Here is a 114,071-nt window from a genome sequence, read left to right on the forward strand (position 1 = left end):
CCCGCAAACCCAGCGCGCCGTGCCCCCACCCACGGTGACCAACGACAACGGCAAGCTCACCGCCGACCTCTCCTCCTGGGCCGCCTCCTGGAACGACCAGGAATTCAACCAGGGCGCACCCAAACCACCCGAGAAGGCCGGTGCACAGGTGGCGGGCGCCGAACAGTTCCAGCGCGTCTACGACTGGGTCGCCAACCGCTGGTTCGACCAACCCAAAGCCGATGCCGCCCAAGGCCCCTCCGCCACCGGCACTTACAACCCCGAAACCCGCGCCTTCACCCTGCAATGGACCAGCCTGATCGTCGGCGGCCCCTTCAACGGCTTCACCGGCGTCTGGCACCTCGAAGGCGTCCTCGAACCCGACACCGCGCCGACGGCCCCGCCTTCCGCCGCAGCCACACCGGCGGCGAAATGACGCAACTCGGCCACCGGATCACCACACCGGCGCATCGACCGGTTCCACCAGCCCCTCGTGGGCTGTCCAGCTACTTCCGCAGGAGTCCCCATGACCACCACCGCTAGGACCAGGCGACCGTCCTTGGTCATTGCCTTCCGCGCCATTGCCGCGCTCACAGTGGTCGGCAGCGCCGCCGCCGTCACCACCTTGGCGCTGCGCTCCGACGATCCAGCAGCTGTCGAATCGAGCACCGCCGCAGCACTATCCACGGCCCTGGTGGCTGCCGAGACGCCACCCGCAACGGCCGGCGCCGGGACCGAATCCGGCGCGGACGCCTCGGTTGCCCCGGGCGCAGCAGTGCCGGGCGCGACCGTTCCGGGCCAGGGTGCGCCCATTGCGGGAGCTGTTCCGGCGGGCGCACCGGCCCCTGATGCCGCTGTGCCACTGGGTGGCCCGAATGCATCGGTTCCGCTGGGTCAGAGCACTTCTCCGGCCACAGAGACCGCCTTGGGAGAGGGCACGGGGCTCAACGGGTCGGTACCGTTGGGGGCGGCGAGTCCGTTCGCGACGACCACCGTGAACACTCAGCCCGCGTGCCCGCTGGGGTGGCCCGCGCCGAAGCAGCAGGGTGGGTTGGCGTCGCTGATCGGGTTGGCTCCGCTGGCGGGGCCGTTCTCGTCGGAGGCGTTCGCGCTGGGGGCGGTGTATCAGCCGGTGCTGCAACTGGCCGGGCCGGTGCTGGCGGAGATCGCGCCGCTGATCACGCGGAATCAGCCGTTGATCGATCCGATCATCGCTCGGGTGCAGGCGGTGGAAGCTGTTGTGCTGGAGGCGATTCTGCCGTACTACGGTCCGTATCGCGGTCAGCTCATCGCTGCCGAGGGGGATTTCGCGAAGGCGCTGGCTCCGGTGTTGAACAGCGTCTACAACAGCGAGGCCGCTTCCTGCTTCGTGGCCTGGCAGGGGCAGATCATCGATCAGGCGAAGGGTGGGCGGATCACGGTGGCGTCGCTGGCGCATCCGGGCACGGTGGTGGAGCTCGGGCCGCAGGAGTGAGTCAGGCCCCGATCACCTCGGCCATGGCGGGGTTGAAGACGTCGTGGAATACGTTCCACGGCAACGTGATCATCACATTGCCGGCGGCGTGGGAGGCGATGTCTCCGAAGTAGATGCGCATGCCGTCCACCGCCACGGCCCAATTGTGGAAGTTGGCGTAGCGAGGTTCTGCCGCGGTCCGGTCGTAGCCGTCGACGCCGTAGGTCGAATCCAGCAGGGCCTGCGAGTGATACGACAGCGCCTGCAACCCGCTGTCCAGATCGGTGAACAGGTCCAGTAGTGAGATCGGTTCGCCGGTCACGGTATTGGTGTTGTGGGTGGCGTAGTCCTCGAAGCCCTCGACCACGCCCTCCTGATAGACGTTGACGCCGATCTTGCCGCTCAGTACGTGGTCGCCCAGGTACAGGTAGTTGGCGGCGGGCATGAGGGACACGTGCTCGCCCACGTAGGTGGCGATGAACCGGTCGGCGTGCCCGTCCATATTGTTGTCGAAGTCCTTGCGGGCGTTGTGGAGCGGCCCGTCCACGCCGTCGATGCCGACATTGGGCACCTCGACGAGATAGTTGGTGCCCTGCTTCGTATAGGACGTGTTGTAGAACTCGCCCGGCGCGGCATGGGCGATGACCCGGCCCGCGCACACGGCGAACACGACCATCAGCGCGGCGAGCAGATAGTGGACGGCTTCTCGCGTCATGTGTCCACGATGCGGGTGCGCGCCAATGCCTCGCTAATGGCCGACCAATGGTCCAGCCAACGGGCGGTGCGGATTTCGCGTCGTCCTCAGATGGGTAGCAGGCGGCCCACCACGGCGGTCAGCTGGCGGGCGGACCGGCATTCGTGCATCTCGATGATCTCGGCGTACTTCTTGGCGGCGGAATCGCCGGTGCCCCACATCTTCTCGGCTTCCGGGTTGAGCCAGTAGGCGTGTTTGGCGGTGCCGACGAGCTGGTGCAGGGTGGCCAGGGCCGGGTCGCGGTAGTTGGTGCGCGCGTCGCCGAGGATGAGCAGGGAGGTACGGCTGGTGACGGCGTCGGCGAAGTTCTCGGCGAAACCTTCGATGGCGGAACCGTAGTCGGAGTGGCCTTCGAGGCCGACGACCTGGGTTTCGGTGAAGATGCGCTTGGTCACCTGGTCGAGCGGCGTGGTGGCGTCGAAGAGGTGGGTGACCTCGTCCACACGGTCCACGAAGGCGAAAATCCGCACCCGCGAGAACTGTTCGCGCAGCGCGTTCACCAGCACCATGGTGAAGCTGGAGAATCCGGCCACCGAGCCCGAGATATCGCACAGCAGAACGAGATCCGGACGGCCCGGGCGCGGCTTGCGGGTTTCCAGGTGGATGGGCACGCCGCCGGTGGACATGGATTTGCGCAGGGTCTTGCGCAGGTCGATCTCCCCGCGCCGGCCGCGGCGGCGGCGAGCGGCCAAGCGGGAGGCCAGCACTCGCGCCAGTCGCTGGCTGCTGCGCCGCAGCTCGTCGAGTTCGTTCTGGGAGATGCGCAGGAAGTCGGCGTCCTCGGCCTGCCGCGCCACGCCGTAGGTGGCGACGCGTTCGCGTCCGATGCGTTCGGCGACGCGGCGGCGGGTTTCGGCTTCCACGGTGCCGCGGAATTCCTTGATGCGTTCCCGGGCGGAACGCCGGAAGACCTCGGTGTCGAAGTCGGAGGTGTCCATGCCCTGCGAGAGCCCGGCGAGGATCTTGCTCACCAGAATCTCCGGCTGCACATCCTTGAGCGTCTGGTACGCCGAGAACGACGGCCCGCCCGCGGCCTGATACTGGCCCATCTGCTCAACCATCTGCGCGGCGAGAGCCTGCAACTGCTGCGCCTGCTCCGGCGACGGCTCCTGCACGAGCAGGTCGGCCAGCAGCTGCCGCAGCTGGATGATGTCCACGGAACCGTCTGGGCGGTGCGGGATTTCGATCTCGTCGGCCCCGAGCCGTTCACCCAGCGCGGCCGGGAACCACAGGTCGAACATGCCGTCGAAGGTCTTGCGCTGGGTGGTGCGGCGCAGCAGCGCACACGCCAGGCCCTCGCGCACGGCTTCGCGGTCCATCAGGTCGAGAACGGTGAGAACCTGTCCGGCGTCCACGGTTTCGGACGGCCCGACCGGAATTCCCCTGGCGCGCAAGGCTTCCACGAAGCCGACCAGATGCCCGGACAGTCCGTGCTCAGCAGTCGGCCCCGGTGTCACCGCGGGTTTGGCGGGTGTGCCGCCCGAGACCGCCCGCACGGCGGCCGACACCAGCCCGCGGGGTGTATTCGGTACCCCGGCCATGACGTCAGGCCAGCTTCAGCTCGGACAGCGCGCGCTGATGGTCGGCCTGATGCTTGAGCACCACGCCGAGCGTCGCCCGCACGGTCTTGTCGTCGACGTCCTTGGCGCCCAGGGCCAGCAGGGTGCGCGCCCAGTCGATGGTCTCGGCCACCGACGGCAGTTTCTTGAGCTGCATGCCGCGCAGCACGTGCACGATCCGCACCAGCTGGGCGGCCACGGCCGGCTTGAGCTCCGGGACCCGGCTGGCCAGGATGCGGCGCTCGAGTTCCTCGTCGGGGAAGTCGATGTGCAGGTAGAGGCAGCGGCGCTTGAGCGCCTCGGACAGTTCGCGGGTGGCGTTGGAGGTGAGCACCACGAACGGTTTGCGGGTGGCGGTGATGGTGCCCAGTTCCGGCACGGTGACGCTGAAGTCGCTGAGCACCTCGAGCAGCAGGCCCTCGATCTCGACGTCGGCCTTGTCGGTCTCGTCGATGAGCAGGACCGTGGGCTCGGTGCGCCGGATGGCGGTCAGCAGCGGGCGCGAGAGCAGGAATTCCTCGGTGAAGACGTCGGCTTTGGTTTCGGCCCAATCGTTCTCGGAGGAGGCTTGGATGCGCAGGATCTGCTTGGCGTGGTTCCACTCGTACAGCGCGCGGGCCTCGTCGACGCCCTCGTAGCACTGCAACCGCACCAGTTCCGCGCCCGCGACCTGCGCGACGGCCTTGGACAGCTCGGTCTTGCCGACACCGGCCGGGCCCTCGATGAGCAGTGGCTTGCCGAGCCGGTCGGCGAGGAAAACCGAAGTGGCGGTGGCCTTGTCGGCCAGATAGCCGGTGCCGGCGAGGCGCTCGATCACATCGTCGACCGACGAGAAGATCGGCTCCTGCGTGGGTGCGGTTGTCGGAGCCACCAGTGCTGTCCTTCCTACCGGGCGGGCCGGTCGCGACCACTGCGCGACCTGCCCGTTCCGTCCTGCTCGTCCGGTGTGTACCGGCTGCCTATTGGCATTCTGCCGGTACCGGGTCCGGGGGTGCTACACGGGCCGGGTCTGGCCGTCGCCCCACACGATCCACTTGGTGGAGGTGAGCTCCGGCAGGCCCATCGGACCGCGGGCGTGCAGCTTCTGCGTGGAGATGCCGATCTCGGCGCCGAAACCGAACTGCTCCCCGTCGGTGAAGGCGGTGGAGGCGTTGACCATGACGGCGGCGGCGTCCACCCGGCCGGTGAATTCGCGCGCGGCCTTCAGGTCACCGGTGACGATGGCCTCGGTGTGCCCGGTGCCCCACTCGTTGATGTGCTCGATCGCGGCATCCAGGTCGTCGACGACCTTGAGTGCGATATCCAGGGACAGGTATTCATCCGCCCAGTCGGCATCGGTCGCGGGCACCAGCCCCGGCAGATCGCCGTGAATGGTGACGCCCTTGGCTTCGAGGGCCTTGATCATCCGCGGCACCGCCGTCTCGGCAATGGCCTTGTCGATCAGCACCGTCTCGGCGGTATTGCACACGCTCGGCCGCCGGGTCTTGGCATTGATCAGGATGCTCTCCGCCATATCGAGATCGGCGTCCTTGTGCACGAACACATGGCAGTTGCCGGTCCCGGTCTCGATGGTCGGCACCGTCGCGTCCCGCACCACCGCATTGATCAGCCCGGCCCCGCCGCGCGGGATCACCACGTCGACGAGCCCGCGCGCCTGGATCAGGTGGGTGACGCTGGACCGGTCCTCGGCGGGCAGCAGCTGCACCGCATCGGCCGGAATCCCTTGCGCGTCAAGAGCTTCCCGCAGCACCCGGACGAGCGCCGCATTGGACCGCGCCGCCGAGGACGACCCGCGCAGCAGCGCCGCGTTCCCCGACTTCAAGGCCAGTCCGAACGCGTCGACTGTCACATTCGGCCGCGCCTCGTACACCATTCCGACCACGCCGAGCGGCACCCGCACCTGACGGATCTCGAGCCCGTTGGGCAGCGTGGACCCGCGCACCACATCACCGACCGGATCCGGCAGCCCGGCGACCTGCCGCAGCCCCGCCGCGATCCCATCGATCCGAGCCTCGGTGAGCCGCAGCCGATCCAGCTGCGCCTCCGCGGTTCCACCCGCCTTGGCGATCTCGATGTCCTCGCCATTGGCGGCCAGAATCGCGTCCTTCGCACCCAGAAGCGCATCCGCGGCGGCGTGCAGTGCGGTGTTCTTCTCCGCAGTGGTCAACTGTGCGAGCGCCCGCGACGCGACCCGGCCCCGGCGCGCCGCCTCGTGCACAACCTCGCGAACGTTGTCCACGTCAGCGGCAGTTCCTGCTGTCATGGCTACAGCCTACTGACCGGCCCCGGCCACCTTCCCGTGCAGCCCGGCCAACCTCGGAGGCCGAGGTTTCGGGGCACGCCGAATGTGGGCGGGGGGCGATGTCGGCGGCGCGGATTACGGTGGGGGGCATGGCCACGGGTATCCGGTTGTCTTCTGGGGTGGGGCGTTGGGTTTTGCTGGCTACCGTCCTGGGGTCGGGGATGGCGATGCTGGACGCGACCGTGGTGAATGTGGCGCTGCCGCGGATCGGGGACGAGTTCGGGGCCTCGATGGCGGGGTTGCAGTGGACGGTCAATGCCTACACGTTGACGTTAGCCGGGTTGATTCTGCTGGGCGGGTCGCTCGGGGATCGGTTCGGGCGACGGCGGGTGTTCGTGGTCGGGGTGGTGTGGTTCGCGGTCGCGTCGGCGTTGTGTGGTGTGGCGCAGGATATTTCGATGCTGATCGCGGCTCGGGCGTTGCAGGGGGTGGGTGGGGCGCTGTTGACGCCGGGATCGCTGGCGATCATTCAGGCTTCGTTCGTGCCGGAGGATCGGGCTCGCGCGGTCGGAGCCTGGTCGGGGCTGGGCGGGGTCGCGGGTGCGATCGGGCCGTTCCTCGGCGGATGGCTGGTGGATTTCGCGGGGTGGCGGTGGGTGTTCCTCTTGAATCTGCCGTTGGCCGCGGTGGTCATCGCGGTGGCGGTGCGGCATGTGCCGGAGACGCGGGATCCCGAGGCCACGGGGAAGTTCGATGTGCTGGGAGCGGTGCTGGCGGCGGCCTGCCTGGCGGGGGTCACCTACGCGTTGACCGAGGCTCCGGAGACGGAGGCGAACATGCCCCTGGTGATCGGCAGCGCGGTGGCGGGAATCGCCGCGGCGATCGCGTTCGTGGTGGTGGAGCGGCGGCGCTCGGCCCCGCAACACAGGCAGCCACGGGCCATGCTGCCGGTGGATGTCTTTGCCTCCAAACAGTTCACGGCGATCAATGTGGTCACCTTCGTCATGTACGGGGCCATGAGTGTGGTGTTCTTCCTGCTGGTGCTGACCTTGCAGGTGGTGGCGGGATTCAGCCCGATCGCGGCGGGAACGGCCATGTTGCCGGTGACGGTGCTGATGCTGTTGTTCTCGGCGCGGGCGGGCGCGCTGGCCCAGCGGATCGGGCCGAAGTGGCCGATCACCGTGGGGGTGCTGCTATCCGCGGCGGGGATGTTGCTGATGACGCGCATCGGGGAGCAGACCTCGTATGTGGGCGTGGTGTTGCCCGCGGCAGTGGTTTTCGGGGCGGGGCTCACGCTCGCTGTCGCGCCATTGACGGCAACGGTCCTGGCTACGGCCGACGAGCGGCACGCCGGAGTCGCGAGCGGGGTCAACAATGCGGTGGCACGCGCCGCGGGTCTGCTTGCGGTGGCGGCGATTCCGCCGCTGGCGGGGCTCACGGGTGCGGCCTACACGAATCCGGGCGATTTCGCGCACGGGTTCCGGATAGCGGTGCTCGTGTGCGTCGTGCTCATGGTCGCGGCCGCGGCGCTGGCCTTCTTCACGGTGCGGGACGACGCGCTGCGCACCGCTCCCCCGGCGGCCGCGCCGCAATGCCGCGTGAACTGCCCGGTTGCCGCTCCCCCGCTGGAACCCTCACCCCCCGGATCCGCCGACGCCCGCGCCTGATTCGCCTCTACCGGCGCGACACGAGCGCTGGTACCACGGGGTGGCGACATCAACGCGCCGCTGGGCGACTGGCGGGCTTGAATGCGAAGCTGATCGCCTCCATCAGCGGCTTGCGCTGTGTCTTCTGCACCGCGGCGATCCGCCATTGCCCGTCGGATTCGCGAATCACGGTGTAGGTGGCCAGTTTTCCAAGCTTCTTCGGCTCCCCCTTACCGACATCACCGCGTGTCAGGACGACGGCGGTATCGGCCCCGTAGCGACGGATCTCCACGATGTCGACGGTGAGCCGCGTGCCCTTCAGGAAGCTGTCGAACAACACCTGGTGAGCGCGGCCGATCTCCTCGCCGCCGTGGTAGACGGTGCCGACGAAGGTGACATCGGTGGCATCGGCGGTGAAGCAGGCGCCATAGGCCGTGCCGTCGCCGCGATTCCAGGCGTCCCGGCTGCGCTCGATGATCGCGCGGATGGCGGTGGTGTCAGTGGTGGTCATGGCGGGAAACCCTTCGTGCTACTCTCTGCTTAGGAGATTTTTCTTCTCAGAAGATTTCTCTTCGTTGACGAAGAGATTAGGAGAAAGGGTCGACTCGTGTCAACACCCGAGGAAGTCGCCGACCTCAGCGCGACCTTCCGCCGCTACCTGAGTTCCGTTGTGCTGCATGCCCAAGCGGGCGCACGCGCCGTCGGCCTCGGCGCGACCGACCTCTACGCGCTGAACATCCTGGAATTGAACGGGGCCATGACGCCGGGCGAACTGGGCGCCCGCACCGGCCTCACCACCGGGCCGACGACCCGGCTCATCGACCGCCTCGAACAGGGCGGGTATGTGCGCCGCGCCTCGGATCCCGGAGATCGCCGCAAGGTCATCGTCGAGCCCGTCGATCAGCCCTACGAGATCGACAAGGCGCTCGCGCCGGCCCGCAAGCGCATCGGCGAGATCATCATGGGCTACTCGCCCGAGCAGCGCGCGGTGCTGGTCGACTACTTCACGCGCGCCGCCGAGGCGTTCGAACTGGCCGCGACCGAGGTCGACGGCCAGATCGAGTAGCCCGGCCCACCCCGGGAATACGTCAGATGATCGACCTGTTGGTTGCCATGTCCACAAACAGTGGTAATTTGGTTTCCGCATCCACCACTCTGACGAGGAGTTCGCAATGACCGCCAGCACCGCCACCAAGCTCACCCCCGGCACCTGGGCCATCGATGCCGTGCACTCGACCCTCGGGTTCTCCGTACGCCACCTGATGGTCAGCAAGATTCGCGGGCGCTTCACCGACTTCTCCGGCAACCTGGTCATCGGCGAGGACGGCGCGGCCAGCGCCACCGCCGAGATCCGCGTCGATTCGGTGAGCACCGACAACCCGCAGCGCGACGCCCACCTGCGCACCGCCGACTTCTTCAATGCGGAGAACTTCCCCGTGGCCACTTTCAAGTCCACCGGCTTCCGCGTGGAGGGCGAGGACTTCAGGGTCGACGGCGAGTTCAGCATCGCGGGCACCAGCCACCCGGTCACCCTGGACGTCGAGTTCCTGGGCGTGAACCCGGGCATGGGCCAGGGTCCGGTCGCCGGCTTCGAGGCCACCACCGTGATCAACCGCCGCGACTTCGGCATCACCATCGACATGCCGCTCGCCGACGGCGGCGCGGTCATCGGCGACAAGATCACCCTTACCCTCGGTATCGAGGTCGTGCAGCAGAGCTGAGCGCACCCACCCCGGATCGAAGCGACCGAAAGCGAGGAGTCATGAGCGAAACCGGCAAGGCCGCAGCGCAATTCGAGACCACCGTGACGCGCGTGACCGAGGCGCGGCCGGAGCACTACGCGATCACCTTCGACGGCGAACGCGCCGGGCTCACCGCCTACGTGGATCAGGGCCCGGATCGCATCTTCTTCCACACCGAGGTGGACGACCGGTTCGCCGGACACGGGCTGGGCTCGACCCTGATCCGGGCCGCGCTGGAGGACACCCGGGCGGCAGGGCTGCGCATCGTGCCCATCTGCCCGTTCGTGGCGGCATATGTGAAGAAGCATCACGACTTCGACGACCTGCTCGATCCGATCAGCCCGGCGGCCATCGCCGCCGTCGAAGCCCTGCAGGGCTGACTATCACCGACCCACTCACGCCGCGGCCGAGCACTCAGCTCCGCCGCGGCGAGTCGTAGGTGGGGGCGCGACGGGACGGCTAGCGTTCCGGGCATGGCGCGAATCGTGGTGGTGGGCAGCATCAATATGGATCTGGTGACCACGGTGGGGCGGCGGCCCGCACCCGGGGAGACGGTCAGCGGCGAGGATTTCGCGCTGGTGCCCGGCGGGAAGGGGTCGAATCAGGCCATTGCCGCACGACGGGCCGGGGCCGAGGTGGACTTCATCGGGGCGGTCGGCGACGACGTGTTCGCCGGGGAGCTGCGGCGGGTGCTGGCCGACGCGGGCGTGGGGGTGACGCGGCTGCGACAGGTGAAGGGGCCGAGCGGGATCGCCGCCATCGTGGTGGACGGGGCGGGCGAGAACACCATAATCGTTGTGGGCGGGGCGAATTCACGCATGACAGCCCTGGCCGCGGCTGATCTGGCGCTCATTGCCGAGGCGGATGTGCTGCTGTGCCAGTTGGAGATTCCGGTGCCGGCCGTCCTCGCGGCCATGCGGCACGCCCGGGATCATGAGACCACGGTGGTGCTCAATCCCTCTCCCGTACAGGACCTTCCGGCCGAGGTGTGGGCGGCGGCCGATATCGCGGTGGTCAACGAGGGCGAGTCGGCGAGTATCGGCGCGGCGCTGGACGCGGTTCCGCACGTGATCACCACCCTCGGCGCGGCGGGCGCGACCTATCGGGGCCCGGACGGAATCAGCCTCTCCCATCCGGGAATTCGGGTCGAGGTCGTCGACACCACGGGTGCCGGTGACACGTTCACCGGCACGCTGGCGGCGCACTGGCACGCGGGCCCCGCGACGGCGCTCGCCTGGGCCTGCGCGGCAGGTGCGCTGGCCACCACGAAACTCGGCGCCAGCGCGTCGATCCCGAACCTGCACGAGATCGAACGCGCCCTCGCCGACGCCGAGCGGGACCTGAGGTGAGCCGGCTCTCGGGCGATGCCGCCATGAGGTCCCACTCGGCGCGGCGCTAGACGACGGCGGGCGACTTCTTGCCGGTGTGGACGGCGACCAGATCGGAGATCTGTTTGCCCGTGCGTTCCAGGGGCGCGGTGGTGCGGGTGGCCAGGGATATGACGACCGCGCCCTCCACCGCCGCGATAATGGTGGTGGCCAGGGATTTCGCGGTCTCGGGCTCGACGTTCTCGGCGCGCAGGCGTTCGGCGAGGATGTCTTCCCATTCGGTGAAGATCTCGCCCGCGGCGTCGGCGGCCTCCTGGGACTCGGAGCGGCCGAGGGCGGCGGCGACGACCGGGCAGCCGGCGGTGAAGTCGCTGGAGACGAGCACTTCCTTCCACATGGCCGGGAAGGCGGCGATGATGGTGGCCAGGTCCGTGCCCGCGGTCGCCGTGCGCAGCAGCGCGCTGATGGTATTGCCCGCGGTGCGGGTGGCCTCGGCGACGAGTTCGGATTTGCCGCCGGGGAAGTTGAGGTAGACCGATCGGCGGGAGATGCCGCTGTGCTCGAGCAGCTGGGCGATGCCGGTGCCGGCGATGCCTTTGCAGCGCATGAGTGCGATGGCGCTGTCGATGAGCCGGTCGCGGGCTCCCATGACACTCTCCTTCCTTGCAGTACACCGATCGGTGTACTACCGTTTCGCATATACCGATTGGTCTACCCCCGAGTGTAGCCCGTCGCCAGACCTCTTCACCGATGAATCGAGGCCCAGCATGCCGACCCTGCACGATCCCCTGCCGCTGGCAAGCGGCCAGGTGCTGCCGAACCGGATCATGAAATCGGCCCTGAGCGAGGGCCTCGGCACCGCCGGCAACGCCCCGGACGAGCGGCTCGTGCGGCTGTACTCGCGCTGGAGCGAAGGCGGGTACGGGCTCATCGTCACCGGCAATGTGATGGTCGACCGCCGCCACTGCGGCGAGCCCGGCAATGTGGCCATGGAGGACGAGCGGGATCTGGACGCGCTCACCCGCTGGGCCAAGGCCGCCAAGGACGGCGGGGCCAAGGTCTGGGTGCAGTTGAATCACCCTGGGCGGCAGGCCAATCCGATCGTGACCCGGAACCGCGCGGTGGGCCCGTCCGCGATCGCCCTGGGCATCCCCGGCATTCCCGCGCCGCGCGCACTCACCGAGGACGAGATCCTCGACATCATCGCGCGCTTCGGCGCCGCCGCCCGGGTGGCCGAGGCCGCCGGATTCGACGGCGTGCAGATTCACGGCGCGCACGGATATCTGGTGTCGCAGTTCCTGTCCCCGCTGTCGAATCAGCGCACCGACGCCTGGGGCGGCGACGCCGAACGGCGCAGGCGGTTCGTGCTCGAGGTGGCGCGCAGCATTCGCGCGGCGGTGCGCCCCGGGTTCGGGCTGGGCATCAAGCTCAACTCCGCGGACTTCCAGCGCGGCGGGTTCACCGAGGACGAGTCGCGGGTGGTCATCGAGATGCTCTCCGCCGAGCAGGTGGATCTCATCGAAATCAGCGGCGGCAGTTACGAATCGCCCGCCATGATGGGGCGTCCGAGCCAGGCGTCGGCGAGCACGAGGGCGCGGGAGGCGTACTTCCTCGACTACGCCGAACGGGCCCGGCAGGCCGCGGGCGCCGTGCCGATCGCCGTGACCGGCGGATTCCGTTCGCACGCCGCCATGTCCGAGGCCGTCTCGACCGGCACCTGCGATCTGGTCGGCCTGGGCCGCCCGGCCGCCGTGATCCCCACCGCCGCAGCCGATCTGCTCACCGAGCGCACGGATGTACTGCGCCCGCCGGCGATTTCGCTCAACCTGCCGCCGCGGTTGAAGACCAACGGCAATCTGAAGGCATTCGACGGCGCGCTCGATCTGCAATGGCACACCGATCAACTGCACCTGCTGGGTGCGGGCAAGGAACCGGATCCGGACCGCTCACCGTGGCGCACCGCGACAACCATGCTGCGGCACCACGGTTTCGAGGCCTTCCGCAGCAAGCGCGGCGGAACCTCGAAGGCGGCGAACTCCACCGCGGCGAAGTCCGACGACAAGGCCGCCGCCAAGTTCCGGCGGGAACGCGCCATGGGCCGCTACCTCGCGAATCCGGCCGTGCGCGGCCTCGGCGCGCTCGGCATCCGCACCACGCTGGCCACCGAGATCGAGACCATCGGCCGCAAAACCGGTGAGCCGCGCCGGGTTCCGGTGTCGGTGCTGTTCGACGAGGGCGGCGCGTGGGTGATCTGCCAGCACGGCACCCGCTCCGGCTGGGGCGTGAACCTCACCGCGAATCCGCGCATTCGGGTCCGTCAGGGTGATCGGTGGCGGACCGGCACCGCGACCTTCCTGCCCGACGACGATGTGGCGGCCCGCGCCCGCACCTTCGCGCCGATCCCGCTGCTGGCCCCGTTCATGCCGCGCGCGTTCGCGGCGCTCGGGACCGCGCCCGTCACCGTGCGAATCATCTTCGACGACAAGAAATAAGAGCCCGCACACGGGGCGAGCGGTCAGCGGCGACGGGCAGGTAAGAGTGGCCCGCCGACCGCCGCGACGACCGCCACGGACCGGAACCTGCCTCCGCCGGTCGCCCCATTCCCGCGTCCCGGGCACGCCCATGCGATCCCAGTCGACATCCGGATCGCCTCGGCCCTGGGACGGCACGTGATCGACGGCCGGCCGGAATGTCGCCGTCCGGCCGTCGATCGCGTTGCGGCGCTCTACCGCCTCGAGGCACATCTCGCAGGCCGGGATCCGCGCAGGCCGGGCCCGAGCCTCACAGGTCGGGCCGGACCAGGATCTGGATGTGATCGTCGGGATTTCGCAGCGCGTCGATCGCGCCCGCGACACCCTCCAAGCCCACCTCGTCGGTGATGAGCGAGGCCGCATCGACGGTGCCCTCCGCGATGCGATGCAGGGTTTTCGCGTACTCCTCGTGCGGATAGACCATGCACATCTGCAGCGAAATGTCCTTGTAGATACCGACTATCGGGCGGATGACGTCATCGGTCATGACCGCGCCGATCTGCAGGATCGCCGTTTCGCGGGGCACCTTGTACATGAGGTCGTTGAGCAGGCCCGGGACCGAAGCACACACCCAGACATGCAGTTTCTGGCCGGGCGAGGCGAGCTCCTGCCAAACCTCCACCGGGTCTTCGGCATTCGGATCGACGACCCGGTGCGCGCCCAGCCGCAAGGCCGCCGCACGCCGCAGTTTCGACGGATCCGATGCCACGATCGGTGCGACACCACGTTCGGCCAGGGCGGCCACCGCACCCAATCCGACCGGGCCGCAACCGATCACGATGCCGGTGCCCTCCGGCCCGATGCCCGTGCGCGCGACATTGCCGAAGCCGACCGCCAGGGGTTCGGTCATGGCCGCCACCTGCGGGGGCACCTGATCCGGGATGGGCTCCAAGGCCATGGCCTGCAACACCATGCGTTCGCCGTAGCCGCCCGGGAAGTCGTTCGAATACCCGATGCCGTGGATGCCGCCCGCGCTGTCGAGCGCCCACGGCAGGGCGACCACATTCTGGCCTTCCACGAACGCGGTGTCCGGCCCCGCGCCGATCACCCGGGCAGCGAGCTCGTGCCCCATGACCATGTCGCGGTGCGGGTCGAACATGAAGGTCGGGATGCCGCTGTCGCGGGAGGCCTGGAGGAATTCGTCGGTGTAGTCCAGGGCCTGCTTGTCGGAGCCGCAGATGCCGCAGGCGATGGTTTCCACCAGCACCTGGCCGGGCCCGGGTACGGGTTCGGGAACCTCGTCGACCACGAGCTTCCGATTGCGCATGACTACCGCGCGCATGTCACTTCCCTTCCGAGTCGGGCGTCAGTGCGGTCTGCAGGGCCTGGGCGTGCCGTTCGAAGGCGGCTTCGACGCCCGCGCGCATGCCGGACATGAGGCGTTCGCTGTTCGCATTGGCCCAGTCCAGGGAGGCGATGCGAGCGCGGTTGGCGCCGGTGAAATGCGGAATCACGTGTTCGGCGAAGAGTTTCGCGGAACGCCGGGTGGCGTCCCAGTCCGCCACATTGAGCGCCAGCACCAGGAAGGTGCCGAAGCCGCCGGACTGTGCGGCCAGGGCTTCGATGGTGGCGATGGCGTCGTCGGGCGTGCCGATGGTGGCGCGGCCGAAGGCGGGGAAGCCGGGGCCCACCCACTGTTCGACGGCCTCGGCGGCGGTGTCGCCCCACGGGACGTCCATGCCGCTGAGGCGCTTGATGTAGTCGACGAGATGCCCTACGCCCCATTCGGCTTCGCGGCGGGCCTGCTCGCGGGTTTCGGCGATGTGCATGGGCGCGACGAGCCGCCACTTGGCGCGATCGACGGGGAAACCGTTGTCGCCCATGGTCTTCTCGTAGATCTTCCAGTTGGGCAGCAGGGCGTCGTAGCCGCTCGGGTCCGAGGCCGCCAGGGACAGCAGGCCCGCACCGTGGCGTCCGGCCAGCACCGCACCGGAGGGCGAAATCGTGGACGCCACAGCCATTTCCAGGCCGTCCTGCTGGTAGGGCAGCAGTTGCAGCCGGGCCTCGTCGAGCTCGAACCAGTCCGTCTTGGCCGTCACCTGTTCGCCGCGGAACAGCTGCGTCAGCACGTCCATGGACTCGTGCATCATGTCGCGCTGGCGCGGCTGCGGCACACCCATCATGGAGGCGTCCGAGGCCAGCTGTCCCGGGCCGATGCCCATCATGACCCGGCCCTTGGTGAGGTGGTCGAGCAGGCAGATGCGGTCGGCCAGCATCATGGGCTGGTGGTAGGGCAGCGAATTCACGCCCGTGCCCAACCGGATCCGGTTCGTCCGCTGTGCCGCGGCGGCCAGGAACACCTCGGGGCTCGAGATGATTTCCATTCCGGCGGAGTGATGTTCGCCGACCCAGGCTTCGGCGAAGCCGAGTTCGTCGGCCAGCTCCACGAGTTGCAGATCGCGCTGGATCTGCAGGGTGGGATTGCCGGTGAGCGGATGGTACGGCGCGATGAAGAAGCCGAACCGGGTCGGTCCGGAAGCGATGGGCTGATTCACTTTTCGACGCTCCTTTGCGGAATATTCAGTTGTGCTCCGAGCGACAGGGCGTAGTCCGCCGGGGGCTGCGGCGGACTACGCCCGGGACCCGCCAGGGGTGAGAGACGGCGGGGAGTTCAGATCAGCCGCGGGCCCACTCGTGACCCCAGTAGCTGTCGGCGGTCATCTCCTCGGCGACGTAGCCGTCGCCGACCAGCATGCCCTCGCAACCGAATTCGAGATCCCAGCCGCCGGGGGTGCGGACGTAGAACGAGATCATCTTGTCGTTGGTGTGGCGGCCGAGCGTGGAGGACAGGTGGTAGCCGGCCTTGTTGACGCGGTCCAGGGCACGGCCCACATCATCGAGGGCGTCCACCTCGACCATGATGTGCACGATGCCGGGCCCGTCCGGGCGGGAGCCGGGAATGAGCGCGAGGCTGTGGTGGCGGGGGTTCACGCCCATGAAGCGGATCCAGATCGGATGCTCGGGCGGGCCGACGCGGAAGGAGCCGCGCGAGGCGAAACCCAGGACCTCGGTGTAGAAGCGGCGGGCTTCCTCGATGTCGCGGACCGGGAGCACCACGTGGCCGAGGCCGAGATCGCCGGTGACGAAACGGTTTCCGAACTTGCCGACCACGGGGGTGTGGTCGAGCAGCGGGCCGTGGAAGACCTCGATGGTGAAGCCGGACGGGTCGACGAAGCTGATGGCCTCCTCGACGTGCCGGTTGGCGGTGTCTGCCGGAGACAGTGCTGTGACGCCGATTCCGGCCTTCTCCAGGGTTTCGCGGACCAGTTCGAGGGAGCGGCGGTCGGCGACCTGCCAGCCCACCGCGATGACCTCGTCGCGCTCGCCGGGGACGAGTTCGAGGCGGTAGGTGTGCTCGTCCACGCGCAGGTAGATCGAGTCCTCGTTGGGACCGGAGCCTTCGGCGAAACCGATGGTGTCGAAGGCGAACGTGCGCCAGGCGTCCACATCGGCGATGCGGGCGCGGACGTAGCCGAGCGAGGCGAAGGCGGCCATGATGTAACTCCTCGGATCTCAGTCGTAGGTGACGGTGACGTCGTCGGTCACCGGAATCGCCTGGCAGGCCAGCACATAGCCGTCGGCCAGGTCTTCGTCTTCGAGAACTTCATTGCGGCGCATGGAGACTTCGCCGGAGACGACGCGGCACACGCAGGCGCTGCACGCGCCCTCGCGGCAGGAGTACGGGGCTTCCAGACCCTTGGCCAGCAGCACGTCCAGCAGCACCTGCTGCCGCGGCCAGGTGAACTCGTGGTTCTCGCCGTCGAGTGCGACCTGGACCGTGGCGTTATCGCCCGCTTCGGCGGCGGCCTCGATATCCACTGTGGCGGTGTCGGTCTCGAACGGGTTGCCCGACAGCGATACGAACTTCTCGACGTGCACGCGCTTGCGGTCGGCACCGAGCGAGGCCATGGCCACGCTCACGGCGTCCATGAACGGGCCGGGGCCACACACGAACACTTCGCGTGATGCCCACGGCTTCGCCAGCGCCGCAAGCTGGTCCACGGTGGGCAGACCCTGCACCGACTGCAACCAGTGCAGCACCAGCAGCCGATCCGGATGCGCCGCAGCCAGTTCCGCCAGCTCCTCGGCGAAGATCACCGAGTTCTCGTGCTGATTGGCATAGATCAGCGTGCAACGCCCCGTGCCCTCAGCAAGCACCGACTTCAGAATCGACAGCACCGGCGTGATCCCGCTACCGCCGCCGAACAGCAGCAGATCGGCATCCAGCGAGGACGGCGTGAACAACCCGGCCGGCGGCAACACATCGAGGCTCATCCCCTCGACAGCGTTGTCGCACAACCAGTTCGACCCGTACCCGTCCACGGTCCGCTTGACGGTGATCTTCAACAGCCCGCCCTCGTGCGGCGCACTCGACAGCGAATAACACCGGCTCACCGACCCGGTCAGCTCACTCGGAATCCGCAGCGTCAGAAACTGCCCCGGCTTGTACCCGAACCGCCCCGCATGCCCCGCCTCCGGCTCCAACTCGAGCGACACCGCGTCCTCGGTCTCCCGAACAACGCGCACCACCCGTGCCGAAGCGACGCCCCCGGCCTGCGCGGCCACCGTGGCGTCGGCCTCGAGCTGCGCCGCATCCGGCGCGATGTCTGTCACGGTCATCCGTTCCACCAGTTCCATTCCTGTACTGAAGATTTCGCCGCTCCCGGCCTCCTCCTGGAGGAGGAAAGAGAGCGGGGGCCAAGCCCCCGAACCCCCATAGCTCAGGCCAAGGTTCGGCCGCGGGTGCGGACGTCGATGTCGCGGGTCCTTACTGCGAGGTCGCCGGATTCCACTGCTGCTTCGATGCTGGCTCGCAGGTTGGGGCAGGTGTGGGGGCGGAGGCCGGTGGGGGGCAGGCCGGTGCAGGTGGCGACGGCGGTCGGGTTCCATTGGACGCTGGTGTGCTGGGGGCTGAATTTCTCGACCAGCACGCATGTTCCGCAGGATCGGCACGAGACCTTGTCCATGGCAGCTGCTTTCAGTGGGAGGCGGCGGTTTCGGCGTCGCGCTTGGCGAGGTTGTCGGCGACTTCCTTTTCCCAGGCTTGGACGGCGCGGGTGGTGTCGACCTCGAATTCGAAGCGGGTGGTCATTTCCTCGGTGACGGCGGCGGCATCGGTGTAGAACTGCTCGTACCAGCGGCGGAGCTGGTAGACCGGGCCGTCTTCCTCGCACAGCAGCGGATTGTTGATGCGGGACTTGCGCTTCCAGATGGCGGCGTCCTGCTCGAAGCCCTTGCCGAGACCGTTGACGAAGGCGTTGGCGATCTCCTCCGCGCGCTCGGCGGTCTGGCCTTCGGGCTTGCGGGCGATGGCGCCGTACTGGAGGACGAAGCGGTTCTCGTCGATCGGGTAGTGGCAGTTGATGAGGTAGCCCTCGACCGTGAGGCCCGGGGACTCGCTCTTCAGGTAGTCGATCATGTAGGAGGGCCCGTAGTAGGACGCCTCGGAGGTGAGAACGTTCTTGCCGCCCAGCGCTTTCGCGGTTTCGCCCATCATGTCCTCGCGGGACACCGAGGTCATGTACTGGCTGGCGGTGTGGCCCTCGAACACATTCTTGAAGAAGGTCGGGAACCCGTAGTGCACGTAGAAGAAGTGCGCCATGTCCACCACGTTGTCGACGACCTCGCGGCAGTTGGCGTCGACGATCATGGTGTTCCAGGTCCAGTCGGTCCACTCGTCGTCGAAGGCGGCGTCGATGCGCGGGATCGCGACCTCGGCGGGCGGCTGCTTGCCCTCCGGGTCGTTCCAAACGAACAGCTGCTTGTTCTCGACCATGGTCGGCCACGCCTTGGTGCGGGCCAGCGGGGGAACCCGGCGCGCGTACGGGATGCCGGTGCACTTGCCCTTGCCGTTCCAGCGCCAGTCGTGGAACGGGCAGGCGATGGAGTCGCCCTTGACGGTGCCGTCGGCGAGGTTGCCGCCCATGTGCGGGCAGAAGCCGTTGAGCACGTTGAGGGTGCCGTCCGCGGCCGCGAACACCACCAGCTCGGTGCCGAATGCCTTGACGCTGTGCGGTTTTCCGTCGCGGAAGGAGTCGGCCAGGCCCAGGCAGTGCCAGCCGCGCGCGAATCGAGCAGGCGGGGCGCCCGCATCGATGACTCGCACCTCACCGTCCGTGGTGGTCATGTGAATTCCTCTCCCTTGCCTTGCTTCGATGGTTGCGGCCGGTGTGACGCCGGTGACAATGGCTGTCCCACTGGCCGGGAGGTAGCTACTGGTTGGCGAGACGGCCGAAGGCGGCGCGGTAGAACAGCAGCGGCGGCGCGTCGGAGTGCTCGTTCAAGCCGGTGACGCGGCCGATGACGATGGTGTGGTCACCGCCGTCGACCTCGTCGTGCAGTTCGCATTCGATGGTGGCCATGGCCCCGGTGAGCAGCGGCGACCCATTGGCGCTCACGGTCCACTCGACGCCCGCGAACTTGTCCGCGCCCGGCCGCCCGAGCTGCCGGCAGATTTCGGTCTGATCGTCGGCGAGGATGTTCACGCAGAACTTGCCCGCCGCCCGAATCCGCGGCCAGGTGCTCGAGGTGCGCGCCGGGAAGAAGCTCACCAGCGGCGGTTCGATGGACAGCGACGCGAACGACTGGCACGCGAAGCCGACCGGTTCGCCGTTGTCGAGGGCGGTGATCACGGTGACTCCGGAGCAGAACCGTCCGAGCACCGCCTTGAAGGCTTGCGGATCGATCTCCCGGGACGCGCGGTCCGCCTCCAGCACCGGTTCCACGGCATCTCCTTTATTTCGGTTCGAAATATGGCTAGCCGTCATAACAGCAGGTCAGCGCCGGGATGCGTCAATATCGTGGTTCGGTCACCGAGACAGGAATCCGTAGAGCGGGCGAAAACCTACGTAGTTCTCCCGATTCCCCCGTATGTGGTCCAGGGCACTGTGATGGGTAGCACAAGGTCCGAAACCGGCACATGCCTAATCGGAATACTCCTAGACTGGATATCTGCCAATGGAGGTACATATGTCCGTCACCCTGATGCCCCCGGCAGAAGCACGAAGCATCGCTCACAACCCCATGCGCGCCAAGGAATCTCGTACTCCCAGCGCCGAAGTCCCGGTCTCGATGATCGAGCGCATGACGCTCATCCTGGACGCCTTCGACGCCTCCACCCCCACCCTCACGCTGCTCGGTCTGGTCGAGCGCACCGGGCTGCCGCGGTCCACCGTGCACCGGATCCTCGATCAGATGATCAAGCTGCGCTGGCTGGCGCACACCTCCGGCGGCTACCGCCTGGGCATGCGCGCTCTCGAACTCGGCGGACTCACCGCCGACCACAACGAGATTCGCGATGCCGTCAGTCCACTGCTGCACGAGTTGAGCCAGCGCACCGGCATGGTCGGTCACCTGGCGGTGCTGGACGGACGCGATGTGGTGTACCTGGACAAGGCCGGCGGCCGCTTCGCCGCGAGCCTGCCGACCCGCCTCGGCGGCCGGATGCCCGCGCACGCAACAGGTGTCGGCAAGGCCATGCTCGCCTGCCTGGAGCCCAATATCGCCGAGGCCGCGCTGCGCACCCGCCTGCCGCGCCTCACCCCGCGCACCATCTGCGAGCCCGAGGCGCTGGCGCGTGAGCTGCAGCAGATCCGGCTGCGGCAGGGCGTGGCCATCGACCGCGAGGAGGCCGTCGTCGGAATCGCCTGTGTCGCAGCGCCATTGCGCGGTCGCGGCACCGCTCCGGCCGCGCTGTCGCTGTCGGGTCGCGCCGACGGCATGAGCTTCGACCGGCTGGCCCGCGTCGTGCTCGAGGTGGCGCACGAGGCCGGCCGCACCCTGTTCCCGCGTCGCGCCCACTGGCGTTGAGCGGAGACGACAGGTGCGGGGGCGATACAGTTCAAGCATGATCGATGCTCACGGCGATGAGCAGGAGAGCATTCCGGAATTGCCCACCACGGCGTGGGCGGTGCTCGGAATGCTCTCGCACGCAGAGGAACTCTCCGGCTACGACCTCAAGAAGTGGGCCGACTGGAGTTTGCAATTCTTCTACTGGAGTCCGTCGTTCAGTCAGATCTACGCCGAACTCAAACGGCTGGAGAAACACGGCTTCGCGACCTCGCGCACCGTGGTCTCCGAGGACGGCATGCGCGGAAAACGCATGTACGCCATCACCGAATCCGGCCGCGCGGCCGCCTCGCACTGGGTCAACCACTCCCCCGTGGAAGCCCCGGTCCTGAAACACAGTGTGATGCTGCGTGCTTGGCTAGGTCATCTGGCCCAGCCCGAGCGCATGCGCGAAATCCTCAACCAGCACATCGATTACGCGGAAACCATGCGCCGCCGCGCGCAAGCCGACGCCGACGGCGCGGAGGTGAATCCGGACTGGGCCTACCCCAGCGCCGTATTGCGCTGGTGCGTCCGCCATTACGAGGCGGAAAAGCAATTCGCCGAAGATCTGCTGGCCGATCTCGACAAATTGGCGAGAAAGCGTAGCCGCCGAAAAGGTGCGGGCAAGCAGAATTCCCAAGATTCCCACTGAACGGGCTCGGTTATTCTCGGTGACCTTCGGGCGTGACACGGTTCACACATCGTGTCAGCTCTACCCCTGAAGGACGCACTATGTCCACCTCCGTCGATACCGCGGTGCCACCTGGCCCCGTAGACGACACCGGCCGCCTCGATGGTGCGTCGAAACTGCGGATCTTCTCGGTTCTCGCGGTGATCGTGCTCTTCACCGAGGTCGCACCCATGCAGTACGTCATGGTGTCGGCTGCCCTGCGTCAGATCGCGCCCAGCTTCCCCACGGTGGCCGGCGCGAACCTGAACTGGGCGATCATCATCTTCGGTGTCATCGGCGCCGCCGCTTCGCCGATCATCGGCAAGCTGAGCGACATCTGGGGCAAGAAGAAGATGTTCCTCACCTGCGGTGTGCTGTTCCTGATCGGCTGCGCCATCTGTGCGGTGACGACCAGCTGGATGCTGTTCCTGGTGGGTCGCGGCCTGCAGGCGACAGCCATTGCCACGGCGGTGATTTCGTACGGTCTGATCCGGGATCTCATGCCGCGCAAGCTGGTTCCGGTCGGCCTGGGCATCGCGTCCACGGGTCTGGGCGTGTCGGCGCTGGCCGGTCCGCTGATCGGCGGCTTCATCGTGGAGCACTACAGCTGGCGGGCCATCTTCTGGTTCCTGTTCATCTTCACCGTCGTGATGATTCCGCTGGTCATGGTGGTCGTGCCGGAGTCGAAGCTGCGCACGCCGCAGCGCCTGGATCTGGTGGGCGCGGCGCTGCTGGGCACGGGCCTGATCCTGACCCTGATCTACCTGGACAACGGACAGCACTGGGGCTGGACCGAGCCGACCACGCTCGCGTACCTGATCGGCGGCCTGGCGCTGCTGGCGCTGTTCCCGATCGTGGAACGCAAGGTCGGCAATCCGATCATGGATATGAAGCTGCTGTTCACCCCGCGCGTGAGCGTGGTGCTGTTCGTGGCGCTGCTGGCCTCGTTCATGATCGGCTATCAGTCCTACGCGGTCGGCTACATGACGCAGTCGCCGCCCGCCTCCGAGGTCGTCGAGCAGGTGAAGGCCGCCACCTGGGAACAGGTGAAAACCGGTGCGCTGCAACAGGCGCAGGCCCAGGCCGAAGCGCAGGCCAAGGCGCAGCTGCCGCCGGGCGTGGAACTGCCGCCGGGTGCGGTGCAGGTGCCCGAGGAGATGGTGCTCTCGCAGCTGCCGCCGGACATGGTTCAGGTGGAACTGGATCCGGGCTACACCTACGGCGACGGGTTCAGCCTGCTGAAGTTCGCCACCCACATCGCGCTGCTGCAGGCCCTGATCGCCATGGTGTGCGGGTTCCTCGGCGGTCTGTGGATTCGCAAGTCCGGCGGACGGGCTCCGCTGGTGTTCACGCTGGTGTTGTTCGTCGGCACCGGTATCGCCTACGCGGTGCTCGGGCACGGCTGGCTGGTGCTGGCGGCGATCAGCGCGGTGTTCGGCATCGCCTTCGGCCTGTACTACGCGGCGACACCCAACCTGATCGTGGAAGCCGTTCCGGCCGAACAGCAGGGCGTCAGCGCGGGCATGCTGGGCGTCATGCAGGCCATGGGCGCGGCGGTCGGGCTCGCGGTGGCCACGGCCTTCCTGAACGACAGTCCGGTCAAGGCGGTGGTGTCGGTGACCGGCGCTCCCCCGGTCACGAAGGAGATTCCGCTGCTCTACTCCGATCGCGGTTATGAGATCAGCTTCTGGTTCATCGTGGGTTCCTCGCTGATCGCGCTCATCGGCGCGTTCTTCATGAAGCACGGCCGCACCCCCGCCACCGGCGGCACGGCGCATTGACCCTTCGATCGAATGGATACGGCCCGTGGGTTTTCCCGCGGGCCGTATCCATTGAGCGGGACCCCACCTCGTTGTTCCGCGCCTCGCATATTTCGATTAGGAATATGGCCGACATCCCGTGCGGCCGGAGGAGGTGGTCGACGATGACCGGTGAACTCGACACGATCGCGGCCGCGGTGGCCGAGATCGCGCGCGGCGGCATGGTGCTCGTGGTGGATGACGAGAACCGCGAGAACGAAGGCGATCTGATCCTGGCCGCCGAGAAGGCGACCGCTCAGAACATCGCCTTCCTGGTGCGCCACACCAGCGGTGTCCTCTGCGTCCCCATGACCGGAGAGGATCTGGACCGCCTGCACCTGCCTCCGATGACAGCGGTCAACGAAGACCCCAAGGGCACAGCCTATTCCGTCTCCGTCGACGCCGTTTCCGGTGTGAGCACCGGCATTTCGGCCGCCGACCGCGCCCACACCATGCGCCTGCTCGCCGACCCCCGCACCACCCCCGGCGATCTGTCCCGCCCCGGCCACGTCTTCCCGCTGCGCGCCAATCCCCGTGGCGTACTGGGCCGTCCGGGCCACACCGAGGCCGCCGTCGACCTCATGCGCCTGGCCGGCCTGCGCCCCGCCGGCGTCATCGCCGAGGTGGTCAATGACGACGGCAGCATGGCCCGCCTCCCCGAACTCCTGGTCCTCGCCAAGGAGTGGAACATCCCCATCATCTCCATCGAGGACTTGATCGAGCACCGAAAGTCCTTGGAGCACGCCGTAACCCGGGTCGTGGAAACCCGCCTCCCCACCCGCCACGGCGATTTCCGCGTGATCGGCTACGCCGACGAACACTCCGGCGCCGAACACCTGGCCCTGGTCTACGGCACCCCCGGCAGCCGGAACACCTTGACCCGCATCCACTCCGAGTGCCTCACCGGTGATGCCTTCGCCTCCCTGCGCTGCGACTGCGGCGAACAACTGGACGCCGCCCTGGCAGCCGTAGCCGCCGAAGGCTCCGGCATCGTGGTCTACCTACGCGGCCAAGAGGGCCGGGGCATCGGGCTGCTGAACAAACTCCGCGCCTACGAACTCCAGGACGAAGGCGCCGACACCGTTGACGCCAACCTGCGACTGGGCCTCCCCATCGACGCCCGCGACTACCGCGCCGCCGCCCAGATCCTCACCGATCTGGGCGTGGCCTCCGTGCGCCTGCTCAGCAACAACCCCGCCAAACACTCCAGCCTCGAATCCCACGGCATCACAGTCGATTCCCGCATCCCCCTGCAAACCTCCCCCACCGAACACAACGTCCACTACCTCCGCACCAAACGCGACCGCATGCGCCACGCGCTGACCTCGATCGAAGCCGCCGTAGCTATTCGTCGCTGAATTCCACCAACTCCCAGCTGCGGGGTCTCGGCGGGCGACCGCTGCGCGTGCTTCCCATGCCAGCCGGTTTCGGGTCTGAGTGGAGCGGTACTCACCGGCGTTCGGCGAGGACGGTGTCGATGCGGGCGGCCAGGGTTCGGCCCGCGGCGTGCAGGGGCTCTGGGGAGCGGAGGGTGCGGCTGAGGATGAAGGCGCCTTCCAGGGCTGCGAGGGTGGCGAGGATGAGGTCGCGGGCGGTGGGCTCGTCCAGGCCGCGGCGCACGAAATAGGTTGTGCCCTGGGCGATCCAGGAGTTGATCACTTCGGCGGCCACCTCGCGGAGGGCGGGTTCGCTGTCGGCCACTTCGCCTGCGACCGTGCCGACGGGGCACATGTTCATCCAACCGGATTGTTCGATGGTTTCCGCGGCGGCTTCGAAGGCGGCGGGGATGGCCGTTCGGAGATCGTCGTGCGGGTCCATCAGGAGCGGGATCAGCTGGATGTAGGCGGCGCCGGAGGTGCGCAGCGCCTCGGCGGCGATTTGGAGTTTGCCGCCGGGGAAGTGGTGGTAGAGCGAGCCCATGGGGGCGTTGGCCGCCGCGGTGATCTGTTTGACGGTGATTGCGCTGTAGCCCTGGGTGCGCATGAGTTCGGCGACGGCGGTGACGATGCGGTCGCGGGTGGTGGTTGACAGGTGACCGGGCATGGAACCAGACTAGAGCAAACGCACTAGAGTAAATGCTCTACTGGAGGAAATCATGCCGGTTGCCGATATTTCCGCAGGTCGGATCCACTATGTCGAGCGAGGCGAGGGACCGGCGGTGGTGCTGCTGCACGGTCTGCTGATGAATCACACGGTGTGGGACGACGTCATCGGGAAGTTGCCGGAGGGGTTCCGGTACGTGCTGCCGGACCTGCCGCTGGGGGCGCATCCGGAACCGATGCGAGACGGGACGGATCTGAGCCTGCACGGGTTGAATCGGCTCATCGCGGAGTTCCTCGAGGCCCTGGATCTCACCGATGTGACTCTGGTGCACAACGATTGGGGTGGCGGGCTGTTCCTCACCGCGTACGGACTCGACCACCGCGTGGGGCGGCTGATCATCACGCCGTGCGAGGCGTTCGGCAACTTCCCACCCGGATTGCCCGGCAAGACATCGGCTGTGGCCTCCTATCTGCCCGGCGGCGTGGCGCTCGCACTGCGGCAGCTGCGGGTGTCATGGCTGCGGAGTTCCCCGCTCATGTTCGGCTGGATGGCGCGCAAGCCGCTGTCGGACGAGATGGTGCGCGGCTGGACCGAACCCGGATTGCGGGACAAGCGAATTCGGCGAGATCTGCTCGCCTACACGCGATCCGGTTTCCGCAAGCCCGAGCTCATCGCGAATACCGAAGCGCTGCGCGGATTCTCGGGTGACGCCCTGGTGCTGTGGTCGTCGGCGGGCAAGGTCATGCCGCGCGAGCACGGCCGCGCACTGGCCGAGCTCCTGCCGCACGGCCGCCTGGTGGAGATCGACGACGCCTACGTGCTGTCGATGCTCGACCAGCCCGCCGCCGTCGCCGCCGCCATGTCGCGGTTCCTGACCGAGGCCGGCAGCCGCGCCCAGTAGGGTCGATGCCATCGAGTGCGCAGCGAGATGGAGGCGATGGTGCCGAGTTTCCTCAGTCGCCGGGTGATGCCGGGTTATCTCCGGGTGACCCGAGCCAATCGGGCCTATATCGACACCGAACGCGCGCGGGCGCATGTGCGCGAGAACAGCATCCGGCCACAGCCGTACGCCCCGCCCCGCCGGCTGCGCTCGGATATCGCGATCGAGGTGAGCCGGGAGGCCGGATTCCCGGTCTACACGCTGACCCCGCGCTCGGGCCGCACGAGCGGCAGCGTCGTGTACATCCACGGCGGTGGCTGGGTCAATGAGATCAAGCCGCAGCATTGGGCTTTGGCGGCCGATATCGCCGCGCGGGCCGCGACCACCGTGACCGTGCCCGTCTATCCGCTGATCCCGTTCGGGACCGCGGGCCAGGTCGTGCCCGCCATGGCGAAACTGGTGGCGGACAATGTCGCTCGCTACGGCGCGGCCTGCCTGGCCGGGGATTCCGCGGGCGGGCAGATCACGTTGTCGGCAGCGGTGCTGCTGCGCGACGAGCAGCAGCTGAAACTGCCTCGCACCGTACTGATTTCGCCCGCGCTGGATCAGTCGCTGCGCAATCCGGAGATCGACGTGGTGCAGCCCAGTGATCCGTGGCTGGGCAAGGCGGGCGCGCGGGTGTTCATCGAATACTGGCGCGGCGACCTGCCGGTGGATGATCCGCTGGTGAGTCCGCTGGCCGCGGATCTGCCGGGCCTGGGCCCGCTCACCATCTTCTGCGGCACCCGCGACATCGTGCATCCGGATACCAAGCTGCTGGTGGCCAAGGCGCGGGCGGCCGGGGTGGAGGTCGACTACCACGAGGGGCGCGATCTACTGCACGTCTACCCGCTGACGCCGACCCCGGAAGGGAAGGTCGCGCGAAGACTCATTGTCGAGCGCATCCGCGAGGCGCTCGTTCACACCGTCTGAGCCGGATTCTCGGCCAGCCATTTGCGCGCCCGCGTCGCCGACGCCCGCGACAGCCAGGCGTCCTCAACGACCTCGGTCAGTTCCCGCACACTCAACTCGCCCAGCCGCGAGGCCCGCACCAGCACCGACAGATGCCCCTTGAAGTGCGGCGTCGTGAAGAACGGCGAGTCCGGATCCTGGGTGAGCGCGAGCTTGTCGTCCTCGGACGGCACCCAGAAGATGATGACGTCGTCGTACCGTTCGCCGGTTTCCGGATCGCAGGCGTCCTTGCTCGGCGTGCGGAAGTAGATGAACGATTTCCGGCCGACCTGATAGATCGGATTGGCCATCGACCCGTGCTCGACGGTCACGTGCGGCATGCCCATGGCCAGCTCGTGCACGTCGGCGAGCCGGGCGCGGCGTGGTTTCGGCACGCTGCCGAGTCTAGGCGAGCGAGTGGGCCGGACAGGGTCCGGCGGCCATAGCGGGGACACATCAACCAATGCATCACCGGCATGAATAGTCCGGACAATCCGGACAATCAACCGGCGTGCGCCCAGCTCGCCGCGCCCTGCACTGTCGGTTGCGGCACACCGGCTTATCACACGCTCCCGAGCTGGTTTTATGCACCGGCGCTGGCCCGGACAGCTGCTCATCGCCTAGGTTGGGAGCCATGGCGCGGCGTGTCACCGGAAACCTTCCTGCGGAGGTCACCAGTTTCGTCGGCCGCCGCGATGAGCTGGCTACCGCGAAGCGACTGCTGCCCACCACCCGGGTGCTGACCCTGCTCGGCCCCGGCGGCATGGGCAAGACCCGACTGTCCCGGCAGATCGGGCAACTGGTGGCCCGCGCGTTCCCGGACGGGGTCTGGCTGGTCGAACTGGCCGACGTGCTCGACCCGAACCTGGTCACCCTGAGCGTCGCCGAGACGCTCAGCCTGCACGACGAATCCACCGCCCCGCTGCCCCGGCTCACCGAATTCCTGGCGGACAAGCGGCTGCTGCTCATTCTGGACAACTGCGAGCATCTGATCGAGGCGTGTGCGGCGCTGGTCGGCCGCATCATCGCCACCACGCCGGATGTGCGGGTGCTGGCCACCAGCCGGGAGGTGCTGGGCATCCCCGGCGAACAGGTGATGCCGGTCCCGCCGCTCACCGTCCCGGACCCGCACGCCGACGCGGAAAGCGATGCGCTGCAACTGCTTACCGAACGCGCCACCGCCGCCAATCCGGCCTTCCGGCCGACACCGGCGAATCATGCCGCACTGGAAGAGATCTGCCGTCGGCTCGAAGGCATGCCGCTGGCACTGGAACTCGCGGCGCTGCGACTGCGCATGTTCACCCCCGAGCAGATTCTCGACCGGCTCGACGACACCATGGGACTGCTCAGCGCCGGACCGCGCACGGCCCCGCACCGGCAGCAGACCATCGAGGGCGCGATCCGCTGGAGCTACGACCTCTGCACGCCCGCCGAACAGCAACTGTGGGAACAGCTTTCGGTCTTCGCGGGCGGCTTCGACATCGACGCCGCGGAGACCGTCTGCGAGCTCGGCGGCGCATCGCTCATCGACGCGCTCACCGGGCTGGTGGACAAATCCGTGGTGATGCTGCGTTTCGAGGATGAGCAGGCGCGGTATTCCATGCTCGAGCCCATCCGCCAGTTCGCCGCCGACCGGCTCGCCGAACGCGGGGACGAACAGCGGGTGCGGACGCGACATCGCATCTATTACCGGCAGCTGGCCATGCGCGGGCAGACCGCGTACTGGACCGCCGACGATGTGGCCTGGTTCCGGGATCTCGGGCGCGAGCACGCGAATCTGCGTGCGGCACTGCGCTCGGGCATGGTGGACGAGCCGCTGGCCACCATGGAGACGGTGACGGTCTTGCGGCCGTTCTGGGAGCATCACCGGTTCCTGTCCGAGGGGTACCGGTGGCTCGTTGAATCGTTGCAGCACAATCCGGAACCGACGCTGGCTCGGGCGCGGGCGCTGTCGTCGGCCGCGTCGCTCGCCGCGCTGCTGGGCGATCGGGATTCGGCGGCGCGGCAGGTCACCCACTGTCTCACGCTGATCGATGCGCTCGGCGATACCGACATCCTGCCCGAGGTGGCGCTGGATCGAGCGCTGCTCGCCTTCGCCGAGGGGGATCGCGAGCATTCCCTCGAGCTGGCGCGCAGCGGGATCGAGCTGGCCCGCACGCACGGACAGCGCGCGATCGAAATGGACAGTCACGCATTCGCTTTCATGTGCGCGCACCTGCTGGAAGCACCCGATCGGAGCGAGATCGCCAAGGACTTCGTGGCCATCACCACCGCTTCCGGCTCCCATCTGCTGGGCGGGCTCGCGTTGTGGACCATGGGCCTGGACCATTGGCGGCTGGGCGATCTCGACGCCGCCACCGGCTACCACACGCGCGCGATTCAACAGCTGGCCTTGTTCGAGCGGTGTGTGTGGCTGTCCTCGGCCTTCGAGGGTCTGGCGTGGACGGTCTCCGCCCAGGGCGAACACGATCGTGCCGCCCGTCTGCTCGGAGCGGCGGAGTCCTTGCAGCGCAGCACGATCCGGCTCGCACACACCATCACCATCGCGGTGGGCGACAAGGAACGCGAGAAGGTGCGAGAAGCCTTGGGCGAGGACACTTTCCGCGCCGCGTTCGGCGCCGGGGCCAACCTGCCGCTCGAAGAGGCGATCGATTACGCACTGCGCCGCACCCCGGCCCCGGCCGTGGTGACGCCCGCCCCGGCTGCTCCGAAACCGGCCGCCCGCAAGTCATCCGCGGTCGGGGAAGCCAATGTCCTCACCCGCCGCGAGCGGGATGTGGCCCGGCTGGTGGCCGCCGGGCACAGCAATAAGCGCATTGCCGCCGATCTGGTCATCTCCGTGCGCACCGCCGAAACCCACGTCGAGCACATCCTCACCAAGCTGGGTTTCACCTCACGGACCCAGGTGGCGGCCTGGGCGCACGAAACCGGTTTGTAGACAGAAGTTTTCAGTTCTCCGCGCAGAGGGCCGCGTCGACGACCCGCAGTACATCGGCCGTGCCCTGCGAGTTCGCGGGAACCTGATTGACGCTCACCGTCGCCGATCGACCGTCACCGGTGACGCCGCCACGCGTCTCGAATCCATCGATATCCCCGCCGTGCCCCCAACTGTCCTTGCCGCAGGACAGCCGAGTGCGCAGGAGGCCGAGGCCGTATCCCAGCGTGCTGTCCGAAGCATCGAGGGGCACAGTCGTTTTCATCTCCGCCAGCTGAGCGGGCGGCAGCAGCTCCCCGGCCAGCAGCACGGTGAAGAACCGATTCAGATCCGCGCCCGTCGACACCATGGCTCCGGCAGCTCCGGCCAAGGACACATTCTGATCCGTGTAATCGACCAGCCGGCCGTCGATGTCCTTGTAGCCCAGCGGATGTGAGCCGCGGATCGCGGTCTCGTCCGGATCCGGATAGTAGGTGTCGTGCAGCCCGAGCGGCTCGATAATGCGCCGCATGATCTCCGCGCCCAGCGAGCCGCCGGTCACCTTCTCGATCACCATCCCCGCGACCGCGTAGTTGGTATTGCTGTACGCCCACCGTGCGCCGGGCTCGAAATCAGCGGGCGCGGTCAGCACATTGCGCACCACCTCGGCCACATCCGCCCGGCTCCACCGCGCCTGCTCGGTGGACATGTCGACCTGCCCGGGCCGCGGGTCCGCCCCGAACTCCGCCGCATACTCGGGCAGTCCGCTGGTGTGCTGCAACAGATTTCGAATGGTGATCCGACGCCCGTCGATCCCCGGTCCCTGAACCACCCCCGGCAGATACCGCTCCACCGGCGCATCCAATTCCACCTTCCCCTCCCCTGCCAGCTGCAGCATGACCGTCGCCACGAAGGTCTTGGTATTACTGCCGATCCGCACGCGAGCGTCGTCCGGAAACGGCGTCCTCCGCTCGAGATCACCCGCCCCCGCGCTCATCCGCAGTACCCGCCCGTGCGCACTGACCACCACCTGCGCGCCAGGCAGCCGGTCCCCGGCGACCAGCTGGTTCAGCCCGGCAGCCACCTCCGCCTGCCCGGCCGCACCGATGACCGTCCGATCGGCAGCAGTGGAAGCGCACGCCGCACTGCAGACCAGCAACGTTCCAGCGACCACCGCGAATGCCAACCTCCGATGATTCCCTGTACCGCGCAACTCGATCCCTTCCATCCGGTTTCGATCACGCTACGAAAATCGCGGGCAACACCCCACCAGGCAAACACCCCACTTTCCGGTGGTGCTCACCCCACCACACCGGCGCCGGTCCGCCGTCCTGATCGAGTGCCGTGTCAGTGACTCGTCAGGGTGATGTCAGGTCGGTGTCAGGCGGCGCGGTCAAGGTGTGTTCATCGAACGAAGCGGCCGGGACCGATCCGGTTGCTGCACACCGAAACTGAAGGAGTACACACCATGTCGATCACGCTCTCCGCCGAGAACATGACCGTCGTCCGCACCGCCGCTTACGGCGCGGTCTCGCTGGTTGCCGCCGCCGATGTGAAGTCGCACAGGGCCGCCGCGGCCGGCACCGTGGCGTTGACTTCGGCCACCGGCTTGGTCGGTCATGTGCTGGCGGCGAAGTCCAAGGACATCAAGCTGACCGGGAAGTCGGTCGCGGAACTCGCGGATCAGGTGTTCCCGGCTCTGGCCGACGCCGTGGCACTGCTCGAGCAGACGGATCCGGCCGAAGCGGGCAACTTCCGCAATACCGTGCTGTTCGCCATCGCCGCCGCCACCGGTAGCAACCCCACACCGGTCGCCGCCGAGATGGCTCGGAAGATCACCGCCGCCATGGGTATCGCCTGAAACTCGGCGGGAGAGACGACCCAGCGAGCGTGACGGTGGCGACGACGGCGGTCACTACGCCGATGGTGATCGTGGTGACCGGCTTGTCCAGGTCCGGCATGTAGGCGGAGACGATGTTCAGGGTGGCGTGCAGCAGGATCGCGGTCGTCACGCCATGACCGGTGCGGTTGTGCAGCCAGACGATGAGGACCCGGGCGGCGATCGTGACGAGCGCCCAGCCCGCGATCCATGCCGCCGAGTGCCCGGCCTGCGACCATCCCACCAGATGCCATGCCGCCCAATAACATCCGAGCCCGAGGCCGGTGGCGAGCGCCCCGAATCGCCGCTGCAGCGGGTCGGTGGCGTAGGCGGTCCAGCCCAATTCCTCACTGGCCGAGGCCAGGAGGAACACCACGATCACCGCCGGGGCCGCGAGCAATGCCAGGGGTAAGCCGGATTCCACCTGCCCGGTCCACCGCAGCAGCAGGTACGACACCGATCCGATCGCGGGCATGAGCAGTACAGCCGACAGGTACCAGCGCATTGCGGCGCGCGGCCGATCCACCACCCGCCGAAGCAGAGCCGACACCGCTGCTCCCCCGCTGTCCCGCCAAGTCAGCCCGACCGCGACGGCGCTGGGCAGCAGCAGGATCGCCGCGCTACTGGGCAGCGTCAGACCGCCGATCCGCAATCCGCCCGAGAGCGCGCCCAGCACATACAACGGAATCGACAGTGCCGCAACGAGAGTCAGGAACAGCAGTGGTCGTGCGCGGGGCTCGTCCACGCGGGCTCAGAGGTGGTCGGTGAGGGATAGGTGCTCGCCGTAGAACAGCATCAGGCCGACGGCGGCGGAAATGCCCGCCAGGAGCCAGAAGCGGATGGTGACCGTGGTTTCGGGCCAGCTGCTCAGTTCGAAGTGGTGGTGGAAGGGGGCCATCTTGAACAGGCGGGTGCGGCGGGTTTTGAAAACGGCGATCTGGAGGAAGACGGAGAGGATCTCCGTGCAGAAGAGAGCGCCGATGACGGCCATGAGGACTTCGGTGCGGGTGGTGATGGACAGGCCGGCGAGCAGGCCGCCCAGGGCCAGGGAGCCGGTGTCGCCCATGAAGATCTTGGCGGGTGCGGCGTTCCACCACAGGAACCCGATGCAGGCCGCAGCTGCGGAGGCGCAGACGAGGGCCAGGTCGAGGGGGTCGCGGACGCTGTAGCAGCCGACGCCGGGGCGGGTGGCGCAGGCATTGGTGTACTGCCAGAAGGTGATCAGCACGTACGCGCCCAGGGTGAGGGCGACCGATCCGGCGGCGAGGCCGTCGAGACCGTCGGTGATATTGACCGCGTTCGACCATGCCACCACGAGGAAGCAGACGAACACGATGAACAGGATCGGAATGAACGACAGCCAGATATCCCGCACGATCGAGAGGTGACGGCTGGCCGGCGTGAGCCCGGTACTGTCCGGAAAGCGCAGTGCCAGCACCCCGAAAATGACTGCGGCACTCAGCTGTCCGATGTACTTCCCGGTCGCCGTGAGCCCCAGATTGCGCCGTTTGTGCAGTTTGATGAAGTCGTCCAGAAACCCCACCACCCCGAGCGCGGTAGCCAGCCCCAGCACCAGCAGCCCCGACGCGGTCACCCCCGGCGCGTCGTACCGCAACCCCAGCAGATGCGACCCCAGATACCCCGCCCACATCCCCGCGACAATCGCGATCCCGCCCATGGTGGGCGTCCCCCGCTTGGTCTGATGACTTCCGGGCCCCTCCGCCCGAATCTCCTGCCCCAGCCGCTTCTTGGTGAAAACCCGCACCAGCACCGGCGTCAGCGTGATCGACACCGCTAGCGCGAACATCACCGCGAACAGAATCTGCCTCATCCGCCCACCTCCGAACCGCCCGGCCGCGCAAACGACCGAGCGCATAGTGCAAACCCGTCAGATGTTAGCCAAGTGCACGAAAAACGCAGGTGCTGAATTCCTCGCCGCAGGCAACAGCCACACGGCAGTCACCACCACTTCGGCAATCCGTTCCGCTGCGTTACGCCGCTGCCGTATTCCCGGCGAGGCCGCGGCCGGGCAGCTTGCCGAGTACGGTCGAACTGCCGCGAGCAAGGCCCGCCGCGCCACTGGTCTGCGGCGACCTCCTACTACCGCTGGTGAGGCGAGATGCGTGAACTGGTTGTGCCCACGGTTCGGCTGCATCGGGCGTGGCTGGAGGCGCGGGCGGAGTGGGGGCCGGGGTTGCATGAGGATGGGTTCGGGTTGCGGGCCGCCGATGAGGTGGAGTCGGCGGTGGGGTTCGGGATGTGGGTGGGGCGATTGCGGTGGGAGGAGGATCGGTCGGAGGAGGGTGGGGGGCGGTGCACCTATCGGTGGATTGTCGAGGACGGGCGGGTGCTGGGTGGGATCGCGTTGCGGCACAGGGACAATCGGTACGGACATATCGGGTATGGGGTGCGGCCTTCGGCGCGCAGGCGCGGGGTGGCCACGTGGGCGCTGCGGGAGATGCTCGGGGAGGCCAGGGGGATCGGGCTGGGGCGGGTGCTGCTGGTGTGCGAGGCGGGGAATGCGGCTTCGGCCATGACCATCGAGCGGAATGGGGGCGTGCTGGAGCGCGAGCAGGACACCGAACACGGTGTGGTGCGGCGGTATTGGATCGAGTTGTAGGGGTCAGTCGGGGAGGGGGCCGAGGAGCCAAGCGCCCGGTCCGGTGGGGGTTTCGTCGAAGTAGTAGTCGTGGATGGCTTGCAGGAGGTCGTCGGCGGTGATGTAGCCGTCGTGGTCGGTGTCGAGGCGGTGGTGGATGGCGCGGGCGTCGGATTCGGGGAGGTGCATGAGGGCGCCGGTCCAGCGGATGTGGTCGGTGACGGTGAGGTTGCCGTCGGCGTCGGTGTCGGCGATGGCGGTGATGGCTTCCAGGAAGGGGCGGTAGCCGCGTTCGAAGGTGGCCTCGGTGACGAGCAGGCCGTCGGCGAAGGCCCGCTGGTATTCGGGGAGGGTGATGACGCCGTCGGCATTCGCGTCGGCGACGGTGACCAGGTGGTCCCATAGGGCGAGGCTCAGGTCGAGCAGGTGTTTGCGGGCCGGGGAGTCGGGGCCGTGGCCGAATTCGGCGGCCAGGGCGGCGGCGGAGGATTCGAAATCGGAGCGTTCGATGCGACCGTCACCGTCGAAGTCGAAGGTCTGGAAGCGGCGGGCGAGCTTTCGGGCCAGGAAGTCGCTGATGTCCATGGGTCGATTGTGGGCGCAATCCGATGGGGCACAGCGGGATTGCGGAAACATACCGGGCAGCGCACCACACCGGCCGGAACGCCGGGGGATGATGGCGGGCGTGGTGACGCTTTTCGATGAGGGGTTCGCACGGGATCCATGGGATGCGCTGCGGGAGTTGCGGGCAGACGGTGGGGTGCATCGGGTGCGGACGCCGGATGGGCCGCCGGCGTGGCTGGTGACACGGTATCGGGATGTGCGGGCGGGGCTCGGGGACGAGCGGTTGTCGACGAATCTCGTGCACGCCCGGGGCCAGGACTATCGGGGGTTCGCGGTGCCCGCGCCGCTGGATGTGTTCCAGAGCAGTGAGGCGGATGTGCTCGGGCGGCTGCGCGGTGCGGTGGCGGGTGAGCTGCAACCCCGGCGGTTGCGGCAGTGGACCGAGGAAGCGACGCAGGCGATTACAGCGGGCTGGGATGCGCTGGACGGGGCCGCCGCATTCGATTTCGTGGAGCGGGTGGCGGTGCCGATTCCGGCGCTGGTGCTGGGGGAACTGCTCGGGCTGCCGGAGGGTGAGCGGGAACTGCTGGCGGAGTGGGCGAATACCACCCTGCGAGCCGGGGCCGCGCCGCGGGCGCGGGACACCATCGGCATGATGGGGCGGATTCTGGAGGGGGCCAAGACCTTCGGGCAGCAGGAGTCCGGGGCGACGATGCTGGGCCGGCTGAGCGACGGGCGATTGAGCGATGGAGAGCTCACCGGGTTGCTGTTCTATCTGCTGTTCGTCTGGTACGAGGTGGTGGTGGACCTCGTTTCCGGTGCGGTGCTGGAGCTTTCGGCGCGGCCGGAGCAGCGGGACGCGTTTCTGGCGATGCCGGACCGGCGCTCGGCGGTGGACGAGCTGCTGCGGTATCTGTCACCGCAAGTGCTGGCGGGGCCGCGATTCGCGGTGTGCGACATGGAGATCGGCGGGGCGAAGATCGCCGCCGGGGAGACCGTGCTGCTGTGCCTGGCCGCGGCCAATCACGACGATGAAATCTTCGAGCGCGCAGCGGAACTGGAGGTGCGGCGCGCGCACAATCCGCATCTGGCGCTCGGGCACGGGATGCACGCCTGCGTCGGCACCGGCCTGGTGCATCCGATCGCGGCGGCCGTGCTGGAGCAGGCGTTGCGGCGCTGGCCGGACCTGCGGGTGACAGCCGGGAACGACACGCTCACTTGGCGATCCGGTTTCCGCCATCGCGGCCCGCTCACACTGCCGGTGCTGGTGACGTGAGAGAAACTGTGATGGGGCGAACGACTCTGGTCGCCCCATCCCGCTTCATGGCCCTGCGCCGGATGCGCCGCCGCCCTCCCCTTCGGGAGCGACGACGCGGGCGAATGGTCGTGAAGTCGGAACGAGTATATGATCGCGCTCACAGCGCCTGTCAACTGCAGGAGACAAGATCGGAATGGTTGCCACACAACAGCATCCGTTCACGCGTGCGCTGAACACGCTGATCGACGCCATGCATCCGCCGGCCGAACGCGACGACCAGCGGGTGGAGATCACTCACCGGGCCCTCGCCGAGGATATTCACCGGTCCATCGGCGCCACGCTGTCCGCCAACTACCTGTGGAAACTGCGCACCGGGCAGACGGTCAATCCGTCGTTCGAGACCCTGGACGCGCTGCGCGCCTACTTCGGGCTGGACAGCCTCGACCCGCTCACCAATCCGCAGCTCGCCGAGGAGCGCGGCCGTGAACTGTCACTTGTCAACGCGCTCAAGGGAAAAGGCGATTCGGCTGCCCTGGAACTCGTCCTCCGCGACGGCCTCGCACAGGGTATCGTGCGGGCCGAGGCGATAGTGGCGATGTTCGATGTGCTGCAGCGGATCGAAGCCGAGCAACGCGCCGAAGACGAGTGACACATGCGGATCACGCGCTGGGAAGGCCCTGGGGGTAGGACGGTGATGGATCATCGGCGCCTGCGCCGGGAGCTGCGCGGGCTGGGCCTGCCGGGACGATTCCCGGTGGCGCGGCTGGCGGAGGCTCTGGCGCACCGGCGGGGACGGCCGCTGCGCCTGCGCGCGGAACCGCTGCCGGTGACCGGCCTGTCCGGCGGCCTGCTGGTCACCCGCGACATCGATTTCATTGCCTACCAGCGCAATACGACGACACTGCACCAGGATCACATTGTCTGCCACGAGTTCGGGCATCTGCTGGCCGGGCACGAGACCGTGGTCATGACCGGGCAGGACGCGCTGCGTCTGCTCGCCCCGAATATCGATCCGGCCGTGGTGCGGCGCATGCTGGGCCGCAGCTGCTCCTCCGAACGCGACGAGCAGGAGGCCGAGCACATCGCGGATCTGCTCATGGCACATCACATCTCCAGTTCCGCACCGCACGCGGAGTGGGTGCTGCCGGAGACCGCTCCCGCCGATGTGCGCAACCTGCTCGACACCCTCGGACCAGGACTCGACTGATCACCGTGCCGTTCGCCATTCTCTACGGAAGTATCGGCGCCCTCGCCGTTTTCGCGTTCGCCTGGCGGCTGGTGCTGGCCGCCCGGGCGCCGCACAGCCCCGCCAAGTGGGCGGTTGCCGTCGCGATTCTCTGTGCCGCAATCGGTTTCGAAGCGGCGGTGCCGCAGATCTACACCTGGATCGGCGAGACCAGCGGCGTTGACAATCTGGCCTCGCTCATCGTCTACAGCGCGGTCGCCACCGCCGTGCTGTCGCAGCTGGTGTGGACGGCGTACCTGCTGGACCCGGCTACCGGCAAGCCGCGATTGAGCGGCCGCGCGGTGATGGCCGTGAACACCGCGGTGGTGATCGTCATGGCCGCGCTGTTCTTCGCGGCCCCGGTGCACGACGGCATCCACCCCACCGACTTCGACCATCACTACGCGACCGAGCCGCTGGTCGACGCCTTCCTGGGCATCTACCTGCTGGCCTACACGCTCGGTCTGGCACGCATTATCGTGCTGTGCCGCGGCTGGATTCCGCAGGTGCGCGACCAGCTGTGGCTGCGGCGCGGCCTGCGGCTGCTGGTGGTCGGGTCGGCCATCGCGATCGGCTACAGCATCGGCAAGACCATTGCCATCACGTGCAGCTGGCTCGATATCCCCGCGCACAAGCTGAATACCGAGATCGCCCCGGCCTTCGCCAGTCTCGGCGCGGCGGTCATGCTCATCGGATATCTGTGCCCGGCGGCGATTCCGAGCATGATCCGCACCTACGAGCACGCGCGGGCCCTCCCCCGCCTGCGCCCGCTGCTGTCGGCGCTGCGCGAGGCGATTCCGGAGATCGCCGAGACCACCGCCGGGACCCCGCGCGTGGGCCGGGATCGCGTGTACCGCAGTGTGATCGAGATCCGCGATGCGCTGCTCATTCTGCAGCCGCAGCTCACCGCCGAGGTGACGGCGGCGGCCGAGCTGCTGGCCACGGAACTGGGTGTCACCGGCGAAAAGCGGGCGGCGACAGTCGAAGCGGCCCGCATTGCGGCTGCGGTGCGCGCCCATCGCGCGGGTGGCGGCGCGACCGGATCCGGAGAGCGGTTCCGGGAGCCCGAGCATCCGTCCTTCGAAGGCGAACTGCGCTGGCTGGTAGCCGTCGCCGCCGCCTACCCGGCCGTGCTGGCGGCGAAACAGACTGCCCCCAAGTAAATTTCAGCGCCAGGTCCGAAAAACTTCCGGTGAATCAGGACCTGACGATCTTGGAAGTTGGCGCTATCCTTTGCGGTGCGGGTGCGGTGTTCGACATCCCCTTCGTCGAACACCGCAGCCGTCCAATCGATCTCAGGACGCTTTGTTGTCGAACGGCGCCTGATACCCGGTCGCACCGTCGATGCGTTCCCGCAGCAGGTCAGCGTGCCCGTCGTGGCGGCCGTACTCCTCGATCATGTGCAGGTAGATCCAGCGCACCGAGACTCGCAGGCCCGGCCGCGCCGGATGCTCGACGACCAGATCCAGCGGAAGCTCGGCAACCGCCTTGTCCGCCAAGGCGATTTCGGCAAGATAGCGCTCGTAATCGTCCTCGGCCGACTCGGGCAGCGCATCGTCGAAATCGCCGTCCGGATTGGATTCCGAGCAGTAGATGTAGTCCAGCTTCTCCCCCGCCGCACAGATGCGGAACCAGCCGCGTTCGTCCTCGGAGAGGTGCCGGATCAGTCCGAGCAGCGACATCGACGACGGTTCCACCGCACGCGCGGCCAGGTGAATTCCATTGAGCCCGCTACATTTCCACAGGAATATGGCGCGACCGCGCTCGAGCAGCGAATTCAGCAGCGCACGCTCGGCACCCAGGCGCGAGTGCTCCGGAAGTTCGATCGCGGGCGCGGTCCACGTCATACCGCCACTGTAGCCAGCGATTACAACCCGTTGTGCAGGAAGTCGACCACCGCGCGTTCGAAGGCGTCCTTGCGTTCCACCATCACCCAGTGCCCGCAGCGGGAGAAGATCCGCAGGTCCACCCTGGGGATCTGGCGGGCCGGCAGCAGCGCGCCCTCCACCGGGCAGACCCGATCGTCGCGGCCCCACAGCAGCAGCGTCTCCGCCCGCAGGGTGCGCAGGCGCGCCCACAGGGGCAGGGCCTCAGCCATTTTCGGGTTGTAGAAGGTCGCGTAGGCGTCACGCAGCGCGGCCTGCGCGGCGGGGTCGGCGGCCAGTTTCAGCCGCTGCTCGACCAGTTCCTCGGTGAGGGTGGCGGGGTCGAACACCATCGACTTCAGGAAGGCCAGACCGCGTTCCGGGCTGGGCGCGGCATTGAACTCCATGAGCCGGCCGATGCCCTCGGACGGTTCGGGCCCGAGCACATTGACGCCGACGCCGCCGGGGGCCATGAGCACCAGCCGGTCCACCCGCTCGGGCTGCTCGAGCGCGGTCATGGTGGCCACCGCGCCGCCCATGGAATTGCCCAGCAGATGCGCCTTTTCGAGTCCGAGCTCGTCGAGCAGGCCGAGTACGGCGTCGGAGGCGATGCGCAGATAGTTGCGGTCGTACACTTGCGGCCGCTCGCTGGCTCCGAACCCGGGCTGATCCAGGATCAGGCAGCGGAAGTGGCGGGCCAGCACCGGCAGGTTCGCGCCGAAGTTGGCCCAGCCGGAGACGCCGACGCCGGAGCCGTGCAGCAGCACCAGCGCGGGCCCTTCGCCCGCTTCGTGATACCGCAGTTTGTGCCCGTCGACGGTGAGCCGGCGGGCGGTGTTCTCCGCGGTGAAGGTCATCTACAGCATCCGATCCGTGACTTCGAGACCCATGGCGCCCTTGCCGAACATGGCCAGCGCCCGCTCGACGTCATTGATGGCGTGCACGCTGCCGGCGTGCGCGTCGCGCCAGTGCCGTTCGATCGGGTTCGGCCGCCGGATGGAGTGTCCGCCGGAGTTCTTGAACAGCAGATCGATTGCCTCCAGCGCACGTTCGGTGCCGCGCACCTGATCACGCCGGGCGCGCAGCCGGGATTCGAACGGAATCTCCTCTCCCGCTTCGGCATAGCGCAGCTGCTCGGAGATATTGCGCTCCATCTGCAGGATGGCGGCGTCGATTTCCGATGCGGCCCGGGCGATCCGGACGTGCGCGAACGGATCCTCGGACACCTTCTGCCCGCCGTAGGACAGCCGCACCCGCTCCCGCTGCCGCTCGATATGCGATTCGTACGCGCCCTGCGCCGCACCGATGATGGGCGCGGTGATGGTGTTGGAGAACACGCTGCCGAACGAGATCTTGTACAGCGGAGCGGTATTGAGCTCCTGCCCCGGCCCCACCAGATTGGCCTGATCGGCGGCGCTGTAGGTGCGATACCCCGGCACGAACGCCTTCTCGATGACGATGTCATTGGAGCCGGTGCCCGACAGCCCCGACACATTCCACACGTCCTCGATGACGTAATCGGTGCGCGGCACCAGCACGGTGTAGTAGTCCATGCCGTTCTCGGTCGGCACCAGCGCACCCAGGAACACCCACTGCGCGTGATCACACCCCGACGAGAAGCTCCACCGCCCCGAGATCTCGTACCCGCCCTCGACCGGCTTCAACTTCCCGGTCGGCGCATACGACGACGACACCAGCGTGTCGATGCTCTCGCCCCACACGTCCTGCTGTGCCTGATCCGCGAACAGCGCCAGCTGCCACGGATGCGCCCCCAGCACCGACGCCACCCACGCGGTAGACGGGCACGCGGTAGCGATAGCCCGAATCACCTCATAGAACGCGACCGGCGACTCTTCGGCCCCACCGAACCGCACCGGCTGCAACATCCGGAACACCCCGGCGTCGATCAGCTCGGCAATGCTGGCATCGGGCACCCGCCGCTGCTGCTCCGCCTCGACCGCCCGTTCGCGGATGGCGGGCAGCAGATCCCGAACCCGATCGAGCACCTTGTTAGTCATGCGGCCGATTCCTCCTAGTGCGATGGTTCTTGCCATCGACGCTATGGGCCGCACCCACCCCCGCCCCGGAAAAGTCCCGGTCAACGGAACCCCGATCCCGCTCCGGCGCTCGGCGGGTCTCGCCCGCCCGGTTACGGTCGCCGCCCTCGGCTGTCAGAGTTCGCGGCCCGGCGTTGGGCGGCGCGGTGGGTGAGGGTGCCGAGGGTTGCCGCGCACTGGTCTCTATCGACGGTTCAGGAATTTAGAGGACTTCTTCCTCTTTTTGCTCGTTCGTTGCGGTGCTGGGATTCAAGGACGTTGCCAGATCAATGCGAACCAGCGATTCGAGGCGCTCCATGATGGGCTGCACAACGGCGATCCCGCAGGCACAGCGCATGCCACCAACGATCCGGGGCCCATTGTCCGGCGGTGTGCTGAAGCGCATACCCGGGGCAGTGACCGGTAAGTTGCGACGGCACGGGCTCGACCGCGAGGCCACCGCGACGGAGCGAACCCGGAAAGCGGCGTTGAACGGATTCGTGTTGTCGCTGGACACCGAACGACTCGACCAGCTCGCGGAAGGAACCGTCCAATGCACGCGGCGATCGTGATTCTCCTTGCCTGGGTGGCGCTCTCGTTCCCAGCCGCACTCCTGTTGGCACGCATGATCCGGCCACCACGCGCCAAACCCGGTCTCACGAGCACACTTCCGGCTTCCGAACACCCGCACCGGGCGCTACCGGCTACACCCCCGTACATCGAATGAGGATGTGTTTCCTCACCAACCACGCCCGCGTCACTCCCTCAACCCACCGCTGTTCGCGGCAGGATTCGTCTCAGCGGTGGCCGAGTTCGACGGCCATGCGGGCGGTGATGGTGGTCGCCACGATCGACCCAGATTCAGCGCGGACCCGGCCCACCAGCGCGGCGCCCGCGTCGGCGGGCTCGGTGGGATGTCTGCACCGCCGGTGTCGAGGGCGGGGAATTCGACTGTTCCCGACCGGGATTCGTGGTCAGGTGTGGCGGGCGGCGGCGGTGCCGGCGCGGCGGCCGAAGAAGGTGCCGTCGCCCAGGGACGTGCCGGAGATGTAGCCGAAACCGTGTAGGCCGTTGGCTGCCCGGCCGGCCGCGAAGAGACCGGGGATGGGGAGGCCGTCCTGGTCCAATACGTGGCCGTCGAGGTCGGTGTGCAGGCCGCCGAGAGTGAAGACGGAGGCGCCGGTGCCGCGGCGGTCGCCGGACTCCGCGGGCGGGCGGACTCCGGCCTTCACGTCGATGGCGGCCAGGGGCGGGGTCAGGGGGCGCAGCCAGCGGGGGGACTTGTGATGGTCGAGATCCGCACCGGCCGTGGCGAATTCGTTGTAGCGGGCAATGGATGCGGTCAGTGAGCCGACCGGCAGCCCCGTCGACTGCTCCAATTCGGAAGGTGTTTCGGCTACGTGGGTGGGCTGGACGCCCCAGCGCTGCGGCTCGGGGACGTCCTCGAAACCCTCCTCGTCGACGATCACCCAGACTGCGGTGTCGTCACCGGCCCAGCTGCCGCCCATATTGTTTCGGTAGAGGGCGGCCTGGCCGATGCGGCCGGGGTAGGTGTCCTCGTTGATGAAGCGGCGGCCGACCGCGTTCACCACCATGCCGCGCGCGGCCAGGCCGGGGATCAGGGACATGCCGACCTGCCCGGCGGACATGTGCCGGACCGCCGCGCCGAGGGCCTGCGCCATGCGGATGCCGCTGCCGTCGTCGGTGCCCGCGCTGACCTTGGTGTGGCCCAGCAGCTCCGGGGCATGCGCTTCGAGCATGGCGTCGTTGTCCACGAATCCGCCGGTGGTGAGGACGACGCCGCGACGGGCCCGGATGGCGAGTTCCCGGCCGTACCGCCGGGCGACGGCACCCACCACCGCGCCGGCCTCGTCGGCGATCAATGCCGTGACGTAGGTGTCGAAAAGTGTTTCCGCACCGGCGGATTCGGCCGCCGACGACAGGCACTCCATGAGCAGCTTGCCGCCGAAGTCATTGGCGGTCGGCCGATGCCCGCGCGGGGCGGGAGCGGCCGATTCCGTGAAGGGCCAACTGTTCTCGCCCAGCCACATGAGCCCGTCGTCGGTGGGCGGCACCCAGGTGGGTGCGTCCCACATGGTCGGCTTGAACGGCACGCCGCGATCGCACAGCCAGTGGAAGTGCTCCACGCTGCCCGCGCAGTACTCGCCGATCTTGGCCGCGTCCGCACCGGAACCCAGGGCCGCCTTCAGGAACGCGGCCATGGCTTCGGGCGTGTCCTCGAATCCGCAGGCCGTCTGGATCGGGGTGCCGCCGCCCAGGTAGATCTCGCCCCCGGACATGGCCGACGCCCCGCCCGCCCCGCCGGCCCGGTCCACCACCAGCACCTGTGCCCCGGCGTGCGCGGCCTCGTAGGCCGCCGACGCGCCCGCCGCCCCGTACCCGACGACCAGCACATCGGTCTCGATGTCGTAGTGGCTCACCTCGCCGGCCGCCCGCGGCGTCACCGGATTCCGCACTGTCATACCTCGACGGTGCCCGCTGGACCCGCCTGGACTTAGCGTCCCATCTTGCTGAGCGACTCCGAGATCCCGTTGATCGGGACTGCGAACCATCACGCGGTCCGGTAGTGGTGATGGTGTGTGAACGGCGTCACGTTGGTTGGGACGCCGCACGAGTTTGAGGAGAGTCGATGCGGATTCTGGTCACCGGAGTCACCGAGCCGAGCGGACGGTCGGTGGCGCGCATGCTGCTGGCCGCCGGTCACGAGGTCACCGGCCTGGACCGGCAGCGGCACCGCTACGTCGACCCGCGGGTCGCGGTGACCGTCGCGGACCTGTCCGACGCGCGGGCGTGCGCGCAGGCCGTGGCGGGTGTGGACGCCGTGGTGCATCTGGGCGGGCCCGCGGTGGCGGCGCTCGCGAAGGCGGCACGGGAGGCCGGCGTACGGCTGGTGGTTCCCGTTGCGGCGGGCCAGGATTCGGCGGTCGAGCAGGCCTTGACTGCCAGTGGCGCGGACGCGCTGATCGTGCGCACCGCACTGGTGGCCGGACGCCGCGTCGACGGAACCAGCTGGCGCGCACTGGAAGCCCTGACCGCCTCGCGTGGCGGCGAGGGCATCCAGGTGCTGCACTTCGACGATCTGGAACGGTTCCTGGTGCTGGCGGCGGTCTCGCAGCGCGGCGGCGTGGTGGAATTGGCCGCGCCGGGTGAGGTGTCCGCCGACGAGGTGAAGCGCATTCTGCGCGACACCGGCGTGAAATACGCTGCGTGGCTGCCGAAGTCGTCGAGCGCCCGCGCCCGGGTGGATGCCGCCGCGGCCCGCGACGAGTGGGGTTTCCGCTACGGCTGGACCGCCCAGGAGGTGGTCGCCGACACCGCGCGCGGCCTGCACGGGCGCAAGGCCACCGGCTCCGGGTTCGCCGACCGCCGCGGCGCGATCCCGCTGCCCACGCACGTGGTGCCGCAGAACGCGCCCACCTCCGACGGCTACACGCTGAAAGCCGCCGCGCCGGAGGGCCTGCAGGGCGAGTTCGACGATCTCATGGACGACCGCATCCCGGTGTTCACCGCCACCAACACCTCCGAGGCGCTGCCCGGCCCGCTCACCCCGCTCACCATCGACCTGCAGGCGGGTGCCATCCGGCTGGGCAACGAGGCCATGGGGAACATGATCGCCATCGAGGGAATCGCGTTGGAGCACTGGGTTTCCCGGGTCACCGGCGTGCTCGGCCATCACATGTACATCAACGCGTCCATCGGGGTGTTCTCCGCGGAGAACATGCCCGGCTGGGACGAGGAGAGCGTGCGCCGCGACGTGTACGGCGCGATCGGCGATGTGGAGTTGCACCCCAAGGGCCGTCCGGCCATGCCGACCGGAATGGCCAAGCGGGCGGGCACTTTCAAGGCCATGGGCCGGGTCGCCGCCACCGCCATGAAGTACTCGAAGACCGCCGAGCTGATCAATGCCGCCTCGCACGCGGAAGCCCTTGACCGCGACCGCATCTCGGAGCTCACCGACGAGCAGCTGCACGCCCGCGCCCTGCTGTGGCGCGACCGGCTCAACCAAGCCTGGCAGGCCGCCTCCATCGGCGTCATGATGACCGGCGCCGCCACCGCCGCCCACAAGGGCGAGGTGAAGATCGACCTGGAACGGCTGGAGTCGGCCAAGACCATGCTGGCCGTGGAACGCCTTGCGGCCCTGTGCCGTAAGGACGCCGGACTGCAGGCCATCGCCAAGACCGGCGATGTGGCCGCGGCCCGGGAGAAGTCGCCGGCGTTCGCCAAGGCCCTCACCGAGGAGCTGGCCCGCATCGGGCACCGCGGCCCGGGTGAGTGCGAGCTCATCAACGCCACCTTCGGCGACCGTCCCGAACTGCTGGTCACCGCCGCCGGTCGGGCCGCGGAAATGCCCGCGCCGCACCGGGATCCGGTGCCGGAGCCGGCCAGCCGCACCGCCAAGATGGCGGTCGGCGCCACCGTCTACCGCGAGCGCGCCCGCGATGCCGTGGTGCGCGTGACGAACTGCCTGCGCCTGGCCACCCAGGAGCGGGCGGCGCGTCTGGTCAAGGCGGGCAAGCTCACCGAGATCGAAGACTCGGTCTTCCTGACCCTCGACGAAATCCTCTGGGCTCCTGCCGATCTGAAGGAGCGCGTGGCCCGCCGCCGCGCCGAGCGCACCAGGTTCCAGGCCGTGCGCATGCCCGATGTGGTGAACGGCGCGTGGGAGCCGGAGGAGATCTCCGGTGCGCTGGAGGTGGGCGGCACCCTCACCGGTCTGGGCGTGAGCCCCGGCGTGGTGGAGGGCGTCGTGAAACGCGTCCTGACCCTCGACGACGACATCGAACCCGGCGACATCCTGGTCGCCTCGGTGACCGACACCGGCCACACCGCCATGTTCGCCTACGCGGGCGCGGTGGTCACCGATATCGGCGGCGCGGCCTCGCATGCCGCCATCGTCGCCCGCGAATTCGGCGTGCCGTGCGTGGTCGACACCAAGATCGCGAGCACCTCGCTGTCGGATGGACAGCGGGTGCGGGTGGACGGCGCGGCGGGAACCATCACCCTGCTGGCCGACGCCGACGCCGACTGAGACCACTCCCCCGCCATTCCGGCGCGGGGTGCGTCACCCCCACGGAGCTGCCCCAGGGCACGCGCCGCGATGGCGCGCGCCCGCTCCGCCGCAAGCCCGGGCCGGGATCCCCCTTCCCCGGCCCGTTATGAAAGGAACACCCCGTGACGATCTCGCGCGCCGCACGCGGCACCGTGGCCGGTATAGCCGCCGCGCTCATCGCCTTCATGCCCGCGGCGGTCACCCCCGCCGCGTTCGCGAATCCGGCTGTCCCCGTCTTGCAGTCGCCCCAGAAGGGCGATTCGCTCAACCTGGCCACGGCCCCCAATGCCCGTGATATCGGCGGCTACCCGACCCAGGGTGGCGGCGGCAAGCTCAGGCACGGCGTGGTCTTCCGCACCGACGCGCTGAACAAATTGACCGCCGCCGAACAGCAGCAGTTGGTAACGGCGGGCGTCACCAAGGTGATCGACTTCCGCAGCCCGACCGAGGCCGGGCAGAATCCGGACAAGCTCCCGGGTTCGATTCCCGCGCAGGCCCTTCCGGTCTACGATCCCGCGAACGATTTCTACCTGTTCTTCGCCAAGGCCGTCCAGGGCGGCCCGGAGGTGCAGCAGCAACTTCTGGGCGACGGCAAGGCCGCGCAGTTCATGCAGGACTACAACCGCTGGATGGTCACCGACGCGACTTCTCGCGCGCAGTTCGCCACCGCGTTCAAAGAGATCGCCAACTCCTCCGGCCCGATCCTCTACCACTGCACCGCAGGCAAGGACCGCACCGGCTGGATGACCGCCATCCTCATGAGCGCCCTGAATGTGCCCAAGGGCCAGATCTACAACGACTATCTGGCCTCCAACGACAATCTCGCCGCCGGCAACCAGGCGATCCTGGACGGTCTCGTCGCCAGCGGCCGGGTCACCGATCCGTCGCTGTTCGAGCCGGTGCTCGGTGTCGACCGCAGCTACCTGGACGCCGCCTTCGACCAGGCCGAGCAGTCCTACGGCTCGATGGACGGTTTCATCACCAACGGCCTGGGCATCGACGCCGCCACGCTCGACAAACTGAAGGCCAAGCTGCTCGACAAGTAGCGGCTGAGCCGTTGCGCGAGTGACGGCTTCACCGCTGTCCATCGAATGCCGACGCCGTGTGGGACGGCGTCGGCATTCGTGTGTCCGGGCTCGTCCTCGGGACACGCGGGCGTTGTACATGCGAAAATTCGCATGGTGCAGGAGATCTGGCATCTCGACGGGCGGCGCACCCGCTCCGTGAGCGCGGAGAACCCGACCGGCGAGCCCGGTGCGGGCGGGCGGGCCATAGCCGGGACGGGCGCTTTCGCCGCCGCCGGACTGGGCCGCGGCTGGAAGGTTTCGCCCTCGGTGGATCTGGCCCCGGGGGAAACCGTCACCCTCGCAGACCTTTCCGGGCCGGGCGTCATCCGCCACATCTGGCTCACCACCGATCGCACGCTGCTGCGCGATTTCACGCTCCAGATCTATTGGGACGGCGCGCTGGAGCCGGCGGTGGCGGTGCCGCTGGGCGATTTCTTCTGCAATGCCTGGCCGGAACTGGCGCTGGTGAACTCGCAGACGGTGGTGGTCGCGCCGGCGGGCGGGCTGAACAGCTACTGGCCCATGCCCTTCCACACGCACGCGCTCGTCACGCTGCACAATGGGGCGCGGCATACGGCGCCGGTGTACTACCAGATCACCTATCTCGAAGAGGACGTCCCGGCTGCGGCGGGCACGCTGCACGCGCGCTGGCGGTGCAGTGATCCGCTCGGGTCACCGGCCGTGCATCCGATCGTCGAAATCACCGGCGGGCCCGGCCGTTACGTGGGCACCTATCTCGCCATCGAACCGCGGGTGCCGGGCTGGTGGGGTGAGGGCGAGGTGAAGTTCTATCTCGATCAGGACGCCGAGTTCCCGACCATCTGCGGCACCGGCACCGAGGACTATTTCGGCGGCGCCTGGAACTTCGACCTGGACGGGTCGTATCGGCCGTATTCGACGCCGTATCTGGGGCTGACGCAGGTGGAGCCGCCGGATCGGATCTATGAGCCGCAGCAGCGATTCGGCATGTACCGCTGGCACATTCCCGATCCGATCTGCTTCGACGATTCGCTGCAGGCGACCGTGCAGGCGCTGGGCTGGCGCGACGACGGCCATTATCTGCCGCTCGAGCACGCGCACATCGCCACCACCGCGCTCTGGTATCAGGCCCGCTGACACGGGAAACGGCCCCGGGGGTGGTCCCGGAGCCGCGTGTCCCGTTCCGTGGCAGAGGTTTCCCTGATGCTCTGCCCTACTTCTTGCCCGGGGTCATGCCGGAGTTGATGGTGGTGAAGTACTGCACGGCAGCCAGGATGGCGACCGGAGCGGTGATGAAGATCTGGCCGATCAGGGTGCCGAGGAATCCGACCGCGCCCATGCCGGCGATGCAGCCGAGAACGCCGCCGCCGACCACGCCGACCGGGAACATGGCGGCGAGCGCGGTTCCGGCGACACCGGCGCCGGCGATTCCGCCGAGCACGCAGCCCAGGCCGGCGCCCGCGAGACCGCCGACGAGGGTGCCGATGGTGGCGCCCATGGAGATGGTGGAGGTCAGTCGGCTCCAGGCGGCCTGCTCACGCTCGTAGTCGGTCTTCCACGGGGCCTGGTCCTCGTACGGCAGCGCGACCGGCTTGTACACCGCGTGCGCGGTGTCGAACTCGGGGGTCAGGGTGGCGGTGTTGCCGGAGATGTCCGCGGCGATCGGGAACTCGAATTCGTCCACGCGGAACTTCAGTTCGGTGCCGGCGACGGTGTCGCCGTTGGCGGCCTTCACCTTGAAGACGCCGTCCTCGACGACCAGCGATCCGGCGTCGGTGCGGATGACCATGTTCTTGTCGGTGGTGGTGGCCGCGTAGTTGATCACGCCGTTGTCGGCGGGAGCGACGGGCTCCGCGTGCACGGTGCCGGCGGTGATGCCCAGGGCGGCGATCGCGAGCGCCGCGGGGGCGGCGAATTTCCTCATCAGCATTTTTTGGGGGTTCCTCTGTAGCGCAGACTGACCAGTCTTGATCAGGCGTCCAGAGCGTTACCGTCGGAAGCGAACGGTTGGTGACGACGAAGGGAACTGCTCCGTAGGGGTTAGCGAACGGACAGCAATCACAACGGATTCCGGCCCGCGCCACCCGCGCACCTGTGCGCGAGGCCACTTCCGGACCGGACCCGGCACAGCGATTCCCCACCCGCGCCCCCATTCCCGCCCCACCGTCTCCCTATTCGCCCGCCCCCGCCCCTATCGCCACCCGTAATGCAGACGAAATCCGACATGCCTCGCGATTGCTATTGGGTAAAACGCACCAGGCGAGCGGCGTTGGGGTGCATGGTATTTCTATGCGCGCGTTGCTCGTCGAGAAGCCTGGACAGTTCTCGATCGAATCCGTTCCCGATCCGACGCCGGGCATCGGGGAGGCAGTGATCAGGGTCGACGCGGTCGGGATATGCGGTACGGATATCCATATCGTGGAAGGCGAATTCCCGCCCACGCCCTATCCGATCGTTCCCGGGCACGAATTCGCCGGGGAAGTCGTGGCACTCGGTGCGGATGCCGCGGGTGTGCGCGTCGGTGATCGCGTCGCCGTCGATCCCTCGTTGTTCTGCGGCAGATGTCATTACTGTGCTATCGGTCGCGGAAATCTTTGCGAGAACTGGGGAGCCATCGGCGATACCGTGGACGGCGCCATGGCGGAATTCGTGAAAGTTCCGGCCGCCAACTGCTATCGACTCCCCGGGCACGTGCCCTCCGCGCACGGCGCGCTGGTCGAGCCACTGTCCTGCGCGGTGCACGGATTCGACGTGCTGCCAAGGCAACTCGGCACCCACTACCTGGTCTACGGCGCGGGCACCATGGGTCTGCTCATGCTGCAACTGGCCATCGCGGCGGGCGCGGCCTCGGTCTCGGTGGTCGACACCAATGCCGATCGGCTGGCCGTGGCGCGCACGCTCGGCGCGGATGCGGCCACCATTTCCGCCGACGATCTCGATCGGCCGCAAGGCTGGGAAGTCGTGATCGAATGCAGCGGAACGATTGCCGCCATGGAAGACGGCCTGTCCCGGGTGCGCCGCGGCGGCACCTATCAGCAATTCGGTGTCGCCCCCGCGGCGGCGCGGGCGGAGATTTCCCCCTTTCGCATCTACAACGACGAGATCACCATCGTCGGCTCGATGGCCGTGCTGCACAGTTTCGGCCGCGCCGTCGATCTCATGGGCGAAGGCGTCATCGACGCGGAAACCATGATCACGCACGATTTCTCGCTGCACGAATTCGCCGATGCCGTGCGGACCTTCCGCGCGGGCACCGGACGCAAAATCCAACTGCATCCCTGACGGGCGGCACGAGAAGACAGGTAGGGACCAATGACGGTCGTTGCCGGAGTGGACTCCTCCACACAGTCCTGCAAGATCGTGGTGTGCGATGCCGACACCGGAACGGTGCTGCGGCAAAGGCAGATACCGCACATCGACGGGACCGAGGTGCCGCCGTCGGTGTGGTGGGAGGCGCTGCGCCAGGCCACCGATCGCATGATGCGGGATGTGGAGGCCATCGCGGTGGCCGGACAGCAACACGGGCTGGTGGTGCTCGACGCCGCCGGGCACCCGGTGCGAGATGCCCTGCTGTGGAACGACACCCGCTCGGCCGAGGCCGCCGCGCAACTCGTGGCCGAACTGGGCGGCCCGCAAGCCTGGGCGGACGCGGTGGGCAGCGTACCGCTGGCCGCGCACACCGTGGCCAAGCTGCGCTGGTTCGCCGATCACGAGCCCGAGCTCGCCGACCGCACGGCACGGGTGCTGCTGCCGCACGACTACCTGACCTGGTTGCTGCGCGGCGGCGATCCGGAGACCGCGCCCACCACCGATCGCGGGGACGCCTCCGGCACCGGGTACTGGTCGCCCGCGGACGGGAACTACCGCACCGATCTGCTGTCGCTGGCCTTCCGCGGGCGCAGTCCCGAACTGCCCAAGGTGCTGGGCCCGGCAGAAGTGGCCGGGCACACCCCGGGCGGGCGGCTGGTCGCGGCCGGCACCGGCGACAATGCCGCCGCCGCACTGGGTTTGGCCATCGAGGACAGTGACGTGGTGGTGTCGCTGGGCACCAGCGGCACGGTGTTCACCCGCGCGGCCGTGCCCAGCGCCGACCCGTCCGGGGCGGTGAACGGGTTCGCCGATGCCACGGGGGCGTTCCTGCCGCTGGTGTGCACGCTCAATGCGGCGCGCGTGCTCGATTCCACCGCGACGCTGCTCGGCACCGATATGTCGGGGCTGGAAGTGCTTGCGGCGCAATCACCGGCGGGCGCGGACGGGCTCACGCTGCTCCCCTACCTGGCCGGGGAGCGCACGCCGAATCTGCCGCACGCCACCGGCAGCCTGCACGGGCTGCGGCCGCACACCATGCGACCGCATCATCTGGCGCGGGCGGCCATCGAGGGGATGCTGTGCAATATCGCCGAGGCGTTCGACCGGCTGCCCACCACCCCGCGCCGCATTCTGCTCATCGGCGGCGCGGCGCGCTCGCGGATGATCGCGCATGCCGCCGCCACCATCTTCGGCATGACGGTCACCGTGCCGAGTCCGGGTGAGTACGTGGCCCTGGGAGCCGCACGCCAGGCGGCCTGGGCGCTGCGCGGCGGCCCGCGCCCGCCCCGCTGGCCCGCGCCGCACGCCACCGAATTCCATTCTGTCGCAACGGGAATCGGGGCGGCGATCAGACAGCGCTACGCCGAGATCCGAGACCTGTACTACGCCTGACCGGATCCCGCCGACGTCTACCTTCACTCGTCATCCCAGTATGCGCGGCTCGTCATCCCGGCATGCTTTTGGCCGGGATCCACACGGGCGAGCGCTGCACCCACTGTGTGGATCCCGGCCAAAAGCGCGCCGGGATGACGGGGGGCGTGGTTCACGGGGCGTGCGTGGTTCACGGGGCGTGGTTCACCCGGCGGTCGTCGGAACGGGCTCGCGGCACACGGCGCTAGCTGTAGACCACCGGTTCGCCGGTGACGAATTCGTCCCAGGCGCGCTGCCGGTTCATGTACGTGCGGAGGGCGTCGCGGACGATCTCCTGTTTGGAGCGTCCCTCCACCACCGCCTGCGCGACCAGCGCAGCTTCTTCGTCCTCGCTGAGCCGCAAAGTCCATGCCACCGGCAAGTAATACCACCTTGCGGGCGCGATGTCCCACCGTTCACCGAACGGTCGCAACAGGTGGAATCGGCGTGAACGGCGCGGCCGGTCCGCCGGCGACCGTCACGGCCGGCCGCGGGCGGCCCGATGCTGCTCGGCGGCCAGGAAATGCGCGGTGTTGCGGGTGGATTCGTACAGGTCGCGATAGTGGCGGTAGTAGGGCTCGTAGTGGGCGGTGCGGGCCGGATCGGGCTCGACCGTGGCGATGATCGGATTCCAGGCGGCGGTGTCGAGGCCGACCGACTCGGCCGCGAGCCGGGCATTGCCGAGGGCCGCGCCGACGGTGTCGGCCGGAAGTTGTTGCGGCAGACCGGTGATGTCGGAGACGATGCGCGTCCACAGCCCGCCCTTGGTGCCCCCGCCCACCGCGACCAGCCGGTGCGCCCGGCCACCGGCCGCGGCCATGGCCTCGAGATTGTGGCGCACGCCGTAGCCGATCCCTTCCAGAACCGCGCGGTAGAGGTCGGCGCGCTGATGGGTGAGGGTGAGTCCGGCGATCAGGCCGCGGGCATCGGGGTCGAACAGCGGGGTGCGCTCGCCCGCGAAGTAGGGCAGCACCAGCAGGCCCCGGCTGCCCGGCGGGACGTGCGCGGCCTCGTCCACCAGTTCGCTGAAATCACTGCCGGTGAGGGTGCGCAGCCAGTCGGTGACCGCGCCGGAGGTGGCCATGCCCGCGGCGGAAGTGTATGTGCCGGGCCAGGTTCCGAGGGTGGTCCACAGGCCCGGATGCGGGCGGGGCGCGGTGAGCACCTGGGTGAGGAACATGGTGGTGCCGTACATGACCATGGTGTCGCCGGGAGCGCGCACCCCCACACCGGCGGCCTCGGCCCAGGCGTCGATGGTGCCCGTGGTGACCGGCAGCCCGGCCGGAAGCCCGGTGGCGGCAGCGGCTTCCCGGGTGACGCGGCCGACCACCTCCGCGGGCCAGGCCAATTCGGGCAGCGTCAGGCCGGGGGCGACGGAATCGGCCCAGTCGGTGGCCCATGCGCCCGCCATGAGGTCGTACATGGGCACGCACTGACTGGCCGACTGATGGTCCAGCACATAGCGTCCCGTGAGCCGATACACCAGGAACGAGCTCGCCATGAGCAGCATGCGGGTGGCCTTCCACACCTGCGGTTCGTGCCGGATGAGCCAGCGCAGCTTCGGCCCGACCGCCTGGCTGGTGAGCGGCGAACCCGACCGCTCCAGCACGGTGTCCGCGCCCAATTCGTCTTCCAGTTCGGCGATCTCGATGCCGGCGCGGGTGTCGACCCCGTACAGGATGGCCGGGCGCAGCGGGCGGCCGTACCCGTCGGCGGGCAGCAGGCACGGCCCGATGCCGCTCACCGCGAGCGCGTCGATCGGCTCGCCGTCGGCCGCCGCCACCAACTCCCGCGCGATGGCCACGAAATCCGCCCACCACACCGACTCGGCGTCGTGCTCCACCCAACCCGGTCGCGGTGTCGAAACCCGATGCGGCCGTTCGGCTCTCATCTCCACCATGCCGTCCCGGTCGACCAGGACGCCCTTGGATCCGGAAGTTCCGATATCGATGCCCAGCAGCATGTCAACCCGCCCTGGTGAATTCGTCCACGGTGATGCCGAGCAGCTCGCACGCGGCGCGCACGGTGGCGCGCTGGTCGCCGGGCACGGCGTGAATATGGTTGGCGCCGAAGCGGGTCAGGAAATCCCCGGCGTGCGCGTCCAATCTGGCGAAGGCGTGCGGCCACTCCCAGGTGGACTGTTTCATGAGCGCCTCGTTGACGGTGTCCGCATAGGTCTCGAAAGCGCCCAGCATCAACTGCATTCGATAGTCGCCGTTCTTGCGGGTGAGGCGGCCCAGGGTCATCTCCCCCGGCGCGGCCAGGTGATGCACCGACGCGCCGCCCGCCGGGAAGAAGAACACCTCCGGATACAGGTGCACCCGCGAAAGGTTCTCCGCCGCAACGGCACTGCGAGCGGCATACCAGGTGGCGTGCTGCCCGGAATTGCACAGATCCCAGATGTCGCGGTCGGCGTGATAGTGCCGCACGTCCGCGAAAAGCACCGGGGTGCCGGTGATCCGCTTGAACAGCTGCATGGTGAGCGCGCCGTCCATATCGGCCTCGGTGGCGCACACGTGCGGTTCCTTGGGACCGTTCCAATCGTAGGGGTCGTTGAGGAACGCCTCGGCAATGTCCATGGTCGCGAAATACTGCGTAAGTTCCGGCTGCCCTTTGATTCCCGTGAAATCCAGATGCCATTCGGCGATGAGATCCCGCATGGCCAGATAGGAGCGGATCTGCCGCTCCAGCAGTTCGGGGGTGAGTTTGCGGCCGTCGTAATGGACGCCGGCGGTGGTGCGCTCCAGCCACTCTCGCGCGCCCTTGGCCTCGCCCGCGTCGGCGGTGTCGGCGCGGCGCACGATCTCCCACTGGTCGATCTCCTCCACATCCACGCCGAATTGCCGCTGCCACTGATCGGTATTGGCGACCGCGGTGTTCATGCCCATGGGGCGACCGCCGATGCGGCCGAAGGTGCTGCCCCGCAAACTCCGCACCGCCGCGGCGGCGCGCGCCCGCGCACCGATGGCCGCGATCAGGTCCGGATCGGCCGGATCTCCCCACAGCCGGGCGTGTTCGCGGCCGATCTGATCCAGCGCGCCCCCGGCTGCCAGCATGCCGACCATGCCCGGCTGCACCGGATCGATATTGGACAGCAAGAGCAGCGGACCGTCCAGCGCGCCCGCGGCCAGCATGGTGAAGTGCGGGAACGCCCACACCGCATAGTGCAGCACGGTCAGATCGACACCGGCGGCCTGCACCCGGCGGGCCACCGCCACCGCCTGCTCATTGCTGCCGACCGGCTCCACCCCGCGCACCACATGATGTCCGGCGGCGATCAATTCGGTGACGAGCCGATCCTCCACCGTGCGAATGAATCCGACAATGCCCCCGTGCACATAGTCGCGTCCGTCGGAAATGCTGATAACTCCGATACGGGCCATTTGCCTCGCCTCCCCGCACTGGGTGGACTGCACGACTCGCCATCCAGAATTCCAGCTCACCGGGTTCGCCGCGCCCGAATCGCGGAAGATTGCGAGTCAGTCGGAGCCGGGTTCGTCCGGGCCGCGACCATCCGGGAACCGCAAGCGCGCGAGGTGAACTCCGCCCTGCCCCCAGCCCGCGCCGGTGACCCACCAGCGACCGTCCTCGCACACCACCTCGGCCGCATGCGCCGGAATCCACCCGGCACGATCGGCCGGGCGGAAATGAAACGGGTCGGTACTGCGGAACACCTCGGTGCCCACGTAATCCGGGCGCGGGCCGATGAACAGATACCACTCGCCGCCGTGGCGAAGAACATGCGGAGATTCGGTATTGCCCGCTTCGGTGCCGAAAGTCGGATCGGTGTAGGCGGTCCGGCGCTCACCCCAGTGCACCAGATCCGCGCTCGTGCGGTACGCCACCACGTGATTGCCCCCGCGCGGTGTGTTGGTGGCGCAGTAGTACATGACCCATTCGGCGCCGATCCGCAACACCATGGGATCGCGGGCGTCATAGCCGTCGCGGAACAGCGGCCCATCCGCGTGCCGGGCCCACTCGAACAGATCGGTCGAGGTGGCAAGATTGATCGCCGCCCGCGTGCGATCCGGACCACCGCCCGCATAGAACATGAAATAGGTTCCGGCGCATTCGATTACATACGGCGCCCAGAGATGGGTCTCACCGTAGTCCGGATCGACCACCAGAGCCGGGATATGCGTCGTCCACGGCCCGTGCAGCGTCTCCGCGCTCGCGTGCGCGAACTCCGTCTCATCCCACGGATCCGCCGGCTCGCGATGGGTGATGCCGAACAGATGCCAGCACCCGTCCACATGGCGAACCAGCGTGTGGTCGTTGATATACCAGGGCTCCCCGGCCGCCGTGCTCGGGTCATAGATCCGCTGGAACGGCCCCGCCCCGATCACGGCACCGGGGGGATGGGCGGCGGCGCCCCCACCGTCCCGAAGATTCTGGTGACCAGGGCGTTGATTTCGCCCATCACAGAACCCCCTGTGTCAGTGGGATATTGGCGATTCGAGTATCGCAGAAGGTAGGTGCCCGCGAACGCGAATCGGCGGGCAGACATCGATTCGGAAATAGGACACGAACTGACCTAAATGTGCACCACACTGGACTTATGACGGAATTGTCGGTGCGTACGCTGAACCGGACCCTGCTGCTGCGCCAGCATCTGACCGAGCGGGTGTCGATGCCTGCCGAAGATCTGATCCGGCATCTGGTGGCCGTGCAGGGGCAGGAGCCCAACTGGCCCTATGTGGGCCTGTGGACGCGGCTGGCCGGGTTTCGCAGGGACGAACTCCAAGGTCTGCTCGAGGATCGAAGTGTGGTGCGCGCCACCATGATCCGGCGGACCGTGCATCTGGCGGCGGCAGCGGACTTCCGCTGGCTGCATCCGACGGTGCAGCCGTTCGTGGGGTCGGTGCTGGGGGCCGCCTACTTCCGGGAGGCCATGACGGAGGTCGATCCCGCCGAACTGGCCGCCGCCGGACGGGAACTGCTGACCGGGCGCACGGTGAGCCGACGGGAACTGGGACGCGCTCTCGGCGAACGGTTCCCGACCCCGCATCCCGGGCGGCTGGCGCAGGGTCTGGGCGCTCTCATCCCGCTGGTGCACGACGGGCGAGCGGGGGCCTGGGGCGGCTGGCGCGGGCGGCAGGTGGGCGTCGCGCTGGCCGAGGAGTGGATCGGCGAACCGGTCGAGGACAAGCCGCAGCCGGAGACCATGATCCTGCGCTACCTCGCCGCCTTCGGCCCGGCCAGCGTGGCCGATATGCAGAACTGGTCCGGAGTGACACGGCTGGCGGAGGTAGTCGCACGACTGCGTCCCGGCCTGCGGATCTTCCGCGACGACACCGGCCGCGAGCTGTTCGACCTGCCCGACGCCCCCATCGCCGACGCGAATATGCCTGTGCCCGTGCGTTTCCTGCCCGCCTTCGACAATGTGGCGCTCGGCCATCAGGACCGCCGCCGGATCATCAGCGACGAAGACCGGGCCCGCATCACCAAGATCGCTTCCGCCGGTGTGCCCATGTATCTGGTGGACGGATTCGTCCACGGCCGTTGGGATCTGGACGGCACGACCATTCGCATCACCCCGTGGCATCCGCTGTCGGCGGCCGAAGAGACGGCCGTCCGCGCCGAGGCCGAGCAATTGCTGCCCGTGATCGTCCCCGGCGAGGACGGCAAGGTCATCATCGAGCCATAGCCGCCCAAACCCTCGATCCGGAGCCACCGGGCGGGACGGGGCTCACGCCACCAGGGTCTCCCGGAGCCGGGCCAGCTCCGCCTCCGAAAGGCCCGCTGCCAGCAGGTATTCGGTGGCGCCGCCGTGGTCGGCGTGGAGGTTTCGGAGGAAGCCGAGCATGACCTCGCCGGTGATGGCGAGGACGCCGGTGTTGGCCGGGGGCAGTCCCTCGTAGGAGGGGAGGGCGTTGAGGCGGTCTCGGACTCGCTGCATGCGCAGGTTGGTCAGGGCGTAGTCGTCGGCGATGTGCTCGGCGGGGACGCCGACCGCGTCGAGGAGGACTGCGGCCAGGACGCCGGTGCGGTCTTTGCCTGCGGCGCAGTGGAACAGGACCGACTGTCGATGCGGGTCGATGATCAGGCGGACGGCCTCGACTATGTGCTCGACGCTGCCCGCGATCAGTTGACCGTAGAGCTCGGTCAGGTCCACCCGGGTCTTGTCGGGCACGAGATCACGTGCGGCCAAGGAGGATTGGGGGGACTTGCGGATCGGCAGGTTGGCGATGTGCACGTCGGTTTCGGTGGTGAGCAGGCCGTAGCCTTCGCGTTCCACCTCGTCGGGCAGGCGCAGGTCGATGACGGTGCGCAGGCCGTGAGTGCCGACGAGCTCGGCGAGATCGTCGCAGGTGGCCTGCTGGAGGGTGCTGGAGCGGAACACGACGCCGAAACGGGTGATGCCGCCGCCGCGGACGGGGAGCCCGCCCAGATCGCGGACGTTGTCGATCTGGGCGAACTCCACCCACCGCTCTCCCGCGCCGGAGGGGGTTGGCAGGGTTGCGCGGGAGGCGGAATCCGGGGAGGTCACGGGGTCAGTGGGCACGGCCGGCCGCCGCCTCTTCGGCGCGGGTCAGGCCGCACAGTCCGATGAGATCCTCGTGCAGCTCGAACCAGACGGTGTGGTAGCTGTCCATGATGGGACGGGCCACATAGGTGTGATCGCCCGCGCCGATGCGTTCCACGGCGCGGTCGAGCCGGTCCAGATAGCGGGACAGGCGCGGGGCGATGGCGCCGAGGCGGCCGATCAGCGGGCGCAGGCGCTCGTGGGTGGCGGTGAGACGGGCCAGGACCGCGGCGTCGTAGTCGGCGTCGGCGTGGTCGTTGACGGTGGCCGCGTCCGTCATCTGCCAATCGGTGATGATCACCTTCAAATCGGCGTTGTAGACACAGAATTCGTCGTAGGCGGCGGTGATCGCGGCGTGGTCCACGGTGCCGCGCTCCTCGGTGAGCAGCCGTTCCAGCCGCGGGCGGCCCTCGGGAGTGAGACGGTAACCGGCGGGCGTGCTGGCGCACAGGCCGGACGCCACCAGATCCATACAGCGGGCGGCGATCTCGTCCACCTCGGCGCCCAGGCTGGCGGCCAGATTGTCGGCGTTCACCCGGCCCTTGATGCCGACCAGGCGCAGCAGGGCCAGTTCGGTGATCGGGGCGGTCACGGCAATACCCTCTGGCACAGCGGTTTCCGGTGCCGCGCTGCGCTCCTCGAGGCGGGCGGCGAGCCGTTCGGCGTCGACACCGGCCCAGTGCGCCAGGCGGCGGACGTCGGCGAGCACGGCTTCCTCGACCGGCTTCGCGGTCACCTCACCCGCGAGCACCAGGCCCGCGCCGCCGTCGACGGTCACGGTCGCACCGGCCAGGGCCTCGACCACGCCGGGGCCGCAGCCGACCACGCACGGGCGGCCGAGTTCGCGGCTCACCAGCGCGGCATGCGATGTGGTGCCGCCCAATTCGGTGACGATGGCGCGCGCGGCGATCATGCCGTGCAGGTCGTCGGGACTGGTGGTGGGACGCACCAGGATCACGTCCTCCCCGGCCTCCGCGCGGGCCTCGGCCTCGTCCGGATCGGTGACGACAATGCCGCAAGCCAGTCCGGGACAGGCGGATTCGCCGCGCGCCAACGGCTCCTGCCCGGTGGCCTCGCCACTCGCCGGGCGCAGCACGTCGCGCACCTGATCGGCGGTGAGACGATCGAGCGCCTCGTCGGCGCTGATCAGACCCTCGTCGACCATGGCCACGGCCGCGCGCACGGCAGCCCGCGCGGAACGCTTGGCCGCCCGCGACTGCAACAGCCACAAAGTGCCCGACTCCACGGTGAATTCGATGTCCTGCAGATCGCGGCCGTCACGCTCCAGCAGCTGCGCGGCGGCGATGACCGCCTGGTGCACGGCGGGCTGGGTGACGGCGAGCTCGTCGAGCGGGCGCGGGGTCAACCGGCCCGACACCACATCCTCGCCCTGGCCGCCGACCAGCCACTCACCGTAGACCGGGCCGTCGCCGGTATTCGGATTGCGGCTGAAAAGCACTCCCGTGCCGGACAATTCGTCGAGATTGCCGAACACCATGGCCTGCACGGTGACCGCGGTGCCGAGCGTATCCGGCACGCCGCGATTGCGCCGATAGGTCTTGGCGCGGGCCGAATCCCAGGACCGGAACACCGCTTCGACAGCGCCGCGCAACTGATCCCACGGATCGGCCGGCACCGCGCCGTGCTCGTCGCCGAGCACCGTCTCGCGGTACTGGTGCACGAAACGCTGCCGAGTGTCGTTGGCGTACCCCGGATTCCCGGTCTCCTCGGCGAGCGCCCGCTGCACCTCGTCGGTCATGCCGAGATTGAGGACGGTGTCCATCATACCCGGCATGCTGATGGCCGCACCCGAGCGCACCGACACCAGCAGTGGCCGCCGCGCCGCACCAAAGTTACGCCCGGTGCCGCGCTCGATCATGGCGATGCCCGCCCGCACCTGCGCCCAGATCTCCTCGGCGATCACGCCGCGCCGGGTGTAGTCCGCCCAGCCGTCGGTGGTGATGACGAAGGCCGGCGGCACCGGCAGCCCGAGCGCCCGCATGTGGTCGATGCTCCACGCCTTGCCGCCGATCGTGGCCCGCGACAGCCCGCAGGTGCCGTCCAGTTCGACGACGGTATCGGTTCGCAGCGCTTGCTCCGCTCCCGCGGTCATGTCACTCCTTCGATGTCGTGGAATCGCCCGCACCCCTCGGGACCTGTATTCGAGCGTGCCGCGTGAGCTGCCGCACCCCCAAGCCGCATCCCGATCAGCGGAACCGGGGCGCGCGCGTTTCGCCAGGTCGCACGTCCGCTCAGCGGAATCCGGGACGTCGGCGCGGGTCCGCATGGCACGCCCGGTCAGCGGGATGGCACCGGAAAAACGGGCATCCGAGGCAGGGGCGTGGGGCAGGATGGGCGGATGGATCGGCGGCACGCGGTATCCATCGGCGGCTCCTCCGGGGCTGCGCCGATCTCGACAATTCCGGCCCTGGTGGCGGACCGGGCGCGGCGGTACCCCGACGCCGCCGCCCTCACCGGCCCCGACGGGCGGCTCAGCTATGCCGAACTGGCGGAGCAGGCCGAAGCCGTCACGCGCGCCGCCATCGCCTCCGGAATCGAGCTCGGCGACCGCGTCGGCCTGTGGGCGCCCAACAGCGTCCGCTGGATCACCGCCGCACTCGGCCTGCTCGGGGCGGGCGCCACACTGGTGCCGATCAGCACCCGGCTGCGCGGTCCGGAAACCGCGGAGGTGCTGGCGCGCAGCGGGGTTCGCACCCTGTGCACGGTGCAGGAGTTCCTGGGCAACGACTACCCGGCCATGCTCGCCGAATCCGGCCGTCCGCTACCGCATCTCGAACACCTCATCCTGCTCGACGACGCGATCGGCGCGAGCACGCCGGAGTGGGACATCAGCTCCTGGGCCGGATTCCTCGCGCCCGGGACGGTGGTGCCCGGGGAAGCCGTCGCGCAGCGCGCGGCGGCCATCGAACCCGACGCCATCTCCGACATCCTGTTCACCTCCGGGACCACCGGGGCCCCGAAAGGCGTGCTGGCGACCCACCGCCAGACGCTCGAGGTGTTCGATCGCTGGGCGGACGCCGTGGGCCTGCGACCCCGCGACCGGTACCTGCTGGTCAATCCGTTCTCGCACACCTTCGGGTACAAGGCGGGCATCCTGGCCTGCCTGCTGCGCACCGCCACCATGGTGCCCGTCGAACGCTTCGATCCCGACGCCGCCCTGAAACTCATCGAGAACGAGCGCATCACCGTATTGGCCGGTCCCCCCACTCTTTTCACCGATCTGCTGGCCGCCGACCGCGACAATCTCATGCTCGGCTCGCTGCGCCTGGCCGGCACCGGCGGCGCGCCCATCCCCACCGAACTCGTGGACCGCATCCGCACGGAACTCGGCGTCCCGCACGTCTTCACCGCCTACGGCCTCACCGAATCCATCGGCGTCATCTCCGTCTGCCCACCCGATGCCCCCGCCGGGCTGGTCGCGGGCACCGTCGGAAAAGCCCTGCCGGGCACCGTGATCCGCCTCGTCGACCGCGACGGGCGTGAGGTCGCGCCGGGTGAGCCGGGCGAGATCACCGTCCACGGCCCGAATGTCATGCAGGGCTACCTCGACGATCCGCAAGCCACCGCGGCCGCCGTCGATTCCGAGGGCTACCTCCACACCGGCGATATCGGCACCCTCGACGCCGAGGGCTACCTTCGCATCACCGACCGTCTCAAGGACATGTACATCTCCGGCGGCTTCAACGCCTACCCCGCCGAGATCGAGCGAATCCTGCTGCAGCACCCGGATATTCGCGACGTGGCCGTCATCGGCGTCCCCGATGAACGCCTGGGTGAGGTGGGTCGCGCCGTCGTGGTCCCCGCCGGTCCGAAGCGCACCGACCCCGCCGCCCTCCTCGACTGGGCTCGCGCCCACCTGGCCGGCTACAAGGTCCCCCGCGAGATCGTGTTCACCGAGGCCCTCCCCCGCAACCCCGGCGGCAAGGTCCTCAAGGATCTGCTCCGCGAGGCGAATTAATTCGGTTTCCCTCCCCGCGCAGCCCTGCTACCGTCATATCCATCAGCACCGGCACCGACACGAAAGGGACTGCCATGCACCACTATTCGGCCCATGTGCCGCGACCGTCCCATTATCGTGTCGCCGAGGAATCCTGATCTTCGGACGACCACACCTCTTTTCATCCATCGGGATGTAGCTCAACGGATAGAGCGCCTGCTTTGGGAGCAGGAAGGTGTGAGTTCGACTCTCACTGTCCCGACATGGACCGGTAGCTCCAATTGGCAGAGCGGCTGTCTTACACACAGCATGTTGCAGGTTCGAACCCTGCCCGGTCTACGTTGAACGAAGCCGAAGCGGTCGAGGCGCCAGCTTGTGAATCTGGTCGTAACGGGTTCGAGTCCCGTCGTTCAACCCAGGGGGCGAGGAGCCTGGTGGCTCAGGCTGACTGTAAATCAGCTGCCTTCGCGCAGGTGGGTTCGATCCCCACCGCCCCCACCGCCCGGACACCGTTGTCCGGCAATGGCGCAGTTGCTCTGCTGGTTACGGGCACCCTGACTTTCACTCAGGACTTCGTCGGTTCGATTCCGATCTGCGTCACAGTCCCGACCTCACTGTTCAGCCCAGAATTGGTTGAGCCTGGCAACCGCCTGATCCTTGGTCATCTCCTCGATTTCCTCCGAGGTGAGGTGAACCAGGCGCATGAGTTTCTCGACGACACCGAGCGGGATGGGCTCCTTGTCCGGGATCGTAATAGCTTCCGACGTGCGCGCGGGACGAACTCGATCGTTGACGCATGCCCAGAACTGGGCCTCGGTGACCTCGAGTTGGTCCTTCAGGATCTGGCACCACAGCTTGGATCCGTAGTCGGTGTTGTCCATGGGCCGCGAGATCCGGGTTCGCAGGACGCGGCCATCCGAAAGCATCAATTCCCATGTGCTGTGATGCCTGACCACACCACCTGTGGCGTTCCGGACACGGACCCATTCATCGTGGTGACAGAACGTTTCGTGGGCCTTCTTGTTACCCGGAGGGTACTGGGTCATTGTTCGGCCGCCGTCAACCACTCTCTCAGTTGTTCGTCCGTCGATAGCTCCACGAACTGCACGAAGTCGACGTTCTTCCGGTGGTTGGGTGCGCCATGGAGGTGGTCCTGCCAGTCGGCGGTGTACTCGCGCATAGCCTCGATCAAGGCGGTGATCGCTGTGTCGAGGTCGGATTCCTCCACGGCCAGCGGAAGACCTGGTAGGTATGCGACCCAGTTGTTGTTTTCCCGCACGACTTGCGGCTCGTGGGCACGGATGATGTGGGATAGCAACCACCGGAGCCGCCCAACCTCCACCAGCGCGGAATCCTTCCCCTTGCGGGATACCACAGCGACGTTGCCCGCTTCGGCCGCCGTCAGCATTTGGGCGAAGTGTTCTCTAGCGCTGTTCATGGAGTTGTATCGCTCAACGGATGTGATTCGCTCGGTGGTCGTCATCGGTCCCTCGATCTCCCCCGTGCGGTCAGATGTACATCATGTACATCATGTACATCCAGCAGTCGACACGCTAGGTGCGACATGCCACATCGCCCGATCGAGATCGATCAGCGGACAGAGGCCGGACGGTCCCGTTTATCGGGGACCGGTCAACGGCACCGCCACCGGGCGCAGGCAGCTGTCGATGGGGAGGATGATCGAGCAGAGGGCCGGGTTGCGGGTGGGGCGGTAGTCGGCGGGGACGCCGGCGGCAGCCGTGAGAGCGCGGAAGGCGGGGACGGCGTCGGTGGGGCGGCGGGTGAGGGTGGGGTCGGTTTTCGCGTCTACGGTGTAGAGGCCGAAACGGGGGGCGTAGCTGCCCCATTCGTAGTTGTCGGTGAGGCTCCAGTAGTTGTAGCCGATGATGTTCATGCCGTCGGCTTTGGCGCGTTGCAGCCAGTAGACGGTGTCGCGGAGGTGGTCGGCGCGGGTGTAGCCGTCGTCGCGGGGTTGGCCGTGGTGGGTGGGGAGGCCGTTCTCGACTATGTAGAGGGGGAGGCCGGGGAACTTTTCGGTGTAGGTGCGCAGGTAGTAGTAGATGCCTTCGGGTTCTATGGCGTTCTTCCAGAGTTCCTCGCCGACCAGGGCGAGGGTGGGTGGATTCTGTAGCGAGGCACCGTAATAGAAGTCGAGGCCGATGTAGTCGAGTTTGGTGCGGACGCGGTCGACGAAGAGGATGTCGGTCAGGTTCTGGATGATGGGGTACTGGGCGACATTGCTGGTCACCATGGCGCCGGGCTGACGCTGGTGGATGTAGTCGTAGATCGTGTTGTGCGCCTGGACAAGTCGGTCGAACATGGGGAGGGCGTCGAGGACGCCGATATCGCCGATCTTGATGGATTGGGCGATGTAGCCCATGGGTTCGTTGAACGTCACCCACAGCGGGTCGTAGGGGGCGTAGCGGTCGACGACGCGGCGCATGTTCGCCAGCCAATCCGTCACCATGCCTTGGCTTTTCCAGCCACCGCGATCGGCCGCCCAGCCGGGGAAGACCCAGTGGTCGAGGGTGAGCATGGGACGCATGCCGGCAGCGCGGATCTTGGTGATGACGTCGTCGTAGAAGCGGAAGTCGTTGTCGTTCCAGGTGTCCGCGCGCGGCTGTACGCGCGCCCACTCGATGCTGAGGCGGAACACTTTCACGCCGAGACCGGCGGCGAGGTCGATGTCGTCGGCGTAGCGCTGGTAGAAGTCGACCGAGTTCCCGTAGCTGTCGGTGGCCTCGCCGGAATTCGCGTATCGGCTCCAATTGCTGTCCGGCGCATGCCCTTCGGACTGGAAGCCCGACATGGACACGCCCCACAGGAAGTCGGCCCCGAGCGAGGTCACCGTGGCCGGCGCCGATCCGGACCCGCTGCTGCTGCCGGACGGTGACGCCGCGACCACGGTGGACCCCGCCAGGGTGAGGACGAGGGCCGACAGGATCGTGCCGAGCACGCGGGAACGTCGCATGCGCAGACACCATACTGGTCACGCGTCCAATACGGCGGGGTTTCTAGGAAACGACCTGGGAGCCCAGGAAATTCAGCAGGATCTGGGCGTCGTCGCCGTATTCGATGTGCGCCATCGAGGCGTAGAAGGTCGCCATGGCCACGCCCTGGCGGCTGAGTTGCACGAGATCGGCCATGCAGTCGGGATCGCTGATGCTGAGCAGGGTCTGCGCGGCCACCAGGAGATCGCCGCGCACGGCGACAGCGATCGGGTCGATGACCGCACCGGCCAGGTCGAGCCCGTGCGAGACGAGGGTCGCGACCTCGGCAGCGGCGGCGCCGGTGTCGTTGCGGGCGAGGGATTCGGCTGCGCGCCACAGGGTTTCCTGGATCCGGCCGAGATCATCGGCGATCCGCAGGATATCGATGCCGGACAGGACGTCGGCGATGACACCGACGACGGCGGTCCAGCCCGAGGGGTCGACGGCGGCGGCGGCCCGCAGCACCGAGCCGATGAGCGACAGGTCCACCCCCGCGGCCGCTTGCACCATCGGAGCCAGCGCCACATTGAGATCGCCGGCGATCTGATGCGCTCCTTGCAGATCCCCGGCCTCGATCAGCCCTGGAAGCCCGGCGAGATCACCGAGCACCGCGGGCAGATTCGCCGCGGTCGCCGCCCAGCCCGCACCCACCGTGACGACCTGCTCGATGAGCATGCCGGGATCGGTGCCCGCGGGAATGAGCGAGGTGATCAGCGTGGGATCGCCGCTGAGCACCCGGCCCAGCGCCGCGAGGAACGGTGACGCGCCGGCATTGAGCGAGCAGTACAGATCCCCGTCGGTGCACAGGGTGCGCACCCGATCGGTCAGCGCCCCGAAGTCCTGGCTCCGCGGCCCCGCGATACCGTGACCGGGCTGTGGATCCCCCAGCGACAGCGTGGTATTCGGATCACGGTGCGGGTCGGCGAGCAGCCCCACACCGAGTACCCGATCGGCGCTGATCGGCCCTTCGCCATTGCCGATCGCGGTGGCGAGATCGCCGATCCCGTCCGCCCCCTGGCTGTATCCGGCGAGTACGACCCGCGTCGATCCGCACAGCTCGCTCACCATCCGGTGCAACTGGGATTCGAGGGTGCTCAACGATTCCGCGTAACTGAGCCCCTGATCGAAAGCGCTCGCGGCGTAGGGCGCGTACAGCACCGTGATGTCACTGCCGAACTGCTGTTGCAGCCCGTCGCCGATGGGCCTGAGCATGCCGACCGGCACCGCCGGATCCGCGTCGGCATGGGTCTCCCAGGTGCCCGGCGCGAAGATCGCCGTGTACGGCGTGCACGCTTGCCCGCCACGCGTTTGCGCCCACGCCGTCCCGGCCACCGCGGTCCCGACCATGACGACCACGGCGACCGTGATCGCCGCACACGAAGTCACCAGCCTGCTCATTGGCCAATTTTCGCCACCAGAAGTCTGATTCGCAGGCTTTTCAGACAAGAACTCGTTTCAAATTTCGGTCAGCCCCTGGCACACGCCGCGATCTCGCGAGGGGTGAGGATGCGGGTATCGGCTCCGGACGCCGCCACCGCGATCATGGCCCGCCCGATCTCCCGATTGTCATTGAACGCATTCGGCGCGACCCGCCGCAGCAGCGGAATCAACGGCCCGGTGAGCGCATAGGCGATCCGGTACACCCGGGTCTTGGACACCACCCCGTCCAGCGGCTGCACGAACCCCGGCCGGAACATGTACGCCCGCGAGAACAGTCCGAGCAGGTCGTTCTCCGTCTTCCCCTTCACCCGTGCCCACATCAACCGCCCCTGCTCACTGCTGTCGGTCCCCTGCCCCGACACGTAGATGAAGGTCATATCCGGATTCACATCCGCCAGCGCGCGACCGACCCGCAATGTCAGGTCATGGGTGATCCGCCGATAGTCCTCCTCCTTCATCCCGGCCGAGGACACCCCGAGACAGAAGAAACAGGCATCGAACTCCCCCAGCTCGCCCGCGACCGCCGCAAGATCCCCCGGATCGGCCTGCACCAGCTCCCGCAGCTTGGGGTGCTCGACCCCCACCGAACTCCGCCCCACCGCGAGCACCTGCTCGACCCGCTCATCCGCCAGACACTCGTTGAGCACGCCCTGCCCGATCATCCCGGTCCCGCCGAAGAGAATCACCTTCATGGCAGCGATCTTCCCCCGGCCACACCGGAACCACCCGGATCTCCCGTCGTGTCCGGCGCTGGTCGCCGGCGCACGGGTCTAGCGCGCGGGCCAGATCTCCTTCAATCGTGCTGCGGCGTCCCCGGATTGGCGGATACCGGACTCATAGGCGGGAAGCAGAGCCGCGGAGCCGAACAGATCCGGGCCGAAAGCGGTGATGGCCTCGGCATCGGGAACAACGGAAATCTCTGTGGCCGAACCCAGTTCACGGTCGGTGCCGGCGCGGGGGAACATGTGAGCCAGCGGCTCCAAGATCACGACGACCTCGGCGGGCAGGGCCAGGTCCGCATTGATGGAGGAACGCAGGCCGCCATCGATGTAGAGCTCGCCCTCGATCGGGATGGGCGGGAAGACGCCGGGGACACAGGTGCTCGAGGCCAGCGCGTCGGCCAGGGCGGCGTTGGGCGACACCGGCTCAGACATGGCTACAGCGTATCGGGGACACACGGCGCACAGACCCGGTCCGGACTACTCCGTCAATACCGGGCCGTCCGCCCAGCGGTAGAGGTGCGCGATGGCGGGTTCGACGATGGAGCCGGGGACCTCGGGATCGAACCAGCGGTCGACGTGGGTCCAGTGGTACGGATGCAGGAGGTAGTCGCCGTTCAAACCTTCGGGTGATTCGAATTCCTGCTCCCACACGTGAGTCCAGCGGCTCTCTCCCGAAACTCGGCTCAGCGCCCAGGATTTGATCGCGGTGATGTGGGCGGGCATGGCCATGAGGTCGGCTTCGAAACGATCGACCACCGCGGCGGGAGTTCCCGCGCGGACGGTCAGCAGCAGGGTGCGTTTGATCCGCCGGGCGCTGTCGCAGGACGCGATGCGCGAGGCCACCGGCAACAGCGGAATCGCCTCCGCGCCCGCCACTTCCGCCCCGCTCGCAGCTGCGGGGAATGTCCCGGACGCGGCGGGATCGGCATCGGCCGCGAACAGCGCGGGCAGAGCCGCGGCCGGAGCGATATCGGCGGCCAGGTCCACGACGGCACCCGATCCGCCCTGGCTGCCGGGGAGATCGATGCCGCCCGAGCAGTGGTGAACCCCGGCGAGCGCCGCAGCGGCCTCGGCCGCGCGAGCGATCGTCGCCTCGGGCGCACGGGTCAGAATCAGCCAGCGGCTCACAGTGCTTCCTCCTGGACCGCCATGACCTGACGCTCGCGGGCCACGGCAATGGCGTCGGTTTCCGCCCAGAAGCGGGCGACGGCGGGATCGGCCGCTGCCGCGCCGCGCATGCCGTAGAACTCGTAGATGCCGGGCAGTTCCCAGCTGATGTGCAACTCCACCGAGTCCGGGTCGTGGTGGGCCCGCCAGACGTGCGGGGCGCGCAGTCCACGCTGGACCGCGCCGGGCAGGTAATCCCTGCGCCAGGCCCGGAGCCAGGACTCCACCCGTTCGGCGGGCAGGATCACCCGGTCCAGGACGTGCACCGGAGCGGCGGATACGGCTGCGGCGCTCACAGTTTCGCCGCCACGTCGTTGCGGTACCGGTCGACGTAGCGGGCGAGGGAGTCCACGCCGTCGAGCAGGGATTCCGGGCCGAACATGGGCGGGGTCAGCACGATTCGGCTCGCACCGGCCCGGGTGTATCCGCGCACGAAATCGGGATCGAATTCGCGGGTGAAGTCGCAGGAGCCGGGCCAGATGGTCATCTCGACCGCGTCCTCGGGACGCCCTGCGACCGTGGCGAATTCGCGGACCCGATCGGCGCCACGGGCGAAATCCTCCGGGGTGATGGTGTACGGGAACCAGCCGTCGCCGACCCGGCCCGCCCGCCGCGCGGCCGGGATGCTGTTGCCGCCCAGCACGATCGGGATGGAGCGGGCCGGTTGCGGCAGGCAGAACTGCCGGTCGAAGGACACGTGCTTGCCGCTGTAGCTCGCCGGGGATTCGGTCCACAGCGCCCGCATGGCCCCGATGCAGTCGTCGAGCCGTCCGCCGCGATCGGCGAAGGGGACGCCGATCGCGGCGTATTCCTCTTTCTGCCAGCCGATTCCGAGGCCGAGCAGCAGTCGCCCGCCGGATTGGACGTCGAGGGTCGCGGCCCGCTTGGCCAGCACCACGGGACTGTGCAGCGGCGCGACCACCATGGCGGTGCCGAGTTTCAGCGTGCTGGACGCGCCCGCCAGGAAGGCGAGAGTCTCCAGCGGATCGGTCATGGGGACATTCAGATCGCCGCCGGGCATGCGGCCGTCCGGGGAGTACGGGTACAGCGGCTCGTAATCCTGCGCCACCACCACGTGTTCGACGGCCCAGATCGATTCCAGGCCACACTCTTCCGCGGCGGCGGCGAACTCGCGCAGGAACGAACCGGACGTCACCAGGCCATCGAGATAGGGCATCAACATGCCGAGACGCATGGCGCCACCTCCAAACACTATTTCGAATAGAAACACTCGGTTCGAGGGTGGCGTGTAATCGCCATCACATCCCGGCGTGGTCCCGATCAGTGAGACGACGAAAAACACGAGGTCACAAGGGTTTTGGTCGGCAACGACCGGTAGCCCCGCACCGGAGGGCGCGGGGCTGCGGTCAGTGCTCGGCCGCCGGATCGCGGCGGCGGCCCGAGCTCAGCTGTGCGGGCTCAGATTTCCTTGCGCATCTGCGCGGTGAGCGGCTTCATGTAGCCGGAGCCGAGCAGGCGGCGCATGACGTTCATGGCCTTGGCGTCCTTGCCGATCAGGATGAGCGGCTTGTTCTTCCGAATGCCCTTGAGGATGGTCTGCGCGCAGAACTCGGGGCTGGTCTGCGCCAGGCGATCGAAGTTGCGGGCCAGGTCGTCGCGGTCACGATTGGCCGATGCCCTTGCCTTCCAGGCGATCTCGGTCTTGATCATGCCCGGGTGCACACTGGAGACGCCCACATTGTGGCCCGCGATGATCATCTCCTGGCGCAGGGCGTCGGTGAAGCCGTGCATGGCGAACTTCGACGAGCTGTAGCCGCCCTGGCTCGGGCAGGCCACCAGACCGAACATGCTGGACACATTGGCGATGTGCCCGTCACCGGAGGCGATCACATGTGGCAGAAAGGCTTTGGTGCCGTGCGCGGTGCCCCAGAAGTTGATGCCGAAGATCCACTCCAGGTCCTCCCAGGTGACATCCTCGATATTCGCGGTGAGCGAGACACCGGCATTGTTGATCAGGATATTGGCCTTGCCGAAGTCGGCCACCACCTCGTCGGCGTGCGCGTAGACGGCGGCGCGGTCGGTGACGTCGAGCTGGTAGGCGCGCGCCTTCGCGCCCTCCTTCTCGCACAGTGCCGCGGTCTCGGCCACATTGTCGAGATTGCGGCCCGACAGCGCCAATTGCGCGCCATTGCGGGCGAATTCGATGGCCAGCGCCCGCCCGATGCCCGCACCGGCGCCGGTGATGACGGCGACCTTGCCGTGGAAGTCCTTCATTGGTGTTCCTTGCTACTGGGTGATGCCGGCTATTGGGTGGTGAAGCCGCCGTCGGCGATGAATTCCGCGCCGGTGCTGTAGGAGGATTCGTCGGAGAGCAGGAACAGCACCAGGTTGGCCAGTTCCTCGGGGGTCGCCGGTCGGGCGATGGGCTGATTGGCCGCAATGGACGCGGAACGTGCTGAGGCAGCGACCATTTCGGTGGCGACAATGCCCGGGTGCACCGAGTTGACGCGCACATTGTCGGCGGCGAACTCCTGGGCGGCGGTCTTGGACATGCCGCGCACCGCCCACTTGGAGGCCACATAGCCGAGAATGTTCGAGTAGCCGATGAGCCCGCCGGTGGAGGAGATGTTCACGATCGAGCCGACGCCCGCGCGGCGCATGGACCCGATCACGGCCTTCATGCCGAGGAAGACGCCGACCTGGTTGACGTCGATCACCTTGCGGTAGTCGGCTTCCGAGAGTTTCTCGATCGGATCCACGTGCACGATGCCGGCATTGTTCACCAGACCCGACACCGGTCCGAAGGTCGCCTCGGCCTGCGCGACCACGTCGTTCCAGGCCGCCTCGTCGGTCACGTCCAGCGGCAGAAACAGTGCGGCGGAACCGATTTCGGCGGCCAGCGCACGTCCCTGGTGCACCAGCACGTCGGTGATGACCACCTTCGCGCCCTCGGCGGCGAGCTTGCGCGCGAAGGCCGCGCCCATCCCGCGCGCCCCGCCGGTGACGATCACATGTTTGGTATCGACCCGTCCCATGTCACTGCTCCTGATCGGCCATGTGGTTGGCGGCGATGTAGCCGAACACCATGGCGGGTCCGATGGTCGCGCCCGCGCCGGCGTAGTCGTTGCCCATGACGGCGGCGGAGTTGTTGCCCGCCGCGTACAGGCCCTCGATGACCGTGCCCTGGTCATCGAGCACCCGCGCGAATTCGTCGGTGACCAGGCCGCCCTTGGTGCCGAGGTCGCCGGGCACCATCTCGACGGCGTAGAACGGTCCGCGCTCGAGCGGCGCGAGCGTCGGATTGGGCTTGACGGTCGGGTCGCCGTAGTAGCGGTCGTAGGCGGAGTCGCCGCGCAGGAAGTCCTCATCGCGGCCCTTACGCGCGAAGCCGTTGAAGCGGTTCACGGTCTCGGCCAGCTTGTCGGCCGGTATGCCGACCCGGCCCGCCAGCTCGGCCAAGGTATCGGCGGTCTTGATGATGCCCGCGTCGTAGTACTTCTGCGGGATCGGCCGCTTGGGGAAGTTGCCGAGGAACAGGTACCGGTCGCGGAAGGTCTGATCGAAGATGAAATAGGCCGGAATGCTGCCCTTCCCCTGCGCGTGGACCTCGTACATCTTGTGCACCACGTTCACGTACGGCGCGGATTCGTTGACGAACCGCTCACCGGCCTTGTTCACGATGATGGCTCCCGGCTGCGACCGTTCGGCCAGGCAGAAGAACGGCGGCCCCTCCGGGTTGCGCACCGACGGACCCCACCACGCGTCATCCATGAGATCGACTGCGCCACCGGCCTTCTGGCCCGCCACAATGCCCTCACCGACATTCTCCAGCGCGCCCACGGTCCATTCGGTGGACTGCGGCCCGTCGATGTACTGCTTGCGCATCTCCAGGTTGTGCTCGAAACCGCCCGCGGCCAGCACCACACCGCGCCGCGCCTTGATCACCACCGGGCGGCCCTCGTGCTCGGCGCGCACGCCGACCACGGTGTCACCCTCGGTAATGAGTTCTGTGAGAGGCGTATTCAGCCACACCGGCACCCCGGCATCGCGCAGCGACAGCCACAGCCGCGCGGCGAGCGCCTTGCCCAGGCTCAGCGGCTTGGCGCCCTTGAGGATATTGAGCGCCGTCTGCGCGCCCACCTTCATGGCGGTCTTCTTGCCCGCCCAGGTGCGCGCGATCATGTTCAGATCGTGGAAGTCGCTGACGGTGATGGCGATTCCCTTGGGCGCGGACATGGTCGGCTGATTGATCTTGTGCAGATCCCCGCCGAGCAGCCGCCCGTCGATCGGCCGCGGCTCGATGCTGCGGCCCTGCGCCAGACCGCCCGGGTACTCCGGGTGATAGTCGGAGTAGCCGCGGTCGTACACGAAGTCCCAGTGCCGGGACCGCGCGCCGAGGTACTCGAACATGGCCGGGCCATTGTCCAGGAACGCGCGCTGCTTGGCCTCCGGAACCCGGCCGCCCACAACGGCTTTCAGGTACGTGCGGGCCAGCTCCGGGCTGTCCGGCACCCCGGCCGCCTGTAGCACCGGGTTGTTGGGGATCCAGATGCCGCCGCCGGAGCGCGCGGTCGACCCGCCGAACAGCCGGCTCTTCTCGATGAGCGTGACCGACAGGCCACGGTAGGCGGCCGTCAGCGCGGCGGTCATACCCGCCGCACCCGAGCCCACGACAACGACGTCGAATTCGAATTCCATTGCGTTTCCTTAGTATCCGCAGCTGGTGAGCATGCCGCCGTCGACGACGAACTCGCCGCCCGTGCAGTAGCTGGAAGCATCCGAGGCCAGGAACAGCGCCACCTCGGACACCTCGACCGGCCTACCCCAGCGCGGAATGGGCAGTTCAGAGAAGAAACTGTTGCCGTCCACCCCGCTCGCGCCCGCCACGGACGCGGTCATGGGGGTGGCGATGCCGCCGGGATGCACCGAATTCACCCGGATACCCGAGTGCCCCAGCTCCCGCGCGGCCGACTTGGTGAGCCCGCGCAACGCGAATTTGCTTGCGCTGTACGCGGAAAGCCCGGCAGCGCCGACGAAACCCTCGACCGAGGAAACGTTGACGATGGAACCCGCCCCGGCCTCGGTCATGGCGGGCGCGGCGGCCCGGATCCCGAGGAAAGCACCGGTGACATTGATGTTCTGGATGAGATTCCACTCGTCCAGGCTCATATCCAGAATGCGCTTGAAGCGAAGGACGCCGGCATTGTTGATCAGCACATCGAGCGTGCCGAATGCCGCGACCGTCTCGGAAACCGCTGCGGTCCAGTCACTTTCGCTGGTCACATCGTGGTGCACGTAGCGCACGGCGGCGCCGAGCTCGGCCGCCAGGGCCTTGCCCTCGTCGTCGAGCACGTCACCGAACACCACCCGCGCGCCCTCGGCCACGAAGCGGCGCACATGCTCCGCTCCCATACCGCGCGCACCACCCGTGACTAGCGCGACCTTCCCGTCCAGCTGTCCCACCGGTTCCCGTCCTTCCTCAGCGTGTGAAACCGACGCTAAGTCCGGCGGCGCGACCCCGGCACGGTGTGGTCCCGGCCACTGAGACATCCGAATGACCTGAGGTTATGGGTCCTGAACTATTCCCATTAGGCATAGCGGCAGGAGCCCTGATGAAGTTCTCGATGATCTTCGAAGCGCAGATGACCGACCCCACCGCCGAGCACGAGGCCCAGGTGCTGCGCGACTGCGTGGAGCAGGCGATCCTCGCCGAGGAGATGGGCTTCGACACGGTGTGGGCGGTCGAGCATCACGGGCTCAAGTGGTACGCGCACATGAGCGCGCCGGAGATCTTCCTGACCTGGGTCGCGGCCAAGACCTCGCGCATTCGCCTCGGGCACGGCGTGGTGTGCATGCCGTTCAACTTCAACCATCCGGTGCGGGCGGCCGAACGCGCGGCCATGCTGGACGTGCTGTCGGGCGGACGGCTGAACCTGGGCGCGGGGCGGGGCGCGACGACGGTGGAGACCTCCATGTGCGGGGTCGACCCCGACCGGACCTATCAGGAGGTCGAGGAGTCGCTGCGGATGATCGCGGCGGCCTGGCAGGACCCCGACGCCGAATTCGAGTATCACGGCGAGCTTTTGGACATCTCCCCGCACCATCTGCTGCCGCGCCCGGTGCAGCGCCCGCATCCGCCGCTGTTCATGGCGTGCACCAAGAAGGACACGCTGAAGCTGGCCGCCGACTACGGCATCGGGGCACTCGTGCTGGGGTTCGCCGGCATCGAGGAGATCGCCGAACTGCGCCGCATCTACGACACGGCCATTGCCGAGCGCACCGGCGAGCGGTTCGTATCGACCGTGGTCAACGATCATTTCGCGGCGTTGTGCCCGACCATCGTGCTCGACGACGGCGAGCGGGCCCAGCAGATCGGCGCGCGCGGGCAACGATTCTTCGCGCAGTCCATCAAGTACTACTACGGCGCGGGACCGGTGCCCGACGAAGCGGTCGACCCCACCGCCGACGCGGTCGCCGAGATGCAGGCCGCCGCCGAGGAACACGTGGCCTATCTGCACGAGGCCAAGATCCCCGTGAAGTCCGGGGCCACAGCGATTTTCAATACCGAGCACGCCTACGGCACCGCCGACGACGCCATCGCCTATGTGGAGCGGCTCCAGGAGGCCGGCGCGGACGAGATCCTGTGCCTCATCCAGATGGGCACGGTGCCGCAGGATGCCTGCCTCGAAACCATCCGACAGTGGGGCGAAAAGGTCATTCCCCACTTCCGCAACAAGTAGATTCGAACAGAAGGAATCCAAATGGCTGATCTGACAGGCAAAGTCGCCCTGATCACCGGCGCTGCCCGCGGGCAGGGCGCGGCCGAGGCGCGACTGTTCGCCGAGCGCGGCGCGCAGGTGGTCATCACCGACGTGCTGGAGACCGAAGGCAAGGAGCTGGCCGAATCCCTCGGCGCGGCCGCCCGTTTCGTGCGTCACGATGTCACCGACGCCGACAGCTGGAATGTCGCCGTGGCCGAGGCCATCTCGTCGTTCGGCAAGCTCGACGTGCTGGTCAACAATGCCGCCATCTACACCATGAAGCCGCTGGTGGAGACGAGCGCCGAAGAGCTGGAACGGATTCTGAAGGTCAACCTGGTGGGCGCGTTCCACGGGCTCAAGGCCGTCATCCCCGCCATGACCGAGGCCGGGGGCGGTTCCATCGTGAACATCTCCTCGCAGGCGGGCCTCGAGGGCCTGATGAACCATGCCGCCTACGGCTCCTCCAAGTGGGGCCTGCGCGGCCTCACCAAGATCGCCGCGCTGGAGCTCGGCCCCGCCCAGATCCGGGTCAACTCGGTGCATCCCGGCCCCATCGCCACCCCGATGGTGCCGTACCTGACCACCGGACCGGGCAGCTTCCCCACCCTGCCGCTGGAGCGCACCGGCCTGCCCGAGGAGGTCGCCGAACTGGTCGCCTTCCTCGCCTCGGATGCGGCCGCCTACATCACCGGCGCGGAGGTCACCGTCGACGGCGGGCTGGCCGCGGGCAAGTTCATTCCGCGAAACATGCAGTAGCACAGCAGTATTCACAGAGCCCGGCGCACGGGCGGTAAGGAAATCGCAATGTCCCTCTCCCCCGAATGGCAGAGTTTCGCCGACGCCGCCACCGCGGCGTTCCCGAAGCTGGGCACCGAGGTGCTCGATGCGGGCGAGGCCCGTGCGTTCCTGGCCGCCCGGCCCGCGATCCCGGTCGAGCCCATTCCCGTTGCGGCCGTGGAGGAATGGCTGGTGCCCGGCCCGGCCGAGGCCCCCGAGGTGCCGGTGCGGCTGTACCGGCCGCTGGAGGCCGAGAAGGCGCCGGGCGTCGTGGTCTTCTATCACGGCGGCGGGTTCGTGCTGTGCAATCTCGACAGCCACGACCGGTTCTGCCGGACCATGGCCAATGCGGCCGGTGTCATCGTGGTGTCCGTCGACTACCGCCGCGCCCCCGAGGCCAGGTTCCCCGCCGCCGCGCGGGACGCGTACGCGGTGCTGCGGTGGGTGGCCGACAATGCCGAGGCGCTGGGCGGCGACCCGGCGCGGCTCGCGGTGGCCGGGGACAGCGCGGGCGGGAACCTCGCCACCGTGGCCGCACTCCAGGCCCGTGACCAGGGCGGGCCGGACATCGTGTGCCAGCTGCTGATGTACCCGATGCTGGATCCGGCCTGCAATTCCGGCTCCTACACCGAGAACGCCGAGGGCTACTTCACCACGGCCGCGCAGCTGCGCTGGTACTGGCAGCAGTACCTGACCACCGACGCCGATGCCGCCGACCCCTACGCGAATCCGATGATCGCCGACCTGTCCGGACTGCCGCCCGCCTATATCGCCACCGCCGAGTTCGACCCGCTGCGCGACGAGGGCGAAGCCTACGGGCGGCTGCTGCGGGACGCCGGCGTGGAGACCGAGATCCATCGCTGGAATGGCACCATTCACGGCTTCATGTCCATGGCGTGGCATCTGCGCGAAACCGGGCGCGCCAATACCGCCGCCTTCACCGCATTGCGCCGGGCGCTGGCTCGCACCCCCTCGGAAATGCGATAACCGGCGCAAACTCACACAATTGCGAGTTTGTGGCCACACTCACGCGTAACGAATACGAGTTCGCCCGGTCAGCGCATGGTCATTTCCGGGCGGAAGGACCATAATTCGCCGTTTCGGCGCGACGGCGGCACACCTGCCGAGTAACACGATTTGGCGACAGCCGACTCCTTGCGTAGTCATAGCTGTTGATTATCGAGCGTGCTTGGAGAGTGTGTTGCGTAGGTTTTCGCGTCTTGCTTCGGTTGTTTCCCTATCGGTTGTCGCCGCCCTGTCGGCGACCGCGGTGGATTCTCTGGCGAATGCCGCCCCGAATCCCGTGGTGAATACCGCCGTTTCGCCGCTGAGCGATTCGGAAAAGGCCGAGCTGATTCAGCTTTCGGATCCGGCCACGCTGACGGACCTGCACGCCGGACAGGACCGCATCGAGCGGATCGCGCAAATCCTGGTGGACCACAAGGACCGTCGCGGGATTTTCGCCATCTTCTATCGCAATATCCTGCGCGACGCGAACCCGCTGCTGGACGCCGGGAACTTCGACGACCCGGCGTGGGCGCGCCGGGTCAGCTTCGCGTTCTTCCACTCCTACCTGGAGAACCTGCACGGGCACCTGACCGGCGGCGCGGTGACGCCGAGCTGGCAGCGCTACTACGACTTCGCCGCCGACCCGAGCCGTTCGGCGGGCCGCGTCGCCGCGGCGGGCCTGGACGCGCACCTGCTCATCGACTTCCCGCAGGCGGTCGCGCAGACCGGCACACAGGTGCGCAATACCCGCGACTTCTTCGCCATCGGCGATTCGCTGATCGGCACCACCCAGCACATCACCGATGAGCTGAGCGCGATCTACGGCGCCGAGCTGGGCGATTTCTTCCACCTGTATTTCGTGGGCAAGGCCGGGGATATGGTGCTCGGTGACGGCACCACGAGTTACGTCATGTTCCAGGGTGTGCGCAGCACCTCGCTGACGTCGGGTATCGCCATGGAGAATCCGGTGACCGGCGCACCGGCGGAAGCGGGCATGTACGCGCTCTACAACACCGCCGAAACCGTCTTCGACGGACTGGAATTCACCGGATTGATCTGATCCGACCCTGGCCGCGTTCGCATCCGACCGATTAGCATCAGCCTCGTTCATGTGTTTGAAACAACGGGGATTCTCTTGTCGGTTACACGAATCGGCGGCCTGGCCGCAGCCGTGACCATCGCCTGCACCGTGGGCGCCGCCGGAACCGCGGACGCCGCGGGCCAGTACTACGGGGCAATCGCCCTGTCCCGCTTGAAGAATGCGGCCATCGCCGTGACCGATCTGCCGAGCCGGGTCTCGGCCGACGCCGCCGCCATCCGCGACTGCGCCACCTACGATTGCGAAATCGTGCTGCGGTTCAGCGACGGGTGCGGGGCCATTGCCCAAGGGGCGGACGGGAAATGGGGCTGGGCCGCCGCCGGCACCCGCGCGGAGGCCGAGCAGTTCGCGGTGGCGAGCCTCGGCGATTCCGCTCCCGCCTTCCCCGATCTGGGCAGCGCCACCCCGCGGGCGGCCACCGTCATCGCGGCCACCTGCACCAGGAACGCCGGCTAACGCTGGTAGCGGGCCTCGTATGCGGCGCGTTCGGCCGCGCGGCGCGAGGCCCGCGCCGGGCTCTCCAGGTCCTGCGGCAGACCGTGTTTCGCGAGCCGATGGGCGCGGTTCATGGGCATGTAGGCGACGATGTAGAACAACGCCAGCAGCACCGCCAGCAGGATCATCGAACCGCGCAGCCAGAGTTCGCCGGGGAACAACAGGAATACGGCGAAGATCGGCAGCAGCGGGAACAGGCCGCGCACGATATGCCTTGGGACAGCGAAGGTTCCGGTGAGATCGTGGCGGACCCACTCCTGCATGGAATCCGGCAGGCGGCGGCCGCACGCGTAACCGGCCCATTGAATCGGGTTGGGGCGCTTCATTTCCCTGATCCCTTCTGCTCCGGCAGCACCGAGCGGCGGGCGGCGTCGTTGACGCGGGTGAGCACCTCGCGCAACTCCTCGAGATCGGCCAGGCTCACGCCCAGCCGCTGCACCACCGCGGGCGGAATCCGCTCCGCCTCCTTGCGCAGCGCTCGCCCCGCCTCGGTCAGATCGACCACGAGATTGCGCTCGTCGTGACTGTCGCGGCGGCGCGTGATGAGCCCGGCTGCCTCGAGTCGCTTGAGCAGCGGCGAGAGCGTGGGCGAATCCAGCTGAATGGCCTCCCCGATGGCCCGCACCGACATGGGAGCCTCACCCCACAGCGCCAGCATCACCAGATATTGCGGATGGGTCAGCCCCATCGGTTCCAGCAGCGGGCGGTAGACGGCCAGCACGGCGCGATTGGCCACGGCCAGCGCGAAGCACACCTGCCGGTCCAGCCGCAGCGGATCGTCGACATCCAGGTCCACGGGTCACCCTCTCGCTCGTCGTTAGTCCGATAATAGTTAACGCACTAACCATTAGGGGGCGAGAGGATGCGTATTTCGCGTCACACCCCGGCGGCAAGCCACCGCCGGACTGTGACGAATCAGCAGGTCAGGCCGGTGAACGCAGCGATACCGAAAGGTGCGCGCCCACCCGCTGCACGGTCTGATTGACCTCGTAGGCCACCATGCCCAGATCGGTCTCCTCCCCCGTGAGCAGGGCGACGCAGGCATTCGGCCCGGCGGCGGTGATGAACAGCACCGCCCGATCGAGTTCGATCATGGTCTGGCTGACGCCGCCCACCTCGAAATGCCGGCCCGCGGACTTGGCCAGCGAATGCATGGTCGAGGCCATCGCGCAGAAGCGCTCCGCGTCGGCGCGGGCCAACCCCGCCGAACGACCCAGCAGCAGGCCGTCGGCCGACAGCACGACCGCGGAGCGGACATCGGGCAGGCGGCCGAGCATATCGTCGAGCAGCCAATCGAGACTGTGTACGGCGGTCATCATCACCTTTCGAACATGAGAACGTCTGACTGTGCGACCCGGATCAGGACGGACGATGCCGTCCCCGGCGGCTCCCCTGCACCACCGAGGCGACCCGGCTGCGCGCCTCGTCCGCGCTGCGCCGCCGCACCTGCGGCTCCGGCGCGAGATCCGGAATCGATTCGATCGCAGCGGAATTCCGCGTCCGCCGCGGCAACGCCGGTCGCCCGGCTCCCGGCCCCGGCGGCGGCTCCGGAAGATTGAACCGCGCCGACCCCGGCGACTCCAGCGAGGGAATCGAGTAGCGCCCGGTGATCGGCGGCTCCGGCGACGGCACCGCCCACCCGCCGGTCGTCACCGAATCCGGCTGCGGCGCAGGGTCACTCGGAGACGGTGAGCGGGGCGAATCCTGGTGCGCCGCATCGAGCCACATGTTTCGCCGCCGAACGGGAGCATCGTGCTCCGGGACAGGCGACGGCACCGGGCCGGTCGCAGGCGGCGCGTCCGCGGTGACCATCGGCATCGGGCCGGTCGCGATGGGTACCGGGCCGGTGGCCACCGGCAGCGGTCCGGTGGCAGCGGGAACCGCGACGGTGACGACGGGCAGTTGCTCGGTCACCGGGGAGAACGAGCGGGCGTCACCGGGCTCCGAGGGCTCGATGGCGGCCCGGGACTGCCAATCACGTTGCGCCGCAATTCTTCCGCTGAGCGCCTGGCGGCGGAGAACGGCGGGCTCGGCGCGGGTTTCCAGGTCGCGCTGGGCGGGCTCCTCCGGCTCGGTCACGAGGGCGGCGGGGATGATCATGACGGCGCGGATGCCGCCGTACATCGATTCGCCCAGGCGCACCGAGATGCCGTGCCGGGCGGCGAGTTTCGCCACCACGAACAGGCCCAGGCGGATGTCCGAGGTCAGCGCGGCCACGCTGAAATCCGGTGGCTGGGCGAGCATTTCATTGCGTTGAGCGATCTCCTCGGCGGACATGCCGAGGCCCTGGTCCTCGATCTCCACCGCCACGCCCTTGCCGACCGCGGAACCGAAGACCTCCACCGTGGAGTTCGGCGGGGAGAACGAGGTGGCATTGTCCATCAGCTCGGCCATGGCGTGGATGAGGTCCGCCACCGCCTTGCCCTCGATATTCACCTCCGGCAGGCGGCCGGTGCGAATTCTGCTGTAGTCCAGGCTTTCCGCGACCGCGCCGCGCACCAGGTCCATGAGCGGCACCGGCTTGCGCCAGCGGCGGCCCGGCTGCTCGCCGCCGAGGATGATGAGGTTCTCGGCATTGCGGCGAGCCCGGGTGGCCAGGTGGTCGAGCTGGAAGAGCAGATCCAGCTGACGCGGATTCTCCTCGGCGCGTTCGGCCTCGTCGAGCAGGGTGAGCTGCCGGTGCACCACCACCTGGCTGCGGTGGGCGATATTGAGGAAGACCGCATTGACCCCGGCGCGCGTCTTGGCCTCGGCCACCGCCGCCGACACCGCGGCCAGGTGTGCGCGATTGAAAGCGTTTGCCACATGGCCGATTTCGTCGCCGCCGAGCTCCGGACCGGTCACCTCGGCCGCCGGATCGACCTGCTCGCCCGCATTCAGGCGGCGCATGAGCTCCGGCAGCCGGTAGTCGGCCAGCTCCAGAGTGTGCCGATGCAGACGGCGGGTGCGCGCCACGAAACGATTGGCCAGCACCAGCGCGATCAGGAAGGCCAGCACCGACGCCGCGAGCACGCCCGCGCCACCGAAGAGCGAGCCGATCGAGGTTTCCGAACCCCGTTCGCGTGCAAGGGCATGCGCGGCATTGGTCTGCTCCAGCCAGACCTGCATGAGCGCCGACCGCACCCGCACCCCGGCCTCCTGCCAGGCGCGCACACCGGCCGGTGCGCGGCCGTCGGCGAGCGCCTCCTCGGCCGCGGTCAGCGTCTGCCAGTCGGCGCCAGCGGTGATGGCCTGGAGCGCGGCCAGCCGCTCCCCCCGCAGCATGGTCAGCGAGAAGGCCACCTCACCGCGGTAATTGCCTGCGGCCCGGCCGATTTCGACAATGGTCCGGCTGTCCAGGTTATCGGTGGCCAGCGCGTACGAGCCGAGCGCGATCGCCAGCGACAGCCCTTCGGCGGCCCGCATGGCCGGCACCGAATGCGTCAGTTCGAGGGCGATGTCCGCGTCCGGCGCGACACCGGCGGAGTACATGGTCGCGGCGGGACCGGTGTCGATGATGCCGCCGTAGAGGGCGAAGACCTGCTCGACCGGCACCTGCCGGGCGTCGACCCCGGCCCGGAACAGCGGGAACTTCTCGTACAGTTCGCCGTAGCTCATCAACTGCTCGGCCCGGTTGCCGGACAGGCCCACCGCGCCCTGCTCGAGCAGCCGCTTGCCCGCCATGGCGGCGGCGTCGGTGCGGGCCCGCACCCCGGTCATGTCGACGGCCGCCGCCGACTCCCCCGCCAGATAGCGCAGGGAGGCCAGCCGCTCGTCCTGATACGACTCGACCATGGCCAGGCCCGGTTCGGTGGTCTGGGCGGCCAGTTCGGCCCAATCTTGGGCTTCCCGGCCGGTTTTCACCAGGTATCCGGCCGCGCCGACGCCGATCACCAGCAGTGTGACGCTGGAGACGAGCACGATCGCCAGCAAACGCGCCCGCACCCCCAGTCGCGCGTATCGCTTCCCGCCCTGCGCGCGCGTGCGCTCGGCACCCCGCCGTAAAGACTCGAGCACGGCTTCCCCGCCCCCTTTTCCGGGCGGTGACCGCCCGTGCAGATCAGATCTCGGCGGACGTCCCCCTGCCCAGCCCCATATCTGTATACCGCACGGTCAGTTGGATACCCGCCGGACTGGAGCGTAGCGGAAAAGCCCGGCGCCGCATATGAATCCGCGATTGTGGCGGCGAAAGGCGCGGCTTCGGGTGTCACGGAGATAATCCGGCGGTAGCGGTCGCTGAATTGTTGCGGATATCCGAACAAGAAATCGTCCAGCCGGTCCATTTGACGCCATATGCACGAATCGCACGCAAAATAACGCGATGTCCGCACATTTTGCCCACCTTGATGCTTGGATGCACGATGTGCTGAAGGGTAGCCATCGACGTGGATGGCACTTCGGAGCTGTGGCACTCCTTCGCGAAGCAGCAGACAGGAGATCAGATTCGATGACGCGCGCGATCCTCGCCGCCGCCCTGACGGCCGGGCTGGCCCTGACCGCCGCCTGCGGCACGGACGGCACCCGAAGCCCGTCCATGGCGACCGGGAAACCCGCCCTCACCATCGGCATCGCCTACCACCAACCCGGCCTGTCGGTAATGGACTCCGGCGGCAAGCCACAGGGCTTCGACGCGGACACCGCCCGCTACATCGCCGACAAGCTCGGCGCACTCCCGGAGAAGATCACCTGGAAGGAAGTCGCGCCCGACCAGCGCGAGCAGGTATTGACCTCCGGCGCAGTCGATTTCGTCGTCGCCACCTACTCGATCACCACCGGGCGCATGGAACGGGTGACCTTCGCCGGACCCTACCTGGTGACCGGACAGGACCTGCTGGTGCGCAAGGACGACCCGAGCATCAACCGGCCCGAGGACCTCGGCGGGCGCAGCGTCTGCACCGCCCAGGGCACCACCGCCGCCGACAATCTGCGCGCCTTCACCCCGGAGGTGAATCTCACCACCCGCGAAGGCTATTCGGCCTGCGTCGACGATCTGCTGGCCGGGACCGTGGACGCCGTCAGCACCGACGACGTCATCCTCGCCGGCTACGCCGCCCAGCACCCGGACCGACTGCGGCTCACCGGATACCGGTTCACCAAGGAACGCTACGGCGTCGGCATCAAGAAGGGCGACACCGGGCTACAGGGCAAGATCACCCAGGCCATCCGGGACATGATCGCCGACGGGTCGTGGGAGAAGTCCATCAGCACGCACCTCACACCGGAGGGGTATCAGCCACAACCCGCGCCGGCGGTGTTCAACGCGCCCGACAAGACAGTCACCGCGGGAGACCCGGCGGACCTCGACCAGGATCTGGTGACAGCCGTCGACTCGCTCGTCGAGAACTTCAACAAGCAGGACTGGGAGGCGTTCGGCCAGCTCACCTGCCCCGAAGCCAAGGACGACATCGACCGCTTCGTCATGCGGAACACCCCGCGCTACGACGAGCGCCTCGGACCGGAGCTGGCCGACGCGGGATTCGTCACCACCGTCACCGGCATCCAGCAGACCGGGTCCGACGCGGCCGCTTTCCTCGCCCGCGAAGCCTTCACGAACGTGCCGGACAAGTACCGCCGGTACTTCGCGGACATCGACTACACCGGCGTCATGGAACGCCGCGACGGCCAGTGGAAGCTGTGCCAACTCTCCGCCGATTTCGTTCAACCCTGAAGTGTCCCCGGCTGATTCGCGGCGAGCCGCCGCGCCGGCCGCTGTCCCTGCCATACCCAGTCAGGAGATCGGATCGATGAAACGTGTTGTCCGCACGGCCGCGATCACGGCCGGTCTGGTACTCGCCTCCTGCGGGCAGGAGACCCGGCCGGACACCGCGGCGCCCGCACCACCGCCGCGCACCCTCACCATCGGCATCAAATTCGACCAGCCCGGCCTGTCCACCCGCGGCCCCGACGGCAAACCGCGGGGCTTCGACGTGGACACCGCCGTTTACATCGCCGGCAAGCTCGGCGTGCAACCCGAGCACATCACCTGGCGGGAGGCCCGCTCCGACCAGCGTGAGAACCTGCTGAACTCCGGCACAGTCGATTTCGTCGTCGCCTCCTACTCCATCACCGCCGGACGCCAGCAGCTGGTGTCCTTCGCCGGACCGTATCTGCTTGCCGGACAGGACCTTCTGGTGCGGCAGAGCGAGAGGGGCATCACCCGCCCCGAGGACCTCAACGGCAGAACCGTCTGCACCGCAGAGGGTTCCACCTCCGCGGAGAAGATCCGCCGCAGCTTCGCCCGCAGCGTCGAACTGTCCACCCGCGACACCTACGACCGCTGCGTCGCCGACCTCATCGCCGGCACCGTCGACGCCGTCAGCACCGACGACGTCATCCTCGCCGGTTTCGCCGCCGAACACGTCGGCACCCTCAAACTCGTCGGCCACCGCTTCACCCGCGAACGCTACGGCGTAGGAATCCGCAAGGGCGACATCGACCTACAGGCCCGCATCACCTCCGCCATCCGCATGATGATCGCCGACGGCAGCTGGCGCCGCGCCATGGAAACCCACCTGTCCGCCACCGGCTACCGCCCCTTCGCCGCCCCGCTGGTCTTCAACGCCCCCGACCGCGCCCTCACCCCCGCCGACCCCACCACCCTCGACCCCGACCTGCTCCGCACCACCCGCGCCATAGCCGCCACCTCCAACGCCCGCGACTGGGAAGGCTTCCGCACCCTCGTCTGCCCCGAAACCGCCGACGCCATAGACGAAATAGTCACCCACTACACCCCCCAATACGACAAATCCCTCGCCACCGAAGTAAAGAACGCCGGCTTCACCAACACCATCACCGGCGTAACCCAAACCGACCCCAACGCAGCCACTTTCGTCTTCCACGAGGCTTTCACCAACGTCCCCGAAAAATACAAGCAGTACTTCAAGGACATCGACTACACCGGCACCATGGTCCGCCGCAACGGCGAATGGAAACTCTGCGCCCTCGACGCCGACTTCGTCGAGCCCTGAACGATTCATCCGCGGTGCGCATCGCGAAAATGGGGTGCGCACCGCGACCTCCGGTCCCTACGGTGAGATGACTGTAGGAAAGAGGAAGGACCGGAGATGTTTCCCGTCGAGCTGCGCGGAGCGAAGGCGCAGACGCTCATGTGGGCCCACGAGCACGAGATCGAACCTGCTGCGCTGCAGCAGCTTCGGAATATCTCACGGCTGGAATGGGTGCACGGTGTGCGCGTCATGCCGGACGTGCACCTCGGTAAGGGCGCCACGGTCGGCTCTGTCATCGCCATGAAGGATGCCGTCGCGCCCGCGGCCGTCGGCGTCGATATCGGATGCGGGATGGAAGCCGTGCGCACCTCACTGACGGCCGCCCAGCTGCCCGATGATCTGCGGTCGCTGCGGTCGCGGATCGAGGCGGCGGTGCCCGTCGGGTTCGCCAAGCATGACGATCCGGTGAATGTGCACCGGCTCAATGCCGAGGTGTCCGGTCAGCGCAGCGCGGGGACCACCATGCGCGCCGGCTGGGAGAAGTTCTGGAAGTCGTTCGGGTCGCTGCACGAGGGTGTGCAGTCGCTGGAATCCAAGGCGCACAAGCAGATCGGGACGCTGGGCGGCGGGAATCACTTCTGCGAGGTTTGTCTGGATTTGGAGGGGAATGTCTGGATTCTGCTGCACTCCGGGAGCCGGAATATCGGAAAAGAACTAGCCGAGCGGCATATGGCTATCGCGCGGGCACTGCCGCACAACCAGAATCTGGTGGACCGGGATCTGGCGGTGTTTCTGGCGAATACCTCGGAGATGGACGCTTACCGGCGGGATCTGATGTGGGCGCAGGAATACGCTGCGCGGAATCGCGCTGTCATGCTGGCGCTCGTGTGCAAGGCCGTGCGGGACGAGTTCGCGGGCCTGGAAGTCGGGTTCGACGAGCCCATCTCATGCCACCACAACTATGTGGCCGAGGAGGTCATCGACGGGATTCCCATGCTCGTGACGCGCAAGGGTGCGGTGCGGGCGGGGGACGGGGACCTGGCATTGATTCCGGGGTCCATGGGGACTCGGTCGTATGTGGTTCGCGGGAAGGGAAATCCGGCGTCCTATCAGTCCGCTTCGCATGGGGCGGGGCGGCGGATGAGCCGGAGTGCGGCCAAGCGGCAGTTCACCGTGGCTGATCTGGTGGCGCAGACCGAGGGCGTCGAGTCGCGGAAGGACATCGGGGTGCTGGATGAGATTCCGGCCGCGTACAAGGACATCGACGCGGTGATCGAGGCGCAGGGGGATCTGGTCGATGTCGTGGCCACGCTGCGGCAGGTGCTGTGCGTGAAGGGGTGAGGAGGCGGGCCGACGGTGGTGTGCTGCCGTCGGCCCGGCTCTGAATTCAGGGGTGTGTCGGGGTGCGAGTTCGGTGCCGAGGGCTGCGGTGTCGGTGGGGTCGGGCACGATGGAGCGCGTGACCTCGACCGATGCACAGACCAGGACGGCTCTCCCCGGTGACCTGCGGGAGGATGCCGAGCGGCTACTGCGGGAGCTGGCGGGGGCGGGAGCCCGGCTGCGGGAGGATCAGTGGGTGGCCATCGAGGCGCTGGTGGTGCAGCGGCGGCGGGCACTGGTGGTGCAGCGGACGGGGTGGGGTAAGTCGGCCGTGTACTTCATCTCCGCGAAACTGTTGCGGGCGCAGGGGCGGGGGCCGACCGTCATCGTGTCGCCCTTGCTGGCGCTCATGCGCAACCAGGTGAGCGCGGCCGAGCGGGCCGGAGTTGTTGCGGCGACCATCAATTCGGGGAACGTCACCGAGTGGGACGACATTCACGCGCGGGTGGCGGCGGGGGATGTGGATGTGCTGCTGGTCAGTCCGGAGCGGTTGAACAATCCGGACTTCCGGGATGCGGTGCTGCCCAAGCTGGCCGCGGACGCGGGGCTCGTCGTGATCGACGAGGCGCACTGCGTGTCGGATTGGGGGCATGACTTCCGGCCGGATTACCGGCGGATTCGGACGTTGATCGCAGATCTCGGGTCGGATGTGCCGGTGCTGGCCACCACGGCCACCGCCAATGACCGGGTGGTGGCGGATGTGGCCACGCAGATCGGGACGGACACGCTGGTGCTGCGGGGCACGCTGGATCGGGAATCGTTGCATTTGAGCGTGGTCCGGATTCCCGACGCCGTGCAGCGAACAGCCTGGTTGAGCGAGCATCTGCGGGAATTGCCGGGCTCCGGAATCGTGTACGCGCTGACCGTGGCCGCCGCGCATGATCTGGCCGATGTGCTGAATTCGCACGGTCATACGGTGGCCGCGTACACCGGGCAGACCGACCCGGCCGAGCGCGAAGCCCTCGAACTCGCCCTGTTGAACAACGAGGTGAAGGCACTCATCGCCACCTCCGCGCTGGGCATGGGGTTCGACAAGCCCGATCTCGGATTCGTGGTGCACGTGGGTGCGCCGTCCTCGCCGATCTCCTACTACCAGCAGGTCGGACGTGCCGGGCGCGGCACCGAACGCGCCGAAGTGGTGCTGCTGCCGGGGCCGGAGGATCGGCAGATCTGGAGCTACTTCGCCTCGGTCGCCTTCCCGCGTGAGCACATTGTGCGCTCGGTGCTGGAGGCCCTGGATTTCGATCGGGCCATGTCGACGGCCGCGCTGGAACCGCTGGTGGAGCTCAATCGCTCGCGGCTGGAAATGGTGCTCAAGGTGCTCGATGTGGACGGGGCGGTGCGGCGGGTGCGCGGCGGGTGGATCGCCACCGGGGAGCCGTGGGTGTACGACACCGAACGCTACGAACGGCTGGCCGTGGCGCGAAATGCCGAGCAGCAAGCCATGATCGACTATCAGTCGACGTCCGAATGCCGGATGAACTTCCTGCGGCGGCAACTCGACGATCCGGGGCTGACGGCCGAATCGCCCGGCTGCGGACGCTGTGACAACTGCACCGGGACGCAGCTGGACACCGCCGTGGATACGGACTCGCTCACCGCCATTCGCACCCGGCTGGATCGCCCCGGCATCGACCTCGCGCCGCGCAAGCAGTGGCCCACCGGTATGGCGAAGCTGGGAATCTCGTTGTCCGGCAAGATCTCCGACGGCGCGGACACCGGACGGGTGCTCGGGCGGCTCAGCGATCTCGGTTGGGGGCAGCGGCTGCGCGCCCTGCTGGACGCACCCGACGCACCGGTGCCCGACGAGGTCTTCCGCGCCTGCACCACCGTGCTGCGCGAATGGGATTGGGCGCAACGGCCGACCGCGGTCATGGCCATGGAGGCCGCCACGCATCCGATCCTCGCCGCCTCACTGGCCGCGCGGCTCGCGCAGGTCGGGCGGCTGCGCGATCTCGGTGTGCTGCACACGCGGCCCGGTCTGGGGCCGGTCTCGGCGGTGAACTCGGCGCACCGCGTGGCCGCGCTGCACAATGCCTGGGAGACACCGGATCTCAGCGATGTGGACGGGCCGATCCTGCTCATCGACACCCTCACCGACACCGGCTGGACGCTGACCATGGCGGCGCGCACACTGCGCGCGGCCGGAGCGCCCGCCGTTCTACCGTTCGCTCTGGCCACACCGTCCTGACCACCGACGCGGTCAGGCGTCCCTGGCCAGACCGCGTTCCTTCAGCCCCGCCAGCGAATCCACGTATTTCAGCATGAGGCGGGCGAATTCGAGGCGGTCGTCCTCGGACCAGTCGGCGGTGATGTAGTCGTAGGCGTCGCGCTGATGCCTGCGGAAACGCGCCATGAGGTCGAGGCCCTCGGGGCTCAGCTCGAGGACGGTGCGGCGGCCGTCCTCCTGGGAGGCTGCGCGCTTCAGATAGCCGGCCTTGATGTTGTCGCTCACCATGCGGCTGGCCACCGACGGGTCCACGCCCAGCAGCTCGGCCACCATGCCGACGGTGACCTCCGATTCCTTCGCGTGCTCGAGGACCATATTGAGCACCAGGGTGCGGCTCAGGTCCTTGGCCGAGATGGGGTTCTCGACCTCCAGCAGGGAGGTGCGGCGCAGCTTGCTGAAGGCCGGGCCGACGGCATTCAGCAGGTCCTCGGCGTTCCGCCGGTCCTTCGCGGTCATGTGCACATGGTAACTGCATGCTTGACCGAAGATATGTGTTGACAGTCATTTATGTGCATGACATCATCTATTTGTCAGCGAGCATGTAATACCCACTCCCGGGGGATCTCAGGGGCTTCGCCCCGAACCCCCGAAGGCACGTCAGCCACTCGCTGGTCTCAGACTTCCGCTCTCGATTGGAGATCCCTCATGTCCACGCTCGTTACCGGTGCCCGCGGCAAGATCGGCCAGGCTGTCCTCGCGCAGCTGCATACCGCCGGGCTGCCTGTTCGCGCCGCCAGTGCCGATCCGTCCGCGCTCAGCGTGCCCGCCGGGGTCGAGGCCGCCGAGTTGCGCCTCGACTCTCCCGAGACCTTCGAGGCCGCGCTCGACGGCGTCACCCAGGTCTTCCTCTACCCCGAACCCGCGGGCATCGACGCCTTCATCGCCGCCGCGCGGCAGGCCGGTGTCGAACATGTCGTCCTGCTGTCCACTTCGGCCGTGCTGTCGCCCGATGCCGAGACCAGCCCGCTCGCCATGCACAATCTCGCCGTCGAAAAGGCGCTTGCCGCTTCGGATCTCACGGTGACCGTGCTGCGGCCCGACAGCTTCGCCACCAATACGCTCGGCTGGGCCCACTTCATCGGCAACGATCTGCCGATTCAGCACGCCTACCCGGAGGCCGCCATGGCTGTCGTGCATCCCGGCGATATCGCCGACATCGCCGTCGCCGCGCTCACCGGGGATGCGCTGCGCGGCCGCACGTTCACCGTCACCGGTCCCGAGCTGCTCAGCTTCCGCGAACAGCTCGCCCTCGTCTCCGAGATTCTCGGCCGCGATATCCCCATGCAACTCATCACCCGCGCCGACGCCGAACAGCAGATGGCGCAGCACATGCCGCCGGTCTTCGTCGGCTCGCTGCTCGACTACTGGGCCACCGCCACCACGGCGCCGATGCCCGTCGCCGACACCACCGAGTCCCTGCTCGGCACCCCCGCCCGCCGCTTCGATCAATGGGTGCGTGAGCACGCGGCGGCCTTCTCCCGCAACTGATTCCGGTCTCGCACACGCGGCGAGGCCCCTCCCCCAAGGCATCTCACATGTCCACACTGATGGCCGATCCGCGCGCCGAGATGCGCGCCCGCTGGGCCATTCTCGCCGTCATCCTCTTCGCGGCGATTCTCGACCTGCTCGACTCCACCATCACCACCATTGCCGCGCCGACCATTGCCACCGATCTGGGTGGTGGCCCGGCGCTCGTGCAATGGCTCGGCGCCTCCTACGCACTCACCATGGGCGTGCTGCTCGTAGTCGGCGGGCGGCTCGGCGACAAGTTCGGGCGACGCCGGCTGTTCCTCATCGGGATCATCGGGTTCACGCTCGCGTCCATCGCCTGCGGGCTGGCCTTCGATCCCGCCTCCATCATCGTCTTCCGCGTCCTGCAGGGTGGATTCGGCGCGCTGCTGATCCCGCAGGGCTTCGGCATCCTCGGCGCGGTCTTCCCCCGCGACGAACTCGGCAAAGCCTTCGGCGTCTTCGCCCCGGCGCTCGGACTGTCCGCCATCGGCGGACCCATCCTCGCCGGATTCCTCATCGACGCAAACCTTTTCGGTCTGGGCTGGCGTTCGATGTTCCTCATCAATATCGCCCTCGGCGGGCTGGCCATCACCCTGGCCGTGCGGCTGCTGCCCCGGGATTCCGGCGACCGCGCCGTCACCGTCGACGGTCTCGGGTCGGTGCTGCTCGCCGCCGCCATGGTGGGCGCGCTCTACGGTCTCATCGACGGTCCGGCGCACGGGTGGACCGCGCGGCCCGTCCTCTCCGTCCTCACCGGGCTGCTCTTCTTCCTGCTGTTCGGACTGCGCCAGCGCAGGGCCGCCGCGCCACTGCTGGAACCGTCGCTGCTGCGCAATCGCGGGTTCACCGCCGGGCTGCTGCTCGGGCTCGTCTACTACGCCGCCACCTCCGGGCTGCTGTTCGTGCTGTCGCTGTACCTACAGGATGTACTGCACCGCAATCCGACTCAGACCGCCCTCGGCATGACGCCGATCGCGGCCGGCATCATCGTCGCCTCCATCGCGGCGCACCAGCTGCTGGAACGGCTGGGCCGCAGGTTCGTTCTGCTCGGGCTCACCCTCACGCTGGCGGGTGTGCTCAGCCTGCTCGCGCTGGTCACCGTCACCGACCCCACCGGCTGGACTCTGGTCCCGCCCGTCCTGCTCACCGGCCTCGGGCTGGGTTCCTGCTTCGGCAGCATCTACCGCGTCACCCTCGGCGATATCGACCCCGCCGAATCCGGCAGCGCCAGCGGATCACTGTCCGCCGTGCAGCAACTCGCCAACAGTCTCGGCGCGGCCGCGGTCACCACCGTCTACTTCCACACCACCGGCGTCACCGCCGCTCTGCTGACGGTCGCGGCCATCACCGCCCTGTGCCTGCTGCCGGTCCGCCTGCTGCCCCGGCACGCCGCCTCCGGGAACCACTGAAACCCGCTGGGAGAAAGGAACTCTCATGAAACCGCTCGGCTACTGGCTCAATCGCACCGACCGCGCTCTCACCACCTACATGGACACCATGCTCGGCGAGTTCGGGCTGACCCGGCTCGCCTGGCAGGTCCTCAATGTCGTCCGCGACGGCCGGGACGTGTCCGACACCGCGGTGCTCTCGGCCATGCGGGAGATGGGCGGCACCGAAAGCCTCACCGCCACCATCGAACTCGTCCTCGGTGACGGCTGGGTGCACCGGCCCGGCAGCGACCGGCTCGCCCTCACCGAGAGCGGCCGCACCCGCCTCGGACAGGTCGAGACCGCCATCGCCGACTTCCGCGAACTGTCGGCCCGCGGCATCTCCGCCGAGGAATACCGCATCGCGGTCTCGGTCCTCGAACGCATGACCCACAATCTCGAATCCACTGAACCCGCAGGTTAGCGGCGTGTCACCGGGCGGTCCGACGTAACCTCGGGGCACCGCAGTCGCCGCACACCCCCGGGAGTAGCCATGGCGTCCGCATCACCGAAAGTGCCACCGCTGCCGGTCCTGCGCGCGGTCGACCGGCTCCGCACCGGTCTCGCCGCGCTGCACCGGCGTCTGGTACCGGGCCATGTCGCACTGCGCGAGATGCAGATGGCGGGCTTCCTCGCCCAGGCCGTCAGCGCCGCGGCCACACTCGGCATTGCCGACGCCCTGGCCACCGGTCCCCGGCAACCGGCCGACCTCGCGCGCATGATCGGCGCGAACGAGGACGGAGTACGACGGCTCATGCGGCTGCTCATCTCCTACGACGTCTTCGAGCAGCGCGCCGACGGCCGCTACGCCCTCACCCGGATCTCGCAGGGCCTGCGCTCCGACAGCGCGGTCTCGCTGCGCGACCTGTTCCAGTTCTTCGGATCCGACTACCACCGCGGCCACTGGTCGCACCTCGCCGAGGCCGTGCGCACCGGCCGACCCGTCGCCCCCGACCTCGACGGCATGACCTTTTTCGAATACACCGCCCTGCACCGCGATATCGGCGACCTGTTCGACCGCGCCATGACCAGCGTCGGCAACCTGTCCATCGCACCCCTGCTGGCCGCCTACGATTTCGGCCGCTTCCCCACCATCGTGGACATCGGCGCGGGCCACGGCAGCCTGCTCATCGAAATCCTGCGCCACACCGAGGCGGCGCGCGGCATCATCTTCGATCTACCCGAAGTCGTTGCGGGACTGGCCGATCGCATCGCCGAGCACGAACTCACCGACTGCCTCGCCGTGGAAACCGGCTCGTTCTTCGACACCGCACCCAAGGGCGGCGACGCCTACATCCTCAAACACATCATTCACGACTGGTCCGATGCCGAAGCCGAACAGATCCTGCGCACCGTGCGCGCGGCCATGGACCCGGAAGCCAGCGTCCTGCTCATCGAAATGGTGCTGCCCGCCCACCGCCGCCCACATGCGTCCAAGTTCATCGACCTGGAAATGCTCGTCAATGCCACCGGCCGCGAACGCACCCGCGACGAGTACGGAAACCTGCTGGCCCGCAGCGGATTCGCGCTCACCCGCCTGGTACCCACCGCCTCCGCCGACAGCATCCTGGAAGCCCGGCCACTGCGCTGACCGAATCCGCCACCCGCGCAGGAATATTTCCGGCGCACCCGGCCGAACGCTAGATTGACCTCATGCCTGCGGGGGACTATCGAATGCCGGACGGTTCAGGATGACCGACGACAGCACCACCGACGTGCGAACAACCTCTCCCCGAGCCGATTTCGCCCGCCGCTTCGCCGAACTCTACGCAGCCGCGGGCAATCCCACCCTGCGCCGGGTAGCCACCGCTGCCGAGAACCGCATGCGCGCCGCCCACGGCAACCGCGCCGGCGGGGCCTCCGCCCAGCGCATCAGCGATTGGAAGGCGGGCCGAAATGTCCCCGCCCGCTTCGAATCCCTGCTTCCGGTGGTCCTCACCCTCATCGACCTGGCCCGGAAATCAGGCACACCCCTGGCCCGCGAACTAGCGGAAACCCGCGAATGGCAACGCCTCTGGCACGCCGCCACCACCTGGGACCCCGACGCCGACACCGAATCCGCCTGCCCCTACCCCGGCCTCACCTCCTACGGCCCGCGAGATCGCCACCTGTTCTTCGGCCGCACCCGCAACACCGCCGAACTCACCGCCCTGGTCCGCGAAACCGCGGGCAGCGCAACCAGAATCGTCGCGGTGGTCGGCGCGTCGGGGGCCGGGAAGTCCTCACTGCTGGCAGCCGGCCTGGCCCCGTCGCTCACCGACTGGAACGTCACCGCATTCACCCCCGGCACACATCCTGTGACCGCCTTGCGCGCGGCCACTGAAAACCCCGGTGCGGGCAGCGGCGTCGTCCCGGCACACCTGCTCCTGATCGACCAGTTCGAAGAACTCTTCACCACCTGCGACAGCGAACCCGAACGCGCCGAATTCCTTACCGCCCTGCACGACTGCGCCACCCGCGCCGAGCAACCGGTCACCGTGGTCCTCGCCGTGCGCGCCGACTTCTACGGCCACTGCCTGAGCTACCCCGTCCTCCAGGACACCCTCGAACATCGCAGCTACCTGCTCGGCCCGATGCGCATGGACGAACTGGCACAAGCCATTTCCGGCCCCGCCCGAGCCGCCGGACTCGAACTCGAGACCGGCTTGGAAGAACTCGTCATCACCGAACTGTGCGGAGCCGAGGCCGCACACGACCATCGCGGCTACGACCCCGGCGCACTCCCCCTGCTCTCCCACGTCATGGCCGCCACCTGGCAGCACCGAGAAGGCCGCCGCCTCACCGTATCCGGCTACCGCAAGGCGGGCGGGGTGGTCGGCTCGGTCGCCGAGACCGCCGAGAACGCATGGAACGAACTCACGCCTCCACAGCAGGAAGCCGCGCACGACATCTTGCTGGCATTGGTTGCGGTGGGCCAGGATTCGCGGGACACCCGGCGGCCGGGTAATCGCGCGGAACTGCTGCGCCGAGCGGCGACGGTCGAGGACGCCACCGCCGCACTGGAATTGCTCTCCGCCGCCCGTCTCGTCTCCTTGGACGCCGACGCCGTCACGCTGACCCACGAGATCGTTCTCAGTTCCTGGCCCCGGCTTCGCGGCTGGATCGACTCCGACCGCGTCGGATACCTGGTGCGTCAGCGCACGGAAACCGATGCCGTGGAATGGAATTCGAAGGATCGCGAACCTTCCCTACTCTACAGCGGGGCACGATTGCAGCAGGCGCTGGACAACACCGGCGCGCTGCCTGCCGGTTCGCCCGCCCACGAGTTCCTGGCGGCGAGCACAGCGGCTCGCGACCACGCGCAACGCCGATCCTCCAGGGGGAAGGCGATACTCGCGCTGCTGGGCGTGGTGCTGCTCATCCTGGGTTTCGCCACCTATACGCAGACGCGCTCCGTCCGGGAGCAGCGCGCGGATCGGACCTTCGCCGCGGTGGTGGCGGAGGCGAACCGGCAGTGGACCTCGAATCCGGCACTGTCGGCGCAGCTGTATCTGGTAGCGCACGAGCTGCGTCCCGGAGACCCCGATGTCGAAGCCAAACTGCTCCAGACACAGCATATTCCGCTCGCGAAGTCCCTATCCGGCCACACCGAGCCGGGCCAGTGGGCCGGCTACGTTCCCGGCGGCCGGGCGCTGGCGTCGATCGGCTCCGAAGCACTCCAGCTGTGGGATATGCAGGATCCGCTGCACCCGCGGAAGCTCGGACAGCCCATCCCGGATGTCCAAAGCGCAACCTTCAGCCCCGACGGCACACTGATGGCCACCCCGGAAACGAACTGGAGCACCTACCAATGGAAAACACGGCTCTGGGACATTCGCGACCTCGAGAATCCCCGTGAACTGGCCACGCTGCACGACACCGAAGCCGGCCAGCCGGACGAGGCGGTTTTCCTCGCGGACGGCCGGACCCTGGCAGTCCTGACCGCCAGCCACCTTCAGTTGTGGGATATCACCGTGCCCGCGGCGCCGATTCCGGGACGCGCCTGGCCGGTGTCGAATGGACAGGCGCCGATGGTATTCGGAACTCTGGAACTGAGCGCCGACCGCAAGACACTGGCCGTCATCCGGCCCAGCACCACGGATTCGTTCGACACCGTCCAGTTGTGGAACGTGTCCGCCCCTTCCGCTCCGGCGAGAATTCCCGGCGAACTGCGCGGGCCGTCGACGGGGATCCGGGAGGCCGCCTTCAGCCCGGACGGCCGGCTGCTGGCGATCGGCACCGGCAATTCCTCGATGCTCCCGCTCGGGCGAGACTCGGGCAAGGTGCAGATCTGGGATATCAGCGACCCCACCCACCCGCGAACTCCCGGCCCCATCCTGGAAACCGGTGAATCCGGAGGTCACGGACTCGCGTTCAGCCCGGACAGCCGGGTACTGGCCGCCGGGACCGACGACGGCGCGGCGCTGTGGAACATCGTGGAACTCGGCTCGCCCACCCGCATCGGCGGAAATCTGACACTCGGCCCGGCCGTGTGCCATTGGCGCGGAACCTCGAAACCGTGCGAAGACAAGCCCAGCTGGCTGACCTTCGGTCCCGACGGCGCCACCCTGACCGGCGTGAGCAGCGGGGGCGCCCTCATCGTGTGGTCACTGCCCACGACCGTGCTCGACGGACATGCGGGCTGGACCGCGGCACCCATGTTCGACAGCACCGGACAACGCATGGTCACCGCGTCGACCGACGGCCGGATCACCGTCTGGGATGCGCGAAACCCGCTGACGCCATTGCGAATCGGCGAGCACCGGCTGGAACCGGAGCTCTACAACTTCACTCTCTCCCCGGATGGCCGCACTCTAGTGGTCAACGACTTCAGCACCACGGCGATCCTGCTGGACCTCTCCGATCCGGCGCACATCCGGCAGCTCGGCACGTGGCAGCAGTCCGAGAAGTATTCGCGGTGGATGCTCAGTCCCGACTGGAAGTTCATGGCCACCACCGACGGCGAGCGGACCATCCAGCTCTGGGACCTGTCCGATCTCGCCCATCCGGCGCCGATCGGCACGACGATCACGACAGTGTGGCGCAGTCCCTGGGTGGTCTTCGGGCCCGGCAACAGGACGATCGCGGTCACCTCGGGCGGTTCCTTCGGGCTCGCGGACTCGGACGGCTTCGAGGCAACCCTCTGGGACATCGCCGATCCCGCACACCCTCGCACGCTCGGCGAACTCCTGCGGGCACCGGCCGGATCGCCATTCCTGAACATCACCTTCACCCCGGACCTGGCGACCATGCTCGTCGCGGACGGATCGTCACTGCAGAACTGGGACATCAGCGACCCCGCACGGCCCGCCCGGCTCGGTGCGGCGGTCACCACGAACCCGATCTCGGTGGGCGCCATCGAATTCAGCGCCGATGGCCGGACCATGCTCACCGGCGGCGGCGACTCCACCGTCCAGCTCTGGGACTACACCGATCGCGCCAACCCGACCCGGATCGGCAGTCCCATCGTGGATCCCGGACCGGCCTCCTGGGCGATCGGCTTCGGCCCCGGGGACAGAATCCTCGCCGGAGCCACCCTCGGCGGTGAAATTCGCCTGTGGGACTTGGATGTTCAGCACGCCATCGATCGCGCCTGCGCGGTCACCGGTGAACTCTGGACGCCGGAGCTGTGGGAACGCTACCTGCCGCAGCTGGCCTACGATCCGCCGTGTGACTGACCCCCGCACGCGAACACGCCTGCGGCGGTGACCGGCCCCCTGCGCCGGGCACCGCTACCGCACGGCGCAGGAACCGCGCGTCCCTGTCGCACCGCTTCCTCGGACGGTGCGACGCTCTGCCGTACCGCCCGCTCGGGCGGTACGCCGTTCTGCCGCACCACCCGTTCAGGCGGTGCGTCGTTCTTCCGAATCCCCGTGCGGCACAGTGCCGTCGCGGGATCGCCCGCCATCACCGCGCAGCGCCCAGGAGCCGTCGCCGCGCGCCGCGCGCGGGGCCACGATGCCGGCGGCGCGGTCGGTCCAGCCGTCGGCCATCTGGGCGAGCATGAACCAGGCGGCGTGCACCTCTTCGTCGCTCACCTTCTCCGCGGTGCGCAGCAGGTGGACCGCGCGCACGTGCGCGGCGGCCATGGCGTCGACGAGCGAGCCGAGGGATTCCGTCCGTGTCACACCCCGCCGACGTGCACGGGCGGCCACCCATTCGTCGATGACCGTCACCATTCGAGCGCGTAGCTCGTCTATGCCGCCGGCGTCGCCGGGGTGTTGTCTGCGTTCCAGATGTAGTTCGGCGAGGGCGCGGGCCCAGCGGGTCACCGGGTGGTCGTCGGACTGGTCGCCTATGTGGCCGCAGAAGGCGGCCAGCAGTTCGTGCCAGTCGGGCAGCAGGGAGACGTCGTCACGGCCGCTCGCCCGCCACATGGGTGTGCTGTCCGGTACGTACATACCTACTAACCTCCACGGCGGAGCGGGGCGCACCCGGCGCCGTGGACGGTTACCGGACCGCGAGCCCGGCGCGGCAAGGGCGGACCGCACCGGATCCTGGCAACCGCTATCGGCGAAGGGCACATCTCGATGCGGCGCCGGGTGCAACTACAGGATGACCCGGAGCCGTTGTCCGCCCACCGCCCTTTCGGTGGCCTTCCACTGCCCATTAATTCGACGCACCGCAAGACACGCCCAAGTAATAAGCGGGCGACCAGTCCTAATCGGTCGAATTGTCCTGTGCGAGAGGTATTTTGCGGCTTATCGTACCGACTGGTCAGACTTTCGCGACGGAATGTTCAGACCTTGACGAGATCGTCGGCATGCACCACCGGACGCTGCAAACCCTCCGCGAGCTCACTCGTGGAACGGCCCTTCATGGTCTCCAGCTCATCACTGTCGAAGGACACCACCCCGCGCGCCACGATACGGCCGTCGGGGGCAACGAGATCCACCACATCGCCGCCGTAGAAACGGCCGCGCACCTCGGTGATACCGGCGGCCAGCAGCGAGTGGCGGCGATCGGCCACCGCCCGCACCGCACCGTCGTCCAGATGCACCGCGCCATGACTGTCCGCGGCATGCCGCACCCAGAACTTGCGGGCGGACAGGCGAACCGGGCGCGCGGCGAAGGCCGTGCCCACGCTCGCACCCGTCAGCGCCGCGGCCGCATCGGAGGCGGCGGCCAGCAGCACCGGCACCCCGGCATCCGCGGCCAGGCGCGCCGCCTGCAACTTCGAGGCCATGCCGCCGGTGCCGAGCGCGCCACCGCTGCCCGCGATCACACCGTCCAGATCGGCGCTGCTGCGCACCTCGGGAATGAAATTGGCGTCACCCTTGCGCGGGTCGCCGTCGTAGAGGCCGTCCACATCCGACAGCAGCACCAGCGCGTCCGCGCCCACCAGGTGGGCCACCAGCGCGGCCAGCCGGTCATTGTCGCCGAAACGGATCTCTTCCGTTGCGACGGTATCGTTTTCGTTCACCACCGCGATGGCGTGCAGCGACCGCAACCGATCCAGGGTGCGCTGGGCATTGCGATGATGCTCGCGACGGCCGAAATCACCGGCCGACAGCAGCACCTGCCCGACCACCCGGCCGTAGCGGGAGAACGAGGTGCCCCACGCGTGCGCCAGCGCCAGCTGGCCCACACTGGCCGCCGCCTGCTTGGTCGCCAAATCCTTGGGCCGCTTGGACAATCCGAGCGGAGCCATGCCCGCGCCGATCGCACCCGAGGACACCACGACCAGGTCCGAGCCCGCGCGCATGCGCGCCTCCACCGCATCGGCCAGCTTGTCCAGCCGATCGGTGTCCAGGCCGCCCTCCAGGCTGGTCAGCGCCGAGGAGCCGATCTTCACGACCACACTGCGCGCCGACGCGATCGCCTGCCGCGCCTCACTGAGTTCCGTAACCTGCGTACCGGTCGAACTCACTTGCACCACACCTCAATTCGCCCGCGCCGCGCGTCGAACGCGACGCCGCACCCGAATGCTGTTCCCGACCCGCCCGCGCCGCTGTGGGCGGATCGACCGGCACCGTGCGTCACCGCGCCGATGCCGTATCGAATCCTCTTTCACCGCAACGCCTTCCGGCGCGGCATGTGAGCTATCCCTCGTTCTCGTCCACCAGGCCGCGACGCACCCGGGAGGCGTGCTTGCGCTCGGCCGCGCCGATGCGCTCGGTCTGATCCAGGCGCGGGTCCACGCCACGACGGGTCATCAGGGTCTCCACACCCGCGGAGATCGACGGCTCCCAGTCGAAGCAGTAGTCGGCGATGGTCACCGACGCGCCCGGCTCGGCGCCCAGCTTGACCAGCTCGTCCTCGACACCCAGGCGGGCCAGGCGGTCGGCCAGGTAGCCCACGGCCTCATCGTTGTCGAACTGGGTCTGATGCACCCAGCGCTCCGGGCGCTCCCCGGTGACGATGAAGCCGCCCTCCACCTCCGGATCCGGAATGACCCGGAAACCGCTGTCGCCCTTGGCAACCGGGCGGATGACCTGCCGCTTGGCCTCCGCCTTCGGCTGCGCCGCACGGTAGGCGGCGACCATCTCGGCCAGCGCGAACGTCAACGGCCGCAAGCCTTCCCGGCTCACCGCGGAAATCTTGAAGACCGGCCAGCCGCGCTTGGCGAGCTCCGGCTCCACGAAATCGGCCAGCTCGTCGGCATCGGGGATGTCGGCCTTGTTGAGAATGACCACGCGCGGGCGATCCGCCAGATCACCCAGCCCGGCGTCACCCTTCAGCGCGGGCTGATACGCGGCCAACTCGGCCTCGAGCGCATCGATATCGGAGATGGGATCGCGGCCCGGCTCCATGGTCGCGCAGTCCACCACATGGGCCAGCACCGCGCAGCGCTCCAGATGCCGCAGGAAGTCCAGGCCCAGACCACGGCCCTCGCTCGCACCCGGAATCAGACCCGGCACATCGGCGACCGTGAACGTGGTGTCCCCCGACTGCACCACACCGAGATTCGGCACCAGCGTGGTGAACGGGTAGTCCGCGATCTTCGGCTTGGCCGCCGACAGCACCGACACCAGCGACGACTTGCCGGCCGACGGGAAACCCACCAGGCCCACATCCGCCACCGACTTCAGCTCGAGCACGAGATCGCGCTCCTGGCCGTCCTCACCGAGCAGCGCGAAACCGGGCGCCTTGCGCGCCTTCGACACCAGCGCCGCATTGCCCAGACCGCCGCGACCGCCCTGCGCCGCCACAAACGTCTCGCCCACACCGACCAGATCCGCCAGGATCTCGCCCTCGGGGCTCATGACCACCGTGCCCGACGGCACCTTCAGCAGCAGCCCCTCACCCTGCTTGCCATTGCGGTTGCCGCCCTCACCGGGCTTGCCGTTGCCACCCTTGGCATGCGGATGGAAATGGAAGTCCAGCAGGGTGTGCACATTCGGGTCGACCTCGAGGATCACATCCCCGCCATTGCCGCCATTGCCGCCGTCGGGGCCGCCGAGCGGCATGAACTTCTCGCGGCGCACCGAGGCGCACCCGTGCCCACCCTTACCCGCGCGCACGTGCAGCACGACACGGTCGATGAATTTGGACATGGCTTTGATCATCCTCCTTCTAAAGGGGTCCGGGGGCCTAGCCCCCGGTCTCCCTCGCCGTGCCGCGGACTACTGCGCCTCGCGTCGGACGCGAGAACAAACAAAGCGGGCCAGGGTGTTTCCGCACCCTGACCCGCTTCGGAAAGCTATGTGGAGGAACCTCCGGACGGCGTCAGGCCGACACCGGCTCCGGAACCACGATGTTGACGGTCTTGCGACCACGCTTGGTGCCGAACTGCACCGCGCCCGCCTCGAGGGCGAACAGCGTGTCGTCGCCGCCACGGCCGACGTTCACGCCGGGGTGGAAGTGGGTGCCGCGCTGACGAACGAGAATCTCGCCCGCCTTGACGGTCTGACCGCCGAAGCGCTTCACACCGAGCCGCTGGGCATTCGAGTCGCGACCGTTGCGCGAGCTGGATGCACCCTTCTTATGTGCCATGTCTCAGTACTCCTCGTGCAGTGCCTATTCGGGCATGATCGGGGCCCTGCGTGGTTACGCAGGCTGCCTCCTCCGGGCCTGACCGCTCATGCCCGGGGTGCGAACCCCTGGTCGGAACTCTTACTTGATGCCGGTGACCTTCAGGACCGTCAGCTTCTGACGGTGGCCCTGACGCTTGTGGTAGCCGGTCTTGTTCTTGAACTTGTGGATGCGGATCTTCGGGCCCTTGGTCTGCTCGACGACCTCGGCGGACACGGAGACCTTCGCCAGCTTGTCAGCATCGGTGGTCAGCTCGGCGCCATTCACAACCAGCACCGGCGCCAGGGACACGGACGTGCCCGGCTCACCCTCGATCTTCTCGACCTTCACCAGGTCACCGACCGCGACCTTGTACTGCTTTCCGCCGGTCTTGACGATCGCGTACGTTGCCATCGGTCGGCTGCCCTTCTCTCTGTCATCGAATGCCATCGCGGCACTCTGCTCACACGGCCGGAGTTCGATTCACACCGAATACCGCCGCAGACTGGTCTGGTAATCCCGCCGCTCTAGCGTCCGGTGACTCTCGAAGAGATTCGGGCACCTAACGCGATGGTCACAGCAGACTGCTGTCACCTGGCAGCGACTGACCAAGACTACAGGACCGGCCCAATCCCAGCCAAACCGGGGGTTGTCGCGTTCTTACAAGATCGTGTCGGTGGTGCGTGACACGATTCCCGCATGCGAGCTACCGGCACCTTCAGCGTCAAATCCTTCGTTCCCACCGAGGTTGTTCCCGATCCGGCCGTCCCGACCGGACTGGCGGTCGGCGTCGCACAGATGGAGAAGCACTTCGAAGGCGAAGTGGTCGGCCGGGCTGCGACATTGTTCACCTCCGCGTTCGATCAGGCGTCCGGCGTCGGAACCTATGTGGCCATGGAATCTTTCGAGGGGACCGTGGGCGGGAAGGCCGGGGCCTTCAACTTCGCGCACTCGGCCTCCACACTCGGCACCGATCGGCGCGACGAGTTCTTCGTCATCGTGCCGGGCAGCGGCACCGGCGATCTGGCGGGGATCACCGGCAATGGCGGCATGGCCGTCGATGAGGACGGGACGCATCGCATCTGGTTCGAGTACGCGCTCGGGTAATCGGCAACGCAATGGCCCCGCTGGAATTCCAGCGGGGCCATTGTCGTCCGACGACCTGGGTCAGTTGCCGCTCTCCGGGGCGCCGGCGGCACGGCCGGCGGCGCGGCGACGCGGGCGGGCACGCGGGGTGACCTCCACCGGAGCGTCGTCGAGGGTGAACGCCGGGGTCTGCGGCTGGTCCGCGCTGGAGAGGACGAAGACCGCGCCCTTGCTCTCGCCCGTCGGGGCCGCGGCCGTGCGGGCCACGCGACGACGGGAACGGCTCCGGGCCGGGACGGCCGCCTCGGTCTCGGCGACGGCCGGCTTCGGCTCCGACTGGGCGCCCGAGGCCGCCTGCGCATCGGTGACCAGGACCGCGGCAGCGGCGGCCGGCTCGAGCGCGGGCTCGGCGACCACCTTGTCGGCGGCCTCCTGAACCTCGGATTCGGCTGCGGCCGGGCTGGTTCCGTTGGTGACGGGCCGGCCGGTCTCGGCGAGGGTCTCGTCCTGGGCGCGGGCCGCGTCGACGGCCTCGGCTTCGGCGGTCTCGTTCGCGTCGGCCACCTCGGCGACGGCCTCGGCTCCGGCCACCGCGGCGACGGCCTCGTCGGCGTCGGCGAGATCGACGGTCAGGTCGGCGTGCTCGTCGTCGTGGTGGTGTGCAGCCATGGCCAGGGCAACCGGGTGGGCGCGCTTGGCGGCGGCCTTCTCCTTGCCCTCGCGACCGTCACGGCCCTCACGAGTGTCCTTGGCGTCCTTGGCTTCCGGCTTCTCCTCCGGCGTGGCCTCCACGGCCGGGGTTTCGGCGGCGGCAGCGCCACGGTCCTTGCGGCGGCGGCGCGAACCCTCGCGACGACCCACGCCCTCCTCGGCCGGAGCCGACTCCACGGGGTAGTTGTGCACCAGGATGCCGCGGCCGTGGCAGTGCTCACACGTGGTGGAGAACGCCTCGACCAGGCCGGTGCCCAGCTTCTTGCGGGTCATCTGGACCAGGCCCAGCGAGGTGACCTCGGAGACCTGATGACGGGTGCGGTCGCGGCCCAGGGCCTCGGTCAGCCTGCGCAGCACCAGATCCCGGTTGGACTCGAGCACCATGTCGATGAAGTCGACGACGATCATGCCGCCGATATCGCGCAGGCGCATCTGGCGGACGATCTCCTCGGCCGCCTCCAGGTTGTTCCGGGTGACGGTCTCCTCGAGGTTCGAGTTGCCGCTACCCGTGAACTTGCCGGTGTTGACGTCGATGACCGTCATGGCCTCGGTGCGGTCGATCACCAGGGTGCCGCCCGAGGGCAGCCACACCTTGCGGTCGAGCGCCTTGGCCAGCTGCTCGTCGATGCGGAAGCTGCCGAACACGTCGACACCCGGGGTGTCGTAGCGCTCGACGCGGGCCAGCAGGTCCGGAGCGACCGTGCGGACGTAGTTCTCCACGGTCGACCAGGCGCGCTCGCCCTCGATGACCAGCTTGGAGAAATCCTCGTTGAACAGGTCGCGCACGACCTTGACCAGCAGGTCCGGCTCCTCGTACAGGGTTTTGGGCGCACCCGAGCCGTTCTTGGACTGCTCCTCGATCGCCCGCCACGCCTTCTGCAGCCGCTCGACGTCCTTGGCCAGCTCCGGCTCGCTCACACCCTCCGACGCGGTGCGGATGATGACGCCGGCGTCCTGCGGCACGATGTCGCGCAGGATCTCCTTGAGCCGCTTGCGCTCGGTATCGGGCAGCTTGCGCGAGATGCCGGTGGAGGTGCCACCCGGCACGTACACCAGGAAGCGACCGGCCAGGCTGATCTGCGTGGTCAGGCGAGCGCCCTTGTGGCCCACCGGATCCTTGGAGACCTGCACCAGCACGGTGTCACCGGGCTTGAGCGCCTGCTCGATCTTGCGCTCCTTGCCGCCCAGACCGGCGGCCTCCCAGTTCACCTCACCCGCGTACAGCACGCCATTGCGGCCGCGGCCGATGTCGACGAACGCCGCCTCCATGGAGGGCAGCACGTTCTGCACCTTGCCCAGGTACACATTGCCGACCATGGAGGCCGACCCGGTGCTGGTGACGAAGTGCTCGACCAGGATGTTGTCCTCGAGCACCGCGACCTGGATGGTGGCCGCCGGATGATCGGGGAAGTTCTTCTCGCGCACCACCATCACGCGATCCACCGACTCGCGGCGAGCCAGGAACTCCGACTCGGTCAGGATCGGCGGACGACGGCGACCGGCCTCCCGGCCGTCGCGGCGGCGCTGACGCTTGGCCTCGAGCCGCGTCGAACCGCTGATGCCCTGCACCTCGTCCACCTCTTTGGCGGCGCGGCGCTTGGAGCGCGGTTCGCGCTCGTGCACAACGGTGTTCGGCGGGTCGTCGGCGGCGGGCTCGTCGGTGTCCTCGTCCCCGGCCTTGCGGCGGCGACGGCGACGGCGGCGACGGCTGCTCGAACCCTCCGGCACGGCGGCCGAGTCCTCGTCGTCGTCGGTGTCGTCGGACTGGTCCTCGGCCTCGGTGGCCTCACCGGACTGCTCGTCGGCGTCCTCGTCGGCCTCGTCACCGTCGGCGTCACTGTGCTGTTCGCCACGGCCCCGGCCACGACCGCGACGGCCCCGGCGGCGCCGGCGCGAGGTGCCCTCGCCGCGCTCCTCGCGGGACTGCTCGTCGGTCCAGTCGCCGTCCTCCTCGGTCTCCTCGGACGCGGTGTCCTCGGCGGCCTTCTCGTCGGCGGCCCGGGTTTCGACCGCGCGCGCCTCGACGGACTTCTCCTCGGCGGCACGCTCTTCGGTGCGGGCCTTGCGGTCGGCGCGGCGCTTGCGCCGGGCCTCCTCAGCGGCGGCCACATCCGGCGCCACGAACAGCGGCGCGGCCACAGCGGGGGCCTGGTACTGCACCGGCTCCTCGACCTGCGGCGCCTGCTGGAACGGGCTGGTCTGGAAGGGGTTGGTGAACAGGGCCTGCTGCGGCGTGTATCCGGCCGCGGGCTCGGGCTCCGGCACGGCCGTGAACAAGGATCCGGCGGCCGTACCGGACACGGATGCCTCGGCCGCTTCGACCTCTTCGGCCGCGAGTTCGTCGGCGGCGCGGTCGTCGCCCGCGGCGATGGCCTCGTCGACGGTGGTCTCGGTGATGGCCTGCGGGGCGGGTGTCTCCTCCTCGACCGTGCGCGGTCCGAAGGCGTCCCGCACGGTTTCGGCGACTGTCCGGTCCAGACTCGATTGCGGGCTGCGGGCTTGCGCACCCATCTCGGTCAGGTGGGCCAGGATACGTTTGCTGGTGACGCCCAGCAGCTTCGCCAGTGCGTGCACTCGGATCCGTTCCGGCAACTGTTCGGCAGCCGGGCTCGTATCCCCCGCACCGTTGTTCTGCGATGCTTCCAGCGGCTCTTGATCGGCCACGAATTCTCCTCGGGCCCCCGGGCGCGTCCCTCCGAAGAGTGACGCGGCCGACGCGGGGGCACTGTCGTTTCGTCTGCGCACCCCTCGGGGCGCGAGTCGATAGGTCTGGCGCTCCGCGTGGCCCGTTACCACCTGTGTCTTCGTCGTTCGGGCTAACTGGTCACGCGGAACCTGGCTGTTGGCTCAACTCCACGCCACGAGCGTTCATCCAGCGTGCCGCCGGTCAGCCGAGTCTTGGGAGCTGTCGGTGGCAGCGATGATCGTCCGTCGTGCCGCGGTGTCAATCGGAGGTGGCTATACACCTGCCGCAAACGGCCGGCGATGGCTACTTCCAGAGCCAGTATCCCACACCGTGCCGAAGCGTCGCGCCGATGAACCCAGGATGGGCCGTCGCGAGTCGCTGGACGGGGAGATGTGCGAGCGACCCCGCACCTGGTGGTACGGGGTCGTCAGCTCGCGATTCAGAGAGCGAACTCCGGGAACCAGAGGGCGATCTCACGCTTGGCGGACTCGGGCGAGTCGGAGCCGTGCACGAGGTTGAACTGGGTCTCGAGGGCGTAGTCGCCGCGGATGGAACCGGGGACGGCCTTCTCGACCGGGTCGGTGCCGCCGGCGATCTGCCGGAAGGCGGGGATGGCGCGCGGGCCCTCGAGCACGGCCGCGACGACCGGACCCGAAGTGATGAATTCGATGAGGGAGCCGAAGAACGGCTTCTCGGCGTGCTCGGCGTAATGAGCGGCCGCCAGCTCCTCGGAGACATTCAGCTGCTTGAGGGCGGCGAACTTCAGGCCCTTGCGCTCGATGCGGGTGATGATCTCACCGATCAGGCCCCGGGCCACGCCGTCGGGCTTGATGAGTACCAACGTCTGCTCAGTCACGCGTGCAGCCTAACGGGCAGGTAGACATAACAAACAATCGCGCCCGCGAGCGGGAGGCTCGCGGGCGCGATGGAAACCGACAGTTCAGGCGCCGGACATTCGCTGGCTGGGGAGTTGCCCGGCGTCCATGCGTTTCTGCACGTCGGCGCGCAGGATGAGGATGAAACCCCAGACGGCGATGAAGACGACCGCGATCACCAGGATCGACAGGTGGATGAAACCGCCTGCGAGCAAAAGGACTTGGAGGCCGAGGTTGAAGGGGATGGCCCAGGGGCGGCGCTGCAATCCCGCACCCAGGAACATGACCACCGCCAAGCCCACGACGTAGAGGATCGACCACCAGCGCAGGCCGCCGCCGACGGCGCTGATCACCGGGAGGGCGAGCAGCACGGTGATGGCCTCGAGGACCAGCGTGCCGGCCATGACGCCGCGCAGGCCCTTCCACGGGTCGGTGGCGGGCGGCGGGACGGCGGGCTTGGAGTCCTCGGTCACGCTGGATCCTTTCCGAACAGCGAGCGGGCCGCCCCGGCGGTGACGACCGATCCGGTGATCACGATGCCGGCGCCGGAGATCAACTCGGCGTCCTCGCCGCCCTCGGCGAGGGCGATGGCGGTTTCGATGGCGTCGGCCAGGTCGGCCGCGACGGCCACCCGCTCGTCACCGAAACGCTGCACCGCGAGGTTGGCCAGATCGTCCACGGGCAGGGCGCGCGGGGAGCCGTTCTCGGTGACGACGATCTCGTCGAAGACCGGTTCGAGGGCGTCGAGGATGCCGCCGGCGTCCTTGTCGCCCAGTACCGCGATCACACCTACCAGTTTGCGGAAATCGAATTCGCTTGTCAGCGTGGCCGCCAGCGCCTGCGCGCCGGCCGGGTTGTGCGCGGCGTCGAGGAAGATGGTCGGCGCGCTGCGCATGCGCTCCATGCGACCGGGCGAGACGGCATTGGCGAAACCGGCTCGGACAGCGTCGATGTCGAGTTGCCGGGACGCGCCCGCGCCGAAGAACGCTTCGACGGCGGCCAGCGCCAGCACCGCATTGCGCGCCTGATGCTCCCCGTGCAGCGGCAGGAAGATGTCCTCGTAGACCCCGCCGAGGCCCTGTAGTTCCAGGACCTGGCCGCCGACGGCGACGCGCCGCGACAGCAGCTGGAACTCCGAACCTTCGCGCGCCACAGCCGCATCCATCTCGACGGCGCGGCGCAGCAGGACGTCCATGACCTCCGGCTCCTGCTGGGCGATGACGGCGACGGTGTCACGCGGGACGAGCCCGTCGTCGACGGCCTTCTTGATGATCCCGGCCTTCTCCCCCGCGATGGAGGCGAGGTCGGGGCCGAGATAGTCGGTGTGGTCCAAGCCGATCGGCGTGATGACGGCGACCTGTCCGTCGATCACGTTGGTGGCGTCCCACGTTCCGCCCATGCCGGTCTCCACGACCGCCACATCGACCGGCGCTTCGGCGAAGGCCGCGTACGCCATGCCGGTGAGCACCTCGAACTTGCTCATGGCCGGTCCGCCCGCGGCCGCGGACTGCTGGTCGATCATCGCGACGAAAGGCTGGATCTCCCGCCAGGTTTCGACGTACCGACCCGGCGTGATGGGCGCGTTGTCGATGGCGATGCGCTCGGTGGCCAGCTGCAGGTGCGGGCTGGTGATGCGGCCGGTGCGCCGGTGCAGGGCGGTCAGCAGCGAGTCGATCATGCGGGTGACCGAGGTCTTGCCATTGGTTCCGGCAATGTGGATGGCCGGGTAGCTCTGCTGCGGCGAGCCGAGCAGATCCATGAGCGTCGCGATGCGGGTGAGCGACGGCTCGATCTTGGTTTCCGGCCAGCGCTGATCGAGTTCGGCCTCGACCAAGGCCATTTCGGCCAGGTCCACCGGGGAGGTGCCGGTGGTCATCGGCCCCTCCTCGGCGTAGCGACGCTCGTCGGCGCTCACTTGCGAGCCGCCAGCTCGGCGATCTCGGCCAGCCGGACGCCGATGCGGGCGACCTCGGATTCGGCGAGCTCCTTGCGCGCGGTGATCTTGGCGACCACCTCGTCCGGCGCCTTGGCCAGGAAGCCCTGGTTGCCGAGTTTGGCGGTGGTGCCGGCCAATTCCTTCTGCGCGGCGGCGAGATCCTTCTCCAGGCGGCGGGCCTCGGCCTCGAGGTCGATATTGCCGGAGGTATCGATCTCGACGGTCACCGTGCCGTGGGTGAGGCGCACCTCCAGCGAGGCGGTGGCGGCGAAATCGTCGGCGGGCGCGGTGAGCTTGGCCAGGTTGGTGATGTCGCCGAGCTGCCCGACCAGGTCGGCGGCCTCGATGCCGATGAGCTGGGCGGCCACCTTCTCCTTGTCGGTGAGGCCCTGATCGCTGCGGAAGCGGCGGATCTCGGTGACCAGCTTCTGCAGGTCCGCGATGCGGGTGTCGGCGGTCTTGTCGGCGGCCACGCCGGAGACCTGCGGCCAGGGCGCGATGACGATGGAGTCGCCCGCCACCCCGGCGGTCAGGCTCTGCCACAAGGTTTCGGTGACGAACGGCATGGCCGGATGCAGCAGGCGCAGCACGGCTTCGAGCACATTGCCGAGCACGATGCGGGTGGCGGCCGCGCGCTCCTCGGATTCGGCGAACTGCACCTTGGCCAATTCCAGGTACCAGGAACAGAATTCGTCCCAGGTGAAGTGGTAGAGCGCCTCGCAGCCCTTGCCGAATTCGTAGCGGTCGAAGGCGGCGTCGACCTCGGCGATCACCTCGTCGAGGCGGTCCAGGATCCAGCGGTCGGTGTCGGTGAGGGTGTCGCGGGCGGGCAGTTCACCCGGCTGCGCGCCGTTCATGAGCGCCAGCTTGGTGGCATTGAACAGCTTGGTGACGAAGCTGCGCGAGGCCGTCACGTGCGAGGTGCCGATGGACAGGTCACTGCCCGGCTGTGCGCCGCGCGCGAGGGTGAATCGCGTTGCGTCCGCGCCGTATTCGTTGATCCAGTCCAGCGGGTCGATGCCGTTGCCGCGCGACTTGGACATCTTCTTGCCGTGCTCGTCGCGAATCAGGCCGTGCAGGAACACATCCCGGAAGGGCACCTGCTTGTCGTTCGCGTCCTTGCCCGCGGTGAGCACGTCGTCGTCGGAGACGAACATGCCGAACATCATCATGCGCGCCACCCAGAAGAACAGGATGTCGTAGCCGGTGACGAGAACGCTTGTGGGATAGAACTTCTCGAGCTCGGCGGTGGCGTCCGGCCAGCCCATGGTGGAGAACGGCCACAGGCCGGAGGAGAACCAGGTGTCGAGCACGTCCGGGTCCTGCACCCAGCCCTCGGGGGCCTGCTCGTCCGGGCCGACGCACACGATCTCGCCCTCGGGGCCGTACCAGATCGGGATGCGGTGACCCCACCACAGCTGACGCGAGATGTTCCAGTCGTGCATGTTGTCGACCCACTCGAACCAGCGCGGTTCCTGGCTCGGCGGGTGAATGGTGACCTGGCCGTTGCGGACCGCGTCGCCTGCGGCCTTGGCGATGCCCTCGACCTTGACCCACCACTGCATGGACAGGCGGGGCTCGATCGGCTCGCCGGAGCGCTCCGAGTGGCCGACCTGATGCTTGTACGGGTGGATGCGCTTGACGATGCGGCCCTCGGCCTCCAGGCGCTCGCGGATCTTCACGCGCGCTTCGAAGCGGTCCATGCCGTCGAATTCGGTTCCGCTGTCGGCGATCTTGCCGGTCTTGTCCATGATCGTGGGCATGGGCAGGCCGTGGCGCAGGCCGAGTTCGAAGTCGTTGGGGTCGTGCGCGGGGGTGATCTTCACTGCGCCGGAACCGAATTCGGGATCGACGTAGTCGTCGGCCACGATCGGGATCTGACGGCCGGTGATGGGGTGGTAGACGGTGGTGCCGATGAGCGCCTGGTACCGCTCGTCGTCCGGGTGCACCGCGACGGCGGTGTCACCGAGCATGGTCTCCACGCGGGTGGTGGCGACGATCACGTGCGGTTCGTCGTCGTTCATCGACCCGAAGCGCATGGACACCAGCTCGCCGTCGACCTCCTTGTGGTCCACCTCGAGGTCGGAGATGCCGGTCTGCAGCACCGGCGACCAGTTCACCAGGCGTTCGGCGCGGTAGATCAGGCCCGCGTCGTAGAGGCGCTTGAAGATGGTCTGCACGGCGCGGGAGAGCCCGTCGTCCATGGTGAAGCGGTCGCGGCTCCAGTCGACACCGTCGCCGAGGCGGCGCATCTGGCCCTGGATCTGGCCGCCGGATTCACGCTTCCAGTCCCAGACCTTGTCGATGAACAGTTCGCGGCCGAAGTCTTCCTTGGTCTTGCCGTCGACGGCGAGCTGCTTCTCCACCACGGTCTGGGTGGCGATGCCGGCGTGGTCCATGCCGGGCAGCCACAGCACCTCGTAGCCCTGCATGCGCTTGCGGCGGGTGAGCAGGTCCATGAGGGTGTGGTCGAGAGCGTGGCCCATGTGCAGCGAGCCGGTGACGTTCGGCGGCGGCAGCACGATCGAGTACGGGGGCTTGTCGCTGGTGGCGTCCGCGGTGAAGTAACCAGCGGCTACCCAGCGCTCGTACAGGTCGGCCTCGACTTCGCTGGGGTTCCAGCTTTTCGGGAGGGCATCGGCACGATTTCGCGGGTTCTCAGAGGCTGTGCTGGTCACCTGGCGATTCTAAGGGGCGCGATTCTGCCACCTCTACCGGGTTTTGGATAGCCGAAGAGCGGGGCTTGCGGTGGATGAGGGACACCGTAAGCCCCGCCCTCGAAAGCAAGCCTACCGCCGTTTCCGGAGGGCTTCCGGAATCCATAATCAATTCTCAGGTTGCGGCCGAATCCTCGGTGCGGGACCAGGATTCGCGCTCCCGGCGGTGTGAGCGCTCACAATGCGCGGGCGTGCGGTGTGATGGCGGCACGGCGATCCGGACCGCGGTCGCGGCGGGTCCGGCCGCTGGTGGCATCTCTCACCTCCACCGGTGTTAACGCCGCGGGAGCGCTCCGGCGCAAGTGTCCGGACCAGCGAGTCTGCTCGATGACGGTGGCCGCTGGATGACGGGTGCGCGGAAATCAGCGAAATCTCAGGGAATTCCCGGTTGTCCGAAGCCATTTCGGTGCCGATCCTGAAGGGGTGAACCCCCCGCTCGACTCCGGCTCGCTCCATTCCACGCCCGCCCGGATCGTCATTCCCGATCGTGTCCATGACCTACGCGGCAATCCGATCGATGAATTGCGGTATCCGGCAAGCGCGGCGGTGATCATCACGGGGGTGCCGGGTGCGGGGAAGAGCACCGCCCTGCGCAAACTGTTCGGTCTTTCCTCGGACGGTGTGGGGCCCGCGGTGAGCCCGGCCGGTGCGGTGCTGATCGATTCGCAGCATGCCCGCAATTCCTGGCAGCGGCGGCTGGGCGCGGTGCCGTATCCGCTGTGGCTGCCGATCGTGCATGTGACGCACTACGCGCGGATTCGGGCGGCGCTGCGGGACGCGGCCGGGCCGGTGATCATTCACGACTGCGGGACGCGGCAGTGGGTGCGGCGGCTGGTGGCGGCCTGGGCGCGGGCGACCGACCGGCCGGTTCATCTGATCATGATCGACGCCCCGGCCGAGCTGGCCTGGGCCGGGCAGATCGCGCGCGGACGGAAGGTGCGGCGGTGGAGTTTCGCCCTGCACTGCCTCAAGTGGCGGCGATTGGTCGGCGCGGTGGCGGCGGGGACGAAACCGCGGCCGGAACCGATCTCGGTGGTGATTCTGGATCGCGCGGCGGTGACCGAATTGCACGAAGTGTCCTTTGCCGCCTGAGCGAGGAAAGCTAACAGCAGGCAAACAATTCTTT

103 protein-coding genes, 5 tRNA genes and 1 pseudogene (1 of these 109 running past the window's edge) are annotated in these 114,071 nt (G+C 68.2%); 50 read left to right on the forward strand and 59 right to left on the reverse strand.

Annotated elements, in window-relative coordinates:
- On the forward strand, positions 1-415 hold the final stretch of the coding sequence (locus tag H0264_RS34140) for a hypothetical protein (RefSeq protein ID WP_420832012.1). The gene continues 434 nt to the left of window position 1, outside the view; 415 of the gene's 849 nt are visible here — the last part of the coding sequence; the start codon falls outside the window, past its left edge; its stop codon occupies positions 413-415.
- 90 nt (positions 416-505) lie between these two features.
- Positions 506-1,453, forward strand: a complete 948-nt coding sequence (locus H0264_RS34145) for a hypothetical protein (protein ID WP_181581353.1) — start codon at positions 506-508, stop codon at positions 1,451-1,453.
- Position 1,454: 1 nt separating this feature from the next.
- On the opposite strand, the gene H0264_RS34150 is transcribed toward H0264_RS34145, so the two are convergent.
- From H0264_RS34150 to H0264_RS34165, 4 genes are all read right to left on the reverse strand, one after another.
- A complete protein-coding gene (locus H0264_RS34150) occupies positions 1,455-2,147 on the reverse strand; it encodes an RsiV family protein (protein WP_181581354.1) in 693 nt (230 codons plus the stop codon).
- Between the two features lie 86 nt (positions 2,148-2,233).
- Positions 2,234-3,727, reverse strand: a complete 1,494-nt coding sequence (locus H0264_RS34155) for a vWA domain-containing protein (protein ID WP_181581355.1) — start codon at positions 3,725-3,727, stop codon at positions 2,234-2,236.
- Positions 3,728-3,731: 4 nt separating this feature from the next.
- Positions 3,732-4,616: an AAA family ATPase gene (locus H0264_RS34160; RefSeq protein ID WP_231084461.1), complete on the reverse strand. Its 885-nt coding sequence runs from the start codon at positions 4,614-4,616 to the stop codon at positions 3,732-3,734.
- A 123-nt stretch (positions 4,617-4,739) separates the two neighbouring features.
- Positions 4,740-6,008: a glutamate-5-semialdehyde dehydrogenase gene (locus tag H0264_RS34165; protein WP_181581356.1), complete on the reverse strand. Its 1,269-nt coding sequence runs from the start codon at positions 6,006-6,008 to the stop codon at positions 4,740-4,742.
- Positions 6,009-6,136: 128 nt separating this feature from the next.
- Here H0264_RS34165 and H0264_RS34170 point away from each other — a divergent pair, with 128 nt between their 5' ends.
- Positions 6,137-7,654, forward strand: coding sequence for an MFS transporter (locus tag H0264_RS34170; protein WP_181581357.1), 1,518 nt, complete (start codon positions 6,137-6,139; stop codon positions 7,652-7,654).
- Between the two features lie 49 nt (positions 7,655-7,703).
- Here H0264_RS34170 and H0264_RS34175 read toward each other — a convergent pair whose 3' ends face one another.
- Entirely contained in the window at positions 7,704-8,144 is a 441-nt protein-coding gene (locus tag H0264_RS34175) for an SgcJ/EcaC family oxidoreductase (RefSeq protein ID WP_181581358.1), read from the reverse strand.
- Positions 8,145-8,240: 96 nt separating this feature from the next.
- On the opposite strand from H0264_RS34175, the gene H0264_RS34180 reads away from it, so the two are divergent.
- The 4 genes from H0264_RS34180 (at position 8,241) to H0264_RS34195 (ending at position 10,724) form a co-directional block, all read left to right on the forward strand.
- Positions 8,241-8,699, forward strand: a complete 459-nt coding sequence (locus H0264_RS34180) for a MarR family winged helix-turn-helix transcriptional regulator (RefSeq protein ID WP_181581359.1) — start codon at positions 8,241-8,243, stop codon at positions 8,697-8,699.
- Between the two features lie 106 nt (positions 8,700-8,805).
- Positions 8,806-9,354: a YceI family protein gene (locus H0264_RS34185; RefSeq protein ID WP_181581360.1), complete on the forward strand. Its 549-nt coding sequence runs from the start codon at positions 8,806-8,808 to the stop codon at positions 9,352-9,354.
- A 41-nt stretch (positions 9,355-9,395) separates the two neighbouring features.
- Positions 9,396-9,755, forward strand: a complete 360-nt coding sequence (locus tag H0264_RS34190) for a GNAT family N-acetyltransferase (RefSeq protein ID WP_181581361.1) — start codon at positions 9,396-9,398, stop codon at positions 9,753-9,755.
- Positions 9,756-9,848: 93 nt separating this feature from the next.
- Positions 9,849-10,724 (forward strand): ribokinase, encoded by an 876-nt coding sequence (locus H0264_RS34195; RefSeq protein ID WP_181581362.1) that lies wholly within the window; start codon positions 9,849-9,851, stop codon positions 10,722-10,724.
- 46 nt (positions 10,725-10,770) lie between these two features.
- On the opposite strand, the gene H0264_RS34200 is transcribed toward H0264_RS34195, so the two are convergent.
- Positions 10,771-11,352 carry a TetR/AcrR family transcriptional regulator gene (locus H0264_RS34200; RefSeq protein WP_181581363.1) on the reverse strand — a complete coding sequence of 194 codons (582 nt, stop codon included), beginning with the start codon at positions 11,350-11,352 and terminating at the stop codon, positions 10,771-10,773.
- Between the two features lie 118 nt (positions 11,353-11,470).
- On the opposite strand from H0264_RS34200, the pseudogene H0264_RS39260 reads away from it, so the two are divergent.
- Together H0264_RS39260 and H0264_RS39265 are read left to right on the forward strand one after the other, a co-directional pair.
- Positions 11,471-12,439, forward strand: a pseudogene (locus H0264_RS39260) (NADH:flavin oxidoreductase/NADH oxidase family protein); the annotation flags it as partial.
- A 357-nt stretch (positions 12,440-12,796) separates the two neighbouring features.
- Positions 12,797-13,195 (forward strand): nitroreductase family deazaflavin-dependent oxidoreductase, encoded by a 399-nt coding sequence (locus H0264_RS39265; RefSeq protein ID WP_338040164.1) that lies wholly within the window; start codon positions 12,797-12,799, stop codon positions 13,193-13,195.
- 289 nt (positions 13,196-13,484) lie between these two features.
- On the opposite strand, the gene H0264_RS34210 is transcribed toward H0264_RS39265, so the two are convergent.
- The 7 genes from H0264_RS34210 to H0264_RS34240 form a co-directional block, all read right to left on the reverse strand.
- Positions 13,485-14,516 (reverse strand): zinc-binding dehydrogenase, encoded by a 1,032-nt coding sequence (locus H0264_RS34210; RefSeq protein WP_181581365.1) that lies wholly within the window; start codon positions 14,514-14,516, stop codon positions 13,485-13,487.
- A 1-nt stretch (position 14,517) separates the two neighbouring features.
- Positions 14,518-15,729 (reverse strand): LLM class flavin-dependent oxidoreductase, encoded by a 1,212-nt coding sequence (locus H0264_RS34215; protein ID WP_244976032.1) that lies wholly within the window; start codon positions 15,727-15,729, stop codon positions 14,518-14,520.
- 121 nt (positions 15,730-15,850) lie between these two features.
- A complete protein-coding gene (locus H0264_RS34220; protein ID WP_181581366.1) occupies positions 15,851-16,729 on the reverse strand; it encodes a VOC family protein in 879 nt (292 codons plus the stop codon).
- An 18-nt stretch (positions 16,730-16,747) separates the two neighbouring features.
- Positions 16,748-17,854 carry a ferredoxin--NADP reductase gene (locus H0264_RS34225; RefSeq protein ID WP_181581367.1) on the reverse strand — a complete coding sequence of 369 codons (1,107 nt, stop codon included), beginning with the start codon at positions 17,852-17,854 and terminating at the stop codon, positions 16,748-16,750.
- Positions 17,855-17,955: 101 nt separating this feature from the next.
- The gene (locus tag H0264_RS34230) at positions 17,956-18,165 is read right to left on the reverse strand and encodes a hypothetical protein (RefSeq protein ID WP_244976033.1); all 210 of its coding nucleotides are present in this window, start codon (positions 18,163-18,165) and stop codon (positions 17,956-17,958) included.
- Between the two features lie 47 nt (positions 18,166-18,212).
- Positions 18,213-19,361, reverse strand: a complete 1,149-nt coding sequence (locus tag H0264_RS34235) for a 3-ketosteroid-9-alpha-monooxygenase, oxygenase component (protein WP_181581369.1) — start codon at positions 19,359-19,361, stop codon at positions 18,213-18,215.
- A gap of 85 nt (positions 19,362-19,446) precedes the next feature.
- A complete protein-coding gene (locus tag H0264_RS34240) occupies positions 19,447-19,959 on the reverse strand; it encodes a flavin reductase family protein (RefSeq protein WP_231084453.1) in 513 nt (170 codons plus the stop codon).
- Between the two features lie 244 nt (positions 19,960-20,203).
- Here H0264_RS34240 and H0264_RS34245 point away from each other — a divergent pair, with 244 nt between their 5' ends.
- The 4 genes from H0264_RS34245 (at position 20,204) to H0264_RS34260 (ending at position 24,891) form a co-directional block, all read left to right on the forward strand.
- Entirely contained in the window at positions 20,204-21,043 is an 840-nt protein-coding gene (locus tag H0264_RS34245; RefSeq protein WP_338040113.1) for an IclR family transcriptional regulator, read from the forward strand.
- Between the two features lie 37 nt (positions 21,044-21,080).
- Positions 21,081-21,716: a PadR family transcriptional regulator gene (locus H0264_RS34250; RefSeq protein WP_181581371.1), complete on the forward strand. Its 636-nt coding sequence runs from the start codon at positions 21,081-21,083 to the stop codon at positions 21,714-21,716.
- An 80-nt stretch (positions 21,717-21,796) separates the two neighbouring features.
- Positions 21,797-23,515, forward strand: a complete 1,719-nt coding sequence (locus tag H0264_RS34255; protein WP_181581372.1) for an MFS transporter — start codon at positions 21,797-21,799, stop codon at positions 23,513-23,515.
- A 143-nt stretch (positions 23,516-23,658) separates the two neighbouring features.
- Positions 23,659-24,891, forward strand: a complete 1,233-nt coding sequence (locus tag H0264_RS34260; protein WP_181581373.1) for a bifunctional 3,4-dihydroxy-2-butanone-4-phosphate synthase/GTP cyclohydrolase II — start codon at positions 23,659-23,661, stop codon at positions 24,889-24,891.
- A 91-nt stretch (positions 24,892-24,982) separates the two neighbouring features.
- Here the strand turns inward: H0264_RS34260 and H0264_RS34265 are convergent, their stop codons facing one another.
- Positions 24,983-25,576, reverse strand: coding sequence for a TetR/AcrR family transcriptional regulator (locus H0264_RS34265; protein WP_181581374.1), 594 nt, complete (start codon positions 25,574-25,576; stop codon positions 24,983-24,985).
- A 52-nt stretch (positions 25,577-25,628) separates the two neighbouring features.
- Here H0264_RS34265 and H0264_RS34270 point away from each other — a divergent pair, with 52 nt between their 5' ends.
- Together H0264_RS34270 and H0264_RS34275 are read left to right on the forward strand one after the other, a co-directional pair.
- Complete coding sequence (locus H0264_RS34270) at positions 25,629-26,477, forward strand: alpha/beta fold hydrolase (RefSeq protein WP_181581375.1); 849 nt, start codon at positions 25,629-25,631, stop codon at positions 26,475-26,477.
- A gap of 84 nt (positions 26,478-26,561) precedes the next feature.
- On the forward strand, positions 26,562-27,428 hold the full coding sequence (locus tag H0264_RS34275; RefSeq protein WP_244976034.1) for an alpha/beta hydrolase fold domain-containing protein: 867 nt from the start codon (positions 26,562-26,564) through the stop codon (positions 27,426-27,428).
- Here H0264_RS34275 and H0264_RS34280 read toward each other — a convergent pair.
- Positions 27,416-27,793, reverse strand: a complete 378-nt coding sequence (locus tag H0264_RS34280; protein WP_181586047.1) for an MmcQ/YjbR family DNA-binding protein — start codon at positions 27,791-27,793, stop codon at positions 27,416-27,418. The two genes, H0264_RS34275 and H0264_RS34280, sit on opposite strands and share 13 nt — an antisense overlap.
- 287 nt (positions 27,794-28,080) lie before the next feature.
- Here H0264_RS34280 and H0264_RS34285 point away from each other — a divergent pair, with 287 nt between their 5' ends.
- Positions 28,081-30,384 carry an ATP-binding protein gene (locus H0264_RS34285; RefSeq protein WP_181581377.1) on the forward strand — a complete coding sequence of 768 codons (2,304 nt, stop codon included), beginning with the start codon at positions 28,081-28,083 and terminating at the stop codon, positions 30,382-30,384.
- A 10-nt stretch (positions 30,385-30,394) separates the two neighbouring features.
- Here H0264_RS34285 and H0264_RS34290 read toward each other — a convergent pair whose 3' ends face one another.
- Complete coding sequence (locus H0264_RS34290; RefSeq protein ID WP_220139897.1) at positions 30,395-31,546, reverse strand: serine hydrolase domain-containing protein; 1,152 nt, start codon at positions 31,544-31,546, stop codon at positions 30,395-30,397.
- A 282-nt stretch (positions 31,547-31,828) separates the two neighbouring features.
- Between H0264_RS34290 and H0264_RS34295 the strand changes: the two genes are divergently transcribed.
- Positions 31,829-32,221, forward strand: coding sequence for a hypothetical protein (locus H0264_RS34295; protein ID WP_181581379.1), 393 nt, complete (start codon positions 31,829-31,831; stop codon positions 32,219-32,221).
- Here the strand turns inward: H0264_RS34295 and H0264_RS34300 are convergent.
- Both H0264_RS34300 and mraY read right to left on the reverse strand, forming a co-directional pair.
- Positions 32,196-32,984 (reverse strand): CPBP family intramembrane glutamic endopeptidase, encoded by a 789-nt coding sequence (locus H0264_RS34300; protein WP_181581380.1) that lies wholly within the window; start codon positions 32,982-32,984, stop codon positions 32,196-32,198. The genes H0264_RS34295 and H0264_RS34300 overlap by 26 nt on opposite strands.
- A gap of 6 nt (positions 32,985-32,990) precedes the next feature.
- On the reverse strand, positions 32,991-34,070 hold the full coding sequence (gene mraY, locus H0264_RS34305; RefSeq protein ID WP_181581381.1) for a phospho-N-acetylmuramoyl-pentapeptide-transferase: 1,080 nt from the start codon (positions 34,068-34,070) through the stop codon (positions 32,991-32,993).
- A 288-nt stretch (positions 34,071-34,358) separates the two neighbouring features.
- Here mraY and H0264_RS34310 point away from each other — a divergent pair, with 288 nt between their 5' ends.
- Complete coding sequence (locus H0264_RS34310) at positions 34,359-34,859, forward strand: GNAT family N-acetyltransferase (protein ID WP_181581382.1); 501 nt, start codon at positions 34,359-34,361, stop codon at positions 34,857-34,859.
- Between the two features lie 3 nt (positions 34,860-34,862).
- Here the strand turns inward: H0264_RS34310 and H0264_RS34315 are convergent, their stop codons facing one another.
- Entirely contained in the window at positions 34,863-35,423 is a 561-nt protein-coding gene (locus H0264_RS34315) for an EF-hand domain-containing protein (RefSeq protein ID WP_181581383.1), read from the reverse strand.
- Between H0264_RS34315 and H0264_RS34320 the strand changes: the two genes are divergently transcribed.
- From H0264_RS34320 to H0264_RS34335, 4 genes are all read left to right on the forward strand, one after another.
- Positions 35,416-36,678 carry a cytochrome P450 gene (locus H0264_RS34320; protein ID WP_181581384.1) on the forward strand — a complete coding sequence of 421 codons (1,263 nt, stop codon included), beginning with the start codon at positions 35,416-35,418 and terminating at the stop codon, positions 36,676-36,678. The two genes, H0264_RS34315 and H0264_RS34320, sit on opposite strands and share 8 nt — an antisense overlap.
- Before the next feature lie 175 nt (positions 36,679-36,853).
- Positions 36,854-37,309: a hypothetical protein gene (locus tag H0264_RS34325; RefSeq protein WP_181581385.1), complete on the forward strand. Its 456-nt coding sequence runs from the start codon at positions 36,854-36,856 to the stop codon at positions 37,307-37,309.
- Positions 37,310-37,354: 45 nt separating this feature from the next.
- The gene (locus H0264_RS34330) at positions 37,355-37,867 is read left to right on the forward strand and encodes a hypothetical protein (protein WP_181581386.1); all 513 of its coding nucleotides are present in this window, start codon (positions 37,355-37,357) and stop codon (positions 37,865-37,867) included.
- Between the two features lie 5 nt (positions 37,868-37,872).
- The gene (locus H0264_RS34335; RefSeq protein ID WP_181581387.1) at positions 37,873-39,048 is read left to right on the forward strand and encodes an MAB_1171c family putative transporter; all 1,176 of its coding nucleotides are present in this window, start codon (positions 37,873-37,875) and stop codon (positions 39,046-39,048) included.
- A gap of 132 nt (positions 39,049-39,180) precedes the next feature.
- On the opposite strand, the gene H0264_RS34340 is transcribed toward H0264_RS34335, so the two are convergent.
- The 5 genes from H0264_RS34340 to H0264_RS34360 all read right to left on the reverse strand — a co-directional run bounded on the left by H0264_RS34340 (position 39,181) and on the right by H0264_RS34360 (position 44,269).
- Positions 39,181-39,732 (reverse strand): DinB family protein, encoded by a 552-nt coding sequence (locus H0264_RS34340; protein WP_181581388.1) that lies wholly within the window; start codon positions 39,730-39,732, stop codon positions 39,181-39,183.
- Positions 39,733-39,752: 20 nt separating this feature from the next.
- Positions 39,753-40,607: an alpha/beta fold hydrolase gene (locus tag H0264_RS34345; protein ID WP_181581389.1), complete on the reverse strand. Its 855-nt coding sequence runs from the start codon at positions 40,605-40,607 to the stop codon at positions 39,753-39,755.
- Entirely contained in the window at positions 40,608-41,768 is a 1,161-nt protein-coding gene (hsaA, locus tag H0264_RS34350) for a 3-hydroxy-9,10-secoandrosta-1,3,5(10)-triene-9,17-dione monooxygenase oxygenase subunit (RefSeq protein ID WP_181581390.1), read from the reverse strand. It abuts the gene before it with no gap.
- Between the two features lie 241 nt (positions 41,769-42,009).
- Complete coding sequence (locus H0264_RS34355) at positions 42,010-42,303, reverse strand: hypothetical protein (protein ID WP_181581391.1); 294 nt, start codon at positions 42,301-42,303, stop codon at positions 42,010-42,012.
- 457 nt (positions 42,304-42,760) lie between these two features.
- Complete coding sequence (locus tag H0264_RS34360) at positions 42,761-44,269, reverse strand: FAD-dependent oxidoreductase (protein ID WP_181581392.1); 1,509 nt, start codon at positions 44,267-44,269, stop codon at positions 42,761-42,763.
- Between the two features lie 167 nt (positions 44,270-44,436).
- Between H0264_RS34360 and H0264_RS39110 the strand changes: the two genes are divergently transcribed.
- The 3 genes from H0264_RS39110 to H0264_RS34375 all read left to right on the forward strand — a co-directional run bounded on the left by H0264_RS39110 (position 44,437) and on the right by H0264_RS34375 (position 49,040).
- Positions 44,437-46,836 carry a PEP-utilizing enzyme gene (locus tag H0264_RS39110; protein ID WP_181581393.1) on the forward strand — a complete coding sequence of 800 codons (2,400 nt, stop codon included), beginning with the start codon at positions 44,437-44,439 and terminating at the stop codon, positions 46,834-46,836.
- A 143-nt stretch (positions 46,837-46,979) separates the two neighbouring features.
- Positions 46,980-47,903: a tyrosine-protein phosphatase gene (locus tag H0264_RS34370; RefSeq protein ID WP_231084443.1), complete on the forward strand. Its 924-nt coding sequence runs from the start codon at positions 46,980-46,982 to the stop codon at positions 47,901-47,903.
- 132 nt (positions 47,904-48,035) lie between these two features.
- The gene (locus tag H0264_RS34375) at positions 48,036-49,040 is read left to right on the forward strand and encodes a glycoside hydrolase family 172 protein (protein ID WP_181581394.1); all 1,005 of its coding nucleotides are present in this window, start codon (positions 48,036-48,038) and stop codon (positions 49,038-49,040) included.
- A 76-nt stretch (positions 49,041-49,116) separates the two neighbouring features.
- Here the strand turns inward: H0264_RS34375 and H0264_RS34380 are convergent, their stop codons facing one another.
- Positions 49,117-49,833, reverse strand: a complete 717-nt coding sequence (locus H0264_RS34380; protein WP_181581395.1) for a DUF8020 domain-containing protein — start codon at positions 49,831-49,833, stop codon at positions 49,117-49,119.
- 311 nt (positions 49,834-50,144) lie between these two features.
- On the opposite strand from H0264_RS34380, the gene H0264_RS34385 reads away from it, so the two are divergent.
- Both H0264_RS34385 and xylB read left to right on the forward strand, forming a co-directional pair.
- A complete protein-coding gene (locus tag H0264_RS34385) occupies positions 50,145-51,185 on the forward strand; it encodes a zinc-dependent alcohol dehydrogenase family protein (protein WP_244976035.1) in 1,041 nt (346 codons plus the stop codon).
- A 30-nt stretch (positions 51,186-51,215) separates the two neighbouring features.
- Positions 51,216-52,604, forward strand: a complete 1,389-nt coding sequence (gene xylB, locus H0264_RS34390) for a xylulokinase (protein ID WP_181581396.1) — start codon at positions 51,216-51,218, stop codon at positions 52,602-52,604.
- 223 nt (positions 52,605-52,827) lie between these two features.
- Here the strand turns inward: xylB and H0264_RS34395 are convergent, their stop codons facing one another.
- The 4 genes from H0264_RS34395 to H0264_RS34410 form a co-directional block, all read right to left on the reverse strand.
- Positions 52,828-53,004 carry a ribbon-helix-helix domain-containing protein gene (locus tag H0264_RS34395; RefSeq protein WP_220139898.1) on the reverse strand — a complete coding sequence of 59 codons (177 nt, stop codon included), beginning with the start codon at positions 53,002-53,004 and terminating at the stop codon, positions 52,828-52,830.
- A gap of 96 nt (positions 53,005-53,100) precedes the next feature.
- Positions 53,101-54,585 carry an FGGY-family carbohydrate kinase gene (locus H0264_RS34400; RefSeq protein WP_181581397.1) on the reverse strand — a complete coding sequence of 495 codons (1,485 nt, stop codon included), beginning with the start codon at positions 54,583-54,585 and terminating at the stop codon, positions 53,101-53,103.
- Position 54,586: 1 nt separating this feature from the next.
- The gene (locus H0264_RS34405) at positions 54,587-56,005 is read right to left on the reverse strand and encodes an L-fucose/L-arabinose isomerase family protein (RefSeq protein WP_181581398.1); all 1,419 of its coding nucleotides are present in this window, start codon (positions 56,003-56,005) and stop codon (positions 54,587-54,589) included.
- Between the two features lie 96 nt (positions 56,006-56,101).
- Complete coding sequence (locus H0264_RS34410; protein ID WP_181581399.1) at positions 56,102-56,968, reverse strand: glycoside hydrolase family 32 protein; 867 nt, start codon at positions 56,966-56,968, stop codon at positions 56,102-56,104.
- A 212-nt stretch (positions 56,969-57,180) separates the two neighbouring features.
- On the opposite strand from H0264_RS34410, the gene H0264_RS34415 reads away from it, so the two are divergent.
- Positions 57,181-58,269, forward strand: coding sequence for a winged helix DNA-binding domain-containing protein (locus tag H0264_RS34415; RefSeq protein ID WP_181581400.1), 1,089 nt, complete (start codon positions 57,181-57,183; stop codon positions 58,267-58,269).
- A gap of 42 nt (positions 58,270-58,311) precedes the next feature.
- Here H0264_RS34415 and H0264_RS34420 read toward each other — a convergent pair whose 3' ends face one another.
- Together H0264_RS34420 and H0264_RS34425 are read right to left on the reverse strand one after the other, a co-directional pair.
- Positions 58,312-59,127 (reverse strand): tyrosine-protein phosphatase, encoded by an 816-nt coding sequence (locus H0264_RS34420; RefSeq protein ID WP_181581401.1) that lies wholly within the window; start codon positions 59,125-59,127, stop codon positions 58,312-58,314.
- Complete coding sequence (locus H0264_RS34425) at positions 59,117-61,261, reverse strand: pyruvate, phosphate dikinase (protein ID WP_181581402.1); 2,145 nt, start codon at positions 61,259-61,261, stop codon at positions 59,117-59,119. Before H0264_RS34425 ends, H0264_RS34420 begins: the two co-directional genes overlap by 11 nt.
- A gap of 246 nt (positions 61,262-61,507) precedes the next feature.
- On the opposite strand from H0264_RS34425, the gene H0264_RS34430 reads away from it, so the two are divergent.
- The 6 genes from H0264_RS34430 to H0264_RS34455 all read left to right on the forward strand — a co-directional run bounded on the left by H0264_RS34430 (position 61,508) and on the right by H0264_RS34455 (position 63,706).
- Complete coding sequence (locus H0264_RS34430; RefSeq protein WP_181581403.1) at positions 61,508-63,127, forward strand: AMP-binding protein; 1,620 nt, start codon at positions 61,508-61,510, stop codon at positions 63,125-63,127.
- A gap of 168 nt (positions 63,128-63,295) precedes the next feature.
- Positions 63,296-63,368 (forward strand) — tRNA-Pro (locus H0264_RS34435).
- A 3-nt stretch (positions 63,369-63,371) separates the two neighbouring features.
- A tRNA-Val gene (locus tag H0264_RS34440) sits at positions 63,372-63,445 on the forward strand.
- Between the two features lie 2 nt (positions 63,446-63,447).
- A tRNA-His gene (locus H0264_RS34445) sits at positions 63,448-63,524 on the forward strand.
- A tRNA-OTHER gene (locus H0264_RS34450) sits at positions 63,525-63,604 on the forward strand.
- A 26-nt stretch (positions 63,605-63,630) separates the two neighbouring features.
- Positions 63,631-63,706, forward strand: a tRNA-Glu gene (locus tag H0264_RS34455).
- 11 nt (positions 63,707-63,717) lie between these two features.
- On the opposite strand, the gene H0264_RS38360 is transcribed toward H0264_RS34455, so the two are convergent.
- From H0264_RS38360 to H0264_RS34520, 13 genes are all read right to left on the reverse strand, one after another.
- Positions 63,718-63,987 carry a hypothetical protein gene (locus H0264_RS38360; protein WP_220139899.1) on the reverse strand — a complete coding sequence of 90 codons (270 nt, stop codon included), beginning with the start codon at positions 63,985-63,987 and terminating at the stop codon, positions 63,718-63,720.
- A gap of 161 nt (positions 63,988-64,148) precedes the next feature.
- Positions 64,149-64,589, reverse strand: a complete 441-nt coding sequence (locus H0264_RS34465) for a prevent-host-death protein (RefSeq protein ID WP_220139900.1) — start codon at positions 64,587-64,589, stop codon at positions 64,149-64,151.
- A gap of 135 nt (positions 64,590-64,724) precedes the next feature.
- Positions 64,725-66,077 (reverse strand): family 1 glycosylhydrolase, encoded by a 1,353-nt coding sequence (locus H0264_RS34470; RefSeq protein ID WP_181581405.1) that lies wholly within the window; start codon positions 66,075-66,077, stop codon positions 64,725-64,727.
- Positions 66,078-66,120: 43 nt separating this feature from the next.
- Entirely contained in the window at positions 66,121-67,494 is a 1,374-nt protein-coding gene (locus H0264_RS34475; RefSeq protein ID WP_181581406.1) for a cutinase family protein, read from the reverse strand.
- A gap of 68 nt (positions 67,495-67,562) precedes the next feature.
- On the reverse strand, positions 67,563-68,228 hold the full coding sequence (locus tag H0264_RS34480) for an NAD-dependent epimerase/dehydratase family protein (RefSeq protein WP_181581407.1): 666 nt from the start codon (positions 68,226-68,228) through the stop codon (positions 67,563-67,565).
- A 78-nt stretch (positions 68,229-68,306) separates the two neighbouring features.
- On the reverse strand, positions 68,307-68,690 hold the full coding sequence (locus H0264_RS34485) for a patatin-like phospholipase family protein (protein WP_181581408.1): 384 nt from the start codon (positions 68,688-68,690) through the stop codon (positions 68,307-68,309).
- Between the two features lie 45 nt (positions 68,691-68,735).
- Positions 68,736-69,386: a Dabb family protein gene (locus tag H0264_RS34490; protein WP_231084431.1), complete on the reverse strand. Its 651-nt coding sequence runs from the start codon at positions 69,384-69,386 to the stop codon at positions 68,736-68,738.
- Positions 69,383-69,721 carry a hypothetical protein gene (locus tag H0264_RS34495; protein ID WP_181581409.1) on the reverse strand — a complete coding sequence of 113 codons (339 nt, stop codon included), beginning with the start codon at positions 69,719-69,721 and terminating at the stop codon, positions 69,383-69,385. The genes H0264_RS34490 and H0264_RS34495 overlap by 4 nt, the downstream gene beginning before the upstream one ends.
- Positions 69,718-70,620: an LLM class F420-dependent oxidoreductase gene (locus H0264_RS34500; protein WP_181581410.1), complete on the reverse strand. Its 903-nt coding sequence runs from the start codon at positions 70,618-70,620 to the stop codon at positions 69,718-69,720. The genes H0264_RS34495 and H0264_RS34500 overlap by 4 nt, the downstream gene beginning before the upstream one ends.
- A gap of 224 nt (positions 70,621-70,844) precedes the next feature.
- On the reverse strand, positions 70,845-71,660 hold the full coding sequence (locus H0264_RS34505) for an SDR family NAD(P)-dependent oxidoreductase (RefSeq protein WP_181581411.1): 816 nt from the start codon (positions 71,658-71,660) through the stop codon (positions 70,845-70,847).
- A 29-nt stretch (positions 71,661-71,689) separates the two neighbouring features.
- Complete coding sequence (locus tag H0264_RS34510; protein ID WP_181581412.1) at positions 71,690-72,421, reverse strand: glucose 1-dehydrogenase; 732 nt, start codon at positions 72,419-72,421, stop codon at positions 71,690-71,692.
- Position 72,422: 1 nt separating this feature from the next.
- On the reverse strand, positions 72,423-74,084 hold the full coding sequence (gene kstD / locus H0264_RS34515; protein WP_181581413.1) for a 3-oxosteroid 1-dehydrogenase: 1,662 nt from the start codon (positions 74,082-74,084) through the stop codon (positions 72,423-72,425).
- 9 nt (positions 74,085-74,093) lie between these two features.
- On the reverse strand, positions 74,094-74,849 hold the full coding sequence (locus tag H0264_RS34520; RefSeq protein ID WP_181581414.1) for a glucose 1-dehydrogenase: 756 nt from the start codon (positions 74,847-74,849) through the stop codon (positions 74,094-74,096).
- Positions 74,850-74,998: 149 nt separating this feature from the next.
- Between H0264_RS34520 and H0264_RS34525 the strand changes: the two genes are divergently transcribed.
- From H0264_RS34525 to H0264_RS34545, 5 genes are all read left to right on the forward strand, one after another.
- Positions 74,999-76,126: an LLM class flavin-dependent oxidoreductase gene (locus H0264_RS34525; protein ID WP_181581415.1), complete on the forward strand. Its 1,128-nt coding sequence runs from the start codon at positions 74,999-75,001 to the stop codon at positions 76,124-76,126.
- A gap of 21 nt (positions 76,127-76,147) precedes the next feature.
- Positions 76,148-76,903 (forward strand): glucose 1-dehydrogenase, encoded by a 756-nt coding sequence (locus tag H0264_RS34530; protein WP_181581416.1) that lies wholly within the window; start codon positions 76,148-76,150, stop codon positions 76,901-76,903.
- Between the two features lie 48 nt (positions 76,904-76,951).
- Positions 76,952-77,911 (forward strand): alpha/beta hydrolase, encoded by a 960-nt coding sequence (locus H0264_RS34535; protein WP_181581417.1) that lies wholly within the window; start codon positions 76,952-76,954, stop codon positions 77,909-77,911.
- A 283-nt stretch (positions 77,912-78,194) separates the two neighbouring features.
- Positions 78,195-78,992 carry a DUF5995 family protein gene (locus H0264_RS34540; RefSeq protein ID WP_181581418.1) on the forward strand — a complete coding sequence of 266 codons (798 nt, stop codon included), beginning with the start codon at positions 78,195-78,197 and terminating at the stop codon, positions 78,990-78,992.
- Between the two features lie 75 nt (positions 78,993-79,067).
- Complete coding sequence (locus tag H0264_RS34545) at positions 79,068-79,487, forward strand: DUF4189 domain-containing protein (RefSeq protein ID WP_231084427.1); 420 nt, start codon at positions 79,068-79,070, stop codon at positions 79,485-79,487.
- Here H0264_RS34545 and H0264_RS34550 read toward each other — a convergent pair.
- From H0264_RS34550 to H0264_RS34565, 4 genes are all read right to left on the reverse strand, one after another.
- Entirely contained in the window at positions 79,484-79,852 is a 369-nt protein-coding gene (locus H0264_RS34550) for a DUF5313 family protein (RefSeq protein WP_181581419.1), read from the reverse strand. The genes H0264_RS34545 and H0264_RS34550 overlap by 4 nt on opposite strands.
- Positions 79,849-80,316 (reverse strand): MarR family winged helix-turn-helix transcriptional regulator, encoded by a 468-nt coding sequence (locus H0264_RS34555; RefSeq protein WP_181586054.1) that lies wholly within the window; start codon positions 80,314-80,316, stop codon positions 79,849-79,851. Before H0264_RS34555 ends, H0264_RS34550 begins: the two co-directional genes overlap by 4 nt.
- A gap of 133 nt (positions 80,317-80,449) precedes the next feature.
- Positions 80,450-80,842, reverse strand: coding sequence for a roadblock/LC7 domain-containing protein (locus H0264_RS34560; protein WP_181581420.1), 393 nt, complete (start codon positions 80,840-80,842; stop codon positions 80,450-80,452).
- 43 nt (positions 80,843-80,885) lie between these two features.
- Positions 80,886-83,522, reverse strand: a complete 2,637-nt coding sequence (locus H0264_RS34565; protein ID WP_181581421.1) for a sensor histidine kinase — start codon at positions 83,520-83,522, stop codon at positions 80,886-80,888.
- Between the two features lie 430 nt (positions 83,523-83,952).
- Here H0264_RS34565 and H0264_RS34570 point away from each other — a divergent pair, with 430 nt between their 5' ends.
- From H0264_RS34570 to H0264_RS34585, 4 genes are all read left to right on the forward strand, one after another.
- On the forward strand, positions 83,953-85,173 hold the full coding sequence (locus H0264_RS34570) for a glutamate ABC transporter substrate-binding protein (protein WP_181581422.1): 1,221 nt from the start codon (positions 83,953-83,955) through the stop codon (positions 85,171-85,173).
- A 76-nt stretch (positions 85,174-85,249) separates the two neighbouring features.
- Positions 85,250-86,473 (forward strand): glutamate ABC transporter substrate-binding protein, encoded by a 1,224-nt coding sequence (locus H0264_RS34575; protein WP_181581423.1) that lies wholly within the window; start codon positions 85,250-85,252, stop codon positions 86,471-86,473.
- A gap of 96 nt (positions 86,474-86,569) precedes the next feature.
- A complete protein-coding gene (locus H0264_RS34580) occupies positions 86,570-87,793 on the forward strand; it encodes an RtcB family protein (RefSeq protein ID WP_181581424.1) in 1,224 nt (407 codons plus the stop codon).
- Between the two features lie 109 nt (positions 87,794-87,902).
- Entirely contained in the window at positions 87,903-90,023 is a 2,121-nt protein-coding gene (locus H0264_RS34585) for a RecQ family ATP-dependent DNA helicase (protein ID WP_181581425.1), read from the forward strand.
- Between the two features lie 12 nt (positions 90,024-90,035).
- On the opposite strand, the gene H0264_RS34590 is transcribed toward H0264_RS34585, so the two are convergent.
- A complete protein-coding gene (locus H0264_RS34590) occupies positions 90,036-90,518 on the reverse strand; it encodes a MarR family winged helix-turn-helix transcriptional regulator (protein WP_181581426.1) in 483 nt (160 codons plus the stop codon).
- A gap of 189 nt (positions 90,519-90,707) precedes the next feature.
- On the opposite strand from H0264_RS34590, the gene H0264_RS34595 reads away from it, so the two are divergent.
- The 5 genes from H0264_RS34595 (at position 90,708) to H0264_RS34615 (ending at position 98,658) form a co-directional block, all read left to right on the forward strand.
- On the forward strand, positions 90,708-91,550 hold the full coding sequence (locus H0264_RS34595) for an SDR family oxidoreductase (protein ID WP_181581427.1): 843 nt from the start codon (positions 90,708-90,710) through the stop codon (positions 91,548-91,550).
- 47 nt (positions 91,551-91,597) lie between these two features.
- A complete protein-coding gene (locus tag H0264_RS34600) occupies positions 91,598-92,983 on the forward strand; it encodes an MFS transporter (protein WP_181581428.1) in 1,386 nt (461 codons plus the stop codon).
- A 25-nt stretch (positions 92,984-93,008) separates the two neighbouring features.
- Entirely contained in the window at positions 93,009-93,425 is a 417-nt protein-coding gene (locus tag H0264_RS34605; RefSeq protein WP_181581429.1) for a MarR family winged helix-turn-helix transcriptional regulator, read from the forward strand.
- Positions 93,426-93,494: 69 nt separating this feature from the next.
- Positions 93,495-94,592, forward strand: coding sequence for a methyltransferase (locus tag H0264_RS34610; protein WP_181581430.1), 1,098 nt, complete (start codon positions 93,495-93,497; stop codon positions 94,590-94,592).
- A gap of 100 nt (positions 94,593-94,692) precedes the next feature.
- Positions 94,693-98,658: an nSTAND1 domain-containing NTPase gene (locus H0264_RS34615; protein ID WP_181581431.1), complete on the forward strand. Its 3,966-nt coding sequence runs from the start codon at positions 94,693-94,695 to the stop codon at positions 98,656-98,658.
- Between the two features lie 165 nt (positions 98,659-98,823).
- On the opposite strand, the gene H0264_RS34620 is transcribed toward H0264_RS34615, so the two are convergent.
- From H0264_RS34620 to rplU, 5 genes are all read right to left on the reverse strand, one after another.
- Entirely contained in the window at positions 98,824-99,381 is a 558-nt protein-coding gene (locus H0264_RS34620) for a DUF4254 domain-containing protein (protein WP_181581432.1), read from the reverse strand.
- A 338-nt stretch (positions 99,382-99,719) separates the two neighbouring features.
- Complete coding sequence (gene proB, locus H0264_RS34625; protein ID WP_181581433.1) at positions 99,720-100,850, reverse strand: glutamate 5-kinase; 1,131 nt, start codon at positions 100,848-100,850, stop codon at positions 99,720-99,722.
- Between the two features lie 172 nt (positions 100,851-101,022).
- Positions 101,023-102,477: a GTPase ObgE gene (gene obgE, locus H0264_RS34630; protein ID WP_181581434.1), complete on the reverse strand. Its 1,455-nt coding sequence runs from the start codon at positions 102,475-102,477 to the stop codon at positions 101,023-101,025.
- Between the two features lie 172 nt (positions 102,478-102,649).
- The gene (rpmA, locus tag H0264_RS34635; RefSeq protein WP_067544283.1) at positions 102,650-102,916 is read right to left on the reverse strand and encodes a 50S ribosomal protein L27; all 267 of its coding nucleotides are present in this window, start codon (positions 102,914-102,916) and stop codon (positions 102,650-102,652) included.
- A 120-nt stretch (positions 102,917-103,036) separates the two neighbouring features.
- Entirely contained in the window at positions 103,037-103,348 is a 312-nt protein-coding gene (gene rplU / locus H0264_RS34640; RefSeq protein WP_181581435.1) for a 50S ribosomal protein L21, read from the reverse strand.
- Between the two features lie 285 nt (positions 103,349-103,633).
- Here rplU and H0264_RS34645 point away from each other — a divergent pair, with 285 nt between their 5' ends.
- Positions 103,634-104,041 carry a DUF3224 domain-containing protein gene (locus H0264_RS34645; protein ID WP_181581436.1) on the forward strand — a complete coding sequence of 136 codons (408 nt, stop codon included), beginning with the start codon at positions 103,634-103,636 and terminating at the stop codon, positions 104,039-104,041.
- A 60-nt stretch (positions 104,042-104,101) separates the two neighbouring features.
- Here the strand turns inward: H0264_RS34645 and H0264_RS34650 are convergent, their stop codons facing one another.
- The 5 genes from H0264_RS34650 to H0264_RS34670 all read right to left on the reverse strand — a co-directional run bounded on the left by H0264_RS34650 (position 104,102) and on the right by H0264_RS34670 (position 112,906).
- The gene (locus H0264_RS34650; protein WP_420832014.1) at positions 104,102-107,395 is read right to left on the reverse strand and encodes a translation initiation factor IF-2 N-terminal domain-containing protein; all 3,294 of its coding nucleotides are present in this window, start codon (positions 107,393-107,395) and stop codon (positions 104,102-104,104) included.
- A gap of 461 nt (positions 107,396-107,856) precedes the next feature.
- Complete coding sequence (ndk, locus tag H0264_RS34655) at positions 107,857-108,273, reverse strand: nucleoside-diphosphate kinase (RefSeq protein ID WP_181581437.1); 417 nt, start codon at positions 108,271-108,273, stop codon at positions 107,857-107,859.
- A gap of 84 nt (positions 108,274-108,357) precedes the next feature.
- Positions 108,358-108,696 carry a DUF4233 domain-containing protein gene (locus H0264_RS34660; RefSeq protein WP_181586056.1) on the reverse strand — a complete coding sequence of 113 codons (339 nt, stop codon included), beginning with the start codon at positions 108,694-108,696 and terminating at the stop codon, positions 108,358-108,360.
- A 65-nt stretch (positions 108,697-108,761) separates the two neighbouring features.
- Positions 108,762-110,168: a bifunctional tetrahydrofolate synthase/dihydrofolate synthase gene (gene folC / locus H0264_RS34665; protein WP_181581438.1), complete on the reverse strand. Its 1,407-nt coding sequence runs from the start codon at positions 110,166-110,168 to the stop codon at positions 108,762-108,764.
- 35 nt (positions 110,169-110,203) lie between these two features.
- Positions 110,204-112,906 (reverse strand): valine--tRNA ligase, encoded by a 2,703-nt coding sequence (locus H0264_RS34670; RefSeq protein ID WP_181581439.1) that lies wholly within the window; start codon positions 112,904-112,906, stop codon positions 110,204-110,206.
- 462 nt (positions 112,907-113,368) lie between these two features.
- Here H0264_RS34670 and H0264_RS34675 point away from each other — a divergent pair, with 462 nt between their 5' ends.
- A complete protein-coding gene (locus H0264_RS34675) occupies positions 113,369-114,037 on the forward strand; it encodes an AAA family ATPase (RefSeq protein WP_231084419.1) in 669 nt (222 codons plus the stop codon).
- Positions 114,038-114,071: the final 34 nt, after the last annotated feature.

Source organism: Nocardia huaxiensis, from assembly GCF_013744875.1.
Classification (GTDB): domain Bacteria; phylum Actinomycetota; class Actinomycetes; order Mycobacteriales; family Mycobacteriaceae; genus Nocardia; species Nocardia huaxiensis.

Bases quoted from the DNA above. Each gene is read 5' to 3' on its own strand.
- H0264_RS34475 (WP_181581406.1), bottom strand. From the start codon at position 67,494: ATGAGCAGGCTGGTGACTTCGTGTGCGGCGATCACGGTCGCCGTGGTC.
- folC (WP_181581438.1), bottom strand. From the start codon at position 110,168: ATGACCACCGGCACCTCCCCGGTGGACCTGGCCGAAATGGCCTTGGTC.
- H0264_RS34200 (WP_181581363.1), bottom strand. From the start codon at position 11,352: ATGGGAGCCCGCGACCGGCTCATCGACAGCGCCATCGCACTCATGCGC.
- H0264_RS34220 (WP_181581366.1), bottom strand. From the start codon at position 16,729: ATGGCCGCCTTCGCCTCGCTCGGCTACGTCCGCGCCCGCATCGCCGAT.
- H0264_RS34380 (WP_181581395.1), bottom strand. From the start codon at position 49,833: ATGCTGATGAGGAAATTCGCCGCCCCCGCGGCGCTCGCGATCGCCGCC.
- H0264_RS34280 (WP_181586047.1), bottom strand. From the start codon at position 27,793: ATGGGCATGCCGCACGTGACCGTCGAGCACGGGTCGATGGCCAATCCG.
- H0264_RS34405 (WP_181581398.1), bottom strand. From the start codon at position 56,005: ATGGCCCGTATCGGAGTTATCAGCATTTCCGACGGACGCGACTATGTG.
- H0264_RS34310 (WP_181581382.1), top strand. From the start codon at position 34,359: ATGCGTGAACTGGTTGTGCCCACGGTTCGGCTGCATCGGGCGTGGCTG.
- H0264_RS34550 (WP_181581419.1), bottom strand. From the start codon at position 79,852: ATGAAGCGCCCCAACCCGATTCAATGGGCCGGTTACGCGTGCGGCCGC.
- H0264_RS34270 (WP_181581375.1), top strand. From the start codon at position 25,629: ATGCCGGTTGCCGATATTTCCGCAGGTCGGATCCACTATGTCGAGCGA.
- H0264_RS34525 (WP_181581415.1), top strand. From the start codon at position 74,999: ATGAAGTTCTCGATGATCTTCGAAGCGCAGATGACCGACCCCACCGCC.
- H0264_RS34605 (WP_181581429.1), top strand. From the start codon at position 93,009: ATGAAACCGCTCGGCTACTGGCTCAATCGCACCGACCGCGCTCTCACC.
- H0264_RS34235 (WP_181581369.1), bottom strand. From the start codon at position 19,361: ATGACCACCACGGACGGTGAGGTGCGAGTCATCGATGCGGGCGCCCCG.
- H0264_RS34225 (WP_181581367.1), bottom strand. From the start codon at position 17,854: ATGACCGTGACAGACATCGCGCCGGATGCGGCGCAGCTCGAGGCCGAC.
- H0264_RS34360 (WP_181581392.1), bottom strand. From the start codon at position 44,269: ATGACAGTGCGGAATCCGGTGACGCCGCGGGCGGCCGGCGAGGTGAGC.
- H0264_RS34265 (WP_181581374.1), bottom strand. From the start codon at position 25,576: ATGCCCGGTCACCTGTCAACCACCACCCGCGACCGCATCGTCACCGCC.
- H0264_RS34195 (WP_181581362.1), top strand. From the start codon at position 9,849: ATGGCGCGAATCGTGGTGGTGGGCAGCATCAATATGGATCTGGTGACC.
- H0264_RS34600 (WP_181581428.1), top strand. From the start codon at position 91,598: ATGTCCACACTGATGGCCGATCCGCGCGCCGAGATGCGCGCCCGCTGG.
- H0264_RS34375 (WP_181581394.1), top strand. From the start codon at position 48,036: ATGGTGCAGGAGATCTGGCATCTCGACGGGCGGCGCACCCGCTCCGTG.
- H0264_RS34210 (WP_181581365.1), bottom strand. From the start codon at position 14,516: ATGCGCGCGGTAGTCATGCGCAATCGGAAGCTCGTGGTCGACGAGGTT.
- kstD (WP_181581413.1), bottom strand. From the start codon at position 74,084: ATGGAATTCGAATTCGACGTCGTTGTCGTGGGCTCGGGTGCGGCGGGT.
- H0264_RS34535 (WP_181581417.1), top strand. From the start codon at position 76,952: ATGTCCCTCTCCCCCGAATGGCAGAGTTTCGCCGACGCCGCCACCGCG.
- hsaA (WP_181581390.1), bottom strand. From the start codon at position 41,768: ATGACTAACAAGGTGCTCGATCGGGTTCGGGATCTGCTGCCCGCCATC.
- H0264_RS34415 (WP_181581400.1), top strand. From the start codon at position 57,181: ATGACGGAATTGTCGGTGCGTACGCTGAACCGGACCCTGCTGCTGCGC.
- H0264_RS34430 (WP_181581403.1), top strand. From the start codon at position 61,508: ATGGATCGGCGGCACGCGGTATCCATCGGCGGCTCCTCCGGGGCTGCG.
- H0264_RS34610 (WP_181581430.1), top strand. From the start codon at position 93,495: ATGGCGTCCGCATCACCGAAAGTGCCACCGCTGCCGGTCCTGCGCGCG.
- H0264_RS34255 (WP_181581372.1), top strand. From the start codon at position 21,797: ATGTCCACCTCCGTCGATACCGCGGTGCCACCTGGCCCCGTAGACGAC.
- H0264_RS34505 (WP_181581411.1), bottom strand. From the start codon at position 71,660: ATGAAGGACTTCCACGGCAAGGTCGCCGTCATCACCGGCGCCGGTGCG.
- H0264_RS34165 (WP_181581356.1), bottom strand. From the start codon at position 6,008: ATGACAGCAGGAACTGCCGCTGACGTGGACAACGTTCGCGAGGTTGTG.
- H0264_RS34185 (WP_181581360.1), top strand. From the start codon at position 8,806: ATGACCGCCAGCACCGCCACCAAGCTCACCCCCGGCACCTGGGCCATC.
- H0264_RS34170 (WP_181581357.1), top strand. From the start codon at position 6,137: ATGGCCACGGGTATCCGGTTGTCTTCTGGGGTGGGGCGTTGGGTTTTG.
- rplU (WP_181581435.1), bottom strand. From the start codon at position 103,348: ATGGCAACGTACGCGATCGTCAAGACCGGCGGAAAGCAGTACAAGGTC.
- mraY (WP_181581381.1), bottom strand. From the start codon at position 34,070: ATGAGGCAGATTCTGTTCGCGGTGATGTTCGCGCTAGCGGTGTCGATC.
- H0264_RS34425 (WP_181581402.1), bottom strand. From the start codon at position 61,261: ATGACCGCGGGAGCGGAGCAAGCGCTGCGAACCGATACCGTCGTCGAA.
- xylB (WP_181581396.1), top strand. From the start codon at position 51,216: ATGACGGTCGTTGCCGGAGTGGACTCCTCCACACAGTCCTGCAAGATC.
- H0264_RS34500 (WP_181581410.1), bottom strand. From the start codon at position 70,620: ATGCGTCTCGGCATGTTGATGCCCTATCTCGATGGCCTGGTGACGTCC.
- H0264_RS34190 (WP_181581361.1), top strand. From the start codon at position 9,396: ATGAGCGAAACCGGCAAGGCCGCAGCGCAATTCGAGACCACCGTGACG.
- H0264_RS34620 (WP_181581432.1), bottom strand. From the start codon at position 99,381: ATGTACGTACCGGACAGCACACCCATGTGGCGGGCGAGCGGCCGTGAC.
- H0264_RS34660 (WP_181586056.1), bottom strand. From the start codon at position 108,696: ATGGCCGGCACGCTGGTCCTCGAGGCCATCACCGTGCTGCTCGCCCTC.
- H0264_RS34175 (WP_181581358.1), bottom strand. From the start codon at position 8,144: ATGACCACCACTGACACCACCGCCATCCGCGCGATCATCGAGCGCAGC.
- H0264_RS34315 (WP_181581383.1), bottom strand. From the start codon at position 35,423: ATGGACATCAGCGACTTCCTGGCCCGAAAGCTCGCCCGCCGCTTCCAG.
- H0264_RS34560 (WP_181581420.1), bottom strand. From the start codon at position 80,842: ATGACCGCCGTACACAGTCTCGATTGGCTGCTCGACGATATGCTCGGC.
- H0264_RS38360 (WP_220139899.1), bottom strand. From the start codon at position 63,987: ATGGACAACACCGACTACGGATCCAAGCTGTGGTGCCAGATCCTGAAG.
- H0264_RS34585 (WP_181581425.1), top strand. From the start codon at position 87,903: ATGGAGCGCGTGACCTCGACCGATGCACAGACCAGGACGGCTCTCCCC.
- H0264_RS34260 (WP_181581373.1), top strand. From the start codon at position 23,659: ATGACCGGTGAACTCGACACGATCGCGGCCGCGGTGGCCGAGATCGCG.
- H0264_RS34245 (WP_338040113.1), top strand. From the start codon at position 20,204: ATGTCCGTCACCCTGATGCCCCCGGCAGAAGCACGAAGCATCGCTCAC.
- H0264_RS34250 (WP_181581371.1), top strand. From the start codon at position 21,081: ATGATCGATGCTCACGGCGATGAGCAGGAGAGCATTCCGGAATTGCCC.
- H0264_RS34645 (WP_181581436.1), top strand. From the start codon at position 103,634: ATGCGAGCTACCGGCACCTTCAGCGTCAAATCCTTCGTTCCCACCGAG.
- H0264_RS34615 (WP_181581431.1), top strand. From the start codon at position 94,693: ATGACCGACGACAGCACCACCGACGTGCGAACAACCTCTCCCCGAGCC.
- H0264_RS34570 (WP_181581422.1), top strand. From the start codon at position 83,953: ATGACGCGCGCGATCCTCGCCGCCGCCCTGACGGCCGGGCTGGCCCTG.
- H0264_RS34530 (WP_181581416.1), top strand. From the start codon at position 76,148: ATGGCTGATCTGACAGGCAAAGTCGCCCTGATCACCGGCGCTGCCCGC.
- H0264_RS34325 (WP_181581385.1), top strand. From the start codon at position 36,854: ATGGTTGCCACACAACAGCATCCGTTCACGCGTGCGCTGAACACGCTG.
- H0264_RS34345 (WP_181581389.1), bottom strand. From the start codon at position 40,607: ATGACCTTCACCGCGGAGAACACCGCCCGCCGGCTCACCGTCGACGGG.
- H0264_RS39265 (WP_338040164.1), top strand. From the start codon at position 12,797: ATGGGCCGCTACCTCGCGAATCCGGCCGTGCGCGGCCTCGGCGCGCTC.
- H0264_RS34320 (WP_181581384.1), top strand. From the start codon at position 35,416: ATGTCCATGGGTCGATTGTGGGCGCAATCCGATGGGGCACAGCGGGAT.
- H0264_RS34330 (WP_181581386.1), top strand. From the start codon at position 37,355: ATGGATCATCGGCGCCTGCGCCGGGAGCTGCGCGGGCTGGGCCTGCCG.
- H0264_RS34285 (WP_181581377.1), top strand. From the start codon at position 28,081: ATGGCGCGGCGTGTCACCGGAAACCTTCCTGCGGAGGTCACCAGTTTC.
- H0264_RS34150 (WP_181581354.1), bottom strand. From the start codon at position 2,147: ATGACGCGAGAAGCCGTCCACTATCTGCTCGCCGCGCTGATGGTCGTG.
- H0264_RS34595 (WP_181581427.1), top strand. From the start codon at position 90,708: ATGTCCACGCTCGTTACCGGTGCCCGCGGCAAGATCGGCCAGGCTGTC.
- H0264_RS34510 (WP_181581412.1), bottom strand. From the start codon at position 72,421: ATGGGACGGGTCGATACCAAACATGTGATCGTCACCGGCGGGGCGCGC.
- H0264_RS34485 (WP_181581408.1), bottom strand. From the start codon at position 68,690: ATGTCTGAGCCGGTGTCGCCCAACGCCGCCCTGGCCGACGCGCTGGCC.
- H0264_RS34590 (WP_181581426.1), bottom strand. From the start codon at position 90,518: ATGACCGCGAAGGACCGGCGGAACGCCGAGGACCTGCTGAATGCCGTC.
- H0264_RS34470 (WP_181581405.1), bottom strand. From the start codon at position 66,077: ATGCGACGTTCCCGCGTGCTCGGCACGATCCTGTCGGCCCTCGTCCTC.
- H0264_RS34465 (WP_220139900.1), bottom strand. From the start codon at position 64,589: ATGACGACCACCGAGCGAATCACATCCGTTGAGCGATACAACTCCATG.
- obgE (WP_181581434.1), bottom strand. From the start codon at position 102,477: ATGTCCAAATTCATCGACCGTGTCGTGCTGCACGTGCGCGCGGGTAAG.
- H0264_RS34295 (WP_181581379.1), top strand. From the start codon at position 31,829: ATGTCGATCACGCTCTCCGCCGAGAACATGACCGTCGTCCGCACCGCC.
- H0264_RS34400 (WP_181581397.1), bottom strand. From the start codon at position 54,585: ATGCTGCTGGGCATCGATATCGGAACTTCCGGATCCAAGGGCGTCCTG.
- H0264_RS34480 (WP_181581407.1), bottom strand. From the start codon at position 68,228: ATGAAGGTGATTCTCTTCGGCGGGACCGGGATGATCGGGCAGGGCGTG.
- H0264_RS34155 (WP_181581355.1), bottom strand. From the start codon at position 3,727: ATGGCCGGGGTACCGAATACACCCCGCGGGCTGGTGTCGGCCGCCGTG.
- H0264_RS34340 (WP_181581388.1), bottom strand. From the start codon at position 39,732: ATGACGTGGACCGCGCCCGCGATCGAACTTCCGGAGCACTCGCGCCTG.
- rpmA (WP_067544283.1), bottom strand. From the start codon at position 102,916: ATGGCACATAAGAAGGGTGCATCCAGCTCGCGCAACGGTCGCGACTCG.
- H0264_RS34145 (WP_181581353.1), top strand. From the start codon at position 506: ATGACCACCACCGCTAGGACCAGGCGACCGTCCTTGGTCATTGCCTTC.
- H0264_RS34575 (WP_181581423.1), top strand. From the start codon at position 85,250: ATGAAACGTGTTGTCCGCACGGCCGCGATCACGGCCGGTCTGGTACTC.
- H0264_RS39110 (WP_181581393.1), top strand. From the start codon at position 44,437: ATGCGGATTCTGGTCACCGGAGTCACCGAGCCGAGCGGACGGTCGGTG.
- H0264_RS34580 (WP_181581424.1), top strand. From the start codon at position 86,570: ATGTTTCCCGTCGAGCTGCGCGGAGCGAAGGCGCAGACGCTCATGTGG.